We start from the raw sequence: 114,662 nt of genomic DNA on the forward strand, positions 1-114,662 counted from the left end.
AGGACCTAGATTCGTGAGCGATTGCTTACTGACCGCTACGGTCCCCGCTCCGGGCCGGGTCTCGGGGAGGGCAGATGGAGGGGACGGATCGCGTCGAGATCGGGTTGCTCGGGCCGCTGGTCGTACGGCGGGGCGGGTGCGAGGTCGAGGTCGGAGGCCGGCTTCGGGCCGTGCTTGCGATGCTGGCGGTCGAGGTCGGGAGGCCGGTGTCGGTGGAGCGGGTGGCCCGTGGCGTCTGGAGTGACCACGACCTGCCGGTCCACGTGCGGAAAAGCGTGCAGACGCAGATCGTGCGACTGCGGCGACTACTGGGGAATTCACGCATCCACACCGAGGCGGGTGGATATCGGCTGGACATCAACCCTGCCGACGTCGACGTGGTGCGGTTCCGGCGGTTGATTTCCGAGGTCGCCACGGAATCGGACGAGGAAGGCCGGCGGAGGCTGCTGGCCGACGCGTTGGCCCTGTGGCGGGGGACGCCGTTCGAGGGCGTGGGGTCGGCGTGGCTCGACGAGGTCGAGGCCGAGCGGATGGTCGAGCTCTACCTCGGAGCTCAGGAACGGTGGGTCGACGCAGAGATCTCGGCCGGGCGATACGGCGCGGTGGTGGCCGACCTGCGGGAGTTGACGGCGCGGTTCCCGTTGCGGGAGGCGTTGTGGTCGCGGCTGCTGCTGGCCTTGCAGCGCAGTGGGCGTTCGGCAGAGGCACTCGGATGCTACGAGACCGTGCGGGTACTGCTGGCGGACGAGCTCGGGGTCGATCCCGGGCCGGAGCTGAAGCGCCAGCACGGCGTACTGCTGCAGAGTGAAAGCGCAGCAGCGACCATCGGTGAGGATGAGCACCACGACCGCACGCAGCCGCCGCCGTCGTCGGACCAGATCGTCAGCTCTGATGGAGCCGCGGTGCACGTAGCCCCGCAGCAGTTGCCGGCCGCGCGGGGAGTGTTCGTCGGACGCGCCAACGAACTGCAAGCCCTCGATGACCTCCGGCAGGAGGCACCCGAGTCGGCGATCGTCGTACTGCACGGCCTCGGTGGGATCGGAAAGACCACCCTGGCGCTCCACTGGGCGCATCGGCAGCGTGCGACCTTCCCGGACGGTCAGCTCTTCATCGACCTCCAGGGGTTCGGACCGGGCGAACTGATCGACGCCGGCGCGGCGCTGCGCAGCCTGCTGCTCGGTCTCGGCCACACCGAGGAGCAGATCCCCGACGACGTCGACGCCCGTTCCTCGATTCTGCGGTCCGTACTGGCGGATCGCCGCTGCCTGATCGTGCTGGACAACGCGCTCGACGCCGACCACGTCCGCCCGCTCATCCCCGGCTCGGGCTCGCTGGCCGTGGTGACCAGTCGCAACGAGTTGCGCGGCCTCGCCGTACGGGACGGCGCCCACCGGATCGCCCTCGGCCAACTGGCGGCCGAGGAGTCCCAGGAGTTCCTGCGGCGGAGACTGCCCGACTGGCAGGCCCGCGACGGAGCCGTCGAGGAGCTCGCGGATCTCTGCGGTCATGTCCCGCTCGCCCTGTCGATCGCGGCCGCGCGGTCGGAGGAGGACGACCTGGACCTGGTGATGGACGACCTCCGCGACCTGCCGCGCCGTGTGGAGGCGCTGGCGGTCGGCGATGAGAGCGGCGACCTGCGCGCCGTCTTCGCCCGGTCCTACGAGACGCTCGCTCCGGAGGTCGCGAAGGCGTTCCAGTTGCTCGGCCTGCACCTGTACGACACGTTCGACTGCTCTGCCGCTGCCGGACTGCTGGGGACTTCACCGCACGCCGCCGGCTCGGTGCTGGACAGCCTGGCCGATCAGCACCTGCTCTGCCGGGCCGGCGCGCGGCGGTACGAGTTCCACCAACTGGTGCGCGCGTACGCCGTGGGTTTGACCCGGCGTGACCAGCGAAGCCGAACGGCCAGGGACGTGGTGTCCCTGGCCGCCCGCAGACAAGGTGCCTACTGGAAGTAGCCCTCGATGCTCTGGGCGTGCGACCAGCAGTAGTGGTTGAAGCTCACCGAGCCCCACGGTCCGACCCACTTGGTCTGGTCGGTGTCGTTGTCACCGAGCGCCCAGCAGTCGACGTGGAAGTGCGCGTACCGGGCCTGATCGGTCTCGTTGTGGCAGGTGACGTAGGCGTTCTCGGTACCGATGCCGCTCTGGTCGCACCAGTAGCCGTCGAGCTTGCTCGGCCCCTGGGCCACCTTCGCGGCCGGCTGGGCAGCGTCGTCCGGCGTGACCGCCGCCGCGGCTGATCCGGCACCGACCACCGGTACGACGAGCATCCCGATCGCCGCGACACTCATCATCATCTTCCTCATGCCTGACTCCTTTTCGACGGTCCTGCTTGATGACCACAGCGAATCAGCGCCCGGCGCCGCGACAGCGTCCGAACGGTGTCAGCACGGCGTCACCGGTGTCGCGACGGCGTCACCGCTCCCGTGGCAGGTCCCTGACACCCGGGTTTAACCCGCGTCAAAAGCCGCACACTGACTGTGACGAGACCTGGTGCTGGGGAGAGGGACCGCCATGAGTTACACGCCGCAATACGCCTGGCAGCCGCCACCACCCCAGCCGCCTCCACCTCTCGCTCCGAAGGCCGACCCGCTGGCGGTCGCGGTGGGGAACGCCTCGCTGCTCGGGGTCGGGTACGTGCTGATGAAGCGCTGGGTGCTCGCGATCGTCAACCTGATGGTCGTCGGTGCGTTGCTGATCTTCCTGCTGGTGCTGAAGCAGACCTGGTGCGAGATCGCGCTGGCCGTCTGGTGGGTGCTCGTCGTCGTCCACGGCTGGTTCCTCGCCCACAGAGCACCGCAGAAGGAGTCGGATCTGACCAAGCGGCTGGTCGCGCTCGGCATCACGATCCCTGTGCTGCTGGCGATCGGGCTCGTCCGGTACGACGCGAGCCGGATCGCGGGCAAGGTGTCGGACGCGCGCGAGGCCGGGGACTGCTCCAAGCTCACCGCTGCGCAGGAGGAGCTGTGGCTCGGGCACCGGATCGTCGACGCGCCGGGGACCGAGAAGGGCGACGCGGAGGTCCAGCTGTGCGGTCGCCTGGACGACGCGAAGGCTGTACTCGCGACCGGGCTGACCGGTGACAACACCGCGCTGGAGGACGGGTTCGACACGCTCGGTTCGGTGCTGGCCGAGCCGGGGCACGACAAGACCGTCGACGTGACACTGAAGGGCTGGCTCGACGATCTGCCGCTGGAGGACCCGTGCCGGACGGTCCGGGTGACCGACTGGCTGCGGCAGCGTGAGGCGACCAACAACGTGCTGGACCAGTCGAAGGCGACAGTGACGAAGACCGCGCCTGCGGCGATCCTCGGTTGTGCGGATCGGCTGATGGGGCAGAAGAGCTGGGACGCGGCGCGTACGTCGTACCAGCAACTGGTGACGCAGTACCCGAAGGACTCGGGGGTGGCGAAGGCGCAGGCGGGGATCCGGCAGGCCACGCTGGCGATCGAGCTGACCAACGTGCGCAACCTGCTGGCCACCAACTCGTACTGCTCGAACCCGGCGCGGTACAGCGGCGCCCGGCCGTACGCGGGCGGTTTCAACCCGGGGATGTTCGAGGGCGACGACGAGTACACGAAGCGGCTGCCGGCGTCCTGGCGGGCCAGTGACGCCAGCAACGCGGTGGTGATCGTCTGCGCCGAGGACGCGGTGGACGGGACGTCGCTGCGGACCTGTCCCTACCGGAGCGAGAAGAACCCACAGAACATCTCCGACGTGACGTTCCACAAGGTCGCCGTGCCGGTGAAGGTCTACGAGCTGCGCACCGGGCGGATCGTGTCGAACACCCGCGTCCAGATCGACGGGCCGGACTGCCCGGCCCGGATCACCTACTCGACCTATCTGACCGCCTTCGACTACCCGCCGTCGAGCCTCCAGGTCATCCCGTCCGACGCGAACGTGCAGGCGGCCTTCCGGTACCTGTTCCTGCGTTGACTCTCAGCGATCCCTCCGGCGGTTGTCGTGGCCGGAGGGATCATCGAGCTTTGAAGGCCTGCAGGTGCGGTGGCGATCAGAGCAGCGGGATGAGGATCGCCTCCTCGGTGTCGAGGTGGGTGGTGACCTCGGCGATCAGGCGGTCGACCTCGGGCAGTACGTCGGCCGGGCGGCCGGTGCCGATCAGTTCCTGGAGCTCGTCGAGCAGCAGGGCGATCTTGTCGTGGTCGGCCTGCAGGGCGCCGATCTCCTCCGACAGTTCGGGGTGGCGGTCGAGCAGGGCCGGGAACATGCCCAGGCTCTCGCCGGTGTGGTGGTTGTGCAGGCCCTGGCAGAGGGTGAGGCAGTTGATCCGGAGCTGGGCGCCCAGACCGACCGCGGCGGTCGACGATGCCGCGATCTCCTTGCGGATCAAGGCGAGTTCGCGGCGGAAGGCGCCGTGAACGAGCAGTAGGTAGTCGCCGAAGGAGGAGGCCATCGGCGGGCCGGCCTCGACCGGGGTGAGCGCGACGACCGGGATAGTCCGGGTGGTCTGGCGCTGGTACTCGCCCCAGCCCGCGTCGGCCTCGACCAGTCGGGCGAAGGTCTCGTCACGTTCGGCGCCTTGCAGGACGGTCGCCTCGGCGTCGTAGGTGAAGGCGCCGGTCTCGATCGTGACGCGCGGGTTGGCGAGCAGGTTGTGGTACCAGTCGGGATGCTTGGGACCGCCGCCGGCCGAGCCGACGACGAGGACGCGACCGCCGGTATCGGGGTAGTACCCGAGCACCGCTGTGTGCGGGCGACCGCTCCGGGCGCCGGTGGTGGTGAGCACGAGGAGTCGGGCGCCCTCGAACGGGCCGCCGACCTGGCCTTGGTTGGCGCGGAACTCCTCGATGATTTGTTCGGTGAAAGCGTTCGGCATTCAGAGCCTTTCCGGATTTGGGCATGACGAAGTGGCCCGCGAGTGAGCGCGGGAGGGGGTACAGCTGTGGACAGCCATCAGTGGTGGCGCGGCAGAACCCACACGCCGATCAGGTGGAACAGGCGGGCCGCGATCGGCCCTCGCCGCGCTCAGAACGCGGCCGGGAACCCTACTCGTACTTGGCTCGAAGCCGACCCGGCAGTCACGTCAGGAATCGTACGGCATGGCGGGGCGCAGGAGAACAGGCTTCTCCCTAAGGGAGAATGCCGACGTGGATGAGACCCCGTTGCGCGATCGGCTCGTGCTGGCCGGCGTCGAGCTGCTCGAGGAGGAGGGGCTCGCGCCGTTGTCGTTGCGGGCGATCACCCGACGGGTCGGGGTCTCGCACGGGGCGCCGCGGCGGTACTTCCCGACCCACAACTCCTTGCTGGCAGCGATCGCGGCCACGGGGCTGACGGATCTCGCCGAGCGGCTGACCGGGCCCGCCAACGGCGCAGCGGCGCGTGACCAGCTGATCGAGCTCGGCCGGCGCTACCTGGCCTTCGCCGCCGAACGCCCCGCGATGTTCGAGCTGATCTTCCGCCACGACCTGCTGGAAGGTGCCGGAGGCAACCTTCGGGCCACGACGCTGCCGCTGCTCGAGTCGCTCACGCGGATCGTCGCCACGGTGACCCCGGACGACGCCGCCGAACGCACCGTCGGCCTGTGGACCAACCTGCACGGCCTCGCCGTACTCCGCGCCACCAAGACCCTCGACCTGATCCTCGACGACGCCCAGCTCGACACCTTCGTCACCCGAGCCGTCGACACCCACCTGAGCTAGATCAGTTCCAGGTCGGCGGTCAGGCCGTAGTGGTCGCTCAGGGGCGGGTTTACGCCGACGAGCGTTGCTGAGGTGATCGTGGCGGCGGTGGCGAAGATGTAGTCGATGCGCCGGTGGTGGTTGGACTGGCCGATCAGAGTGGCGATCTCCTGGCGGGCCAAGGGGTTCTCCGTGGTCCATGTGTGGCCGGGGCCGTCGCCGGCCACGGTCCAGGCGTCGTGGAAGTGCGTGCTGCGGCCGTCGAGCGACTGAAGGCCGGAGAGGAATCGGATACTGGCGGCGTCCGGAGTGGCGTTGAAATCGCCGGCGAGGACGGTCGGCAGGTCGTGGCGGGTGTGCAGGGTGGCGATGTCGAGGGCCTGGCGTTCGCGGGCGTGCTCGTGGTCGAGGCGCCACGGCGTGGTGGGGGTGATGGCCAGGAACTGGTCGTCGACGACGGCGGCGAGGGTCCACCAGTGCGGGTCGGTGCTCGGGCTCTCCAGTACGTCGGTGACGCGGTGCGGGCGGCGCGTTGCGAGCGCCGTACCGTCGTGCTGGAAGAGGTCGGGGAGGTTCGGCAGTACGTCGGACTGGTGCGTGCGGTGGACGAGGCCGGTGCCGTCGAGCAGCTCGGCGAGTTGGCTGCCGTAGCAAACTTCCTGGAGCATGACGACGTCCGGCCGCAGGCGGCGGAGCTCGGCGTTGATCAGGGCGAAGCGCCGTGGGTCGCCCACGTCGTTCTGCACGTTCAGGGTGAGGACTCGCATCGAGGACCGGGTGCCCACTCGCGCTCCCGGCGAATCAGATCGTCACTGCCCGTGAACAGTGGTATTCGGAAGGCGACAATTCCGCCTTTTCGGAGCGTCCGGACTGAAATACTCCCGGATTTTCCGGAAAAAGGTGGAGGAAACGTGTAACGCACTTCACCTTGTGACGATAAATGGTTCGAGCGGCCTGGCTGGGGGGCTTGGGCGGACGCTCCGGTGCTTCTTCGGGATCACCGGTTTGTGGAGGGGGCCCCAGCAGGTGCTCGCCCGGGGCGGGGCGAGCACCTGCACGGGGCACCTTCCGAAACGGGGGGCAGTAAATGGGGGGAAGTAACAAGGGGGGAACACGGGGAACTCTCCAGGGGGGCCTGAGAGCGAACCACACGAAAGAGCCGGCGTCGACCAGGTGGGTCGACGGCGGCTCTTTCGTTCGTCCGGGGTCTAGCCCTTGATGCCCACGTTCGCCATGCCCTCGACGAACCGCTTCTGGGCGAAGACGAACATCACGATCATCGGCAGCGTTGCCAGCGCCGTACCGGCCATCAGGTACGGCCACTGCACCTCGGCCGGGTTCTGCGCGAAGATCGCCAGTCCCAGCTGCAGCGGGCGCATCGCGTCCGACGTGGTGATCATCAGCGGCCAGAGGAAACCGTTCCAGGCCGCCTCGATCTGGAACACGCAGATGGTGATCAGGGCCGGCTTGATCAGCGGCGTCATGATCCGCCAGAAGATGCCGAACTCGCCCAGCCCGTCGACCCGGGCCGCCTGGGCCAGCTCGTTCGGGATCGACACGTAGAACTGCCGGGCCAGGAAGGTGAACAGCGGCGCCGCCCCGAGCGGGATGATGAGTCCCCACCACGAGTTCAGCCAGCCGATCCCGCCCTGGCCGAGGATGTTGTTGCCGCCGAACAGCGGGATCGACTTCACGATCAGGAACAGCGGCACCAGGATGATCTGGAACGGCACCATCAGCAGCAGGATGAAGTAGCTGAGCAGCGCCTTCGCGCCCCGGATCGGCAGCTTCGCCAGCGCGTAGCCGGCCGTCGTACAGACCGCCAGCGTGAACGCCGTCTCGCCGACCGCGATGATCAGGCTGTTGCGGAAGTAGCGCAGGAACGGCGCCGTCTGCATCGCCTCGACGAAGTTGTGCCAGCGCAGCTCGCCGGGCAGCCAGGAGAACTTGGTGATCTCCAGCTCGCTCTTGAACGCCGTCAGCACCATCCACAGGAACGGCGTGATCATCAGCAGCGCGCCGACCGTCAGCGCGACGTACAGCACGATCCGGCCGGTCCGGACGGTCGACTCCTTGGTCTCGCCGACCACGGACACCGTTGCGCTAGTCATTGACATCCGCCCTCTGCAGCAGGCGTCCGAGACCGATGAAGACCGCGATCAGGATCATCATGATCACCGTCTCGGCGGACGCGTAGCCGAGTCGGAGTGCCTGGAACGCGTTCTGGTAGATGTCGAGCACCAGCACCGTGGTTTCGGTGCCGGGACCGCCCTTGGTCATCACGTAGACCAGGTCGAACACCTGGAAGGTGCCCACGATCGACGTGATCAGGACGAAGAACTGGACCGGACCGAGCGCGGGCCAGGTGACGTTCGCGAACTTCTGCCAGCGGCCGGCGCCGTCCAGGGACGCCGACTCCAGCAGGTCGCGGGACACCCCCTGCAAGGCGGCCAGGTAGATGATGATCTTCGTCCCGAGGCCCTGCCAGATGCCGACCACCATCAGCGACGGCAGCGCCGTCCCCGGGTCGGACAGCCAGGAGTTCGGCGCGAAGCCGAACAGGCTCAGGAACCCGTTGGCCAGGCCCGAACCGGGGTTGTAGATCCACAGCCAGATCGTCGCCACCGCGACCGTCGCGGTGACGGTCGGGATGTAGAACGCGGTCCGGAAGAACGCCAGGCCGCGGATCTTCTGGTTCAGCCCGAGCGCGATGAACAGCGAGATCGCCATCGAGATCGGGATCACCACGACGGCGTACAGGATCGTGTTCCACAACGCGGCCCGGAAGTCGGCGTCGTTGAACAGGTCGGAGTAGTTCTGGAACCCGACCCAGGCCCAGGAGTCGCCGAAGCTGTAGTCGGTGAAGCTCAGCGCGATCGCGAACACCACCGGGATCACGATGAAGATCCCCGAGTGCAGCAGCGCCGGGGCGATCAGCACCCAGCCGGCCCGCAACTGGCTGCGGATCAGCCGGCGACTGTCCTTGCCTGGGGCAACGGTGCGCGGGCCGGCCAGTGTCGGGCTGGGACGTTCGAGGGTCGCGCTCATCGGGACTGTCCTGCCAGGTTGGCCAGCACCTTGGCGGGATCCTTCTGACCGAGGACCGCCTGGGTGAGCTGGGAGTCGAAGTTGAACCGCATCTCCAGCCAGTTCGACGGCGGGCTGTTCTCGTTGACCGCGAACGGCAGACCCTCGGCGACGAACTTGCTCAGCGGGTTCGACTTGGCCTGCGGCGAGTTCGCCGCGTCCTTGTACGCCGGAAGCTTCTTGTTCAGCTTGGCCATCGCGTCCAGGGTGGCCGGCTGCGTCAGCGACTCGATGAACGCGAAGCCCGCCTCCTTGTGCCGGCTGCGCGAGCCGATCGAAGCGAGGTCACCACCGACGTACTCGATCTCCTTGCCGCTGTTGAAGCGGAAGAACTTCAGGTCGTCGCAGGTCGCCTGGCCCAGGCCCTTCTCGGAGCAGTCGATCGCCCCGCCGACGATGCCCATCGCCGCCTCGCCGCTGTAGACCAGCGGCTGCTGGGCGGCGTTCTGCTGCCCGTACTTCTGGACGTTGTTGATCATCGACTTGATCCAGTTCAGGGTCTCCAGACCCTTTTCGTTGTTGAAGTTCGGCTCTTGGTTGATGTACAGCGGCGTCCCGGTCGAGGCCAGGAAGGTGACGAACGGCTGCCGGAAACTGGTCGCGCCGGCCAGGTCGAAACCGCTGCGGGTGATGTTGCCGTCCTTGTCCCGCTTGGTGAGCTTCTCGGCCGCGACCTTGATCTCGGCCAGCGAGGTCGGCGGGTCGTTCGGGTCGAGACCGGCCTCCTTGAAGGCACTGATCCGCAACGCCACGGCGCGGGCGTCGGCCAGCAACGGGTAGGCGTAGATCCGGTCCTGGTACGAGACCGCCGGGATCAGCGCGCCGACGCTCTTGGACTTGATCACGTCCGGGGTGACCCCGAAGTCGCCGAGATCGGCGAAGATCCGCTTGGCCGCGAACGGCTGCACCCAGCCGACACCGGTCACCATCACGTCGTACGGGATGCCGGCCGCGATCGAGGTGGAGATCTTCTCGTTCAGGTTGTTGTACGTCGCGAAGTCCGGCTCGACCTTCATCTTCGGATACTTCTTCGAGAAGTCGGCCACCACCTTCGCGAACTCCTTGCGGCCGTCGTTGCTGGCCGGGAACGACGGGAGCAGCACCCGCAGCGTCCCGGTCGCCTCGGCCGGCGGGACGCCGTCCGTACTCTTGTCGATCACCCCGTTGCCACAAGCGCTCGCGACCAGTCCGACCGCGGCCACCAGCACCGCCAACCCAGCACTACGTCTCACAGGGGAACTCCTTCGCTGCCGTGTGCTCCCAGTCCAGTCACGACCGGCGCACCGAGTGCAGCGAAAGTATGGGAAAGGGCTTTCCCCGTCAATACCCTGGCGCTCGAATGATCAAATTCGATCAACTGGGGCGTGTCTTCTGACTCCCGCCGTAGCGAGCAGGTGCTCGGTGCGGTAGCTCGGAGTGCTGGAGTGAAGCCCTCGATGTTTTTCCATCGTGGGCTTTGCTCCAGTGCTCCGAGGTGCCGTGCCGAGTGCCGCGCAGTAGGCGGGAGTCAGGAGACACGCGCCGGTGCCGCTCCGCAGGACTCTCGGATGCGGAGTTCCGGCAGGAGACTCAGATGCTGGGTGGCCGATGGCCGGCCCGGTCCCGCTTTCAGGCGGCGCAGCAGCAGCTCGCAGGCGGTCTGGCCGAGCTGGAGCTTCGGCGGGCAGACGGCGGTGAGCGGTACGACGGCCAGCGCGGCGGTCTCGTCGTTGTACGCGATCACGCTCAGGTCGTCCGGAACGCGGAGACCGCGCTCCATCGCGCGTTCGACCAAGCGCGCGGCGTGCTCGTCGGAGTGCACCAGGACAGCCCTGGCGCCGTGGGACTCGCACTCGGCCAGGAAGGCGTCGAGCTGGGCGATCGTGTCGGGATCCTCGCCCTGGGCGGGCAGCGCGACCGGCGAGACGAACACGTCGACGCCGAGCGCGGTCGCCGCCTCCGCGATCCCCTTCCGCAGCCAGTACGCCGTGACGCTGGCGTTCAGGTTGATCCCGATCCGGCGGTGACCGAGCGAGACCAGGTGACGCAGCGCGAGCATCGCGCCGTACGCGTGGTCGGTCCGGACGTGGTCGTACTCGTTGACCACGTCGGGGAAGCCGAACGCGCGTTCCATCAGGACCACGGGTACGTCGATCGCGTCGAGCCGGCGGCCGGTTTCGGCGGCGCGGTTGTCCCCGAGCGCGGTCGCGAGCAGCAGGCCAGCGACGCCGAGGCCGAGGATCTTGTCGATCCGCTCCTGCTCGACCTGTACGTCGTACCCGGAGACGCCGAGCACCAGGCGCGCGCCGTACCGGTCGGCCATCGCTTCGGCGCCGCGGATCACGTCGGTGTAGTAGAACGTCGAGCTGGGCACGACCAGGCCGACGGTCAGCTGGCTGCCCGGGGTCGACGCACCGGCCGAGCCCGTCCCTACCGCGCCGCCGTGCACCCGGCGGAGCATTCCGGCGGCGTCCAGCTCGGCGAGATCACGGCGTACTGTGATCGCGGAAACGCCGAGCTCCGCAGCCAGCTCGGCCACCCGCAGCCGGCCGTGCCGGCGCAGGCTTCGCAGGATCAGCTCGTGGCGCTCCGAAGCAAGCATGCGGCTCGGCCCCCTTTGCGCTGTGATCCGCTCGTGATTGTTTGTGATCATACGATCATCTCTGTGCCGACGAACCAGGAGGAACCGGTGTGAGCGACGCCACCAGCCGGACCAACGTCGTGATGTCGAAGCTCTCGCTGGTCGGCGACCTGCTGATGCTGCAGCTGGTCTTCCTGCTGCTGAGCGTCGGCATCGTCACGCTGTTCCCGGCCGCGTTCGCGCTCCAGCGGGTGCTGCCGTACGCGATCGGGCAGGAGCATCCCGCGCTGATGCGGCGGTTCTTCGGCGAGTTCAAGTGGTGCTTCAAGCGCTTCTGGCTGTCCGGGCTCGCGCTGTACTTCGGTGGCGTGGCGCTCGCGTTCGGCCTGTTCTTCTGGGCCTCGACCAACGGCCCGGTGCGGATCTTCGCGCTCGCGATCCTGGTCCCGCTCACCGGCATGATCGTCGGGCTCTACCTGAGCGCGCTCGCGGTGCTGCCGCAGGCCGAGGACGACGCGACCACGCGCAGCGTCTTCCGTACGGCGAACCTGTTCCTGCTCCGCCGGTCACTCCCGGTGGCCGGCGGGGTGATCGGGCTGGCGACGTGGTTCCTGGTCGTCGGACGGCTGCCGACACTGTTCGTGATCGGGTCCGGGCTGGTGCCGGCGCTGATCGCGTACTGGATCTCACGGCCGCCGCGGACGCAGGAGGAAAAAACTTCGGGGACCGTGTCAATCTGAGCGGCTCTGGTTCGACGTAGGGGTGTAAGCAACCTACGGACCAGAGGAGAACCAGCATGTACGCGACCACCGAATCCCTGGCGACGACGCCGGCCGTGCAGGGCAGCGGCAGGTCCCGCTGGCTCGCCCTCTACACGCTCTGTGCCGGGATGCTGATGATCGTGCTCGACGTGACCGTCGTGAACGTCGCACTGCCCGCGATCCAGGACGACCTGGGCTTCACCAGCTCGTCGCTCGCCTGGGTCGTCAACGCCTACCTGATCGCCTTCGGTGGCCTGCTCCTGCTGGCCGGTCGGCTCGGTGACCTGCTCGGACGGCGGAACATCTTCGTCGCTGGACTGGCCCTCTTCACCGCCGCTTCCGTGTGGTGCGGGCTGGCCGGATCGCAGGAGATGCTCGTCGCCGCGCGGTTCCTGCAGGGTGTCGGCGGCGCGCTGACCTCCGCGGTGATCCTGGGCATGATCGTCACGCTGTTCCCCGAGCCGCGCGAGCAGGCCAAGGCGATCGGCGTCTACGCGTTCGTCGCCTCCGCCGGCGGCTCGATCGGTCTGCTCGCCGGTGGCGTGCTGACCCAGGCGATCAGCTGGCACTGGATCTTCTTCATCAACCTGCCGATCGGCATCGCGACCGCGTGGCTGGCGATCCGGCTGATCGATAAGGACAAGGGCCTCGGCATGGGCCGCGGCACCGACGTACCGGGTGCCGTGCTGATCACCGCCGCGCTGATGGTCGGCGTGTTCACCATCGTCAGCCCGGCCGCCGAGCTCGGCTGGACCGCGCCGCGGACGATCGCGCTGGGTGCGCTGACGCTGACGCTGCTGGCCTGCTTCGTCGTCCGTGAGTCGACCGCCGCCAACCCGCTGGTGCCGCTGCGAATCTTCCGCTCCCGCACGCTGACCGGGGCGAACCTGGTCCAGGCGCTGTCGTCGTCCGGGATGTTCGGCATCTTCTTCCTCGGCTCGCTCTACCTGCAGCGCGTGCTCGGGTACGACGCGCTGGAGATCGGGCTGGCGTTCCTGCCGACCACGCTGGTGATGGGCCTGCTGTCGGTCCGGTACTCCGAGAAGCTCGTGATGCGCTTCGGCCCGCGCCGCCCGTTGATCGCCGGGCTGTCGCTGATCGTGATCGGCCTCGTGCTCTTCACCCAGGCGCCGGTCGGCGGCAGCTACGTCGTCCACGTCCTGCCGGTGCTGATCCTGCTCGGCCTGGGCGGCGGCATCTGCTTCCCGGCGCTGATGGGCCTGTCGATGGCCGACGTGAAGCCCGAGGACGCCGGTCTGGCTTCCGGCCTGATCGGTACGACGGCCGAGGTCGGCGCCGCACTGGGCCTTGCCGTCCTGGCCACGCTGTCGGCCACCCGCACCGAGTCCCTGGCCACCGCCGGCAAGCCGGCCCTGGACGCGCTGACCAGCGGCTTCCACTTCTCCTTCGCGGTCGCCGCCGCCATCGTCGCCGCGGCTGTGGTCATCGCCTGCACGCTGATGCGGCCCAAGGCTGCGGAGTCCGTCGAGGTGGAGACCACCGAGGTCCTCGAAGCCGCGTGACCGACGCCCACCACTGATCAACCTCCGCGACACGCCGCGCCATCCCCGTTTCCGGGGGTGGCGCGGCGGCTTGATCAGTGCTGGGCGTCGTCGGCGGGCTGATCGGCTGTGCGGTTGAGCTCCCGGTAGATGAGGAAGGCGGCGAACGCCAGGCCGATCGGGAACCCGGCCAGAACACCGATGCGCTCGCCGAAGAACTCCGACAGCAGGACGAACCAGGCAGCCACCGCCAGTACGACCAGGATCCCGCCGTTCAGGACTGGGTGAGCCCGGGACCACCGCTCCGCGCGCCCGTCCGCCATCGCCTTCGCTCCGACGATGTTGAGGACGGCGGCCAGGCAGAAGAACGCCGCGAACACGATCTCGTCCGCGGAGTGGTCGTTGCGCAGGTTCACGAGCGTCACCGCCGCGAACACGACGGTCGCGTAGCGCACCAGGCGTGGTGGTGGGTCCAGCGACCCGTCCTTGAGCATCTCCCTGCCCATCCCCCTCATGAGTCCGGATGATGAGGCCCGCGGACGGGGTTTGTCCACAAGGTTGGGGGCGGGAGTCGCCGTTGGTCGGTGGGATGGGGAAGGATGTGGGCGGCAGTCAGTTGGACGTAGAGGGGAACGGCACAGTGGGTTTGCAGTCGATCGAGCAGCGGATCGCCGACGAGCTGGAAGTCGGGGTCGGACAGGTGAAGGCGGCGGTCGGGCTGCTGGACGAGGGCTCGACGGTCCCGTTCATCGCGCGGTACCGCAAGGAGGTCACCGGGGAGCTCGACGACGCGCAGCTCCGCGCGCTCGAGGAGCGCCTGCGGTACCTGCGGGAGCTCGAGGAGCGCCGGCAGACCGTGCTGGAGTCGATCGAGAGCCAGGGCAAGCTGGACGACGCGCTGAAGGCGTCGATCCTGGCCGCGGAGACGAAGTCGCGGCTGGAGGACATCTACCTGCCGTTCAAACCGAAGCGGCGGACCAAGGCGATGATCGCCCGCGAGGCCGGGCTGGAGCCGCTGGCCGACGGCCTGCTGAGCGACCCGTCGTACGAGCCGCTCGCCGCGGCGGCGGTGTTCGTGAACCCCGAGGCCGGCGTCGCCGACCCGCAGGCCGCGCTGGACGGCGCCCGGGCGATCCTGGTCGAGCGGTTCGCCGAGGACGCCGACCTGATCGGCGAGCTGCGGGAGCGGCTGTGGACGCAGGGCCGGCTGGCCTCCAAGGTCCGTGAGGGCAAGGAGACCGACGGCGCGAAGTTCTCCGACTACTTCGACTTCGACGAGCCGTTCGGCAGGATGCCGTCGCACCGGATCCTGGCGATGTTCCGCGGCGAGAAGGAGGACGTGCTGACGCTGACCGTCGAGCCGCTGCCGGCCGGCGTCGAGGCGGACGGCCCCACGGAGTACGAGACCACCATCGCCCGCAAGGTCGGCATCGAGAACCAGGGCCGCCCCGGCGACAAGTGGCTGATCGACACGGTCCGGTGGGCCTGGCGGACCAAGATCCTGGTGCACCTAGGCATCGACCTGCGGATGCGGCTGCGGCAGACCGCCGAGGACGAGGCGGTCCGCGTCTTCGCGGCGAACCTGCGCGACCTGCTGCTGGCCGCCCCGGCCGGCACCCGCGCCACGATGGGCCTCGACCCGGGCTTCCGGACCGGCGTCAAGGTCGCCGTCGTCGACGCGACCGGCAAGGTGACCGCGACCGGCGTCATCTACCCGCACGTCCCGCAGAACCAATGGGACAAGTCGATCGCCCAGCTGGCCGCGCTGTGCGCCGCGCACCAGGTCGATCTGATTGCCATCGGCAACGGTACGGCGTCGCGCGAGACCGACAAGCTGGCCGCCGAGCTGATCGCGAAGCACCCGGAGCTGAAGCTGACCAAGGCGGTCGTCTCCGAGGCGGGCGCGTCGGTGTACTCCGCGTCGGCGTTCGCCTCGCAGGAACTGCCCGGCATGGACGTCTCGCTGCGCGGCGCGGTCTCGATCGCCCGCCGACTGCAGGACCCGCTGGCCGAGCTGGTCAAGATCGACCCGAAGTCGATCGGCGTCGGCCAGTACCAGCACGACCTCCCGGAGAACTCGTTGTCGCGCTCGCTCGACGCGGTGGTCGAGGACTGTGTGAACGCCGTCGGCGTCGACCTGAACACGGCGTCCGCGCCGCTGCTCACCCGGGTCTCCGGCATCACCCAGGGCCTCGCGGACAACATCGTTCAGCACCGCGACACGTACGGGCCGTTCGCGTCCCGGGCGGCGCTGAAGGAGGTGCCGCGGCTCGGCCCGAAGGCGTTCGAGCAGGCGGCCGGCTTCCTGAGGATCCCCGACGGCGCCGACCCGCTGGACTCGTCCAGCGTGCACCCGGAGGCGTACCCGGTGGTCCGCCGGATCCTGGACAAGACCGGCTCGGACCTGAAGGCGCTGATCGGCAACACGGCCGCGCTGCGGTCGGTGAAGGCGGCCGACTTCGTCGACGAGACGTTCGGTCTGCCGACCGTCACCGACATCCTGGCCGAGCTGGAGAAGCCGGGGCGGGACCCGCGGCCGGCGTTCAAGACCGCGTCGTTCGCCGAGGGCGTGGACAAGATCGGGGACCTGAAGCCGGGGATGAAGCTCGAGGGCCAGGTCACCAACGTGGCGGCCTTCGGTGCGTTCATCGACATCGGCGTCCACCAGGACGGGCTCGCGCACGTCTCGGCGCTGTCGAAGAACTACGTCAAGGACCCGCGCGAGGTGGTCAAGCCGGGCGACATCGTCAAGGTGAAGGTGCTCGAGGTCGACATCCCGCGGCAGCGCATCTCGCTGACGCTGCGGCTCGACGACGAGGTCGGCGCGCCGACGTCCGGCCGCTCAGGCGGCGGACAGAACCGCGGACCGGGCGGTGGCGGCGGTCGCGGACCGGGCCAGGGCGGCGGCGGACGCGGTCCGGGCGGCCAGGGCGGCGGGCGTGGTCCTGGTGGGCGTGGGCCGGGCGGTCAGGGCGGACGCGGCGGCCAGGCGGGTCAGGGCGGCAAGGAGACCCCGATGGACGAAGGCTCCCTCGCCGACGCCTTCCGCAAGGCGGGCTTCACGGTCCGGTGATCGGTACGACGCGGTAACGCGCAACCGAGCGCACGGCGCTACCGCACGACTGGGTGCGCGCGGCGTACCGACGCTCGGCTGAGTGGTTCTGAGGCTCGGCGCCCTGAAAGGCGCCGGGCCTCAGGTGTTGACGGGCGTGGTGGTGCGGCGGGACCACGGGTAGTACAGGGCCGCGGTGACAGCGAGGCCGACCAGCCAGGAGATGTCGGCGCCGCCGAGGGCGTTGGTGATCCGGCCGGTGTAGAGCTTCTGGGCCAGGAACGGGATCTGCGCGGCGATGCCGACGGCGTACGAGACGAGGGCGACGACGTTCCAGCGGCCGTAGCGGCCGTCGGGGTTGTAGAGCGCCGGTACGTCGACGCGTTCGCGGGAGATCAGGTAGTAGTCGGTCAGGTTGATCGCGCTCCACGGGGTGAAGACCATCAGCAGGACCAGCACGAAGTTCTTGAAGTTGTCGAGGAAGTCCGCCGAGGCGAAGATCGCGACCAGGACCGAGACGAGCAGGAAGCAACTCGTGTACGCCGCGCGTGCGGCCGGGCCGATGCGGGCGGCGCGGGTGAAGGCGGAGACCGTGGTCAGCAGCGTCATCGAGCCGCCGTACGCGTTCAGGCAGTTGACGGCGAGCTTGCCGACGACGATCACCAGGTAGATCAGGAGCGCGATCCCGGCGGGTCCGGCCAGGTCGCCGAGGTAGCCGACCTGGTTGGCGAGGAAGCCGGCTCCGCTGGCGGCGACCAGCGCGCCGAGCGTCATCGACCACTGGGAGCCGATCACGCTGCCCAGGAACGTGGCGAGGAACGTGGTCCGCTCGGGGGTGTCGGCGGGCAGGTAGCGGGAGTAGTCGGCGACGTACGGGCCGAAGGTGAGCTGCCAGCCGGCGCCGAGGGAGATCGCGAGCAGGAACGTGACGACGTCGAACGGCTTCGCGCCGAGCAGGGCGCCGACGTCGTCCGTGATCAGCAGGCGGATGCCGAGGTAGGTGAAGCCGAGGATGCCGAGGACGGTGGCGATCCGGCCGAGGAGGTGGATCCAGCGGTAGCCGAGCGTGGCGATCACGGCGGTGAGGACGCCGAAGATGATGATGCCGATCGCGGCGGTGTCGACGTGCAGGATCTTGTTGACCGCCTGGCCCGCGAGGACGGTGCCGGTGGCGGCGAAGCCGAGGTACATGATCACGACGAGAACGAGCGGTACGACGGCGCCGTACACGCCGAACTGGGCGCGGCTGGAGATCATCTGCGGCAGGCCGAGTCGCGGGCCTTGGGCGGCGTGCAGTGCCATCACGATGCCGCCGAGGACGTTGCCGATCAGCAGGCCGACGATCGCCCAGAGCGCGTCGGCGCCGAACACCACCGCGAGGGCGCCGTCGACGACCGCGGTGACCTGCATGTTGGCGCCGAACCACAGCGTGAACTGGCTGATCGGGGTGCCGTGGCGCTCTTCCGCCGGGACGACGTCGATACTGCGCCGCTCGATTGCCTCTGCCATGTCCGTCAGGTTGCCCGGGACAACCAGTTTCTAACTTCCCAGCAGCGCGAGGTCAAGCAGGCGGTCGATGTCACGGGTGGTCGGCTCTCTTCCCAGCAACTCTTTCAGAGCGTTCAGGGTGCTGAGCAGGTCATCACGAACTGCTTGTTCTGTTCGTCTTTGCGTGGCGGCCAGGTGGCCGATCACTTGTACGGTCCGAGGGCTGAGGTTGTCGACGTCGGTGGTCGGTTGATCTTCCAGGTCGACCTTCAGCGTGGTGCCCAAGGCTTCGGCGAGGCGGGTGAGGGTGGCGAGGGTGGGGTTGCCTCGGCCGTTCTCGAGGTTGGCGATGTAGGGGACGGAGAGACCGGCGTCGACGGCGACCGAGGCGATGGTTCGGCCGGCGGTCTTGCGGCGGTCTTTGAGTTCTGCGCCTAGGTCCACGCGACCAGACTATCTTGTCAGAACAGTATTGCCTAGAATTGTTCCGTGGGGATAGTGTCGAACGAGTGAGCATCTGGGGGAATCGGGACTTTCGGTTGGTGTGGGCCAGCGGTGCTGTGTCGGGGGTCGGGTCCTGGCTGCTGGTGGTGGCGATTCCGTTTCACGTGTTCCAGCTGACGGGGTCCGCGGCGGCGACCGGGTTGACCTTGGCGTTGGAGGCGTTGCCGGCGCTCCTGCTGGGGCCTTGGGCGGGAGTGCTGCTGGATCGGTGGGACCTGGCGCGGGCGATGTGGGTGGCCGATCTGGTGAGTGCGGCCGCGGTCGGGCTGATCCTGTTCGCCGATCGGCCGGAACGATTGTGGTTGATCTACCTGGCCGTGCTGGTCGAGAACATCGCGACGACCGTCTTCCGGCCGGCGTCGCGGGCGTTGCTGCCGAGCGTGGTGGGGACCGGGCCGGAGTTGGTGGCCGCCAATGCGGCACGCGCGTTTGCAGGGAGCGTGACCCGACTGGGGGCGCCGCCGCTGGGTGCGTTGCTGCTGGCGGGACCGGGGATCACCTTCGTGCTCGCGGTCGACATCGTGAGCTACTTGTTGTCGGCAGCAACAATCGCCGCGATCAGGACCCGGCCGACCAGGGCGCCACACCAACCGCTTCGACCACTGGCGGGCCTTCAGTACGCCGTACGGTCGAGGCCGCTGCGTGGCCTGCTGGCCGGGAACGGTGTCTTCCTGATCGCCAACGCCGGGCTGACGGCGTTGCTGGTGCCGTTGATGGTCGACCGGCTCGGCGCGCCCGGCTACACGGTCGGCTACGTGTTCTCCGGCCTCGGCGCCGGGTACCTGCTCGGGGCCGCGGTCAGTGTGAAAGCCCTGTCCTGGTTGGGGATTCGCGATCTGATCGCAACGACCCAGTTCGCGACCGGGGCGGCGTTCTTCGCGTTGGTCAACGCGCCGAGCATTCCATGGGCGATTGCGGCCGCCGTATTGATCGGGCTGCCCGGCAGCGTGCTGCTGATCACCACCGAGACGACCGTGCAGCGCGTGACCACGCCGAGCATGCTCGCGCAGGTCGGTGCGCTGTTCTTCGCGGTCGACGCACTCGCGGCGGTCGTCGGTGCGCTCGCCGCACCGGCGCTCACGCTGGTCGCCGAACTGCCGGTGACGCTCAACCTACTGGCCGCGTTCGCCGTCCTGGCTGCGCCGCTCACGCTGTACGCCGTACCGGGACATCCGGCGGAGCTGACGCGGAAGCCCTCCTAGACCAGGTCGTCCAGGTGGCCGCCGGGGTCGCCGAAGTGGACGGCCGTTGCCTTGAGCGCGTATCCGAGGCGGCGGTAGATGCGGTCGGCCCCTTCGTCGCCGGGGGTGAGCCACGCGAGATCGGCACCGGCGGAGAACGCCTGCTGCGTCGCGTACGCCGTCGCAAGCGCGCCGAAGCCGCGGCGGCGGTGCGTGTGCAGCGTGCCGACGCCGGCGACCTCGGTGACGCCGTCGGCGATCGCGGTCCAGGAAGCGGTCGCGACCGGTACGCCGTTCTCGCGGATCAGGACGGCGCCGCCGTTGGCAGGGTCGGGCTGGAAGGTGGTGACGACGTCCTCGGTCTCGTACGCGTCGGCGGCGACCGCGTTGGATTCGGCGTGGTCGTCGGGTGTCGCCACGAGCGATGCGGTGACGCCGTCGGGGAACTCGGGGACGACGAGATCGGCCGGCTCGACGGCGAGCAGCGGCGGGCGGGAACGGACGACCATGCCGTGCTCGGTGAGGGCTTCGGCGAGGCCGGGATTGGCTTCCTCGATCAGCTCGCCGTGCAGCCAGCGGCCCTCGGCGGCGAAGGCCTGGCGGATGGTGTCGAGCGCCCAGGAGACCTCGTCGGGGTCGAACGGAGCGCCGGGGTCTGAGGCGAGCATGCTCGAGAGGAACCACACGTCGTCGTCGTGCAGCAGCCCGACCAGCGGACCGGCGACGATCTGGCGACGGCTCCGCGTGAGCCCTGACAACTGAGCGGCGGCAATCCGCGCTGCGATCCCCATCCCTCGACCCTATCTCCGGGGAAAGAAAGGGAAAGCACGGGAGCCGCGCGGCGGTAGCGCGGGGCCGCGGGGGGGGCGGGAGCAGGGCGGCGGGGGGCGGGAGCAGGGCGGCGCGGGGGGCGGAAGCAGGGCGGGGCTTACACCCCAGCCTTCTCCGCGGCAGCCCGGATGTCGTAGGCCGCGCGCGCCAACGCGATCTGGTGCTGGTGCGTCTCGGTCCACGTCACCAGCGACTGGATCGTCGCGTGCAGCGTCACGCCCAGGGGCGTGAGCTCGTAGTCCACGCGCGGCGGCACGACCGGGTGGACGGTACGCCGTACCAGCCCGTCCCTCTCCAGCTGCCGCAGCGTCACGGTGAGCATCCGCTGGCTGACCCCGTCGATGGTCGTCTTCAGCTCGGTGAAGCGCAGGCTGCGGTTGTCGAGCAGCGCGATCACCAGCAACGACCACTTGTCGCCGATTCGGTCGAGGATCTGCCGGACCTCGCAGTCCTCCCGGGTGTCCCACTGGAACGCGTCCTCGGTGCAGCAGGAGTAACCCGGTTCCTTTGAAGTGCCTTCTTCCATACTCCTTGATGGTTCCTCACGATGGAGTCAGTTACAAGAGATCACCGACCGAACGATGAGGAACTCACATATGTCAACGACCGAAGCACCCGCCCGCCTCGGCGCCCGCGCCTGGGCGGTGCTGCTGGTGCTGTGCGGCGCGATCTTCCTGGAGGGCATCGACGTCTCGATGATGGGCGTCGCCCTGCCGTCCATCCGGGCCGAGCTCGGCCTGTCGACCGGCGAGCTGCAGTGGGTGGTCAGCGCGTACGTGCTCGGGTACGGCGGCTTCGTGCTGCTCGGCGGCCGCGCGGCGGACCTGCTCGGCCGGCGCCGGATGTTCGTCGGCTGGCTCGCCGTCTTCCTCGTCTTCTCCGGCCTCGGCGGCCTGGCGAACGACGGCTGGGTGCTGATCCTGGCCCGCTTCGTCACCGGCATCGCGGCCGGCTTCATGACCCCGGCCGGCCTGTCGATCATCACGACCAGCTATCCCGAGGGCAAGCAGCGCAACCAGGCCCTGCTCGTGTACGCCGGGATCGCGGCGGCCGGCTTCTCGCTCGGCATGGTCGTCGGCGGCCTGCTGACCGCGATCGACTGGCGCTGGGTGTTCTTCGCCCCGGTCGTCCTGTCCGCGGTCCTGCTCCCCGCCGCGCTGATCCTCCTGCCCAAGGAAGCGCCGACCACCGGAGAGAAGAAGGTCTTCGACCTCGCCGGTGCCTTCACGCTGACCGGCGCGATGATGCTGCTGGTCGCCACGGTCGTCCGCGCGCCCGACGTCCCGGTCCTCCAGACCCTGCTCACCCTCGCGGCCGGCCTCCTGCTGCTCACCCTGTTCGTCGCCATCGAACGTCGTACGCCGGCACCGCTGATCCGCCTCGGCATCCTGCGCAACGCCGCACTCGTGCGGGCCAACCTCGGCGCGGTCGCCCTGGTCGGCTCGTTCGTCGGGTTCCAGTTCGTCGCTGTTCTCTACCTGCAGGAGCTGCGGCACTGGTCCGAACTGGAGACCGGCCTGGCCCTGATGGTGATCGGCATCGACTCGGTCCTCGCACCGACGCTGACGCCGTGGTTGGTCAACCGCTTCGGCAACGCCAAGGTGGTGCTCGGTGGGTTCGCGTTCGCGGTCGCGGGCTACGCGCTGTTCCTTCCGCTGGGTGCGGACTGGACCTACTTCGCGATGCTGCCGACGTTCCTCCTGCTGGGCTTGGCGTTCTCGCTCGCGTACGGCCCGCTCACGATCGCCGCGACCGACGGCGTCGCCGAGGCCGAGCAGGGCCTGGCCAGCGGCGTACTCACCACGTCGTTCCAGTTCGGGTCGGCGCTCGGCCTGGCGATCGTCGCCGCCGTCCTGGCGGCGGCCGACGAGTTGACCGTCGCCGACTTCCGCACGGCGCTCGTCGTACCGCTGGCTGCGGCCGTGCTCGGTCTGATCGCCGGTGCGCCCGGCCTGGTACGCCGTACGGTGGCCGCCTGATAGCTCAGGGTTACCAGGACATCCGACAATTCAACGCTCATCGTTTTGAGCGCCGGCCGGCGGCCGAATCGTTATCGGTAAATCCCTGTGAACAATCTTGACAGGGCTATACCGGTGCGGCCGCCGGAACCGGTCCCAACCCTGCCTGACCAGGGGTTTTCCTTCGCGTCGGGGACCGCTTCGGGGGGCGGCGTAAGGCCTCTGTAAAGGTCCCTGCCGGTCTATTCCCGGGATAGTGCTTTATGGGGTGTTCTTTCCTTACCACCCGTGAGCACGTGAGATCGGTCACCGGCTTCCTCACTGTCGGCGACCAGCCCCGCGCTCACGGTTCCCGTCCCCTCGAGGCGCCCGAGTGTCCCGCTCGGCACCTCATTCCACCCGAAGGAAACGCCCCCATGACCGAGTCGCTGGAGATCCCCGCAGAGCAGCGCCGCGTGCGGGTCTGGTTCGGCGCTCACACGATCGCGGACCACACCGCGACCGCCGACCAGGCAGCGCAGTACGAGGAGGCCATGCGGCGGCGGTTCGCCTCGCTGCGGGTCACCAACGAGCCCGCGCTCGTCAGCAGCGGCCCGGTCCGATGACCACCCGCCCGACGTTGCTCGGTTACGTCCGGGCCGACGCGCTCAGCTGCGCGGAGGAGCTGGCCGCCGCGACCGATGCCCTGGTCGCGTACGCCACCACCGAGGGGTTCACCCTCGGCACGGTCTACACCGAGCGGGACGCCGCCCAGTCCGCCGCGTTCAACGCGTTGCTGGACGAGGCGAAGCGGACCGACGTACGGGCGGTCGTCGTCCCCACCCTGCAGCACGTCGGCGCGGTCGGTTCGCCCGGCGCGACGCAGCACCTCGAGTTCCACCAGGCCCAGACCTGGGCGGCGAGCCCGAGGTAACCCGAAGACAAGCGGAGCCGGCGTCTTGACCCCTGCATCGGCGCCGGTTCCGCTCTCCAACCTCCACAGCTGCACCGGGAGTGCCCGGGTGGTAGTGGACCAATCAAGGCCCCACCGGCTGCTACCGGTGGGGCCTTGTCGTTGCGTCAGGCAATGATCTGGTAGCCGTAGCGCTTCATCACCGCGGCCGTCGTGGCGTCGAACCGCCCGGTGACCGGCAGCTTGAACTTCTGCTGGATCTTGCGGGTCATCTGCTGGAAGTGCAGCCGCCACGGCACCCCGGTCGGCGGCCTGGTCTCGTGCTTGCCGATCGCCGCGACCTTCGGGTGCGCCGCCCAGGCCAGCACCTGCGCCCGGTCGGCGCCCCAGACGCCGCTCATCGAGTCGTGCGTCCGGGCGTACTCCATCGCGCCGAGCGAGATCGTCGTGTTCGGCTGCGGCGGCGCATGCGCCGCGGGCACCGTCCCAGGGTGGTACTTCAGGTAGATCTCCCAGGTCATCCCGTAGTACCCCGGAGGACCGTCGTCGGCGCCGCGGTTGGCCAGCCCGTTCTTGCACCGCCGGTACTCCGCGATCTGGTGCGCGGCGCCGCGGGACAGGTCCTTGTCGCCGGCCGCGATCGCGTGCACGTGGTACGGCCAGTTCCCCTGCGCCGGCGTCCGTAGCCAGGCGGCGAACCCGACCTGCCGCATCGCCAGTACGACGGCCTTGCGCTGGACGGCCGTCAGCCGGTCCGCCGCGAGGTCGACCGCGCCTCCGCCGTCGTGCGTTCCGGCCGAGGCCGTGACGCCGCCTCGGTTGTACGACCCCTGGATGATCGTGAACGGCACCCCTGCGAGCTTCTCGGCCGCCTGCAGCATCGCGACCGTCCGCGCGCACAGCGTCGCGCCCCGCCAGGACATCCTTGCCTCAGGCATCTATTTTCCCAAGGATCAGCGCCGCGTCCTCCGCGGCTGCGAGCGCTTCGAGCTCGTCCAGCTCCGCCTCGGTCAGCTCGTCGTCGTACTGCTGCTCCGTCATCGTGCACCGTCCCCCACCTTCACGTCCGCGACCTCCCCTGCCACGGAACCGCGGTCCAGGCTAGGCAGCTCCGTGCCGTCCGTCCATGGCGCGGCGGGCGTTACAGCTTCCCGCGTTCGAGGAATGCAAAGTTTTCGCTTCGGAGCGGGTGTGACCCGGTGGCAGTGGGGTACCTGTAGTCATGTCCCGCGGTTCAGTCAGCCCCATTCGGGCATGGGTGGAGTTCACCGAGCCGCGAGTTCTCCCACTGAGGGGCGGGAGAACGACCGAAGGAGGCGGGCGCATCCCACGGTGCGCCCGTCCCCTGGCCACCCTCCACCGCGCCCCCCGGTGACGAGACGTGAGTCCTCCCGTCTACCGAGCGCCGATGCGCTCCCGCCGCGACGACGTACCTGACGGCCTCGCTGTCGATCGCGCTCTCGAGCTCGGGCTCTGCGGCATCGGCGGCGTCCTCCGTCCACCGCCGCGCGGGCTGGACGACGCGATCGAGCGCCTGAGCACCTCGTACGACGAACGAACAGCGCGGCGCCTCCAGCGTTTCGCCGAGGTCCCCGAGGGCGCCTTCGTCTGGACCCGGGAGATCGACGGGATCTACCGGCTCGGACGACTCGGCGGGCCGTGGCGGTACGACGCGTCAGCGGTTGCCGTCGATCTCGTGCACGTGCGGCCGTGCGAGTGGTTGGCGAGGCCGTTCACCGACGCCGACGTACCGCCTGCGGTCGCGTTCACGTTCTCCCGGGGCGGGCGGAACTTCCAGCGGATCCGCGACGCTGCCGTCGAACCGGCGACCGCTGAGCTGTGGGCTCAGATGGCCGAGGCGACGAAGAGGTAGCGGTTGAGGCTGAAGAAGTACGACTCGCCCTGGCTGCGGAGCTCGTCGGCCCAGGCCTCGGCTTCGGCCGCGGTGATGTTCGCGTGGCCGGGGACGAAGGCGGAGACGATGTCGATCAGGCCGGCGCTGTACGTGCGGTGGTCGTAGCCGACGTTGAGCAGCGGGATGACCTGCAGGTGGGTGCGGGTGAATCCGGCCTTGTCCAGCGCCTCACCGAGGGAGCGGGGCAGGTGCGGGTCCTGCAGGTGCTCCTCGAACGCCTTCAGCACGCGGGCCATCCGCGCGTCGTCGTTGGAGCGCCAGACGATCGACCCCCAGTCGGTGTCGAGCAGCAGCACGCGGCCCGCCGGGCGGAGGACGCGGCGGATCTCCGCAAGTGCGCCCGCGACGTCGTCGACGTACTCGAAGACCTGGGTGGAGACGACGACGTCGAAGTTCTCCGCGCCGTACGGCAGCCGCGCCGCCGACGCCGCCTCCAGCTCGAGTGTCGGACCACCCGGTACGTCGGCCCGCGTGCCGGCGATCGCCAGCATGCTGTCGCTGATGTCCACGCCGCAGACCCGCCCGTCCGGACCGACCTCGCCGGCCATCTCCGCGGCCAGCAGCCCCGGGCCGACCCCGACGTCCAGCACCCGGTCCCCCGGCCGCAACGCCAGCGCCATCCGGACCACCCGTCGCTGTTCGACCACGTCCGGCGTCGTGTACATCGCCTCGATCTGCCGCGACACCTCCGGGTCGAACTCCAGACTGCTCATGCCCTCCGCCTCAACACCATGCTGCTCATCATGATCCGCCCGGCGCCCGGCGGCGAGACCACACGCAAGGGCAGATCGGGGCGGATCAGAGCGGTAATCGCTGCCCTGCGAGGAGTGACGCCCGGATGAGATGGGTCTGGTTCATCGGTAGCTCAGAGCGTCCAGGAGCCGTCGGCATCTGACCGGATCGGTGGTCAAGCCGACGCTCAGGCCCCAGAGCCAGTAGTCCACCGTCCTGAACACGACCCAGTCGCGCGCGTACGAGTGGTCCAGCCCAGCCGCTCGTACGACGATGTCGAAGCACGCTCTGATCTCCGCGTCGTCCGCCATCTCGTCGAGCCGCGTCCACAGCACGCGGCCCAGGTCGAACTCGACGTCGCCGCGGTAGAGCAGCGGGTCGACGACGAGCCACTCCTCGCGCTCCCCGCGCAGGACCTGCGCCGAGTGCAGGTCGCCGTTGACCGCGGCCGTCGCCTCGGAGCCGGCCAGTTGGTCGGCGACGTCCAGGGCGGCCGTCAGGTACGCCCGGTCGATTGCCCCGGGTTGCCCCGTCATCTGCCCTTCCATCACCCGGGCGCGGGTGCGCACGATCTCTTGGGTGGACAGGGCGTCCGCCGGCCCGTCCACGCCGAGGCGGCGCATCAGGCCGCCCAGGACCTCGACCGCTTCCCGGATCGGTCGCTCGTCGAGCGGATCGCCGAGCAGTTCCAGCAGCATCGCGCCCCGCGCCGCGTCGGCGTCGTACAGGCGGACCGTTCCCCGACCGTCCCACCAGCGCAGCGCCCTCACCTGGTCGGAGACCTCGTCGCCGGGCGGCGACATCCGCAGCGCGAACTGCTCCCCGCCGCGCTCCACCGGAACCACCACGGCGTTGGACCCGTGCGCGACCGGGCCGGCGATCGTCAGCCCCCACCGCGAGCACTGCTGCTCCACCGCCGCAGGCAGACCGGCCAGCCAGTCGGCGCCCTCGGTCCACCAGCGCGGCATCTCCAGGAAGGACTGCGGCAACTCGATCACTCCCCGCACGCTAGCCGCAAATCCTCCTTCTCTAGCAGGTGGTCCCCCGGGCAGGAAGCTTGCCGGTGAGGAAGTACGTCGTCGCGTGGCCGCGGGCGCACTCGGAGTTGAACCACGACGTGTGGCCGTAGGTGTCACTGACCAGCAGGCGGCTGCCGCGGATCTGGTGGTGCAGGCTGACGGCCTGGTCGAGTGGCGTGGCCGGGTCGTGGGTGTTGTTGAGGATCAGCACGCCCGGTACGTCGGAGATCGGCGTCGGCTTCCACGGGTTGGTCGGTGGGATCGGCCAGCCGGAGCACGAAGCTGCCATCACCCAGCCCTCGACCGCGGCGCCGACGCGCGGAGCGACCGCGCGAGCCAGCGCGAGGCGTGCGCGCACGTCGGCGTACCCGCGGAACTCGCCGGGGAAGTCCATGCACGACACCGCCGTGTACGCCGACTCCGGGTACCCGACGTAGCTGCCGCCGACGAATCCCGACCCGTCACCCTGCGACGCCTTCGCCAGCGCGGACGTGAAGGCACTCCACGGACCGGCCTGGTCACCGAGCGTCGGGAGGAACATCGGCAGCGCCATCCGGATCTGGTCGCCGTTCACCCCGCCGGTCAGCGGCCGGCGATCGGCCTTGCGCACCACCGCGTCGTACACCTTCCCGACGTCCTTGCCGTGCAGCGCGCACTCCGGCGTCGCGGCGCACCACGCCGCGAGCCGGTCGAACCCGCGTTCCATCTCGCGCGCCTCGCTGAGCACGAACCGGGTCGATCCCTGCGCGTGGTCGACGATCCCGTCGAGCACCATCCGGTCGACCCGCCGCGGGAAGAGCTGCGCGTACGTCGTCCCCAGGTACGACCCGTACGACGGCCCGAAGTAGCTCAGCTTCTCGACGCCGAGCGCGGCGCGGATCGCATCGAGGTCGCGGGCCGCGGTCCGGGTGTCGAGGTGGCGCATCAGCTCGCCGTTCTTGGCCAGGCAGGCCTTTCCGAGCTCGCGGCTGGCCGCCACCATCGCGTCGTACTGGTGCTTCGTCCGCGGGAACACCGGTACGCCGGGCCGCAGCACCGGACCGCAGTCGAGCTGACTCGATTGACCCGTTCCGCGCGGGTCGAAGCTGACCACATCGAACCGCTTCAGCAGCTCCGGGCCGAACAGGTCGGCACCGAGGCCGGCCTCCAGGATCGAAGCGCCGGCCCCGCCCGGGCCGCCCGGGTTGAAGGTCAGGACCCCGAGCTTGTGCGCCTGGTCGCTCGCCGGGATCCGGGCGACGAACAGCTCGGTCGTCCCCTTGCGGGGATTCGCGTGGTCGAGCGGCACCGTCAGCCGCGCACACTCGATCGTCGGCCCTTGGTCACAGGGCTTCCAGTCGAGTGGCGCGGCGGCGGCAGCCGGTACGGCGGGCAGCAGGCCCGCTCCGATCAGGCCCAGCGCCAGCAGTCCCTTGAGCATCATGGCGACCAAGCTACGAACCCGGCGGGTCGTCGGCCAGGCGTGGAACGATCAACCCCACGAAGTGAACCCCGGCACTCCGGTCAGTGGGCGGGGGCGAAGTCCAGGAAGCCGATCACCGCGCGGATCCGGCCGTCCGGGGCGACCGTCACCACATCGGTGCCTCCGGCAACGGCCGGCTGGCCCTCGGCGGCCAGTTCCCAGCTCCAGCGCAGGTGGTCGTGGTGCTCGTCGACCGTGCCGGTGACCGTGAAGCGCAGGCCGGGGAACATCCCGTGCGCGGTGCCGACGATCGCGCTCAGCTCGTCGTACCCGGTGGCGGCGAAGCTCGGGTCGACGAAGGTGCCGTCGGGCGCCCAGGTCTTCTCGATCAGCCGGGCCCGCTGCTCGGCGTCGGTCTCGTTCCAGATGGCGAAGTACTGCTCGGCCAGGGTCATCGTGTCCTCCTCAGGATCGGTTGACCAGAACCCTGCCGCCGCGGACCACGATCCGGCCATGACGTCGGAGGTCATGCCGGTGATCACCTGGCCGGTTACCGTCGGGGCATGACGATGATCGCCGAGGAGACCTTCCAACGGCCGGTGGGCGAGTTGCTGCGCGGCTGGCGCGAGCGGCGGCGGCTCAGTCAGCTCGATCTGGCCAACCAGGTCGACGTGTCGACGCGCCACGTCAGCTTCGTCGAGAACGGCCGGTCCAAGCCGAGTCGCGAGATGGTGCTGCGGCTGGCCGAGCATCTCGACGTACCGCTGCGCGACCGCAACCAGCTCCTGCTCGCCGGCGGCTACGCCCCGATCTACAGCGAGGCCTCGCTGCACTCGCCGGCCATGCTGGCGATCCGCCGGACGCTGCGCCGGTTGCTCGAGGCCCACGCGCCGTTCCCGGCACTGGTCGTCGACCGCTGGTGGAACATCGTCGAGTCCAACGCCGCCGCCGCGCTGTTCACCGAGGACGTCGCGCCCGAGTTGCTCTCGGCACCGATCAACGCGCTCCGGCTCACCCTGCACCCCGACGCCCTCGGCGGCCGGATCACCAACCTGGCCGAGATCCGAGCGAGCGCGCTCGGCACGCTGCACCGCCAGATCGCGAGCACCGCCGATCCCGAGCTCCAGGACCTGTACGACGAACTGCGCGGGTACGACGTACCGGGCGGCGAGCGGACCCCGCCCGGGCCGACGCCGGAGGTCGTCGTACCGATGAGGCTGCGGCGCGGAGATCGCGAGCTGTCGTTGCTGACCACGATCGCGACGTTCGGCACGCCGTTGGACGTGACCGTCTCGGAGCTGATGATCGAGCAGTTCTTCCCCGCCGACGACGCGACGGCCGAATACCTGAAGGAGCTTTTCTGATGCTGCCCGACCAACGACTTGGCGACCCGGTCGAACTCCCGCTGGCCTGGTTGGACTTCTACCGCGAGACCGTACGGCGCAAGCTCGACGGCCTGTCCGACGAGGAACTGCGGACGAGCCAACTGCCGTCGGGGTGGACGCCGTTGGAGCTGCTCAAGCATCTGGTGTTCATGGAACGGCGATGGCTTCGCTGGGGGTTCACGGCGGAGCAGGTCGAGCGGCCGTGGGGTGACAGCGACGCCGAGGAACGCTGGCAGCTCGAGGAGGGCGACACGCTCGAAGGCTTGCTGGTCGCGTTGCGGGAAGGCGGCGAGCGGACCCGGGAGATCGTCGCTCGAGCCGTGAAGGCCGAGGCGGCCGCTGTTCAGGGCGTCGGTGTGGTCGGCGTCGGTGCGCTCGGGATGCGCGCCAAGGAGGGCGGGCGGTTCGGGGCCGAGGACGTGAAGCCGACGCTCGGGTGGATCTTGTTCCACGTGCTGCAGGAGTACGCGCGGCACACCGGCCAGCTGGACGTCGTACGGGAGCTGACGGACGGAACCACCGGCGAGTAGGACCCCCGAGGCCCCACTCGCCGGTGGGGGCCGCAGCTGATCTCGGTGTTCATCAGCTGCGGCCGCTGCAGATCACGCGTTTTCGGGTCGCGGATCTGAAGAGATACCCCACCGTCGGCCGACCCGTTCCGCCCGCGGGCCGGCCGACGGCGTCATCGGTGTGAAGGGGAGGGTCGACTACCGATGAGTCGGCAGCCCGGTGGGCTGCTCGGTGGGCAGGGGAGGAAGGCTCGGCAGCGACGGCTTGGCCGTCGGCAGCGGGAGGGAAGGCTTGCCCGGCAGGGATGGCTTCGCGGTCGGGACGGTCACCGTCGGCAGCGACGGCTTGCCCGGCAACGAAGGCTTCGCGGTCGGCAGGGACGGCTTGCCCGGTACCGAGGGCAGCGTCGTCGGCACGTTCACCGGCGGCGCGGTCGGCACGTGGTCGGTCACGCACGACGGGAGCGTGGGCTTGCCCGGCAGGGACGGCTTGGCGGTCGGCAGCGACGGCTTGCCCGGCAGGGAGGGCTTCCCCGGCAGCGAGGGCTTACCGGTCGGCACCGGGACCGAGGGCAGCGACGGCTTGCCCGGCAGTGACGGCTTGCCCGGCAGCGAAGGCTTCGTGGTCGGCACCGGCGGCAGGCTCGGCTTGCCCGGGAGGTTCGGCAGCGACGGCTTGCCCGTGGGCAGCGCGGTCGGCAGGGCCGGCTTGCCCGGGAGCGAAGGCTTCGTGGTCGGCAGCGAAGGCTTGCCCGGCAGCGAAGGCTTTCCGGTCGGCACGGGAACCGACGGCAGCGACGGCTTGCCCTTCGGCAGCTTGCCTTCCACCGTCACCTCGACCGACGCCTCGATCCTGGGCTTGCCCGGGACCTTGGGCAGGCACGTCGGGTCGACCGACGGCACCGCGGTCGGCGTACCGGCCGGGAGCTCGACGGGGACCGGCGGCTTGTCGCCACCGGCGAGCAGGTTGCGGACGTCCGACGGTCCGCCGATCGCGGCGGACACCGTTGCGACGCTGCCGGCGAGCGCGGTGACGCCCGCCGCGGCCAGTCCCCGGCGGAGCCAGGCCAGGCGCCGGCCCCGGCGCATCAGGTCGGCCGGGTCGGGCTGCCACGGCTCCAGGTCGTACTCGAGCGCGCTGCGCACCCGCTGCTCGTCGCTCATCTTGTTCCTCCAACTACTCCGGATTCGATCAGGTCGGGTGCCAGACGCAGCTTGGCCAGCGCCCGGGAGGCCGTGCTCTTCACGGTCCCGGCGGCCATGCCGAGAAGCTCGGCGGTCTCCGCTTCGGAGAGGTCCTGCGAGTACCGCAGGGCGACCACGGTCCGCTCGCGCACTGTCAGCCCACCGAGAGCTGACAGCACGGCTTCACGGGTCTGCACCTCACCGGCGAAGTCCGCCACCGACCGGTCGTCCCAGTCGTTGTCCACCGGGTCGCTGGGCACTTCGTTGGACCAGCGCCGGCGAGCCTGCGAGAGGAACCGGTTGACCAGCACCCGACGGACGTAGCGCAGCCGGTCGCCGTCCAGCCGGTGCCACTTCGGGTAGGACCGCATCAGTGCCTGCTGCACGAGATCCTCCGCGGTGTGGCGATCACCGCACAGCATCTCCGCGAACCGCAGCAACGGCGTCGACTGCGCCTGCACGAACCGCTCGAAGTCGGCGTCCGCGGCCCGGGTCATCGATTCTCCTCAGCCTCTGTCACACCGGTCCAAACCCACTGGGTGACCGGTTGGGTTCTGTCCGTTCCGGAATTACTTCGAAGAAATTTATTCACGCGCTATGCAAGGACAGTGTTTGTTTGTCACGATCGGTGCGCCGGGTGTCGCACCCGGTGACAGCGTCCTCACCGCCCCGGAGGTACCGCCATGCGTATCACCCGAAGGTCCGCGGCCGCACTGTGCGTCGCCGCCGCCCTGTCCGCAGCACCCTTGGCCGCCGCCGTCCTGCCCAGTACGGCGGCCGGCACCGACCCGATCGGCGTCACCGCCCGCCCGGCCGAAGGCTCCACCAACGTGACCGTCGACGGCAGCCGGATCATCCTCGGCGACGCGCCGGTCCGGATGGGCTCGGCCGAGATCAAGCAGCGCTCCGGCATCGGCAACCTCGACCCGGTCCGCTTCCCCGCCGCCACCTCGGCGGTCGTCGTCGACTACACCACCGGTACGCCGGACGGCTCGACCGCGGAGGTCGACGTACGGGCTCTCGTCAAGGACCGGTGGTCCGAGTGGACGCCGGCGAAGGCCGGTACGCCGACCGCGCTGCCCGGCGTCAGCGACCAGGTCCAGCTGCGCATCATCGTCAGCGCACCGCCCACCGGCGCCAAGCCGTGGGTCGGCGACGTCCGCGTCCAGCCGACCGACAAGGCCGCGACCAGCGGCATGACGATCCAGGCCGCGCCGCTGAAGTCGCGGGTCTTCGCCACCCGCGAAGGCCTGGTCGGCGGGACCACGGCCAACGGTCACGTGATCGTCAACCGCGACCACTTCGTCGCCCTGCCGTCGCGCCGCGGCCTGGCGAACAACGGCTCGGGCAACTACTCGGTCAAGGTCTGTACGACGACCGGCACGATCCGCTGCGCGTTCGAACCGGTCTGGGACGTCGGCCCGTGGAACACCAAGGACGACTACTGGAACCCGAGCGCCACCCGCGAGATGTGGAAGGACCTCCCGCAGGGCCGGCCGGAAGCGCAGGCGGCGTACCAGAACGGGTACAACGGCGGGAAGGACCAGTTCGGCCGGACCGTCGCCAACCCGGCCGGGATCGACCTGGCCGACGGGACCTTCTGGGACGCGCTCGCGCTGACCAACAACGCCTGGGTCGACACCACTTACCTGTGGACCGGTGACGGCGGCCGCGGCACGGTCTCGATCTCGTCCGGCTACCTGAACGTCCGCAGTACGGCGAGCTCGAGCGGCGCGATCGTCGGCATGGCCGGCAAGTCCGCGCAAGTCACCGTGGAGTGCCAGGTCACCGGCCAGAGCGTGAGCGGCTCGCAGGGCACCTCGAACATCTGGCTGCGCGTCCACCCCGGCATGTACGTCGCGAAGGCGTGGATCGCCGCCGGTTCCTTCGGCAGCTGCTGACCGGCCGCGTCCCGGAGAGCCTCGGGCGGGACTCTCCGGGACGCGGTTCGGCTACTTCGCGAGCGGGTCGCCCTTGGCGTCGCCGAACCGGACCAGCAGCCGGCCGTTGGCGTCGTAGACGAAGACCGACGCCTGCGTCCCGGGCTTCACGTCGTCGGAGGTCAGCCGGGCCGAAGACTCGACCCAGCCCGGGATCCCGGCCAGCCGGTACACCTTTGCGTACCAGGCCTTCTGGCCACGCGTGTAGACGACGGTGCTGACCCGGTCGTTCTTGAACACCGAGCTGTGCACCGCTCCGGAGCTCTGGATGCCGGGCGACGTCCCGTCCCCCAGGTTCGCGTTGCCGACCGTCCGGCGCCACCCGAACGGCTCGTACGCCGGTTCGCCCGGCACGCGGCTGATCACGGCCCACTGCGTGCCCTTCGTGGCGAAGAACAGGTGGTCCCCCAGCGACACCTCCCGTCCCGGGGCGAGCGTGCCGACCTCGGTGCGGGTGTTCTGGAACACGAACTTGCTTGCCTTAGGCACCTTCTTGGTCGCGGGCGGTCGGGTGGCGACCGGAGCGGCCTGGGCGCCCACGGCAACGGTCTGCGGATCCGCGACCGCGGGACCGCCCTTGCCGGTCAGGGCCGCCGTACCGGCGATCACTCCGGCGACCGCGATCGCGGCGACGCCGGTCGTGACCAGTCCCCTCCGCACACTGCTTGTCTCCACTGCTGCCTCCACAAAGAATCTGGCGATGCTGTCTCGGGCTGAAGGACGCATCCCGGCCCGAAAGCGTTCTTCACCGGACCAGTGGTGGTTGCCCTCCGCCCGGGAACTGGGCGATCAGCGTCCCGTCGGCGGCGTACGCGAAGACCGAGACCTGACCGCCGGGCTCCTCCGCGGTCGTCAGATCGGCCCACACGGCCACCCAGCCGGGAATCGTGGCGAGGCGGTTCACCTTGCCGTACCAGGCTTCCCGGCCGCGGGTGTAGACGACGGTGCTCACCCGGCTGCTGCGGAACACCGAGCTGCTGACGCCTCCCGCGCTCTGGATGCCCATCGCCGTACCGTCGCCGAGGTTCGTGTTGCCGACCGTGCGGCGCCAGCCGAACGGCTCGTACGCCGGTTCGCCCGGCACGCGGCTGATCACGGCCCACTGCGTGCCCTTCGTGGCGAAGGACAGGTGCTCGGCCATCGGCACCTCGCCCTTGGCCGGCACCGTCCCGATCGGCGGCCGCGTGTTGCGGAAGGTGAACCGAGCCGACGGAGTGAGCACCGGAGGCGGCGGCGTACTGGCCACTGCCGGTGGTCCGATCGGCACCTCATGGGTCTGGTTGCCACCCAGTACGACGCCCGCCCCGGCGGCCACCGCGACCGCGAAGGAGGCGACGGCTCCGGCTCCGACCATCCGCGCCCGTCGACGCCGGCGGGCGCCCGAGATCACCGTCGCCGGGTCGAGGGGGTCCGAACGTCCGGGCTCGGACCTCAGCAGGGTGATCAGCTCGTCGTCGTTCATCTGCCTTCTCCTACGTAGCTGCCGCTCAGGTGCGGAGCCGCTCGCAACTTGCGCAGCGCGCGGTTGGCCGAGCTCTTCACCGTGCCGACCGCGACCCCGAGGGTCGCCGCCGTCTGGGCCTCGGTCAGGTCCTCGACGTACCGCAGGACGATCACCGCACGCTCCCGCGCGGTCAGCGTCGCCAGGGCGGCCGAGAGCGCCATGCGGCGGTCCACGTCCGCCGCCGGGTCGGCGATCGCGCGCCCGAGCCGGTGGTCGAGCTGCTGATCCAGCTCGGCGGCGTGACCACTCGGTCGCTCCCGCCAGAGCCGGCGGCGGGCCCACGAGATGTGCTGGTTGACCACCGCCTGACGGACGTAGCCGAACGGGTCACCGAGCTCGATCCGGTCCCAGCGCAGGTACGCCTTCTCCAGCGCGGTCTGCACCAGGTCCTCGGCCAGCGCGGGGTCGCCGCAGAGCATCCGCGCGATGTGCACCAACCGCGCGGATCTGGCCAGCACGAAGGCCGTGAAGTCCTCGTCCCGCCGCTCGGTCCGCCCCATACAGTCTCCTGTCCTTCCACCCTCAAGACGCCGTACGCCGGTGGAAGGTTCTGCGGGCGCCCGAAACTAGTGCGGCTGGGCGGCCCGCTGGGTGACGGTGAGCCGGGCCAGGTCCGCGGGGGCGCAGTCGGCGGCGGAGCGGACGCGGTCGCGGCCGGCGGCCTTCGCGGCGTACATCGCGCGGTCGGCACGGAACAGCAGCTCGTCGACGGTCTGGCCGTCGGACGGGAAGACCGCGACGCCGACCGAGACGGTCAGGTGGAAGGTGTCCGGGTCGAGCTGCGGGTCGTCCAGTACGCCGGCGCACATCGCGGCCAGCGGGCTGGCGGCGACCGCCGTCCGCAGCCGGTCGGCCGTCACCAGGGCGTCGGCCAGGTCGGTGTCCGGCAGGGCGATCACGAACTCCTCGCCGCCGAACCGCCCGATCACGTCCTTGGCCCGGATCGCGCTGCGCAGGATCGTGGCGACCGCCCGCAGCGCCTCGTCGCCGACCAGGTGCCCGTGCCGGTCGTTCACCTGCTTGAAGTGGTCGATGTCGATCAGCAGCACCGCCATCGGCTCGCGCTGGGTCCGCGACGTGCGCAGCATCTCCTCGGTGCGCCGCCGCCACCAGTCGACCCGGCCGAGGCTGGTCTTCGGGTCGGTCTGCGCCTCGGACTCGAGCTGCGCGAACAGCAGCGCGCGCTGGGCGGTCAGCGAGATCGGGATCGCCAGGAACGCGAACCACGGGCTGACCAGCGCCGCCGCCGCGAGCAGGCAGCCGAGCGTGGCCGCGGTCGCGTCCACGCACAGCGAGTCCTTGTCGCCGATCGCGTCCTGCCGGCTGCTGCCCGGCACGATCAGCACGATCGCCAGGCCGCACAGCACGGTGTCGGTCGCGACGTATGCAAAGGCGGCGAGCGTCATCGCGACGACCAGACCGAGCGACGAGTCGCCGACCACGTCGCGGGCCGCGGCGAAGGCGGCGTCGGCCGCGCCGACGCCGAGCACGCAGACCGCCGTACTGAAGGTCCACCGGTACGGGATGCACTTGCCGGCCCGGATCCGCCACCAGATCCGCAGCAGGACGGCGACCAGGATCGCCAGCGCGGGGTGCAGCACGAGCGCGGCCGCGATCATCCAGGCCGGGGCCAGGTCCTTGTGCAGCGCGCCGCCGGACTTGCGCCGGTTCTCCACCCGGCGGGCGCCCTCGACCGAGACCAGCGCCGACACCGTCAGCGCGAGAACCAGGTCCAGGCCGTGCCAGGACGGCAGCTCGGTGAACGAGCGCACGCCGTACCCGACCGCGAGGAGGTCGACCAGGGCAACCAGACCGAACGCCGGGACCGTCAGGGTCCAGAGCGCCCAGTTCCGTACCGATCGCCTACTCTGCGCAACCATCACTTCTCACAGTACGACGAGTGACGGTTCCGTCCCAATCGGCAACGGCGTGCTGCGCGTAAGGATTTGATCAACTATCGAATGGCCTTTCCAGCAGGACGGAAAGGCCGTCCGCTCAGCGCTTGCGGCGGGCCGCCCCGAACAGCCCGCGGATGATCTCCCGCCCGGCCGACCGCGCGAACTGCTTGAACGCCGACGAGCCGACGACCTGCTCGACCATCGACTTCTCCTGCTTCTGCGCCCGCGGCCTCGGCTGCTCCGGCGCCGGCTGGGCCTTCGCCTCGGCCTCGGCCTGCTCGGCGCCGGCCTGCACCTTCGCGGCCAGCTTCTCGTACGCCGACTCGCGGTCGATCACCGCGGAGTACTTGGCGTTGTTCGGCGACGCCGCGACGGCCGCGGACAGCTGCTCGGCCGAGGCCGGGGCCATCAGCGACTGCGGCGCCCGCAGCCGGGTCCAGGCGACCGGCGTCGGCGCGCCCTTCTCGTTCATCACGGTCACGACCGCCTCGCCGATGCCGAGCTGGGTGAGCACCTCGGCCAGCTCGTACGACGAGTTCGGGAACGTCGACACGGTCGCCTTCAGCGCCTTCGCGTCGTTCGGGGTGTGCGCGCGCAGCTGGTGCTGGACCCGGGAACCGAGTTGCGCCAGGACGTCGTCCGGCACGTCCTTCGGGGTCTGGGTGACGAAGAAGACGCCGACACCCTTCGAGCGGATCAGCCGCACGGTCTGCGCGATCGAGTCCAGGAACGCCTTCGACGCGTCGTTGAACAGCAGGTGCGCCTCGTCGAAGAAGAACACCAGCTTCGGCTGGTCCACGTCGCCGACCTCGGGCAGGTCGTGGAACAGGTCGGCCAGCAGCCACATCAGGAAGGTCGAGAACAGCGCCGGCCGGTCCTGCAGGTTCGGCAGCTCGAGCAGCGAGACGACGCCCTTGCCGTCGCGCTGCTGCAGCAGGTCGGCGGTGTCGAACTCCGGCTCGCCGAAGAACGCCTCGGCGCCCTGGTCGGCGAACCCGATCAGCGAGCGCAGGATGACGCCCGCGGTCGCCGCGGACAGCCCGCCGAGCTCCTTCAGGTCGCCCTTGCCCTCGTCGCTGGTCAGATGCGTGATGACCGCGCGCAGGTCCTTCAGGTCCAGCAGCGTCAGGCCCTGCTTGTCGGCGTAGTGGAAGATCAGCCCGAGCGAGGACTCCTGGACGTCGTTCAGCCCGAGCACCTTCGACAGCAGGACCGGCCCGAACGACGTGATGGTGGCCCGGATCGGAACGCCCGAGCCCTGGCCGCCGAGCGCGTAGAACTCGGTCGGGAACCCGGTCGCCGTCCACTCCTGGCCGATCGTCTTGGTCCGGGCCAGCAGCTTCTCGCTGCTCTCACCGGGCTGCGACACGCCGGACAGATCGCCCTTGATGTCGGCGGCGAACACCGCCACGCCGGCCGCGGACAGCTGCTCGGCCATCAGCTGCAGGGTCTTGGTCTTGCCGGTACCGGTCGCGCCGGCCACCAGGCCGTGCCGGTTCACCATCGACAGCGGGATGCGGACCGCGGCCTCCGGGTCCGGCGTACCGTCGACCAGCAGCGCCCCCAGCTCGATCGCGGGCCCCTCGAACGCGTACCCCTGCTTCACGGTCTCCACGACGTCCGGTGTCTCGGCCATCTCAACGCTGCCTTTCGCGCGACGGAACTACCCCTGCGCTCGGCATGCTAGTGCCCCGGCTGCGCGGTTGGGTGAACCTCGGAGCCGGGGCACGAGCGGGTGTCAGCGGACGACGACGACCTTGGTCGAGGTGGTGGTGAAGTTCCAGATCGCGTCCGACATCGACTTCTGCACCCGGATGCAGCCGTGCGAGGCCTTCTTGTTGGTGCCGAGCAGCCAGTCGCCGTGGATCTGCGCGCCGTTGCTCTTGTACGTCGGGATCTGGTGGAAGCCGATCCCGCACGGCGCGAACCGGACGAAGTTGTTCAGGTAGAGGCTGGCCCCGTCGGTGTTCCTCTTGATCCGGGCCGCCCGCCCGCACTTGGAGCCGGTCGAGTAGGTGCCGGGCTTGAGGTAGCTCGGGTTGTCGATGATGCCGCCCTGCCGGACGACTTTGCCCTTGGCATCGATCAGCCACAGGTAGTTCTGGCCCTGGCTGATCACGATCCGCTTGCCGCCGCCGCTGGCGGGGACCGCCCGGACGTCGCAGCGCTTGCCCGACGCGGCCATCACCCTGCTGTACGTCGTACCGGCCAGCGAGCCGTTCTGGGTCATCTTGTTGGCGGCCTGGAACCGGATGGTGGCAGCCTGGGTCATCTGGCCGATCTTGCCGTCCACCGGCCCGGCGTAGCAGCCGAGCGCGTTCAGACGGGTCTGGGCCGCTTTGTTCTGAGCCACGGTCAGCGCGTTGGCCGGCAGCGTGGTCCCGGCGACCGCGACGACCACGGTGGCCGCCCCCGCAGCCAGTTTGGTCAGTACCTTCATCTCTACCCCCTGATAGATCCCTGTGCACTGTGGACGTTCCCCAGGGCGGAAAGGTTGAGTCTTGGTATCGACCTTTTGCGGTGACATTCCCGACCTCTCCCGAGACCTCCTGCCCCGCTAGACTTCGGTGGGTGATCTTCAAGCGCGTCGGCGAGGAACGGCCGTACCCCGATCACGGGTACAAGGCCAAGGACTGGTCCGTGCTGCCTCCACGGCAGATACGGCTCGACGAGCTGGTCACCACGAAGGGCACCCTGGACCTGAACGCACTGCTCGACGAGGACTCCACCTTCTACGGTGACCTCTTCGCGCACGTCGTGGAGTACAAGGGCGAGCTCTACCTGGAGGACGGACTGCACCGCGCCCTGCGCGCGGCCCTGCAGCAGCGTCTGGTCCTGCACGCCCGGGTCCTGGTCGTGAGCTAGATGACTGCCCTCCACCCGCAGCCGAGGCCGCACGCGCGACTGCACTGGCGGACGCCGATCACCATGGTCGTGCTGCTGACGATCCTGGTCGGCGGCTTCTGGTGGGGCTGGAACTCGCTGACCGACTCCAGCGCGGAGCCGAACTGCGTCGAGCAGAAGCTCGAGAACAACCGGCTGGTCCCCAAGCAGGTCGTGCTGAACATCTACAACGGCGGCGCCCGGGCCGGCAGCGCCGCCCGGCTCGGCGAGGACCTGAAGAAGCGCGGCTTCAACATCGGCAAGATCGCCAACGAGCCGAACGGCGACAAGATCGACGTGGTCGAGGTCCGCGGCGCCACCACCGACGGACCCGAGGTCAAGCTCGCCCTCGGCCAGCTCAACCAGAAGGCCACCACCAAGGCCGACGCCCGCCCCGACCACACCGTCGACATCGTCCTCGGCAGCGGCTTCACCAAGCTCAACACCAAGGGCGTCCCGAGCATCGCCGTACCGGCGGACACGGTCGTCTGCCTCCCGGTCGTCCGCCCGTCCCAGGCCATCCCCTCCGGCCAGAACCCGAACTGACCCGCACCGGCCGCTGCCTCAGCAGCAGCGGCCGCTTCTGTTTCAGTCCAGGAGTTCGACGTAGCCGTCGGTGCCGTGGACTCGGATGCGTTGGCCGTCCCGGATCGCGCGGGTGGCGTTGGGGACGCCGACGACGGCGGGGAGGCCGTACTCGCGGGCGATCACCGCGCCGTGGGTCATCAGGCCGCCGACCTCGGTGACCAGGCCGGCGATGCCGACGAACAGGGGTGACCAGCTGGGGTCGGTGAAGGCGGTGACGAGGATGTCGCCGGCTTCGAGGTCGGCCTTGGCGAGGTCGAGGATGACGCGGGCGCGGCCCTCGACGGTCCCGTTGGAGACCGCGAGGCCGGTCAGGGCACCGGCCGGTACGTCGTCGCGCCGGTACGCCCCGTTGATCGCTTCGCCGTCCGAGGTGAGCAGCCGGGGCGGCGTCAGCCCCTCGTACGTCCGGAAGTCCTCCTTGCGCTCAGCGAGAAGCCGCTCGTCCACCTGCTTCGTCCGTACGACGTCGTGCAGCTCCTGGAACGTCAGGCAGTAGATGTCCTCCCGGTCCCGCAGCACCCCGGCCTCGACCAGGCGGTCGGCCTCGGCGAGCAGCGCCTGCTTGTAGACGAAGTACCGGCCGATGATCACGTACTTCGGGTACTCCCGGTACCCGATGAAGATCCGGACCCGGTCGATCATCCGCTTGGTCTCGGCGACCTTCTGCTCACCGTCCGGCAGGGCGCGCAGCCGCTCCAGGACCTCCTGCTCCTTCCGCAGCGCCTTCTGCCGCCCCTCCTCGAAGCGCCGGTCGGCGGCGCCCGGCTCGAAGAGCTTCACGTTGTCGAGGATCAGCGGCACGAGCGTGCTCGGCCGCTCACTCCAGCGCGGCCGGGTGATGTCGATCTCGCCGACACAGCGCATCCCGTACCGGTCGAGGTAGGCCTGGACGGCGTCGCGCGCCTCGATCCCGCCCGCAACCTTCGGCAGTTCGTCCAGGAAGTCGTCCCCGGCCTTCTGCAGGAACGCCACCACCTCCGGGTACGGGCGGATCACGTCGGCCACACCGAGCAGGTCCAATCCCATCTCCGAGCTGATGTTGTCCGGCGCGGACAGCGTCAGGGTGTCGGCCGCGTTCTTCTCGCCCAGCCACTCCAGCAGGTGGTCGTTGAGCCACCAGGTCGCCTCGTGACTGGCCATGATCGCCTGCATGCTGAGCGGGTCGCCGAGCACCCGCTTGTGCTCGGCGAAAGCCTCGATCAGGAAGTCGAACAGCTCCGGCCCGGTCTTCCCCGCGATCCCCTCGACCAGGGCCGCCTGGGCGGTCCGGCTGCGCTCGATCAGCTCGGTGACGACCGCCGGGTCGTTCTCGAGCTCGCCGGACGCGCGCCGGGCCGGCGGCCCGCCGGCCACCGGAGCCGCAGCCGCCGGTGCGGGAAGAAAGCCGCGGTCGAGCACCGTGTCCAGCGCGTCCCGGGTCAGCGGATCACCCTTGCCGATCAGGTCCAGGAAGGCGGCGCGGGCCGGCGACGTCAGCTGCGGGGTGCTGTCGACGAAAAGCCGCCCACCGGCCTCGAACATCGTCGCCATCGCGGTCAGCTGCCACGTGGACCAGCCCAGCGGCTTCATCGCGTCGGTCATCATCTGCTGGTGGCCGACGGACAGGAAGACGTGGTTCGCCTGGTCGCCGGTCTCCGGGACCGGGAACAGCGTGGTGATCGGCCGGCTCTGCACGATCTGGAAGTCGTCGTCGACCAGGCACCACTCGATGTCCTGCGGGCGCCCGAAGTGCGCCTCGATCCGCCGTCCGAGCTCGACGAGCCGGACGACCTGCGCGTCCGTCAGCGCCGGCAGCTCCTGCTGCCCGGCGTCGACGGCCACCTCCTCGGTCCCGCCCGCGGGCAGTGCCTGGATGGCGAGCTGCTTGGCGGCGATCGTCTTGGCGACGACCTCGCCGTCGCGGACCGTGAAGACGTCCGGGTTCACCAGCCCGGAGACCAGCGCCTCGCCGAGCCCGAAGCCCGCGTCCACGGTGGCGACCTTCCGGTTGCCCGTGACGGGGTCGGCCGTGAACATGATCCCGGCGGCCTGCGAGAACACCATCTGCTGAACGACGACGGCCATGTGCACCGCCCGGTGGTCGATCCCGTTCCGCTGCCGGTACGTGACCGCCCGCTCGGTGAACAGCGAGGCCCAGCACCGACTCACGTGCTCGAGGACCGCATGCGCGCCCACTACGTTCAGGTACGTGTCCTGCTGACCCGCGAAGGACGCGGTCGGCAGGTCTTCCGCCGTAGCACTCGACCGTACGGCGTACGCCGTCCCTTCGACCACGAACCGGGTGATCGCCGCCGCGATCTCGTCCGGCAGAGCGATCCCTTCGATCGCCTGCCGGATCTCCGCGCTCAGCGTGCGGATCCCGTCCCGGTCGTCCGCGGCCAGCCGCGCCAGCTCGTCGAGCCGGGAGTCCACAGCTCCCGCCACGACCCGCTGAAAGGCCTCCGTCGTCACGCAGAACCCGGCCGGCACCCGCACGCCGTCGAGCCGCGCCAGCGCACCCAGGTTCGCGCCCTTCCCTCCCACCACAGCGCCCTGCGACTCGTCGACCTCGTGAAGTTCCAGCACGTACTGCCCGCTCAAAGCGATACCTCCGGGGTAACAGGTTGTGACGTCGGCCGCCGATTCTCCGCCATCACCGGGGCCTTGCGGCAAGCCCGGGGGTGCGCTATAACCTGTAAATGCAGGGAGACCGGGTCTCCCTGTTTTTTGTTGCCTTCTCCACCTGTTCCCGACCGCTACACCTGTTCGCGGCCGCGTTCGCCGAACCAGCCGGCCAGGCGGCCCGCGCGGGACACCGCCCGCAGGCGGCGGATCGTCTTCTCGCGCAATGGGCTGGGCGTGACGACGAGCAGCGCGTCGCCGGCCCGCAGCACGGTCCGGCGGTCGGGCACGAAGGCCTGCTTCGCGCGGATGACCAGCGAGATCGACACCCCCGCGGGCAGGCGGAGCTCGCCGATCTCGACGCCGGCCAGCTTCGACTCGCTCGGGATCTGGACCTGCAGCATGTCGGCGCCCAGCGACTCCAGCGGCGCGACGTCGATGTCGACCTCGTGCGCCGCGTTGTCGTCGAGTACGCCGAGCCGCTTGGCCAGCCAGGGCAGCGACGGCCCTTGGAGCAGCGTGAACAGCAGGACCAGCACGAACACGACGTCGAAGACCCGGTCGGCCTCGGGGACGTGCTCGGCGAGCGGGATCGTCGCCAGGACGATCGGTACGGCGCCGCGCAGCCCCGCCCAGGCGATGAAGGTCTGCTCCTTCCACGGCATCCGGAACGGCGTCGTCGACAGCGCGACCGCGGCGAACCGGCCGACCACCGTCACCGCGATCCCGATCACCAGCGCGACCACGACGTCCTCCAGCCCGATCCGCCCCGGCGAGGCGAGCAGGCCGAGCATCACGAACAGCCCGATCTGCGCCAGCCAGGCGATCCCGTCGACGAACGACTTGGTCGCGATCCGGTGCGGCAGCTCGGCGCGGCCGAGGATCAGGCTGGTCACGTAGACGGCCGCGAAGCCCGACACGTGCAGCAGCACCGTGCCCCCGGCGTACGAGATGAAGGCGAGGGAGACGATTGCCAGCGGGTACAGACCGGCCGATCCGAGCGCGACCCGGCGAAGCAGGCCGACGCTCACCCAGCCGACCAGGAAGCCGAACAGTGCCCCGATCACCAGCTCGTAGAGCACCAGCCCGGCGAAGTACGGCAGGCCGTGCTCGCCGATCGACCCCGTGCTGACGATGGTGACGAGCAGCACGGTCGGCGCGTCGTTGAGTCCGGACTCGGCCTCCAGCGCGCCGCGCAGCCGCGGCCGGATCGGCACCTTGCGCAGGACCGAGAAGACCGCCGCCGCGTCCGTGGGTGACGTCACGGCTCCGAGCAGTACGGCGAGCTGCCAGTCCACGCCGAGCACGAAGTGGGCCACACAGGCGACCACCGACACCGAGACCGCGACCCCGAGCGTCGCCAGGACGACGCCGAGCGGCATCACCGGGCGGACCTCGTTCCACCGGGTGGTCAGGCCGCCCTCGGTCAGGATGATCACCAGCGCGGCGAACCCGAGCGCGTGCGCGAGCTCGGCGTCCTCGAACTGGATCCCGGCACCGGACTCACCCAGCAGCAGCCCCATGCCGAGGTAGATCAGCAGCGAGGGCAGCCCGAGCCGGCCGGACAGCCGCACGGCGACGACCGCCACCAGCAGCACCGCGGCGCCGGCCAGCAGGATCCGGTCGAGTTCGTGCACGTCCACAGGCTCGGCCCCTCAGGGTCGGGGGCTGCAGCTTAATCGACCCCTGCCACCGGCAACGAATCATCTCGCGCGACGAAAAACGAGGACCCTGACGCATCACACAGCATCAGGGTCCTCGGCGTTACTACCACCCGGAGGTGGTTGGCGGTGGCGGAGGGATTTGAACCCTCGGAAGGGGGGTACCCTTCACGCGCTTTCGAGGCGCGCTCCTTCGGCCGCTCGGACACGCCACCGCCGAGGAGGCTATCAAAACCTGTGCCCGATGAAGAAATCGCGGAGCCGGGCACCCGCTTCGTCGGCCATCACGCCGCCGATCACCTCGGGCCGGTGGTTGAGCCGGCGGTCCCGGACGACGTCCCAGAGCGACCCGACCGCGCCTGCTTTCTCGTCGTACGCCGCGAAGACGAGCCGGTCCAGCCGGGACAGCACGATCGCGCCGGCGCACATCGTGCACGGCTCCAGCGTCACCACCAGAGTGCAGCCCGTCAGCCGCCACTCGCCGACCTGCTGGGCCGCCGACCGGATCGCCAGCACCTCCGCGTGCGCGGTCGGGTCCCCGGTCGCTTCGCGCTCGTTGTGCCCGCGGCCGATCACCTCGCCGTCGGCGTTCACGACCACCGCACCGATCGGTACGTCGGCGCTGCCGCGGGCGTGCTCGGCCTCGGCCAGGGCGAGCTCCATCAGCCGGGCCCAGGCCCGGCGGGCCGGGTCAGCCAATGGCTTCGATCGCCTCGTGGAACTGGTGGGCGAATCCGAGCGCCTCGGCGATCTCCTCGAGCATCTCCTCGGGGTACAGGTCGACGTCGTCGATCAGCGCGCCGAGGTCCATCGCGCTCATCCCCAGGTCGGCGACGATCGCGAGGTCGCCGGCCGGCACCTGCTCGTCGTCGTCGTCGGCCAGCGGGATGTCCAGCTCGTCCACGACCTGCTTGGCCAGCGGCCACTCGGTCGCGGCGGTGACGTCCGACATCAGCAGCCGGGCCCGGCCGCCGTCCACCCGGACCAGCACGAAGAAGTCCTCGTCGACCGAGATCATCCCGATCACGCCCGACTCGCCCGGGTAGCGCCGCAGCGCCGACACCAGGGCGGACAGATCCGGCTCGCCCCGCAGCACCAGTGGAGTGACCGTCCAGACCCCGTCCTCGGTGTAAGCCGCGAGCGCGAAGTCGAGCTCGGTGGTCGTCATCGGCGAGGCCGTGGGATCAGACACGGGCTCATCGTCGCAGAATCAGCCGTCCGGCGGGAGGGACAGCTGATCTCGAGCCGGTATCGGTGCCTCGTCAGTTACCGTACGACGACACAGCGCGACCGCCTCACGGCCGCACGGTGAACGGCCCGAAAACACCGGTCGCACTGCTCGCGGCCTGCGGGAGCTTGGTCTTGTATCGAAGCATCACCTGGAAGGTCTCACCGGGATGGAAGAAGAGGCCCCACCGGCTGTAGAAGTACCCACTGACGGCGGTTCGGGCCGTGCCGACGAGGACCCAGGCGGACTCCCCGACCCGTCGGCCGAAGATCTCGACCACCTGGTTGCCGACCGGCCCCAAAGTGCCGTTCGCCCGGCGGTACTTCAAGGTGCCGAAGGTGGACATCGTCGAGTCCTGACGGATCGGCAGGCCGGCGGTCGGCGCGACCACGGTCCCCACGAAGTACGTCGGTGCTTGCGGCAACTGCTTGACCGTCACCGTCGTCTCCCGCCGCCACGGCGAGTTGTCCAGCCCCGCCCCGGAAACGGTGACCCGCATCCGGAAGGTCCCCGGCCGGTCGGGCTTCCAGTACCGCGCGTACGACCCGTTGGCCGCCGTGTAGCCGAAGGACAGAGTGCCTTGCCAGGCTGAGCCGTTCCAGAACTCCAGCGTCGTCCACAGTTTCCCGGGGAAGGCCGTGTCGCTCACCTTCCAGTAGTTGTTCACCGTCGCGGTCGTCGCCGCGGTCAAGTAGCTCATCGCGAGCAGCTTGTGCGCGGTGACAGGGCCCGCGTACCCCGCGGAGGTAGTGCTGGTCGCATCGGTCCTGGCCTCCACCGAGAGCGCCTGAGTCAGCCCGAGCTGTACGGCGTACCGGCCGCCGGCGGTGGGAGTGGCCGTCGCCACGACCCCCTGGTCCGAGCGGATCAGCCGAACAGTCCGGCCGGGAGCCGGTACGAGGGAACCGGTCGAGGTGTACGTCCCGACCAGGCCGGTGAACGTGGTCCTGGCCGTGCCGCTGGTTCGCGCCGGCTGCTCCAGCGTCAGCGACGTCCCGCGCAGCACGTGGAACGGAACGTTCGTCGCGGCCTCGTTGCCCGCGTGGGTCACCTTCGTAACCACCCAGTCGCCGGTCCCCGTGGCCAGCGCCGGACTGAAGTATCCGAGCCACGCCGGGTTGTTGAACCTGCCGCCTTCCAGAGTCAGCGGCAGCGTGGTCACCGCCGACCCGTCCGGCCGCTGCACGGTCACCGCGATGCCGGTGCACGAGCCCTGGGTCGCGTCGTACGCGACCTCGATCGGGATGCGGCTCACGTCGGTCAGGACCGCTTCCGCCGGGTAGCCGTTCTCTTGGACGGCCGGAGTACCGAGACACGGATCGACTGCCGCTTCGGCGTACGTCAGGGAGGCGGCGGTGACGAACACGCCCGTCGCGAAACTGACCATCCTGCGCATGGCACAACTCCTAGGACTGCACGGTGAAGGGCCCGAAAACACCCGTGGCACTGCTGGCGGCCTGCGGGAGCGCCGTCTTGTAGCGGGCCATCACCTGGAAGCTCTGGCCGACGTCGTACCCGAAGCCCCAGCGGCTGTAGAAGTAGCCGGAGACCGCGGTGCGGGCCGAGCTGACGAGCGTCCAGGACGTCTGGCCGACCGGCCGGGCGAAGATCTCGACCAACTGGTTGCCGACCGGCCCGAGCGTCCCGTCGGCCCGGCGGTACTTGAGGGTGCCGAAGGTGGACATCGTCGAGTCGCGCCAGATCGGCAGGCCGGCGGTCGGTGCGACCACCGTCCCGACGAAGTACGTCGGTACCTGCGGCAACTGTGTGACGGTCACCGTGGTCTCCCGGCTCCACGGCGAGTTGTCGATGCCGCCGCCGGAGACGCTGACCCGCAGCCGGAACGTGCCGGGCCGGTCGGGCTTCCAGTACCGCGTGTACGAGCCGTTGGCGGCGGTGTCGCCGAAGGATTACGTCGTCTCCCAGGCCGAGCCGTTCCACACGTCGAGCGTGGTGAACAGCGGTGCCGGGAAGGCCGTGCCGCTCACCTTCCACCAGTTGTTGACGGTCCCGGTCTTCGAGGCCGTCAGGTAGCTCATCGACAGTAGCTTGTGGGCGACGACCGGCGCGGTGGCCACGTCGATGTAGTCACCGGTGGCCGGCATCCTCGCGGTCAGTTCCGTGGCCTGTCGCAGCGCGAGCTGGGCCGTGTAGCGGCCGTTCGCGTCAGTCCGGGCGGTGGCCAGGACGGTCGACGAGTTCATGATCCGCAGGCTCACTCCGGACGCCGGGAGCAGGACACCTGCCGGGCTGTAGCGCCTGGCCACCCCGGTGACCACCGTCTTCGCCGCACCGCTGGTCCGCGCCGGCTGCTCGAGCGTGAGCGTCGCACCTCGCGTCACCCGGAACGACACGTTGGTGACGATCTCGTTGGCCCCGTGAGTCACCTTGGTCATCACCCACTGACCGGCGCCGGTGGCGAGCGGCACGGCGAGGAAGCCCGTCCGGGTGTCGATCGTCGGCCACTCGTTGTGGACCTTCTCGGTCAGCGGCACGACCACGCGCTGCGATCCGTCCGGCCGCTGCACGGTGATGGTCATGCCCTCACAGGAGGGGTCGGCCTCGATCTCGACCGGCACGCGCAGAGCCGCGGTGGTGAGCGTCGCCGGTTCCGGATCTCCGCCGTAGCTCTGCATCGGCTGCGCCCGCAGGCACGAGTCGTCGGCCAGGCTTCCGGCGTACGAGGTACCGGTGACTGCGACCAGAGCCGCTGCGGTGAGCGCTGCGACCAGGTGGCTGCGGCGGTTCATCGGACGACCTTCAGAGTCAGCTCGCGGCTCCACGGGCTGTTGTCCAAGAGGGGGCCGGAGGCAAGTACTCGGAGGCGGTAGGTGCCGGCCTTGGTGGGCGTCCAGTAGCGCTGGTAGGTGCCGTTGGCCGCGACGTAGTTGGCCGAGCCGGAGCCCTGCCACACCTTGCCGTCCCAGATCTGCAGCGACGACCAGAGGCGGCCGGGTACGACCGTGCCGGAGACCGTCCAGCCGGTGTTCACGCGAGCGGTCGGCGCGTACGTCAGGTAGCTCATCGCCAGCAGCTTGTGGACCGGCTGCCAGCTGTTCGACAGGGAGTGCTCGCGGTAGTCGCCGACGGCCGCGAACTGCGCGCGGACAGCACCGTTCTGCGTGAACAGAGCGCTCAGCCGGAACCGCCCGGTCGAATCCGTCGTCGCCGTGCCGAGCTGCTGCGTGCCCGCGTCGTTGGTGATCGTCACGCGGAGACCGGCCCGCGGCGCCAGAGCTCCGGTGGCGGTGTAACCCTTCGCGACCCCGGTGATCGGGGTCCGGGCCAGCCCACTGGTCCGGACCGGCGGCTCCAGCGTGAAGACATCGGCGCGGTACACCCGGAACCGGACGCTGGTGAGCAGCACGGTCGAGGCGCGGCTGACCTTGGTGACCACCCACTCCCCGGGCCCGTTGGCCAGCGGGATCACAGGTCGCCGTACTTCCAGAAAACCGGCGGTTCGGGCGCGCCGGACTCGCCGTTCTTGTCCAGCAGCAGCGTGCGGGCCATCGACCCGTCCGTCTTCTGCACCGAGATCTGCAACCCGCTGCAGTCCAGCCAGTCGCCGGCCACCCGGACACCGATCGGATGAGCGATCTCACCGGTGCTCACCTCCGCGATCTCCCCGCGAGGCAACCCCACCACCGGCGCCTTGACGCACTCGTCCCCCGCCGCCTCGGCCGGACCAGTCAGACCGACCACCCCGACCAGCAGCAACACCAGCAGCACAACTGATCGACGCATGGCCGTTCCCTCCGTCCGGTTCCCCTCATCCAGCTCGATGCGCACCGGCGCGCGAAAGTTTCAGGACACCTTGACGCTGACCTCGCGGGACGGGGAGTTGTCCAGCCGCTCGCCGTGGACCCACACCCGGAGCCGGTAGGTCCCGGCCTTCGTCGGCTTCCAGTAGCGCGAGTACACACCGTTGGCCGGGATCGGTCCGTACGACGGCGTCGTGACCCAGGCGGTGCCGTTGAACACCTGGAGATCCGCGTGCAACCGGCCCGGGTACGCCGAACCGGAGACCTTCCACCAGCCGTTCACCTTCGCCGTGGGCAGCGCGGTCAGGTAGCTCATCGCGATCAGCTTGTGCGCGTTCACGTAGCCGGTGGACTGCGCGACGTAGTTGCCGCTGGCCGGCGTGTACGCCCACAGGAACGTGTTCTGCGTGAACGCGACGGTGGTCCGGAACCGCCCGGTGGCATCGGTCCGCACGGTCGCGATCACCGTGCCCTGCGTCAGGTGCCGCAGCTGCACGGTCGCGTTCACGGCCGGGACGGGCACGCCTCTGGTCGAGTACCGGAGCAGCCGTCCCGACAGCGTCGTACGGGCGGTGCCGCTGGTCCGGGCCGGCTGGTCGAGGGTGAGCACGCTCCCGCGGTACACGTGGAACGCGACGTCGGTCTCCAGCACGTTCGCGCCGTGCGTGACCTTGGTGATCATCCAGTCGCCCTCACCGGTCCCCGCGGTCAGCGGGAGGAACCCGTACCAGGTCCAGCTCGGCGGCATGCCTCGGCCGCCCTCGTGGACCAGCGCGACCGTCTGCTGCCGCGAGCCGTCCTTCTTCCGCACGTGCGCGACCATCCCGGTGCAGTCCTGCGGGTAGAACGCGTGCATCTCGATCGGCAGCAGCTCGAGCGAGTTGAGCACGATCGTCTCGACCGGCATGGTGTCCCGGCTGATCTGGGGTGGCGCGGCGAGACAGTCGTCGGCGACGGCCGCGACGGCGGCCTGGGGCAGTCCGACGGTGACCAGCGCCAGAGCGGCGAGTACTGCGAGACGTCGACGCATGGCGCGCATCCTCCTGAGCAGAGATCGGTTGCTCAACCAGATGCGCGCCGGGCCCGGAAAGTTAGTGGTGGTACGTCGCGCGCCGCATCGCGGCGCGGATCTGGCGGACGCGGGCCCGGCGCGGGGCGATCCGGTCGCGCAGCGCCTTGGCCTCCTCGAGCTCACGCAGGAAGGCGGCGCGGCGGCGCAGGCGGTCGAGCTGCTCGGGCGACTTACCGGTGTTTTCCGTCACGGCGCACGTCCGTCCGGTCGGTTGAGGTCGGTGCCCTGGGGCGGGCGGGACAAACCAAAATCGACTGCACGAAAATCGTAGCGGTGGCGGCGGTTTCCCGAGACGAATCGCCGACGGTAGCGTTCCGGCCATGCAGATCCTCGTCGTGGACCACCCGCTCGTCGCCCACAAGCTCACCACGCTGCGGGACCAGACCACCGACTCGCCGACGTTCCGGCGGCTGACCGAGGAACTGGTCACGCTGCTCGCCTACGAAGCGACCCGGGACGTCCGGACCGGTCCGATCACCGTCCAGACCCCGGTCGCTGAGGCGGAGGGGATCAAGCTGACCTCGCCGAAGCCGCTCGTCGTACCGATCCTGCGGGCCGGTCTGGGCATGCTCGAGGGGATGTCCCGGCTGCTGCCGACGGCCGAGGTCGGGTTCCTCGGGATGATCCGCAACGAGGAGACCCTGACTGCCTCGACGTACGCCGAACGGCTGCCGGAGGACCTGCACGGCCGTCAGTGCTACGTGCTCGACCCGATGCTGGCCACCGGCGGCACCCTGGCGGTGGCGATCCAGTTCCTGGTCGACCGCGGCGCCGACCACATCACCGCGATCTGTCTGCTGGCCGCGCCGGAAGGCGTCGAGCGGATCGAGCGCGAGCTGGCCGACCTGAACGTCCCGTGCACGCTGGTGATCGCCGGCATGGACTCGCACCTGAACGAGAAGGGCTACATCGTCCCGGGCCTGGGCGACGCCGGCGACCGCCTGTACGGCGTCGCCCAGTAGTCCTCAGACCAGGTCGTTGCGGTAGAAGAAGTTCGCCCGGCGATCGCCGGTGACGCCGGAGGCGAAGCCGAAGTAGAGCCGCGCGGTCGCGTCGGTGGCGCCGTACACGGCCATCCCCTCGGCCTCGCGGTAGGTCAGGCTCTTGCCGGCCAGCGTGAGGAACGAGTCGACGATCTTGCCCTGGTTGATGTCGTAGCACCACAGCTTCGAGTTGGCCTTGGTCTCGTCCGGCTCCCCCGGGTAGGCCTCGCCCTCCCAGAAGTAGCAGTACGAGCCGTAGAGCGCCCAGCCCTGGAAGTCGATCCCGGGTGTGAGGGCCGGCTGCTTGAAGCTGGCCAGGACGTTGCTGTAGTCACCGGCCTGCGCGGCGGCCAGCGAGTAGACGTTGATGTGCATCCCGTCCGACAGCGAGTGCCGTACGCCGAGCCGCCCGTACCGCTGGTCGACGGCGGGAGTGAACACCGACCCGTTCGCGACCGGCTTCCACTTGGTCAGCGAGGCCGAGTCCTTGGTCAGCGTGGCGCCGTTCTGCCACGGGAAGCGGCAGATCTGCCGGCCACGCCCGTTGGCGGTGTCGACGTCGGTCTCGGTCCACAGGTACGACGTACTGCCGACGCCCTGCGCGCCGATCGAGACGCCGTGCCCGAACCCGGTCAGGTACATGTGCCCGAGCACGGTCCCGGAGAAGTCCAGCCGGCTGAGCGTCAGCGTGCCGCTGTTGGCCTCGGTGCCGGAGCGCAGCTGGGCGGTGAAGATCCGGTTGTTCGGGGTGTCGAAGGCCATCGACTGCATGACGGTCGGGCCCCACAGCGGCTTGTGGCGGAAGAACTCGTTGGTGGTCGCGCTCATCGTGAACCGCTTGGTGGCGGGCAGCGCGGTGGTTCGGGCGGGGTGGGCGGAGGCGGGCGCTCCGACGGCACCGGCGGCGAGGATCGCACCGGTTCCGGCGAGCAGTCCACGGCGGGAAAGAGTCATACGCCTGAGAGTAAGCGCCTCACTTCACACTGTCAGCAGCTCACTTCTCATAATTTTCTGTTAATAGCTCTGCGGGATGTCCGCGGCTTCCAGGGAGCTGAGCTGTTCGGCGGTCGGGGCCGTGAGCTCGGCCAGGCGGTGGGCCTGACGTTCGGTCATCTGCTGGAACATCTGCCGCGCGGTCCGTCCGTTGCCGAACCCCTCGTCGCGCGGCATCACCTCGAACAGGTGGGTCAGCGCGGCCCGGGCGTCGCCGCTCAGCTGGTACTGGTGCTCGCCCGCGTGGTACTCGAAGATCCGCACCAGCTCGTCCGAGGTGTAGTCGTCGAACAGCATCGTGCGGGTGAACCGCGACGACAGACCGGGGTTCGACCCGATGAAGCGGCCCATGTCGTTGACGTAGCCGGCCACGATCACGACCAGGTCCTCGCGGTGGTCCTCCATCATCTTGACCAGCGTCGCGATCGCCTCGGTGCCGAAGTCGTTGCCGATCCCGACCGGCGCCAGCGAGTAGGCCTCGTCGATGAACAGCACCCCACCGAGCGCCTGGTTGATCGCGGCCGTCGTCTTCGGACCCGTGTGGCCGACGTACTCGCCGACCAGCGCGGTCCGGTCGACCTCGATCAGATGACCCTTGCGCAGCAGCCCCAGCGCCTTCAGCACCCGCCCGTACAGCCGCGCGACCGTCGTCTTGCCCGTACCAGGGTTGCCCGCGAACACCAGGTGCCGACTCAGCGGCGGCGCCGGCAGCCCGGCCTCCTGCCGCATCCGGACGGTCTGCATCAGCTTCACCATCGACTGGACGTCACGCTTCACCCGATCGAGGCCGACCTGCTCCTCGAGCTCGGCGAGCACGTCCTCCAGCAGCTCGTCCTCCGGCGGCGCGCTCTCCACCAAAGCAGACACCGGTACGACGGCCGGATCGTTCGCCGCGGCCGCCGCGCTCACGGCAGGCGCCGCGGCAGGGGCCATCGGCGCCCCGTCGATCGTGCAGTCCTCGAACACCGGGTTCGCGCCGTCGTCCTGCCCGGCGGCTCCGGCGCAGTCTCGGATCCGCACGTGCCGCAGTACCGGCGAGCAGCCCGCGCTGAGGTGCAGCGCCGGGTACTGCGTGCCGACCACGTCGCAGTCGATGTACGTCCCGGCCGCCTTCTCCGCGAGGAAGATCCCGTTCTTGGCCACGCCGGTCACCCGCAGGCCGGTCACGGTCGGCGCGACGCCGGACCACACGACCAGGCCCGAGCCCTCGCACTTCTCGATCGTGCTGCCCGCGACCTCGGCACTCGCGCCGGAGCCGACAACGATCCCGGCCGCCTTCGTCCGGCTGACACGGATCGCGTCCATCCGCACCATCCCGGCGCCGGACAGCTCGATCCCGGTCCCACTCGTCCCGGTCACCGAGCACGCGTCCAGGCTCGTCACGGAGCTCGACTCCAGGTGCACGCCGACCGAGCCGCCGGTGATCCGGCAGTCCTCGGCCCGCAGTACGGCGTCGTCGACCACGGACAGCGCGGTCAGACCGACGTCGGTGATCCCGCAGGCCTCCAGCTCGACCCGCGACGCGCTCGTCGCGTGCACGCCGTGCTCGTTGCCGCCGCGGATCAGGCAGTCGGCCAGCCGGACGGTCGTCGTACCGGTGAGGTGCAGAGCGCTGTACGCCGAACGGTCGAACCGCGTGTCGCTCAGCGTCGCCTCGGCCGCGTCGGAGATCAGCAGCCCGTTCGCTCCGGAGTCGGAGACCGTGCAGCCCTTCGCGGTCAGCTCGGCCTGGTCCTGGACGACCAGCGCGCTCGCTTTCGCCGTACGGATCCGGCAGTCGGTCAGCTCCGCATGCGCGGACCCGGTCGCGTGCACCCCAGCAGCGCCGGACGAGTCGATCGACACCTCGGTCAGTACGCCGGTGGAGCTGTCCTCTAGCAGTACGCCGGCCATGCCGGTCTTCCGCAGCACCGAGTCGGTGATCGTCACCTTGCCGCCGCCGCGCGAGCGGAAGCCGTAGCCCGCGGTGGACGTCATCCGGAGCCGCTCCGCCTCGATCTGCGCTCCGCCGGACAGCACGACGCCGATGCCGTCGATCTTGTCGATGCTGGAGTCCTCGATCCGCGCGCGGACCCGGCCGGACAGGTGCATCGCGGCCAGCCGGCCGTCGCTCAGCGCCGACCGGCGGACCAGGACCGTCGTCACGCCGTACCCGGTCAGGTCCTGGCTCGGGCCGCCTTCGTTGCCGCGGGCATGGATCCGGCTGCCGGTGACCAGGCAGTCCTCGAGCAGGAGCCCGGCGCCCGGCGCGATCCCGATCGCCGGCGTCCCACTGTCGTCGGCGGCACCGACCACCAGGCCGCGCAGCGCGCACTCGAGGCCCTCGGCGACGATCGCCGGTTCACCGCTGCCGGCGACGCCGACCACCTCGACGCTGCCGCGGCCCTGCTCGGAGACCAGCGCCAGCGACCGGTCCAGCACGACCTGCTCGTCGTACCGGCCGGCGGCGATCAGGACGACGTCGCCCGGGCTCGCGGCCTTGACCGCGTCGGAGATCCGCCGGAAGGTCCCGCGTCCGCCCTTGGGGGCCACATACCTCGTAGTCACTGAACTCCTTGTACACCCGGTGGCAGCACCAGACCCGATGTGGTCAGCTGCGGCGGTGGCACGTTAACACTGGGCGGAAGCACCAGCGGCCGCGACCACGCGGGGTCCATCGAGGCCCGGATCGCCGGTCCGAGGAAGGCGATCGCCAGCCCCTTCTCGAAGAACTTGAGCCCGAACCCGGCCGCGATGTCGGCGATCCCGCCCTTCTGGAAGTACCGCCCGGCGCCGAAGCCCATCCCGATCGTGCGCAGCATGCCGAGGCTGTTGGCCACCGCGTACCCGGTCGCGACCGACATCCCACCCTCGGCCATCGCCTGCCAGCCGGTGAGCTTGACCGGCTTGCCGTCCGGCCCGGTGACGCCGAAAATCGCCGCGTTCATCGTGCCGTTCACGAAGCCGGTCAGCGGCAGAAGCAGCATGCCGAGGCTGTAGTCGAAGGTCCCGCCGCGCCACTTGAGGGAGCTGGTCTGACCGGCCCACTCCACCCCCCAGCTGGCGTTGTTGTTGGTCGGCCGGTTGGTGACCAGCTTGCCGCTGTCCAGGTTGCCCATCGTGGACTTCAGGTCGCGCAGCGAGCCGCCGAGCCTGGTCTCGGTCAGCGCGGTCCCGGCCACCGTGCGCAGCGTCGTCCCGACGGCGGCGTTCATCAGCGCCTTGAGCGCGTCGGTGCCGGTGAACGGCTTGTTCTGCGCGTCCGCGATGATCGCCAGGATGATCACGCTGGCCGCGTAGTCGAGCACGAACTCGGTCGACGCGGTGAGCAGCATCTTCTGGACCAGCGCCCGGCTGTACGACGCGTAGTTGGCTTCCATCCGGCCCGCGCTGCCACCCGGCCGGAGCGCCTTCGGGTCGATCGTCCAGTCCGAGTGCATCAGCCACGGCTGCCGCTGGGCGTCGCCGATCCGCGAGTTCCAGCCGCGGAACTCGGTCATCGCGCCGCGGAAGTCGTACTCGTTGCCGGTCAGCCGCAGCCGGCCGCCGCGCAGCTCGAAGACCAGGCCGTTCTGGGACCGCTCGCCGACCACCGCGCCGGTGTCGTCCCACAGCTTCCACTGACCGTGGATCTTGTCGGTCTCCAGGAAGTTGTCGCCGGACTTGACCCGCTCCCGGACGATCTTGTCGAAGTCGAACTCCTTCCACTGCGCCCGGTCGCTCACCTTGGTCACCGCGTCCACCTGGTACTCGCGAACGCGAGCCGGCCGCCCGTCGCCCACGTGCTGCGGCGTCTCGAACCGCAGCTGCCGCGTCATCAGCGGCGTACCGGGCTGGAAGTCCGCGTGGAACCTGGCGTTCGGGCTCCAGCGCGGCGACCAGCGACCGTCGCCCGTCCCCCAGCGCCGGTCGAACGTCATCGCGGCGTCGACGCGCTGACCGAACTTGTCGAACTCGGCACTGTGCCAGTTGTGGTTCGCCGACTTCCAGGACTCGACGTACCGGCCCTCGTCCAGCATGTGCCGGTCGCGGATCAGGTTGCCGCGGGCATCGAAGTCGCGGAACGAGTTGTCCCAGCTGATCGACTCCTCGCGGGAGCCCTTGAAGTGGAACCGGTCGCCGTGGCTGCCGGTCGGGGCGCCGTTGACGTCCAGCTCACGCCAGGTCCACGCCGACGAGTCGGCCGGTCCGTTCGACTGGATGTAGCGCTGCGGCTGATTCCCCCGTACGCCGGGCGCCAGGTGCTGCTCGCCGACCAGGTTGCCGTGCGGGTCCCGCTGGTACCAGACCTTGGTGTTGCCCGGCTCGGGGAACTCGCGGACCTGACCGCCCGGCTCGCTCTTGCGGACGAGCACCCAGTCCGGGCCCTGACCGGGACGGCTCGGACCGGGGAGCTGGACGAAGTCCTCCCAAGTGTTGTTGTTGCTGTCGAACACCCGCCAGCCGCGCGAGGTCTCGTTGTCCCACGCCTTCGCCGTCCGGCCGTTCAGGTTGGGCAGCGCGGTCTCCGGCGGCTTGACCTGGTCGCCGACCTTCAGCTTGCTGCCGTCGTGCAGCTTGCCCTCGAACCGGACGAAGTTCCCGGCCATGTCCACGTCGACGAACGACTCGTCGCCGGCCTGATACCGGACCCCGCGATTGTTGCCTGCAGCATCGGAAGTCTCCCAGCGGTGGATCTGGTACTGCGGGTCCTTCGCGAGGTGCGAGGTGAAGCCGTCGAAGGTCCGGTTGTTGTCCTGCACCAACTCGCGGAACCACACCGGCGGTCGCTGCTCACCGACCCGGCTCGCCGACAGGATCTCACCGCTGTCCAGCTTCTTCCCGCTGCCGATCGATTTGTCACCCGTGCCCCGGACGTCGAACTCGCCGGACCGGGTGACGACGCCGGCGTCGACCTCGAGCTTGAACTCCTGGTACCGGCGAGCGGTGTCGACGCCGTTGAAGCTGCCCCACTTCTGCTGGGCGATCTCGTCCTGGGTACCGATCCGGACCCGGTCGGTGAAGCCGTCGCCGACCTTCTCCCAGGTCCGCGAGCCGGAGGCGACCAGGCCGCCGTCGGCGTCGTACCGGCTCCAGGTCCAGGTGTTGCCGGCGCCGCGGACGGCCAGCACGTGGCCGGGGATCTCCTTCTCGGCCTTGCCCATCGGCGTGAGTTGCTCGGCGATCGGGTTGTCGTACTTCTGCAGGCCCTGCTGGTAGTGGTGCACGGCCCGGCCGTTGTGGTCCACGTCGCGCCAGGAGAAGCCGCCGGTGTCGAACTCGCGCTTGCCCCAGTTCGACATTCCCCCCGTGGCGTCGTACGTCGCCCAGGTGGTCCGCCGTTCGAACGTGCCGAAGCCGAGCGTGTCGGTCCGGCGGAAGCTGTCCAGGATCGTGCCGCCCGGCAGGAAGCGCCGCTCGAAGACCTGGACCTCCTTGGCCGTCGAGCTGAGCAGCTTGATGTTGCCGTTGCCGACACCGGTCACCTCGACCTTGCCGTGCAGGAACCCGCCGGTGGTGACGTCGTCCATCACGCCGCCGCTGCGGCTCCAAGTGTTGTTGACCCGGTCGACGACGTACGAGTAGATCGTCGAGCGCCCGTTGTCGACGACCCGGAAGCCCTGTTCGGTGAGCTGCCCGGTCGGCGAGTACTGGTGGTACTCACCGTTGCGCGGGCTGCCGTTCGGCGTGAGCTCGATCTTGATGTTGCCGTGGGCATCGATCGTCGCGCGATGCGGGGTGGCGACCGGCGTACCGTGCGGATCGGTCCAGGTGATCGTGCCGTCCTGGCCGCGGGTGATCCGCGAGCCGAGCTGACCGGCGCCGAGCGGGTCGAGGTCGGTGATCTCGGCGACCAGCGCGCCGGACGCGTCGTACCGGTACGCCTTGCTGCCCTCACCGACCTGGAAGTGACCGCCTGGCAGGGATTCCAGCTTGGTGCCCGGGTTCTGGGTCAGCAGCTCGTGGGTGGTGGTCAGGCCCTTGTTCTCGACCTTGACCGTGACGTCGCCGGGCAGCTGCTGGATCCTGACCTCGACCGTGTCCTGCGGCCACGACGCGGGTCGCGGCATCGGGGCGAACTCGTCGCTGTCGTGCAGGATCGTGCTGCGCAGCTTGGCCGCGATGTCTCCGAGGTCGGTCGGTTGCCACGGGCCCTTGGTGATCTCCCGGCCGCCGCCGGTGAACTTCACCGCCACGGTGTCGTCGGTGACGTCGCGGGTGATCGTGACGGCGAGCTGGTCGGTCGAGCCCGGCCGGCTCATGGTCAGTGTCGTGACGTTGCCGTCGGCACTCTTCGCCGTGTGCACCTCGGCGTACTTGTACCCGTGCCAGTTCGCGATCGACCGCTCGTCGAAGGCCCGCACCAGATCGTCGTACGCCGTGGCCGTCGGCATCCCCTGCCACGGCTCGCGGATGAACTGGCGCAGCTTGTCGGCCGGGATCTGGACCGCCTCGACCGGGATCACCTTGAGCGTCACCCCGTCGACCAGAACGTCCTTGTCCGGGCCTGTTCGGACAAGCTTCGTCGGCGCGAGCGTGACCTCGGACTGCGCCTGGTTCAGCGGGGGCGGGTCGGCGTCGAGCTTGGTGTACCCGGGCGGGTACGACATCGCGAGCTTGCCGTGCCCGGCCGGTACGTCGATCTCGAACACGTAGGTGTTCTCCGGCAGGCCCTTGCGGGTCCACTCGACCTGGAACGCGAGGTCCTGCGAGGTCGAGCTCGGCAGCCGCTCGACGAACTCGGTCGCCTGCGCGGTCGCCCGGTCCATGTCGACGCTGCGGTACAGCGTCATCGGCCGGTCCGGGCCCTTGAAGAGCAGCTCCTTGGTGACCTGGTCGAAGTGCAGCGTGTCCTTGATCAGGTCGTCCGACGCGGTCTTCACGAAGCCGCCGTACCCGCGCTTGCCGGTGAACGCGCCGGTCTGGACCTTGCGGATCAGCGCGTGCACGCCGCTGGTCTTGTCGAGCGCCTCGGTCAGGTGCAGGCGGGACGTGTCGACGGCGTTGGTCCAGCGCGCGGCGTCGCCGGTGAACCCCTCCGGCAGCGCCGCCGGGCTCAGCTGGGTCGTGGTCGGGTGCGGCGCCTGGAACGTCCCCGTCCGGCTGTAGACCTGCGGACCGTCCGGCGTCGCGATCACCAGGCTGTCGTCGGTGAGCTTCACCGGCCACGGGTGGCCGAGTGAGTCGACGACCTGGCCGGACTCCGGCACGCCCTTGTTCAGCGTGATCATCACCGAGCGGCCGTCGAAGGCGCCGTTGACCAGCGGGAACCCGTCGCCGACGTGGACGAGCCGGCCCATGAACGGCTTGAACAGCCAGCTCTGCGCGTGCCCGTAGCCGTCGGCGGTCAGACGGTGCACGGCGACGAGGCCGTCCGGGGTCATCCCCGTCCGGAAGCCGTCCGTCGCGCCGGTCAGCGAGACGCCGTCGTCCCCGAGCGTCACCTTCAGCCCGGCCCCCGGGACGTCGGCGGTCTTCGGCCGGCCTTTCGCGACGATCCGCGGCCGGTCCCTCAGCGAGTCGATCCGCAGCTCGTCCAGCTTGCGCAGCAGGTCGTCGGCCGACATCAGGTGCTTGGTCTGGAAGGCGTCCTTGACCGCGTCGAACCGCTGCTGCGCGAGCTGCAGGTTCAGGTCCGCCCGCTGGCCCATCGACAACCCGGACGACGGCCCGTCGGTCCGCCCGGCGAAGGTGTCGCCGGCCTTGCCGGCCGCGACGTACTCGTCGTACGCCTTCTGGACGGCCTTGAAGTCGTGCATCCGCTGCGCGACCGCCAGGTCCGAGTCGCCCGTACGCCGGAACAGGTTCGTGTGCGCCACGGCGTCGTCGGCGAACGACTGCCCGGCCGGCTCCGGCATCCGCCGCCAGGCCAGCGGCTGCAGCTTGCCCGCGAACACGTCGCTGTTGTGCAGTACGCCGGCCCGCAGGTCGGTCGCGATCCGGCCGAAGTCCGACCCGCTCCACGACCCGCCGAAGAAGCGCTCGCCGTTGAACCGAGCGACGACGGAGACCGAGTCCGCGTCGACGTTCCGGGTCACAGTGATGACCAGCTCGTCGGCGGTCCCCGGCTTCGTCACCTTGATCACGTTGGTCAGGCGGTCCACACTGACCGCCGACGTCGCGTCCACGTCGGTCAGGCCCTGGAACTTGCGCAGCCCGTCGGTCGACAGCGCCTTCGCGAAGTCGTCGAAGGCGGTCCCCGAGGGCAGACCGGTCCACTCCTCGCGGATCAGTTCGTCGTACCGGGACGGCGGCAGCTGCTCGGCGCGGACGGGGATGATCGTCAGATCGTCGAGGACCCGGTTCTCGCCGGTCCGGATCAGCGTGGTCGGCGCGAGCGTCACCTCGTACTGGCTCTGGTTCACCGCGCGCGCGTCCCCGGCGCCCGGCGTGTAGCGCTCCGGGTAGGCCATCGCCAGCTTGGTGTGCTGCGGCGGGACGTCGATCTCGAACACGACCCGGTTGCCCTTGACGCCGTTCTCGGCCCAGGTGCGCTGGAAGTCCATCCCGTTCGACGTCGACGACGGGAGCCGCTCGACGAACTCGTCGGCCTGCGCGGCGACCGGGTCGAGCGACATCCCGCGGTACAGGGTGACGCGGGGGTTCGGCCCGTGGAACGCCGCCTGGCCCGCGGTGGTGACGAAGTCGTCGACCTTGCTGATCAGGTCGTCGGCGTCCGTCATCGACAGGTCGACGTACCCGCCGTAGCCGCGGTGCGACGTGAAGGAACCGCTCGCGACGTCGTCCATCAGCGTGCGGATCGAGTCGTCAGCGGCCGCCGCGCTCAGGTGTGTCCGGGACAGCTGGACCGAGTCGGCCCAGCGCTGCGCCTCGACCGGGTCGGTGAGGTGCGTCGCCACCGGTGTCGGCGCGTTCGCCGTGAGGCCCTCGTCCAGACCACGGAACGCGCCGGTCGCACGGTCGTACTGCAGCGCGCCGCCCGGCGAGGCGATCGAGATCGTGTCGCCGTTCGCCTTCACCGGCCAGCGGGCGCCGCCGAGGTCGTCGATCGTTCCGGCGTACAGGTTGCCGGTGAAGCCCTCGTCGGTCATCCGCAGCCACTGCCCGTGGAAGGCGTTGCCGTCCAGCTGCAGGGACTCGCCGGTCAGGCGCAGCCCGCCGCGGCGCATCGGCTGGTACTCCCAGGTGTGCGCGACGTTGCCCTGGGGCGTCAGCTTGGTCACCGTCACCGAGGTGCCGGAGTTCTGGACCTCGATCAGGCCGCCGCGCGGTACGTCGACCGACGTGACCGTGCTGCCCTGCACGGTGATCCGTACGTCGCTGGGCAGGTCGTGCGTCTTGAGAGTCGTGTCGGCCATCGGGTTCATCCGCGCCGACGGGCCGCCGACCGTGCGCGAGGGTGCGCCGCCGACGAGTCGCGGCCGGTCCTTGATCGACGTCGCGAGCAGGTCGTCCAGCTGCCCCCGCAGTACGTCGAACTGCAGCCCTGGGTGGTTCGACTCGAACAGCTGCTTGGCCGCCGTGAACTGGTCGTACGTCGCCCGCAGGTCCTGCAGCGCGCTGTCGCCGACCGACGGACCGCGGGACGACCCGTCGGCGCGGCCGCCGAACTTGTCGTAGTTCGCGCCGGCCGCGCGGTAGTCGTCGTACGCCTTCTGGACCTTGGAGAAGTCGTCGATCCGGGTGGTCAGGTCCGCGTCGGTGTCCCCGGCCCGGCGGAACAGGTCCACCCGGGCCGCGTTCTCGGCGTCCCAGACCTGCCCGATCGGCTGCGGCTCCGCCGCGTTCTTCCACGCGGCCGGCTCGATCCGCCCGGCGAACTGCTCGCTGTTGTGCAGTACGCCGCCCCGCAGGTCGGTCGCGATGTGCGCGAACTCGGCCTTGCTCCACGCCTGGTCGAAGATCATGTCACCGTGCAACTGGCCGGTGGTGACTCGCACCGAGTCGCCCTCGCGGGTCACGGTGATCACCAGCTGCTCGCCCACGCCCGGCTTGCTGACAGTGATCGTGCGGACCAAGCCATCGGCGCTGAGCGTCGAGTGGGCCGTCACGTCGGCCATCCCGTCGAACTTGCGCAGGCCGTCGACGGAGAAGGCCCGGGCGAAGTCGTCGAAGGCGACCTCGGACGACAGCCCGGACCACTTGGCGGTGATCACCTCGTCGTACAGCGACGGCGGGATCTGCTCGGCCCTGACCGGGATGATCGTCATCCCGTTCTCGACCCGGACGTCGCCGTTGCGAACCAGTGTCGTCGGGGCGAGGGTGATCTCGAACTGGTCCTGGTTCCAGGCCCGCGCCTCGCCGGCGCCGCGCTGGTAGCCGTCGGGGTAGGACATCGCGAGCTTGCCGTGCGCCGGCGGTACGTCGATCTCGAAGACGACCCGGTTGCTCAGGACACCGTTCTTGGCCCACTCGTCCTGGAACTTCAGCGTGCTCGAGGTGGAGATCGGCAGCCGCTCGGTGAAGGTCGCTGCCTTCGCCGCGGCCGGGTCCATCGACACCCCGCGGTACACGGTGATGTTGTCGGCCGGGCCTTTGGTCAGCAGGTCCTGCGTCACCGAGTGGAACGTGCGGACCTTGTTGACCAGCGTCCCGTCGGCCAGGGCGCCCGGGTTCACGAAGCCGTCGTAGCCGCGCTTCGACGTGAAGGAGCCACCCATCACGTCCTTCATCAAGTTCTCGACCTGCTTGTTCACCGCGGCTTCGCCGAGGTGCGTCCGGGACTGGTCGGCCTGCGCGGACCAACGGGTCGCGTCGCTCACGTCCGGCGGCGGCACCGGCCGGCCGAGGCTGTCGCCCGCGTGCGCGACCGGGCCCTGGAAGGTGCCGCTCCGGTCGTACTTGAAGACGCCGCCGGGCGCCGCGACCACGATGTCGTCACCGGTGACCTTCAACGGCAGGCCGCCGTCCAGTACGCCGTCCAGCTTGCCCGCCATCCCGGTCGCCGAGCCGAAGCGCCCGGCCAGCGGGCCGTCGGCGAGGTGGAAGCTCTGGCCGATCAGGTTCGGCCGGCCGAAGCCCAGCCGGAACGTCCAGCCGCGGACCGCGTCGCCGCCGGCGCCGAGCTCCGTCACGGTCACTTCACGGCCGTTGACCGAGCCGGTGAACGAGTCCGCTCGGCTGCCCTGGAACGTCACCGTCGTACCGCTGACCTCGTACGAGACGCCGCCGCCGGGAACCTCGAAGGACCGTCCGGCGCCGTCGAGCTTGGGCCGCTTCGGCAGCTTGTCGATCGTGCTCGCGACGTCGTCGAACTCGACGTCGTGCTTGCGCTTGAAGCTGGTCTTCGCGGCCTCCAGGTCCGCGCGGGCCGCGTCCAGGTCGATCCGGACCTGCTCGCCGACCGGGAGGTCGGACGCCGGCCCGTCGGTGCGGCCGCCGTGCAGGTCGAAGTCGTGCTCGGCGCGCTGCAGGTTCGTCTGCGTCTGCTGCAGCCGCGCGATGTCCTCCATCCGGACGTCGACCATCGCGTCGGTGTCGCCCGGTTGCCGCACGACCTGCATCTTGGCCGCGAGGTCCTGCTCCCACTGCGGATTGAACGACGGCTGCTGGTTCCAGGCAGCGGGTTTCGACATCCCGACGAACAGGTCGTTGTCGTACAGGGTGCCGGCCCGCAGGTCGGTCGCCAGGTGGCCGAACTCGTCGCCGGTCCAGGTGCCCCGGGCGCTGGTGACGCCGTCCGCGGTGGTGGTCACGGTCACCGAGTCGCCGGACCGGGTGACCGTGATGGTCAGGTCGTTCCCGGCGAAGCCCGGCTTGCTGACGGTGATCGTGTTCACGAGGCCGTTGTCGCTCAGCTTCGACGTCGCGGTGACGTCGGCCATGGTCGAGAACTTGCGCAGCGGCACCTGGTCGAAGGCCGCCGCGAACTGGTCGAAGGCCTGCTTCCCTGAGAGCCCGTCCCAGCGTTCGAGAATCAGCTCCTCGACGTCGTACGGCCTGATCTGCTCGGCCCGGACCGGGATGACGGTCAGCCCGTCCTTCTGGAACGAGTCGCCGGTCCGCTTGAGGATCGTCGGCGACAGCGTCACCTCGAATTGCTCCTGGTTCAGCGCGCGTACCTCGCCGGCGCCCGGGTGGTAGCCCTCCGGGTAGGACATCGCCAGCTTGCCGTGCGTCGGCGGGACCTCGATCTCGAACACGACCCGGTTCTGGGGCGCGGTCGCGCTCTTGGACCACGCGCCCGGCTGGAAGTCCCAGGTGCTCGAGGTGGAGATCGGCAGCCGCTCGACGAACTCGTCCGCCGTCGCCGCGTCGGCGTCGAGCTTCACGCCGCGGTAGACCTTCGTCGGGCCGACCGGTCCCTGGCCGAGCAGGTCGTCGGCGATCCGGTTGAAGTCGTCGACGTCCCCGATCAACCGCTCGGCGCCGCTGCCGCGCAGGACGTCCGGGTCGACGAAGCCGCCGAAGTACCGCTGGTTGGTGAACGCTCCCTCGCGGGTCTTGAGCATCATCGCGCGAACGCCGTCGACCTCGTCCATCGCGGCCATGTGCGTCCGCGAGAGGTCGACCTGCGCCGTCCACTGCGCCTGGCCGAGCTCGTCCCCGTCCAGCCGGCTCGGCAGCTGCAGATCCGGCCGCGGACCGGCGACCCCCGGCTCGACCCGCAGGAAGTTCCCGGCCCGGTCGTAGAACTCCGGCCCCTGCGAGCCCGGCACCCGGAACTCGCCGGTGGAGCTGGAGAAGCTGACGGGGACCCGGCCGCCGTGGGCGTCCGGGATCATCGCGTTCTCCGGGAGCCCGAGGCTGATCTCCGTCGTCAACCGCTGACCGCCCGCGCCGCCACCAGGCCCGAGCACCAGCTCGTCGGCCATCAGCATCGGCTCACCGGTACGGCGGTTGAGCTGGAACGTCAGCGTCCGCAGCCCGTCGTCGCTGGACACCTTCAGCGTGCTGCCGGTCAGCACGCTGTCGTACTCGCCCGCCCGCGCGCCCATGAAGTTGGCCCGCGTCCCGTCGAAGCTGAACGTGACGCCGCCGCCGGGGACGACGACTTCCTTGCCTCCGGCACCGAGCAGGCGCGGGCGGTCCTTGAGCGAGTCCGTCACCAGGTCGTCCAGCTGCTGCTGGAGCGCGTCGACCTTCATCCCGTGCTTGGCCTCGAACGTCACCGTTGCCGTGTGCAACTCGTTCTGGGCCCGCTGCAGCCCGGCCCCGAGGTCGGTGCCCACCGCCGGACCGGTCGACGAGCCGTCGATCCGGTGCCCGCCCGCGGCCAGGTCCTGCAGGGCGACCTTGACGTTGGTCTGCGCGACCTGGACCTCGCGGAAGTCGGCGATCCGGCCGTTGAACGTCGCGTCGGTGTCACCGGCCTTGCGGAACACGGTGGTCTTGATCGCGAGGTCGGTCTCCCAGGCGTCGCTGAACGACTGGGTGTTCGGCCGGACCGGCCGCGGCAGTTCCTTCAGCGGGTCGAGCAGCACGTCGTCGGCCGCAGTGCCCTGGATGCCGGGGTGCGCGTCGACCGCGCGGCCCTTGCCCTTGACGTCGACGGGCACGGATCCGCCGAGGTCGTCCGGCGGCCGCGGGGCCGGCGTACCGGTGATGTCGGCCCACTTCTCCGGATGGCTCGCGACCACCCAATCGGCTTTCTGCTGCGCCGTGGAGACGTTCAGGATCTTGGTGGTGGACCAGTCCGCCTTGTCCGGGAAGGTGCCGCGGTACCAGTCGCCGAACGCGTTGGACCGGCCTGGATCGCGGACGAACGTGTTGATGTCCCGGACCGCCTGCGGGCGCCCGGCGCCCAGGTCGTTCAGGCTGCCGGTCACCGAGACGGGCGGGGCCTTCTGGTGCGGCACCAGGCTCTTCAGCCCGTCCGGGACCTCGCGGAACTCGAACAGCAGCGCCTTCTCGCCGGCGATCACCGCGTCGTTGATGCCGTGCCCGGCGACCTCGCCACCACCGAGGATGTACGCCTTGACCTGCGTCCAGGCGAAGTCGTTGCCGCCCGCGGGCGTCGGCAGGTCACGCAGCAGCTTCAGCGTCGCGAGCCGGTCGGCGTTGGTCAGCGTCTCGAGCACGACCTTCGGCTGGGTCCGCGGCAGCACGCCCCAGTCGTTCTTCACCGCCGGGTCGGTCAGGCCGCGGTGCGGCACGCCGCCGGGGTACTCGCCGATGGCGATGCCGTGCTTCTCGACCTGCTTGCCGGTGAAGGTCATGATCGACTTCAGGTACGCGTACGAGCCCTCGACGGCGGCCGGGTCGTCGAGACTGCCCTTGATCGCGGCCAGCGCGCCGTCGTTGCGGAACTCCGCCTTGTACCAGGGGTTGTCGGCCAGCAGCCGCAGCTCGTTGCTCGCGCCGCTGCCGAATTCCGACGCCTTCACGCCGACGGTGATCTGCTGCCCGGTCGGCGGCATCTGCACCGAGCCGACGTCGTCCAGGCCGAGTCCGTTGCCTCCGGCAATGACGTGCTTGTGGTTGGTGATGTGCAGCTCGAAGCGCCCGTCGGGACTGGTCACCACCTTCATCGGCTGGTGGTTCGCGTCGTTCAGCTGCTTCTTGAACGTGTCGAGCAGGAAGTTCGCGGCGTCGTCGCCGAGCTTGGCGCCGGCGTCGTCGCCGATCCTGCCCGGGTAGCTGACCAGCTCGACGGTGTGGGTGTTCCACTTGCCGGCGACCGGCGGCATCCCCTCCGGCGCCCGGTAGGCGCCGTTGCTCATGTCCTTGGTGACCATGATCAGCGGGTCGCCGGTGTCGACCCGCTTGACGAACGCGAAGACCCGGCCGGTGCCCTCCGGCATCGCCACGACGAACCCGCGCAGCTCGCTCTCGTGCCCGAACGACGCGCTGTCGAACTCCTTGCCGAACTTCGGCGCCGGGACGTCGATCGGCCGGCCGACCGCGGACACGCTCGGCCCGTCGGCACGCTGCAGTACGGCGGGCGGTGGCGGCGGGGGCGGCGCGAGGTTCCGGACCGGCGGAGGCGGCGGAGGTGGCGGTGGAGCGGCCGACCCGTCCATGCCGCCGAGCAGTCGCGGCCGTTCCTTCAGCGACTCCAGCGTCAGGTGGTCGAGCTGCTGCTTGATGCCGTCGGCATCCATTCCGTGCTTGCCCGCGAACTCGGCCTTCGCCACGTTCAGGTCGGTCTCGGCCGCCTGCAGGTTGACGTGCGCCTTGTCGCCGACCGACGGGCCGGTCGAGGGACCGTCGATCCGCAAGCCGTTGACCGCGACGTTGTCGGCCGCGGCGTCGTACTTGGCCTGGGCCCGCAGGACCTGCCCGAAGTCGTCCATCTTCGCGGTGACGACGGCGTCGGTGTCGCCCGGCTTGCGGAACACGCCGGCCTTGGCCGCGAGGTCGTTCTCCCAGGTCCCACCGAGCGACTGACTCTCGAACTTGCCCTGCGCGGTGTAGACCGTCCGGACGCCCTTCTGGTCGATCACCTGGATCTGACCGGTGTCGAGCTGCCGGACCGTCACTCCGTCCGGTACGGCGTCACCGGCAACCGTGGTGACGCGGATGTCGCCCCCCGCTCCCGCCGGGATCACGATGTGGTCGTCCGGCCGCAGCATGCCGTCGGCCTTGGTCAGCCGCAGTCCCTCGTCGAGCTTGAGGCCGTTGGCGTCGAACCGGATGCTGTTGCCGGTTGCGGTGTCGGTGAACCGGATGGTGCCGCCCGGCAGCACGTCCATCCGGCCGCTCGGGCCGCCGCCGTACAGGTGGTAGTTGCTGACGCCGCCCTCGGTCCGGGTGACCTTCACGATGACGTCCGGACGGTCCGGGATGCCGTTGAGGGTGATCTCGGCCCGGCTGGCGATCGTGTTGGTGCCGATGCCCGAGGTGGCGATGTCGGCGCCCTTGGCCAGCGAGTAGCCGGGGTCGTGAACGGGTCGCGGCGTCACCGGGACCAGGTGGGTCTCGAGCGCCTGCACCGGCGCGTGGCCCGGTACGCCGGCCTGGCCGAGGTTCTGGACCGGCGCCGGACTGACCGGCAGCGGCTTGTCGCCGACCAGGATGGTCGGCGTCGGCTGGTTGGAACCGGCGTTGGCCGGCAGGTCCTGCTTCAGTGCGGCCGGCGGCGTCACGCCGTTCTGGCCGCCGGCGTGCACGGTGGTCGGCTGGATGTTCAGGTCGACGGCGCGCTGCGGTACGGCGACCGGCTGCACGTTCACGGTCGGGACGACCGGCGCGTTCTGGGAGCCGGCCAGACCCGGGTTGTCGACCTTCGTCGTGGCCGGGGGCGGAGTCTTGAGGTCGGAGCCGGCCAGGCTCGGGGTGACGTGCGCGTCCCCCGCGCCCTTCGCGGTCGGGACCCCTGGCGGGGTGACGCCCTGGGTCGTCACGTTCGGGTTGTGCACCAGGTCGAGCGCGGCGTGGACCCGGTCGAGGCCCTGCGCCGACACCGTGTGGGCCGCGTTGAAGGTCGGGCCGCCGGGAGCGTTGAAGAGCTCGTGGGCGATCGACCGGATCTGACCGGCCTGGAAGCCGTTGGCCGCGCCGTCGAAGATCTGGTGGCCGAGGTGTGGCGAGACGGTCGGCGGGTTGTTCCGGATCGAGGAGCCGGCCAGGTCGTTCAGAGTGGTCGAGCCCTGCGGGTTGGACACGTGCAGGGAGCTGACGTTGATCGCGGGCGGCTGCACGTTGGTGCCGCTGAGGTGGACCGAGCCGACCTCCGGCGTACCGATGTGCGGCGTCGGGATGGCGTTGGCCCCGGTGGTGCCGATGGCAACGTTGTTGACGTGCGGCGACGGGAGGCTGCCGACGCCGATGCTGCCGAGCGCCACGTTGTTGACCTGCACGGTCGGCGGCGTCGCGCCGGTGGCGACGTCGATCGGCTTGACCGCGACGTTGGGCAGCGGCGGCGACACGGTGCCGAGCGCGGTCGACGGGAGCGACGGGGTGTTGATGCCCGCCGTACCGATGACTGTGGCCGGTGGGACGGCCGGGATGTGCATCCCGGCGTTGCCCGGGATCTCCAGGCCGCCCGGCGTGGTGAGGGTCGGCGCCACCGTCTTGCCGAAGTCACCGGCCTTGAGCGGGATCAGGTCGGGGAGTTGCGACGTGATGTTGCCGCCGCGGAAGCCGGCGCCGATCGCGGTGTCCGGCATCTTGATGTGCAGCGGTTCCATCCGGATCGGGTCCACCAGCTGCTGCTGGAAGCTCTTCCAGAAGCCGCCGTTGCCGCCGGTGTCGATCGGGGCGCCGCTGATCCCGCGCAATGGGGCGATCTTCATCGGCAGGCCGAAGACGTCCTTGCCGAGCACGCCGCGCCCGATCACGCCGACCTTGAGCGCCTGGGTGAAGGCCTGGAAGTTGGTCAGCCCGAGCGCCTTGAAGGCGCGGATCTCGTCGGCGGCGACCGGCAGGAAGATCCGGGTCCACTGCAGGTTGCCGAAGTGCGCCTTGGTGAAGTTCCAGGTCCCGGTCAGGCCGGTCTTCAGGCCGTTGCCGATCGCCGAGAACCCGCGGCCCAGCGCCGGCGGGATGGCGGCGATCGAGGTGGTCAGCCTGCTGATCCCGTTCAGCGCGATCTTGCCGAAGTTGCTGGTGAAGTTCGCCGCGACGATCGGGAAGTTCCGCAGGTTCTTGATCACGTGCAGGCCGGTCTCGGTGATCGCCAGCGTGCCGATCGCGGTCAGGCCCTTGAGCCCGCCCAGCAGGCCCTTGAACGAGAAGGTCCCGCTGAAGATGTTCTTGATGCCCTGGGTGATGCCCTTCACGCCGGCGCCGATGCCCTTGCCGACCGCCTTGACGATGCTGAAGATCGGCAGCGCCTTGGTGGTCGGCGCGATCAGGCCGAGGCCGGCCAGGAACAGGTCGAGGAAGTTCGCGTCACCCTTGGCGACGTCGACGATGGTCTTGATGAACAGCGCCAGGTTGACGCCCAGCGCGATCAGCGCGATCGGGCCACCGAAGATCAGCGCCGGGATGATCAGGATGATCGCCAGCCACTTGAACGCCTCCCAGAACGCCTCGCACTCCGAGATCGGCAGCTGGATGTCGGCGACGCCGTTGATCTTGCCGGCGAACCCCGAGGCCTGGTCGGACTGGTACTCGCCGGCCGAGCGGGCGGTTTCCTTGTGGGTGTCACGGTTCGGGTCGTCCTCGGCCAGCCCGCGCCCGGCCGCCAGGGCGGCGTCGGCCTTGCTCTGCTGCGAGATCACGACCTCACGCCAGTCCCGCAGCGCCTGGGCCGAGGTCTCGAACGCGGACGCCACGTCCTCGACGTGCCCGCGCAACCGGCCGTCCACCTTGCCGCGCAGCGCGTCCGCGGTCTTGCCGACGAAGACGCTGTCGGAGTTCTTGTTCATCACGGCCTCGATCGCGGTGATGATCTCCCGCGCCTTGCCGCCCATCTTCTGCAGGCCGTCGGCCAGGGCCTTGATCTTCTCGGGGTCCCCGGGCGTGGGGTCGCCGCCGAGGCCGATCGCGTCCCAGTCTCCCGGCCGTGGCATCGCAACCCTCCTCCAGCTGAAGTGGCCCTCCGACTGTCCACGTACGGGAGCGCTCCGAGGTTCAGTGCGGCGGCAGGAAAACTTCTCTGAACCTCCGGCGTCCCCGCGACGTGGTCTGGGTGGAACCGGCTGGACAGCGGGAGGCGCGATGGCCGACATCAAGATCGACTACAACCTGCTCAACGACGCGAAGAAGGACCTGCACGACCTCGCCGAGGGGCTGATCCCGTCGATGGACGACGAGGTCTTCCAGTCGCTCGGCGACGGCACCGGCGACGACGTCCTGGGCAGCAGCGAGATCTCCTCGGCCGTCTACTCCCTGCACTCCAACGCCGAGTACACGATGGGCAAGGCCAAGGACGGCCTGACCAAGCTCGGCGACTCGTTCGGCTCGGTCGGCGAGGCGTTCCTGCAGTTCGACGCCGAGATCGCCCAGGGCATGCACGCCACCAACAGCAACCTGGCCCTGTCGAACTACCAGCGCGACAAGTCCACCTGGGACTACTACCAGCAGCACAAGGACCAGTGCGTCGGCGACGACCAGCCGGACTTCTGCAGCGCCACGGACCCGGGTGAACCGCCGCTCGACCAGACCATCGTCACCGACCGGGGCAACGTCAACACGCACCTGACGCTCGACGACCAGGGCAACGTGGTCAAGGAAGAGACCACGGTCACGTACGACGGCAAGACCTACACGTCGGTGACCAACTACAGCGACGGCGGCAACAAGATCGTCTCCGACAGCACCTATCCCGACGGCAGCACCGTGCACAACGAGACCACCGTGTCCGGCGACCCGAAGGACCAGACATCGCACAGCGTCTCGACCAGCACCGACACCGACGGCAAGAAGGACGTCACCGAGACGTTCACCACCAAGGACGGCAGCGGCACCCAGACGGTGACGAACTCCGACGGCAGCGTGCACAAGTTCACCCGCGGACCGGACGACTGGCGCGGGACCAGCCAGGACTGGGTCGAGACGCCGGAGAGCGTCTCCGACAACGACCCGGACAACGACGACGACAACGACGACACCGACTACCCGGGATGGTCCGGGAGCAAGGTCTGACCTCCGTACTCCAGAAGTGAGCGAACCCGCATGGCACAAGACGGCATCAACCTCGAGTACGGCAAGATCGAGGAGGTCTCCGGTCTGCTGAGCAACGCGAACGCCCAGATCGTGCCGCAGATCAACAACCTGCGGACCCGGGTGAACACGCTGGTCGAGGACGGCATGGTCTTCAAGACCTCCAGCGACACCATTCGCAACCTCTACAACACCTTCGACTCCTCGCTGCAGGACGCCGTCCAGGGCATCAAGGAGTTCTCCTTGATGTTCGACAGCATCGAGCAGAACGCGAAGGACTTCGACCAGGGCATCAAGGACGCGCTGCCCTCGTAACTGCCCGCCTTTCAGCCCTCTCCAGGAAGTGAGTTACCCGCCATGGCGCAAGACGGCATCAATCTCGACTACGGCAAGATCGTCGACGTCACCAACCTGATGAAGAACGCCCACGAGCAGATCGTGCCGCTGATCGGCACTCTGCGGGACCGGGTGAACACACTGGTCGAGGACGGCATGGTCTTCAAGCAGTCGAGCGAGGTCATCCGCAGCACCTACAACAACTTCGACTCCAGCCTGCAGGCCGCGGTCAAGGGCATCAACGACTTCTCCGACATGTTCAACGGCATCAAGAAGAACGCCGAGGAGTTCGACCAGGGCATCACCGACAGCCTGAACCAGACGAAGTAGGGCGACTTCACCCGGAACACCGCAGTACGCCGAAGAGCCCCGGAGACGCGTTCCTCCGGGGCTCTTCGCTGTCGGTCAGATCCGCAGTGTTGTCAGCGGCAACTGAACGGCGATCGGGGTGGACCCGGGACCGGTGGTCCAGGCCCGGCCGAGCTTGGGCGCCGCCCGCGTGATCGTGTGGTTCAGCCGTACGCCGATCAGGTCGCCGTCGCCGAACGAGTGCGGCTCGGTCACGACGCCGCGGCGTGCCCGGCGGGCCGCCGTCGGCCACCCACCCATGCCGGACTGGAAGCCGTCGGTGGAGGCACCGAAGACCAGGCCGACGCCGTGGTCCCGGCCGGAGACGATGATCTCCTTGAGGACCTTGTCCGCCGCGGCCGACATGATCAGGTCGGCGTCGTCGATCATCACGACCTTCGGGCCGGCGATCTGGTCGAGGGTCGACCGCAACTGATCCTCGCTGGGATCGCCGCTGTTCATCAGGACGACCTGCGGGTGACTGGTAAGCGTCCGCAGCTGACTCTCCCGCGGCGTGATCAGCACCAGCGACGTACCACCGGCCAGCAGCGAAACGGCCAGGCAGGACAGCGTGTTGGTGCGCCCCGATCCAGGAGGCCCGAGTACGGCGAACGACGACGCCGAGCCGGCCAGGTCGACGCCGAGCGGACCGGCGTCGTCGCCGCCGAGGCCGATCAGGCCCCACAACGGCCGCCGGTTCTCCGCGGGCACCCGCTCGTACGCCGTGGTGAACTCCACCGACGCGGGCAGCTCGGCGACCGGGAACGGACGGCGTACGGCGGGAACCTTCGCGTCCCGCTTCCGCGCCTCGACCGCGATCTCCCGGATCGCCTCGACCTGCTCGGCGCCACCGCCCTCGGCCAGCACCGCGATCTGCGTCTCGCTGCCGGTCAGCACGTGCCAGCCGCGGCCCGGGTTCACGTTGGCCGGCACCTTGGTCAGCCGGAGGCCGGCCGCCTGGTAGTCGGTCCGTTCGGCCTGGCGCAGCAGCAGCTTGTGGTCGTTGTGGGACGCCAACCGACCGCCCAGGAGAGAACGCTCCGAGGTCACCACGACGTGGACGCCGACGCCCGCACCCTCGCGCAGCAGCCGGATCACGTCCTGCAGCATCTGGCCCTGGTCGTGGTCGTCCAGTGTCGCCGACAGCGCGTCCCAGCCGTCGATCAGCACCAGGATGTGCGCGGGCCGTTCCGCCTTCGGCAGGACCTTGCGCAGCTCGGTCAGCCCGGTCGCGTTGTGCTTGCCCGCCAGCTCCTGGCGCTGGGTGATCTCCAGGTTCAACCGGCGAAGGACCCGGGCCATCCGCTCCATGTCGTGCCGGGACGCGACGGCGCCGCAGTGCGGCAGCGCCTCGAGCACCGCGAGACCGCCACCGGCCGCGTCGATGCCGTAGATGTGCAGGTCGGCGACGCTGAGGTTCTTCGCCGCGGATCCGGCCAGCGTCCGGAGCATTTGGGTCCGGCCCGTGCGCGGCGCGCCGATCACGTACAGGTGACCGAAGGTCTCGAAGTCGACGCCGGCCACCCGCTGCTGCTGCAGCGCGGGCAGGTCCTCCAGCGCGTACGGCGCGAACATCTTCAGGTGGCTCGTGTCCGGCAGCTCCGACAGCAGCATCTGCTCCTTCAGCGCCGGCCGCCACGGCTGCGGCTGCGGCGTGAAGTCGTCCAGCTGCTCGGCCGCCTGGCGAATCGCCTCGACCAGCGCCATCAGGTCGGTGACCGCGAGCTTGGCCGGGGTCTCGTCCTGTACGACGGGCGCGTCGTCCTGGGCCACCGCCTTGCCGAGCGACTCCCAGTCGAGATCGGTGACGTGCACGTTCGCCGCCTCGACCGGACCCTGCTCGATCAGGTCGTCGCCGGCGTCGCGCTCGGCGCCGACCCACGCGGTCTGGAACAGGTCGGCCAGCCGCGGCCCGCGCCGGATCACGGCCCGGCCCGGGATCGCCGGGTTGATCGAGGCCGCCTCGTTGACGTCGACGATGTCCTGGCTCTCGGCCTGGTCTGTGACGCGCAGCGCGATCCGCAGGTTGGTGTTGGCCCGGATGTCACCGGTGACGACACCGCCGGGCCGCTGGGTGGCCAGGATCAGGTGAATGCCGAGCGACCGGCCCCGCTGGGCGATCCCGATCAGACCGGGGACGAACTCGGGGATCTCGCGCACCATCGCGGCGAACTCGTCGATGATCAGCACCAGGCGCGGGAGGCGGCCGAGCTCCGGGTTCACCAGCCGTTTGGCCTGGTAGTCGGGCAGGTCCTTGGCGTCCGCCGCGGCCAGGATTCGCTCGCGTCGGCGCAGCTCGGCCTCGAGCGACTCCAGCACCCGTTCGACCAGATGGGAGTCGAGGTCGGTGACCATGCCGAGCGTGTGCGGCAGCCCGGCGCACTCCTTGAAGGCGCTGCCGCCCTTGTAGTCGACCAGGACGAAGGTCAGCTCGTCCGGCCGGTTCACGGCCGCGAGCGACGCGACCATCGTCTGCAGCAGCTCCGACTTGCCCGAACCAGTGGTTCCCGCGATCAGTCCATGGGGGCCATCGGCAACGAGATCCACCGTGAAGCGACCGTCGAAGTCGGCACCGAGCACGAACGACGTACTGCCCGGACGGCGCTGCCAGCGACTCAGCAGCGTCTCCGCCGTCGGCGGCTCCAGCTCCAGCTCGTCGAGCAGCTTGACCCGCTTCGGCAGACCGGCGTCGTGGTCAGGGCTCACGTCGCGGACCGGCGCCAGCGCCCGGGCGATCTGCTCGCACCACTGCGCCGACACCAGGTCGATGCGGACGTTCTTCAGGTCCGGCAGACCAGGGCGCTTCACGGTCAGGCTCTGCAGCCCGGTCGCCAGTACGGCGCCGCACTCCTCCGGCAGCAGCCGCTCGTCGCGGTCCAGGCAGATGCTGTAGACCCCGACGGCCGGGCCGTCGGTCAGGACCTGGATGAACCCCGGTACGTCGCGCAGCCGGCGGGCGCCGTCGGCAATCACGACGACCTCGGGATCGTTCAGTTGCGCGTTCCGCCCGGACGCCTCGATCCGGCGCTGCCGGCCCTGGACCTGTGAGATCAGCTCGGTCACCCGGGCCGCGGTGGTCGCGTCGTCGTTCGCGATCAGGACCGCCGCCGGCGCTCCTTCGGGCCGCAGGTGCGGCAGCCAGCGAACCCAGTTCCAGTCCTCGGCCCGGTCGGGCTCGGCCAGGACGACGATCCGCAGCATCCGCGGCGAGTGCATCACCGCGGCCTGGACGACCATCCAGCGGCTGAGCGCGCGGGACTCCGCGTCGCGCCCGGCGATGCCGACGACGCCGTGCCCGCGCAGCGGTACGGCGACCGGCGCGTCCGGGATGGTCCACCGGATCGTCCGGTGGTTCTCCTCGCGACTCTGATCGTCGAGCTCCTTCAGCGACGGCTGGTCCGCCGTACCGAGCCTGAGCAGCAGGTAGTCGGGATCGGACCGGCGGCGCTCCCACAGCCGGCTGCCCGGCATCGTGGCGAGCTGCGCGATCCGGACCGGGTCCGGCGCGGTGACGTTGCGGATCACCCGCTCCCGGGCGACCGCGACGCTGATCTCCTCCTCCAGCGCCGCCTTCCGCGCGTTGTACCGGCGGATCGCCTCGAGGTGCTCGGCCCGGTTGGTCTTCCGGCCGTTGAAGTAGTTCATCCCCATCATCATCGGGCTGAGCATCGTGAAGATCAGGAAGTAGTACGAGTTGAGCAACCAGACCATCACCATGCCGAGCACCACCGGCGCCATCACGACCGGCCAGGGGAACGGCCGCTTGGCCGGCGGAGTCGGTGCCGTGGGCAACCGGAGCTTCTCGTCGTCCAGGTGCGGCGCGATCCGCGGCGGCCGGTTGTAGTCGAGACCGAAGCCGTCGTCGGAGAACCGGACCGCGGCGACCGGCTCCAGCGCGCCGCTGCGGCGCAGCAGCACCGAGCCGACCGAGAGGTCCTCCTCCGGCTGCCACTCGTTGATCTGGCCGACCGGGCTCTCGCCCGGGTCGATCGCCGGCGACGACTCGTCCGCGGTCGGGTTCTCGAGGTCCTTGACCCGGATCGCGCTGGTCGCGGCATCGTCGTCGGGCGGGCCGATCCGCCGGCTCATCACCTTGCCGTTCATCGGCTCGGTCTGATGCCAGTACGTCTCACCGCCCGGTCCGACCGTGACCCACAGGCCGCGTGGCGGAACGCCGGAACCATTCAGCTGGATGGTGCAGAGCGGGTCGGAACCGATCTCGTGACTGCCGGGCCCGATCCGCCAGATCCGGCCCGCCTCCGGGCCGGAGACCGCGTGCAGCTCGACGGTGACCGGCGCGGGCCCGGCCGGCCGCTGCAACAGGTTCGGCATCTCGGCCGGTGCGCCGATCCCGAGCACGCCACCGTCGCGGACGCCGGAGCCGGCTAGCGGCGCGGCGGGGTTGAGCTTCCTGGAGCCGACGAACAACGTCTGGCCGGGCTGACCGAGGCCTTCGGCCAACGCGCCGACGGAGAGCCCCTTCGGGAGCTTCACCACGCGGTCGGTCCGTCGTTTGCCCTGCTGTTCGACCGTGGTGAGGTTCAGCTCCACGATGTCGCCTTCCCGGTCGGTCCGTCGTTCGTCCCGGCCCCGGCGGGATGCAGCACCGAGACACCGGCGACCCCGACCGGCAGGTCCAGGTCGTCCAGGTCGTCGGCGGTGGTCGCCGGGCGGGCCGGTCCACGGGTCTCGAAGTCGTGCGGCGGCATCCGGCGTACGGAACGGGCGACGGCCTTGGCCAACGGCAACGGATCGATCTCCAGCCAGGGCGCGCCGCCGTGCAGCTTGAGGCCGTGCTCCTCGGTCGCCTCGACCAACCGGGAGCTGCCGCGCGCTACTCCGAGGCTGATCAGGCGTACTCCGGACGGCACCGGCTGGTCCAGCCGTTCGGCGCCGACGACGAACCAGGCGCCGATCCGCCGGATGGCTTCGACGAGGCGCATCCCGTCGTGCCGGTCATGGATGCCCGCGGCAACTTCCACCGCGCCGGCCGGCAGCCGGACGTCGAGCTGGGCCGCCAGCGCCTGGACCACCGCCTGGGCGGTGCGCTGCACGCCGTACACGGAAAGGGACGAAGGGCCGGCCAGCAGGTCGATCAGGATCGCGCTCCGGCCGTCGCTGCCGGTGCCGAGGCAGATCAGCAGCGGGGTCTGCGGCGGCGCGTAGCCGGAGGGCGGCGAGTAGTCGGCGAGCTCGGCCCGCTCGATCCACCACAGCCGGGGGTCGTGCTCGTCCTTCTCCCAGGGCTCGGGCAGCAGCCGTTCAGCCGCGGGACCTGCGACCAGTACGCCGATCCGCCGCTTGGTCAGCGCCAGCGCGTACGGCGCCATCGCCGCATCGATCGCTGCCGCGTGGAGCATCGCCTGCTCGGCTTCGGACCACGCGTTCTGGCTCCGCAGTACGCCGGTCAGGAACCGCACGCGACGGCGGTACCGCACCCGGTCCGCGACCGGGTCGTAGAACGCGTGGAACGTGCGGCTGCTCTCCCGCTTGATCCAGCGACCGAGCCGCTTCCAGCCGCCCAGTTTGCGGACCAGCAGATTGAGCAGGACGAGGAACAGCAGCGCCAGGCCGATGTACCCGAGCACCTGGTGAGTGTTGCTGCCGCCTCCCATCGAACTCATGCAGCGGCCTCGCCCCACCCGCGACGCAGCAGGTCGGCGCGCAACGCACGGACCGCTGTGTGCGTCCGCGACTTCACGGTGCCGAGCGGAACGTCGAGAGCCATGGCGACATCCTCGCCGGGCTGCCCGCCCAGATGAACCCGGATCACCACCTCGCGGTGGGCGGGTGACAAACGCCTCAGGGCGTCCACCAGGACGTGCCGCTCGGCGACCTGCTCGGCCGGGTCGGGCGCGTTGATGGTCGTCTCGAAATCGGCCTGGCACAGCCCGCTCGGGACCGCGCGCCGCTCGCGGCGGTGCAGGTCGACCACCAGGTTGCGGGCCACCCGGAACAGCCACATCCGGATCGGCCGGCTCTCCCAGTCCAGCGACTCCGCCTGCTGCCAGGCCCGCAGCAACGTCTCCTGGACCACGTCCTCGACAGCGAACGCGTCCCAGCCGACCAGGCTCTTCACGTAGCGGCGCAGACTGTCGCGCTCGGCCAGGCAGAGCTCGATCGCCTGCATCCGGCCAGGGCTGATCTCGTTGATGACGGACCTCACAGGTTGGGGCGGCACACGTGACAGAGACCCGAAAATTCGGGCTTCAATTTAACTCTTGAAGACAAGGCGCGCAATCGCTTCCGGTGAACGATGAGTAACGACTGGCGCTCATCTGGTGACGAACCGGTGATCTCGCGGAGATGTTTGACTCCGGCCACGGAGCCGGGTGATCCTCGGGGAGGCCGCCCCTGCCGGCGGCGGCCGGCTGATCGCCCTAGAAGCCATGGAGCTCACGTGCCGCCCTCCCGATTCACCCGCGTCCGCCGGTCAGACGGGCCTGGATCGACCCGCTTCGCCGGGACGTTCGCCCGCCGGCCGCTGACGCCGCGGGTGACCTCCCTGCCCGATCGCCGGGCCTGGATGACGACGGCGTTCGTCGCCACCTTCGTGGCCGGGGCCGCGGTCGCGGTACCCCTGCTGACGCACCTTGGCGGAAACTCGCCACAGGACACGATCGTGGCCGTCGACGCGCCGCTGACGTCCCGCGCGACGACCACGCCGAGCGCCGTACCGACCGCGACGGCCACCACGACCGTGACCGGCAAGCCGCGGGTCTCGGTGGCGACCGCGACCGTGACGGTGACCGCGCCGGGCGGCCAGGTCACCGTGCTCAAGCCGGGCGCGACCGTGACGTTGCCGGGGGCCACCACCACCGTGACGGCGCCGGGCGGCCAAGTGACCGTGGTGAAACCGGGGACGACGGTGACGTTGCCCAAGGCCACGACGACGGTCACGACGAAGGTGACCGAGCAGGGTCAGCAGCAGACCGGCGGCGACGCGGTCAAGCAGGACTCGAACCAGCTGCGCGCGATGAAGAGCACCCCGGCACCCCTGCGCAGCGACGGCGCCAAGCGCTGCATCGACGTCAAGGACGGCCGGGCCGGCGCGGGTACCGACGGCACCCCGCTGCAGGTCTGGGACTGCCACAACGGCCCGGCCCAGGCCTGGACGTTCAACTCCGACGGCACCGTCCGCGCACTGGGCCAGTGCATGGACCTGGCCTGGGGTTCGATCGCGGAGAACACCGCGGTCCAGCTGGTCGCCTGCAACGGCAGCGCCGCCCAGCAGTTCCGCGTCACCCAGAAGGGCCAGCTGATCAACCCGGCCGCCGAGGGCAAGTGCGTCACGGTCGATGCCACCGGCAACGGCAGCCGGCTGTTCCTGCGCGGCTGCACCGGCGACGGCAACCAGCAGTGGGTCCAGTCCTGAGAGTTCTTGTTTTCAAGGGCTCCTAGAACGCGTACGGGAACGACGACCAGTCGGCGGGACGCTTCTCCAGGAACGAGTCGCGGCCCTCGGCGGCCTCGTCGGTGCCGTAGGCCAGACGAGTCGCCTCGCCGGCGAACAGCTGCTGCCCGACCAGGCCGTCGTCGATCGCGTTGAACGCGTACTTCAGCATCCGCTGGGCGGTCGGCGACTTCGCGCAGACCTTCCGGCCCCAGTCCAGCGCCACCTGCTCCAGCTCGGCGTGCGGGACGACCTTGTTCACCATGCCCATCCGGTACGCGTCCTCGGCGGAGTACTCCTCACCCAGGAAGAAGATCTCCCGGGCGAACTTCTGCCCGACCTGCCTGGCCAGGTAGGCCGACCCGAACCCGCCGTCGAACGACGCCACGTCCGCGTCGGTCTGCTTGAACCGCGCGTGCTCGGCCGACGCGAGCGTCAGATCGGCGACCACGTGCAGGCTGTGCCCGCCACCGGCGGCCCAGCCCGGTACGACGCAGATGACGACCTTCGGCATGAACCGGATCAGCCGCTGCACCTCGAGGATGTGCAGCCGGCCCGCCCGGGCCGGGTCGATCGAGTCGGCCGTCGTCCCCTCGGCGTACTTGTAGCCGTCCTTGCCACGGATCCGCTGGTCGCCACCGGAGCAGAACGCCCAGCCGCCGTCCTTGGCCGACGGCCCGTTGCCGGTCAGCAGCACGCAGCCGACGTCGCTCGACATCCGCGCGTGGTCGAGCACGCGGTACAGCTCGTCGACCGTCTGCGGGCGGAACGCGTTGCGCACCTCGGGGCGGTTGAAGGCGATCCGCACCACGCCGGCGTCGACCGCGCGGTGGTAGGTGAGGTCGGTCAGGTCGAAGCCGTCGACCGCCTTCCAGGCCGACGGGTCGAAGATCTCGCTGACGTGCGCTGGGTCGGTCACCCGACCGAGCATATTTCAGGGCCTGGTGGGGCCGGTGCTTGGTGGTGCAACTGCTCGGTGGTGCTACTGCCTGGTGGTGCTCTCGCGCAGGACGACCTCGGGGGCGTAGGTCTCGGTCCGCGGGTCGCCGCCCTCGATCGCGAGCTCCAGCGCCCTTCGTCCCATCTGCTCCAGCGGCAGCCGTACGGTCGTCAGCCCCGGCCACACGTCCCGCAGCGTCGCGATGTCGTCGAACCCGGCGACGCCGAGCTGCCCCGGGACGTCGACCCCGCCCGCCCGCAGCGCCGACATCGCGCCGACCGCCATCACGTCGTTCACCGCGAACAAGCAGTCCACGTCGAGCTTGCGGTCCAGCAGCTCGACCGCCGCCGCGTGGCCGCCGTCCCGGGTGAAGTCGCCAGGCAGCACCACCACCGGCTCCAGCCCGGCCTCGGCCAGCCCCGCCACGAACCCGTCCTTGCGGTCCCGCGCCGTCGCCAGCTGCTCCGGCCCGGCCAGTACGCCGAACTTCCGCCACCCCTGCCCGACCAGCTCACGCGCCAGCTGCGCCGCGCCCGCGCGGTTGTCCGGCTCGATCGTGTGCGCCGGCATCCCCGACTGGCTCACCAGCGCCAGCCCGGCACCCGATCCGAGGAACGCCTCGATCTCGTTCGCCGTACGGGCCAGCTGGTCGGCGTCCGTCCGCCGGGAACCGATCATCACCGCGGCCCGGGCACGCTGGGCCCGCAGCGACGACAAGTAAGCAATCTCGCGCTCGGCGTCGCGGAACGTGCTGGCCATCATCACCAGCAGGTTGCGCTCGTCGGCGGCGCGCATCACGCCGTTCGCGATGGCCGCGAAGTACGGGTCCTCGATGTCGTGCACCAGGATGCCGACCACGTTCGTGGACGACTTGGCCAGCGCCTGGGCCTGCGCGTTCGGCGTGTAGCCGAGCTCAGCGGCCGCCTCCCGGACCCGTTCCTGCAGCTCCGGGCGTGGCACCCGGTCGCCGCCGTTCAGCACGCGTGAGGCGGTCGCCACGGACACACCTGCCCGCTGCGCGACGTCCAGCAATGTCACCGGTGCTCGCAGATTCACTGGCCACCCACCTTCCTTTGGCTCCCCCCGGGTGGCGGTCACCCTATCGGACCAGTGGTGTCGATCACCCTGCGTGGCCGGGAAGTGGCCGGGAAAGTCGTCAGAGCCTGGCTTCTGAGCGTGGGAATGACTAGCCTTCCGAGCCATGACGACCGTCCGCGCCAGGGTGACCGTCCTGGCCTCGTCCACCGTGCTCTGCCTGACCACCCTCGTCGGCACCGCCACGGCTGCTCCAGCCCCCGACGGAGCGCCTTCTCCGGGCCCCGCGGCGTCCGCGCCCGCGCTCGAGGCAAGCCTGGCCGGTGGGGTACCGGCGCACGTGGACGCCCGGACGAAGAGCACGAAGCCGGTCTACGACTACGCCGGCGCGATCCGCGAGTCGGTCTACGTCGACACCCGGATGGACACCGACTCCGACGGCGTCGACGACAAGATCGCGGTCGACATCGTCCGGCCCCGGGAGACCGACGCCAACGGCGTACGGATTCCCGTGATCATGGACGCCTCGCCGTACTACTCCTGCTGCGGCCGCGGCAACGAGAGCGAGAAGAAGACCTACGACGCGAACGGCGTCATCCAGAAGATGCCGCTGTACTACGACAACTACTTCGTCCCGCGCGGGTACGCGGTGGTCGGCGTCGACATCGTCGGCACCAACCGCTCCACCGGCTGCGGCGACGTCGGCGGCGAGGACGAGGTCGACTCGGTCGTCGCGGTGATCGACTGGCTGAACGGGCGCAACACGGCGTCCCTGGCCAACGGCTCGCCGGTGCGCGCCACGTGGACGACCGGCGCGGTCGGAATGATCGGCAAGTCGTACGACGGCACGCTGGCCAACGCGGTCGCCGCCACCGGCGTACGGGGTCTGAAGACGATCGTGCCGATCTCGGCCATCTCCTCCTGGTACGACTACTCCCGCTCCGGCGGGGTCCCGTACTCGATCGACTACATGCCCTGGCTCGGCGGCTACGTCGGCCACGACACGCCCGCCTGCGACGCCGTACGGGCCGACCTCGGCGAGTCCGACGACGACGAGACCGGCGACTACACCCGCTTCTGGGCCGAGCGCGACTACGTGAAGGACGCCCGCAACGTCAAGGCGTCCGTCTTCGTGACGCACGGGCTGAGCGACTACAACGTCCAGACCAACCACTTCGCGCAGTGGTGGGACGCGCTGGCCAAGAACCACGTCCCGCGCAAGATCTGGCTCGGCCTCGAAGACCACGTCGATCCGTTCGAGTTCCGTCGGGACGCCTGGGTGGACGAACTGCACTCGTGGTTCGACTACTGGCTGCAGGGCTTGCAGAACGGCGTCATGCGCTCCGCGCAGGCCTCTGTGGAGGTCGCGCCCGACGTGTGGCGCAACTACCCGACCTGGCCGGCTGTTACCTCTACCGTCCCGGTTCCTCTGGCCGCCGGCAAACTAGGTGCCTACGGCAAGGGAACCGTTACCCTCACGGACGACCCCTCGCTGACCGAGGACACCATCGTCGCGACGCCGTCCGAGGTGATCGCCGGCCGCCAGATGTTCCTCTCCGCCCCGCTCCCCGCGACCATCCGGGTCAGCGGCACGCCCACCGTCACGCTGCGGATCAAGTCCGACTCGGTCACCACGCCCGTCACCGCCCGCCTGATCGAGTACGGCGAGGCTTCGCGCTACGCCGGCGTCCGTCGTACCGGGGAGTCGACCTGCGAAGGCGCCAGCACCGAGTACGACGACAGCTGCTACTACACCGTCGAAAAGCTCACCGCAGCCAGCGACCACGGCATCGTCAGCCGAGGCTGGATCGACGCCGCCCACAGCTCATCCCTCGCCCACCCCAAGCCCCTGATCCCCGGCAAGTGGACAACGGTGACGGTGCCTCTGCGAGCCCAGGACGAGATCATCCCCAAGGGCCGAACCTTGGGCCTCGCCGTGACCCTCTCCGACACCGAGTGGACCACGCCGAACGACACCGGCGCGACGGTCGACATCGACCTCGCCCACAGCAAGCTCAACCTCCCGGTGACCGCCGGCAAGGTCCCGGCTCCTTCCAAGATCGAGCCCCTGGACGTGGACATCACCACGCCCACCCAACGCCCCGACCTGCACGATCCTCTCGGCTAGCACTGCCTCTCCCACGCGGCCGGCTCCGGTCGCTCCTTCGTCGCGACCTACGCAGTCCGCTCCCACCCACCCTGGGCGCGGGCTTGCGCCCTGAAGTGCGGGCTTATCGCCCTTCATTGACTGCAGGTGGGCGCGCGCTGTCGTGGATCCGGTGCGCTTGGGCGATCCGCCGTTGCCTGCCGACCGGCTCGCCATCCACCCGGCCTCCCCACGCGGCCGGCTCCGACCCACCCTGGGTGCGGGCTTATCGCCCTCAAGTGACTGCGGGTCGCACGCTGCCGTGGCCCGGTTCGTGAGGCGAATCGCCCCTCGGAGGCCAACCCGCTTACTCCCCCACCTCGCCGTCCGAAGCCCACCCTTGGCGGTATTCGACGCACTGATGCCACGCTGCCCCGCCTCTTCGAGACCACGTCCCCTAGGGAGGCGTATCAGGAGGTGAACGGTCGACCCGTCAACGATGGGGTTCAGCCGGGGTCGCTGGGTGGAAGGCAGGGCGGGCGCGGATACAGGGGTCAGCACGCCGGCCCCGCCGATCGGGGGTTAGTCCTCCAGCCACTCGGCGCCGGTGGCGTCGCGGTGGTAGCCGGGGTGGCGGCCGTTGATGCAAGTTCGGCCGGTCATGGGGTTCTTTCCGTCGCACAGGTCGGCGGGACGTAACGCGGGCCATTCGGCTCGGTCGCGATCGTTGTTGGGGCGTCCACCCCGTTCGGCGCCCGTCTGCCCCGTAGTACCTGCTGATGTCATGCGAAGACGCTATGAAGCAAGCGGGAGCCGGGGGTAGGTAGTTGCGTTTAGTTTCCGCTGGTCAGTTCGTTTTGCACGTTGATGATGATTGCTCGGGCGTCGCGGCCGTAGACCGCTGACTGTCGCAGCATGTCGAACATGCGGGCGTAGAGGGCGATCTCCTGTGGCTGGGAGACCTCGATGCTGGCGGTGGTGGTTTCGAGCGTGACGAGCTTGTCGTCGAACATCCAGAAACCGGCTGAGCCGACGGCTTGGCGCTCGATCATCATCGGCACGATGCCGAGGGCGATGTTCGGCAGTGTCATCACGGTCAGCAGGCGGTCGAGTTGGCCGGCCATTGTTTCCGCTGTGCCGAACCAGGTTCGCAGAGCGTTCTCCTCCAGGACGACGGTGAAGCGTCTTCTGCTCTCGTAGATGATCTGCTGGCGCTCCAGCCTGGCGGCGATGGCGTCATCGATGTCGTTGTCGGCGTCGAGGAACCGCATCCAGAAGTTCAGCATCGCGCGGATGTAGTCCGCGGTCTGGAACAGGCCGGGGATCACGTTGTGCTCGTAGATCCTGAACTGCTCGGCGCGGTCGTAGGCGTCCTGGAAGGCGAGCATCAGGTGTTTCACACCGGATCGGCTGCGTCGACGGAACTCGACGTACATGGATTCGATCGCGCGTGCCTGCGCGATCAGGTCGGCTGCCTGGTCCTCGACGCCGCAGACCTCGCACCACGTACGGATGTCCCGGTCGGTCGGCGGTTGGACGCCGTGTTCCAGCTTGCTGACGCGCGTGAAATGCCAACCGGTCGCGGCGGCGAGCTCACGACCGGTCAGACCAGCATCTTTGCGCAGGTTCCGGAGGCGAAGTCCGAGGGCTTCTTGGACCTTCCGAGCCGCGCTATTCGGGCTTGTACTCACTGTACGGCGTCGCCAGAGGCCAGACTTGATCGAAGGCCTTGCGACACATCTCCACTGTGGCTGGGTTCGTGGTGGTCGTCAGGGCGTTGTTCAGGCCCTCTCCGGAGTAGTGCAAGAAGACCACTCGTTCGTCGTCGAACACGTAGTAGTCGTTGCCGGGAAAGCAGAGTTCCGAGACTTGACGCCGCGGGATGAAACGGACGTCCTCGCCGGCCTCGACGATCGGGTGACCGATGGCGAGAGTCCATCGCTGGTAGGTGCTGAGTGGTTCGGAGACGATGCGGGCCCGTTTCACTGTTCGGCCTGCCGCGACGTGGCCGCGGAGCGTGGTGCACCAGTCTTGGAGCCATTCGAGGTCGTCCGGCTCACCGGCCGCCCACTGCGCCATGTGCGGCAATTCGACCTCGGTGCCGTAGGCATCGCGGGTCTCCAGATGGATCGAGCTGCGCTTGAACGTCTTCAGCAGCTCCTGGAACTCGTCGTCGGTGATCTCGTCCACGAGTCCTACTGGAAGAACTGGATCATGCGATCCGGGATCTCGACGGCGGTCTCGCCGTTCGGGAGGTCGAGCGTCGCCAGGGCGTCGGGGTCGTCGACGACCCATCCCTGAACGACCCAGCTTCCGCGATCGGTCTTGTAGAGGGTCGGTGAGTTGGTCGGCTGGGAGTCCGGGTCGCCCGCGACGAGAGTCAGCTTCATGGTGTGCCCCTGCTTCCGTGGTTGCGTGACCTTGCCCTGCCGAGTCTGGGGTTACTCATTGTTGCCTGTCACCGATGTTGCCAGAAGTTGCGAGACCAGATTCCCGACTTGCATCTGGTACTTAGGTACAGGTTTACCGTCGGAGTATGACGACAGAATCTCCTGAAACCGACTGGGTGCCGCAGGCTTGCACGCTTCCTACGGCTGAGCGGCCGCTGCGGGTTGCTGAGTTTGATGCGTTGTTTGTTGAGGGGCTGCTTGGGGTGGAGCGGGAGGGGCCTGCCGAGTTGAGGCTGACGTTTGATGCGTCGGTTGAGGCGACGGCTCGGGAGTTGGTTGCCCGGGAGAGTGGGTGCTGTTCGTTCTTTGGGTCTGGGTTCGACGCGGGCGGCGAGGGGGAGTTGGTGTTGCGGGTGAGTGTGCCGGCGGGGCAGGTTGACGTGCTGGAGGGGCTGGCGGCTCGGGCGGAGGGGGTCTTGGCGTGAGTGGGGACTGGTTGCGGACTGGGGAGATTGCTGAGGCTGCGGGGGTCAATCAGCAGACTCTGCGGTACTACGAGCGGCGCGGGTTGTTGCGGGAGCCGGAGCGTAGTCCGGGTGGGCACCGGTTGTACCCGCCGGAGGCGGTGACTGTGTTGCGGGTGATCAAGGCGGCGCAGCGGCTTGGGTTTTCGTTGGGGGAGATTGCTGAGCTGCTGGAGGCTGGGCGGCATCGGCACGGGGCGAAAGGCGATGCGGGGCTGCAGGGGCGGGCTCGGGAGAAGTTGGTGGAGGTTGAGTCGAAGATCGCTGATCTGGAGGTGATCGCGGGGAGTTTTGCGGAGGGCGCTCGAGGTGGGGTGTGAGGACCTGGTCGAGTGTGCGGGTACGGCGGGGTGTCCGTTGCCGTTCTCTGACCTGGGGGACGGGCGGCGTTCGGTACCTTCGCAGCTATGACGGTAGCGAAATCCATCGCGTTGTTCGTGCTGGCTGCTGTTGCTGAGATCGGTGGTGCGTGGCTGATCTGGCAGGGGTGGCGGGAGCATCGCGGGGTGCTGTGGATCGCTGGTGGAATTGTTGCCCTGGGCGCCTATGGGTTCGTGGCGACGTTTCAGCCGGATCCGAACTTCGGGCGGATTCTGGCGGCGTACGGCGGGATCTTTGTGGCCGGCTCGCTGGCGTGGGGGATGGTCGTCGACGGCTTTCGGCCGGACCGGTGGGATGTCATCGGCGCGTTGGTGTGCCTAGCCGGGGTTGCGGTGATCATGTACGCGCCGCGGAGTACGTGAGGTCAGCGGAGGTGCGCGACGGCTCGGGTGAGGCCGAGGGTTCGGCCTCCGTCGGCGTGGAGCATGCGGGCTTCCTCCCGGCCTGGCTGACCGCCGTCGAGGTCGCAGGCTTCGTTCCATTGCAGCCAGTCGTGCCAGCCGTGCGGGAGTTGGTCGGCCACGTCGACGGCAACCAGGCCGGTTTTCTCCCAGTGGTGACGCCACCAACCAGGACTGTGCCAGGCGCAGAAGTCCCATTTCCAGTACGGCGCGAGGTGCGTCGGCGGAAGCGTTTCGGGCTCTGAGGCAGAACCGGGGAGGGAGATGCCCAGCCGGCCGCCGGGCTTCAGGAAGCGGGTGAGGTAGCCGAGGTAGAGGTCGTCGGTGCCGAAGTAGTGGTAGGCGCCGATGCTGACGACGGCGTCGAAGAAGTTCTCGGCGTACGGCAGCGCGTGGGCCTCGGCGTGGATCGGGTGCACCTGGCCGACGAGCTGCGCCTCGGTGATGCGGCGGAGGTTCTCGTCGGGCTGGATCCACAGGTCGGTCGCCCACACCTCCACGCCGTACTCCTTGGCCAGGAAGATCGAGCTCAGCGCGGTACCGCACCCGAGGTCGAGGATGCGCGATCCCGGCTGAAGCGGCATGGACTCGATCAGGGCCTCGGCCTGCCAGAGCGGGTTCGGGCCCATCGAGGCGTCGACCATCCAGCGGGCCGAGTACCTGGCGGATCGCGGGTACCGGTCGTTCCTCAGCAGGTCGGCGAGCTCGGCATCATCCATTGGATCGAAGTGTGGAGAAGCACCCGCGCCCGGGCAAACGATTATCGGGTGTCGGATCGGGCGTGCGGCGTTCGTAGAAGGGGTGAACGAACAACTAGACCGAGGAGAACATCATGACTGTCAGCTACACCTACGACATCTTTTCCAGCCTCGACGGCTTCGGGTCGAGCACGGGCGACTGGGGCGGCTACTGGGGCAAGCAGGGGCCGGAGTTTCTTGCCCGGCGAGCCGAGCAGTACGGCGAACCGCAGCGGATGGTCTTCGGCGCCGCGACGTACCGGCTGAACGCTGCGATCCTCGCCGAAGAGCCGGACGGGATGGACCCGTGGATCACCCGGATGAAGAACCTGCCGGCGACGGTCGTGTCGAACACGCTCACCGAGCCGCTCGACTGGCCGGACGCCACGCTGGAGCGCGGGGACGCGGTCGAGGTCGTTGCCCGGCTGAAGGAGGAGTCCGACGTGCCGTTGCGCTCGCACGGGAGCGTGTCGCTGAACCGGGCGCTGATGGCGGCGGGACTGGTCGACCGGGTCCAGCTGACGATCTTCCCGGCACTCACCGGCCGGACCGGCGTGGTCCCGATCCTCCAGGGCGCGGCCGACTTCGATCTCGAACTGCTCGAGAGCCGGACGCTCGACGGCAGCATCCAGGAGCTCGTCTACCGCCCGACCCTGCACCCCTGAGCACCCGGGTCGTCTCAGCGGGAGATCCGGTGCGGGTACGGACCGGAGGCGGGAATTAGGGTGACCCGGTGCTTAAGCGTGAGGTGGTCGAGCGGGCGGTTGACGGCGTACCGGCAGGACGGCTTTGGTACGCCGCGCCGGCCGAGCGGTGGTTCGAGGCGTTGCCGGTGGGCAACGGGTTCGTCGGCGGGATGGTGTACTCCGGGACGGACGGCGAACGGGTGAGGCTGTCGGCGTCCACGGCCTGGTCGGGAGCGCCGGGGAGCAGCGACGTCAGCTCGACGGCGTTGAAGTACCTGCCGCAGATCCGGCGACTGCTGCTGGCCGGCGAGTACGCCGAGGCGCAGGCGCTGGCGGACCAGCACCTGCCGGGGACCCCGTCGTCGTTCGGGACCAACGTGTCGTTGCCGGAGCTCCTCGTCGAGCACGGCGTCGACGGCGAGGCCAGCGGGTACGAGCGCTCGCTGGAGCTGGGCGACGCGATCGTCCGGTCGCGGTTCACCAAGGGCAGCGTCGACGTCGAGCGCGAGGTGTTCGCGAGCAACGTCGCCGGAGTGCTGGTGGTGCGGGCAACCAGCAGTGCGCCGGTGTCGCACCGCGTGAGCTTCAGCGGAGACGGGATTCCGGCCGAGGTCACGGTGGACGGCGCGACGCTGATCCTCCGCGGTCAGGCGTACGAGGACCTGCACAGCAACGGCAAGGTGGGCAGCACCGTCGAGATCCAGGCGAAGGTGCTGACCGACGGAACGGTCGCAGCGAACGAGGCGGAGGACGGGCTCGAGGTCAGCGGCGCGACCGCGGTGACGGTAGTCGTTGCTGTGGGCACCGACTGGCTGGGCACCGACCCGGCGCAGCAGGCGAGCGAGCGGTTGAGCGACGTACCGGCGTACGACGTACTGAAGCAGGCGCACGTCGAGGACCACGCGGCGCTGATGGGCCGGGTGGGGCTGGACCTCGGGAGCAGCCCCAAGGACGGCCTGCCGACCGACGAGCGGCGGCGGTTGTTTGCCGAGGGCGCCGATGATCCCGAGCTCGTTGCCCTGTACTTCCAGTACGGCCGGTACCTGACGATCGCCGGATCACGGGCCGACTCGCCACTCCCCCTTGCGCTGCAGGGATTGTGGAACGACGGGCGCGCGTCCGGTGGACCGTGGACCAACGACTTCCATCTCGACATCAACACCCAGCAGAACTACTGGGCGGTCGAGATCACCAACCTCGGCGAGTGCCACCAGCCGCTGTTCGGGCTGATCGACGGACTGCGGGCGAGTGGCAGCGTCACCGCGGCGGAGATGTACGGCGCGCCGGGGTGGGTCTCGCACACGGTGTCGAACGCCTGGAGCTACACGGCGCCCGGCTGGGGCCTCGGATGGGGTCTGCACGTGACGAGCGGGATCTGGATCTCGCTGCAGCTGTGGGAGCACTTCGAGTACCACCGGGATCTGGAGTTCCTGGCCGGCCGCGCCTATCCGGTCCTCAAGGACGCCGCGCAGTTCTTCCTGGCGTACCTGACCGAGGACCCGGAGACCGGCTACCTGCTCAGCGGGCCGTCGGACTCGCCGGAGAACTGGTACCTGACGCCGGACGGCGAAAAGTGCTCGATCTCGCTGGGCAACACGACGGACCGAGTGCTGATCGAGGCGCTGTTCAGGATCTGCGCCGAGGCGTCGGAGCTGCTCGGCCTCGACGAGGACTTCCGGGCGGAGGTGACCAAGGCCAGGGAGAAGCTGCCGCCGTTCCAGATCGGCAAGCACGGCCAGCTGCAGGAATGGCTGCACGACTTCGACGAGGCCGAGCCGAACCACCGGCACACCTCGCACCTGATCTCGGTCTACCCGGAGCGGCAGATCACCCCCCGTACGACGCCGGAGCTCGCGCAGGCGGCCGAGGTCGTCATCGATCGGCGGCAGAACGCGGACGGCTGGGAGCAGACCGAGTGGGTCGAGGCCAACCTGATCGCGTTCTACGCCCGTTTGCAGAAGGGCGATCTCGCACTGCGGCACGTCCGCCAGCTGATCGCGGACGCGAGTGAGGACAACCTGCTGTCGTACTCGGTCGCCGGCATCGCGGGCGTGGACGAGAACGTGTACGCCTTCGACGGCAACTCCGGCGGAACCGGCGCGATGGCCGAGCTGTTCGTGCAGTCGACCGGCACCGAGATCGAGCTGCTGCCCGCGCTGCCGACGGCGTGGCCGACCGGATCCGTCACCGGTCTGCGCGCTCGCGGCGGTTACACCGTCGACGTGTCATGGGCCGAGGGCAAGCTCAGCGTCGCCCAGATCACCGCTTCGGAGCGGTCGACCCCCCAGCAGGTCCGGCTCGGCGACGAGCTGATCGCGCTCGACCTCGCCCCCGGTGAGACCGCCCGGATCACGACCTTCCAGGAGGACCCCGACCGGACCTAGCCTGAGCGCATGCGCCGCACTCGGACCGGTCTGGCCGCAGTCGCCCTCTGCGCGACGGCGGTCCTGACCGGCTGCGGGCCGCCCCTCGCCGACCACAGGCTCGGCATGACCGTCGACGACTCCGGCAACCCCGTGATCGTGCTGCAGGACTGCAAGGAAGGCGACGTCGTCGAGCTGCAACTCTTCGACGAGTCGCGCACCTCGCAAAGCTTCCCGGGCGGCGAACCGCCGGTGCCGATCGCCGTCTACACGACGTCGGAGGCCTCGAAGACGGTCCGCCAGATTCCGGTGAAGACCGGTGGCGCCGGCTGGGCGCCGACTGCCGTGGTCCCCGCGCTGCGGGCGAGCGCGTCGTACAAGGTCCGCGGCTGGGGCAAGGAGCACCAGTCGTACGGCGGGCAAACGATCTTCACGCCGAACGACCTGAAGAGCTTGAAGCCGGGCGAGGTCCTGTACGGCGTCCAAATGCAGGTGGACTCCGAGGTCCACGTGGAGAAGGTCCGGTACCCGTCGCTCGACGAGTTCAGTCCGTCCAGCTGCGACTAGAGGTCCTTGGGCTCCCCCGAATCACGACCTCCTAGGCCTTTACCCTGGGCGGATGCGCCTCACTCCGACCGGTCTGGCCGCAGTCGCACTCTGTGCGACCGCGGTCCTGACCGGCTGCGGGCCGAGCCCCGCCGCCGCCAAGGTCGGCATGACCGTGGACGACTCCGGGAGCCCGGTGATCGTGCTGGAGGACTGCAAGGAAGGCGACATGGTCGAGCTGCAGCTCTTCGACGAGTCGCTCACCCCTCAGCCGAACTCCACCGGCGGCACCACCAGTTTGCCGATCGCCGTCTACACCGTGTCGAAGGGCTCGAAGACGGTCCAGCAGATCCCGGTGACCCGGGGCGGCGCCGGCTGGGAGCCGGTGACCGTCGTCCCGGAGCTGCGGCCGAGTACGTCGTACAAGGTGCGCAGCTGGGGCAAGGGGCACAAGTCGTTCGGCGGGCAAACGATCTTCACGCCGAACGACCTGAAGGCACTCAAGCCGGGTGAAGTCCGGTACGGCGTACAGGTGAAGACCGCCTCGGGGGTCTACCAGGACGAGTACCACGTCGCACCGCTCGACGAGTTCGCCCCGTCCGACTGCGACTAGCCGGCGACGAACTCCATCGGGTCGCCGAAGCCGAGGTCGGTGACCCCGGCGCTGTGGAACGCGCCGACCAGCACGCACCGCCGGTGCGCCGCGAACGTGAGCACGTGCGCCACCATCCCGCCGTACGTGAAGACCCTCGGCGGTTCGCAGGTGGTGTCGACGAAGCTCTCGTCGAACCGGCCCTCGTCGTTCAACCGGTTGACCAGGGCAACGAACCGCGACCCCGCGTCGGCGTGCCGGGTCCGCAGCTCCGGGATCGGCGTGGTCACGTCCCGCCCGCACTCCGGGACCTGGAACGGCCGGTCCTCGACCGAGGCCAGCCACATCTCCTCCTGCCAGACCAGCCGGTCCAGCAGGTACCGGATCGACGTGTCGTCGTCGATCCCCTCGACCGACGACACGATCGGCCGGTCCAGCGCCTCGGCGTCGAGCCGGGCGCCACGTTCGATCAGTTCGCTGGTGAGCCACACGTGGTGCTCGACCATCCGGACCAGTACATCCATCCCTCTCACCTTTTTCCTCGCGGGCAGGCGCAGGCCTGCCGGTGGCTGGAAGTGCACGCCGCTCGGTGCGGCGAGGAAGAACACGCGGGACGACTCGCCCCGCCAGACGCGCGGCGACATCCCGTACGCCCGGGCGAAGGCCCGGGTGAACGCCTCGTGCGAGCCGTAGCCCGCGTCGACCGCGATGTCGAGGACGCCGACGTCCTCGGCCAGCAACCGGTACGCCGCCCGTTCGAGCAGCAGCCGGCGCCGGAACGCACCGGGCGGCTCGCCGGCCGCCGCGCTGATCACGCGGTCGAAGTGGAACCGGGACAGGTAGGCCCGGCGCGCGAGCGCGGCACCGGTCGGCACCTCCCCGGTGGGGTCCAGGCTCTCCGCCACGGCCGACACGAACTCGGCGTACACGTCTGTCATGCGTCCACTGTGCCGCCTGAGCGGCCGGCGCGACTTGATCGATCTTGCGGAGGCGCGGCGGTGTTGATGATGCGGACTACTGCGGGATGTGTAGTAGTGTGAACGGCAGAGCACCGCCGATCCCGGTCTGAGGGGTCCGGGGCGGCGGTGCGTCGACCTGCCGAGGAGTTGTCGATGGATCCGAGCCAGTTGCTCAAGGGCGTGCTGGACCTGGCGGTGCTCGCCGTGCTGCGCGACGCCGACGGGTACGGGTACGACGTGCTGCGGCGACTGCGCGCGGCCGGGCTCGAAGAGGTCGCGGACGCCTCGGTCTACGGGACGCTGAGGCGGCTGTTCGCGGCCGGCGCGCTGACGTCGTACGTGCAGCCCAGCGAGGAAGGGCCGCACCGCAAGTACTACGGGCTCAACCAGGTCGGCCTCGACCTGCTGACCGAGTCCACCAAGACCTGGAACCACTTCGCCGGCACGATGGCGGGCCTGCTGACCAAGAAGGAGGAGGCGGCGTGAACAGCACCCTGACCGGAACGATCGCGACCTATCTGGCGCAGGTCAAGGCGGAGCTGGCCGACCTGCCGCCGGGTGAGCTCGAGGACGTGCTCGACGACGTCGCGAGCCACCTGACCGAGGTCGCGGCCGAGTTCCAGCAGGAGCCGACCGAGGGACAGCTGTGGGAGCGGCTCGGCACCCCTCGCCAGTACGCCGACGAGCTGCGCACCGCGGCCGGATACCCGGCGTCGACGCGGGCTCCGGAACAGAACGAGAGCGCCGCCGAGAAGGCGTTGCGCTGGGGCATCATCGCCGGGATCGTTGGGCCGTTCTTCGTGCTGATCGGGCTGCTCACCGGGTCTCCCGCGCCGGTCGGGTTCCTCGGGCTGATCGGCCTGACGGTGCTGTTCGTCGCGGCGTACCTCGGAGTGCGTGCCCTGGGCAACAACAGTCCGCGGGCGGTGCTGGACACGCCCCGCGGGGCGCAGGGCAACGAGTTCGTCCGCGGCCTGATCGAGCAGATCCCGCCGAACGTGCGGACCGAGCTGATCAGCGTCGGCCAGCCGGTGTGGTGGGTCGCTCGCGGCGCACTCGGCGGTGGCGGGTTCTTCGCGCTGTTCGGTGCGGGAGCGGTCGCGGTCGTCGGCGCGATCGCGGGTGCGGGAGTGTCGATCTGGATCGGCCGCCGCAGCCAGCAGGACCGGCGCTGGCTCTGGTACGTCGTACCGCTGAACGTGATCGCGATCCTGGCGCTGCCCGCCGTGCTCGTGGTGGGCCTGCTGGGTGGGTCGGGGGCGTTCTCGATGCGGAACTACGATCGCGGCAGCAACACGTCGGCGTACCAGGACGGGCTGGTGCTGAACGGTTCGCCGGTCGAGAACCTGTACCCGTTCGACGAGAAGGGTCAGCAGGTCAGCGTCCGGCTCTACACGGAGAACGGCTCGCCGGTGAACCTGCCGGTGCGGGACTGCTCGGCGAACTACGGCAACGACCAGCGGATCACCAACCAGTTCCCGCTGACGACGGTGGATCCGGACTCCATGGGCACGTACGACCCGGAGACGGGTGAGCCGGTTGGGTGCCGGGAGTCCACGAAGGCGCCGTTCGTGCCGCCGCCGGCGCCGGCTACGCCGACCAAGGCGACGCCGACTCCGACACCTGGCGCGCCAACTACGAGTGGGCCGACCACTGGAGCCAGTGGTGGGCCGACGACCGGGGCTACTGGTGGGCCGACCGCGCCGACCACCGGGGCGACACCTGGGCCGACCGCGACGCCTTCGGGCAAGCCGTCGACCGGCGTCACGCTGACCGTTCCGCCGCCGACCCGCTGACGGTTCCGCTGGGCTACAGGTGCGCCGCCCCGACCGGGTGGTACCTGTAGCCCAGTTTGCGATAGAGACCAATCGCGGTTTCGTTGCGGCCGTCAACCATCAGCCCGACGCGGCCGTGCCGCTTGACGAGCTCGGCCGTGACGAAGGCGCACACCTGGCGCGACAGTCCCCGACCTCGCGCGGCGGGCAGGGTCGCGACTCCGGCGATGAAGCCGACCTCAGGCGCACTCCAAGCATCAGCCGCGACGCTCAACAACCTTCCCCGCTGGGTGCCTCCAGTCTCGGCACGGTCCGCGCTTGACTCTGGTTCGGAGTCCTCGATGCCGGCCCAGCGGCTGACGCCCGCTTGACCCGGCCAGGCATACGACGTCGGCGAGGCCTCCTCCAGCAACTCGGCCACCCCCGCGTCGTCAGCGAACCACCGCGCCGTCACGGTCTCCACCGGCGCCTCGTCGATCTCCATCCACCCGAACGTCGCCCGCAGGCTCAACTCCGGAACCCGCTCGACCACCCCGCGAATCAGCGTCTCGTCCCCGAACGGCCGGTACGCCGGCCCGACGATCCCCATCACGTCCCGAACCAACGGCACCACGTCGTCGAGCGGCCCGCTCACCACGATCCGATCGTGCCGCGACAGCTCGGGCGCAACCACCGCGACTGCGTCCCCGGCGTACCAGGCCCGGTTGCCGGCTTTGAGACCTTGGCCGGCCCACAACACCTTCGCATCCCCGTCAGCCGCCGCGACCAGCTCCGCCGGGCTCAAGATTTCACGCACTCAACCATTGTCCCCGCAGCCAGTCCGCCACCCGCGGGCGGTCGGTGCTGGTGACGGACGCCCACCACTCATCAACCCGCCAACCACCGCCCGGGCCACGCTCAACCACCGGGCTCGAGACCTGTTGAGGAAGCGTTAGTGAGTGGTGCACGTCCGGTCCGCGGCGCGGGCGTGGCGGCCGTTATGGGTTGGTGTTGCGTTGGAGGGCGTACGGGGTGAGGTGGTGGTAGCCGCGGACGGAGACTCGGCGGAGGCGGCGGAGGTGGTACGACGGGTGGCCGTCGAGGGCGGCGGCGAGTTCGCGGTCGGTGAGGACGCGGCCGGGTTTGCACTCCGACGTCAGGCGAGCGGCGAGGTTGACGGTTTCGCCGTACACGTCGCCGAGACGGATCAGGATGGCGCCGTACGCGAGGCCGATCCGGAGTTCGGGGAGGTCGTCGGTGGCGGCGACGTGGTCCTGGAGGGCGAGCGCGACGGCGGCGCCCTGTGCGGCGGTGTCGGTCACGAACAGGACCTCGTCGCCGATGGACTTGATCACCCGGCCGCCGTGCTGCGCGACGACGTCGGCGGCCATGCCCTCGAAGCGTTCGATGAGCTCGCCGAGCTCGGCCTCGGAGAGCCGGCGGGTCAGGCGGGTGTAGCTGACGATGTCGGCGAACCCGACGGCGCGGATGCCGCGCGCCAGTTCGTCCGACGCGGCGACCGAGCGGCCGGCGGCGGCCGCGAGGTGGCGGCGCCAGACGTAGGTCTGCAGTTTCTCCATCGCGGGCAGCAGCATCCCGGCGACCTCGATCGCCTCGTCGGCCGGCAGCTTCGCGTGCGCGAGGAAGTCGAGGAACATCGCCGACTGCCACGACGCCAGCCGCGACTGCGTCTGCCCGAGCTTGCGCGCCAGCGACGACTCGACCGACGGGTCGATGAACCCGTCGTCCTCCAGCGCCGCGACCAGCCGCAGCGCCTCCACGTCGTCCGCGGTGAACGCCACCTCGTCGTCCGGCACCGTCGCGAACCCGAGCGCCCGCCACATCCGCTCGGCTCGCTGGTACGAGATCCCCGCCCGCTCGGACACCTGATGCCGCGTGAACGTCCGCTCCCCACCCAGCAGGGTGGTCTCGAACTCCTTCGCCAACGCCCCGAGATCAGGAGGAGCCTGAGCGGACGCCCCATCGGGCACAGATGCATGCGACTGCGCGGCTTCCCCGGTTGGACCGGGATCGGCGACGGGGGCTCCCCCGGCAACAGGTGCCGGATCGGCAGCGGGCGCTGGATCGGCGGCGGGCGCGGACTCAGATGGGATGGCATCGGAGGAGGGGGCGGCTTGCGCGTCGGCTGAGCCGGTCGCCTCGGCGGGGAGAGCCGGGGCTGTGATGGGGGAAGCGTCGGATGCCGGTACGACGGTCTGCGGGTCGCCTGAGCCGGTCGCCTTGGTGGGGAGATCCGGGGTGGCGGCGCGGGTGCGCTTGCCCTCCGGCTCCGACCTGGGCGCGGGGGATTGTCTGTCCTGCTCCACCGATTCCGAGTCCGGGTCAGGCGTTGGGTTGGGGGCCACGGCGTTCGGCGATGGTGGCGTCGATGGCGTCGCGGAAGTTGGGGAGGCGGGTGGTGAGGTCGTCGAACTTCTCGCGGGTGAAGTGCAGCAGCTGGAGCCGGGACTTGGCGGTGACTGTTGCTGTGCGCAAGCGGTTCTGGCGGACCGCGACCTCGCCGGCGATGTCGCCGGGGCCGAGCTCGGCGATCTCCTCGCCCTTGACGCGGACCGACGCCGTACCGGCCAGGATCAGGTACGCCGCGTCCGGCGGCGTCTGTTCCAGGATGAGCGACCACCCGGCCGGCACCGAGACCTCTTCGCCGGCCCGGAAGATGTCCTTGATCTCGCGGCCGGACAGGTCCGCGAACAACGGCAGGTCCCTGGGGGACGTCCTACCCAACGCCACGTCGATCCTCCGAGCCCGCCGGACCAGCGTCCGGCGCCACAGTCGATGTTTCCCGTCGGTAACTCTAACGCTTGAACCGCTCGGGGGTCACCGAAACCCGGCATCTCGCCGGGAATCCCGCCCGGCACCCGCTGGATCCGGCACAGCCCGACTCACGTCCAGTACGGCGTACGCCTGCTCGCGCAACCACTCCTCCGCGGCCTCCCACGACCACCCGCAGTCGCGCACCAGCGTCCGCCACGCCCCGAAACCGAACGACAGCCACAGCACGTCCCCAACCTTCGCCGCGCTCAGCCCATCCCGGGTCAGCCCGAGCGCGATCAGGTGGTCGGCCGCCTCCTGCAAGGCCGCCCGGTACGCCGTCGTACTGTCACGCCAGGCCTTCTCGGCGACCTCGTGCGCACCCAGCGCGGAGTAGATGATGTCGACCGCGTCCTGCAGACCCTCGTTGGCCTGCCGGGTCGCAGACGCCAACTCCGCAACGACTCCTGGCAGATCTCGACGAGCCCGGACGCGTTCCAGCGAAGCCGCCGCGTCCGACTCCTGGATGCTCACGCTGATGATCTCGGTGAGGATCTCGGCCTTGTTCCCGACGCTCGCGTAGACGGTCTTCACCGAGACGCCGGCCGCCGCGGCGATCTCCGCGACCGGCACCCGCGCGTACCCCTGCGCCGCGAACAGCCGCCGCGCCGCGTCGACGATGTCGCGGCGCGTACCGGCGGCATCTTCTCGCCGTCGCGGGGAGTGGTAGGTCCGGGGCGTCATGGGTTCAGGCTACGCTCAAGGAAATCATTAGAACCATCTTCACCTCAATTGGAGTCGCCATGACCGAGGGCCTGCGCCTGTACGACGAACTGATCGCCGTGCACACGATCATGCGGCGCAGCACCGCGCTGGTCGTCGACGCCCTGCAGGCCCTGATCGACGGCCGGCCGGTCCGCGTCGCGACGCTGGTGAAGCTGATCGACTGGCAGGCGGCGTTCGTCCATCACCACCACGAGAGCGAGGACGAGCTGTTCTGGCCGGTACTGCGCGAGCGGTTCCCCGAGGTCGTCGCGCAACTGGACGCGCTCTCGGTCGAGCACGACAAGCTCGACGGGGCGTTGGAGCAGCTCTCCGCCGAGGCGGCCGGGCTGCGCGGTGCGCCCGCCGGGCCTGCCTCGCAAGGCGCAGCCGCCGGGCGGCGAGAGCAGGGCGCATCCACGTCGCCGGGCGCATCCGCCGGCCAAGGGCCGCAAGCGACGGCCGCTGCCCTGCTGCCCGCCGCGCTCGAGGTCCGCGACGTCCTCGCCGGGCACCTCGACACCGAGGAGCCGATCCTGCGGGAGCTCTTCCCCGACGTACCGGCCGACGAGATCATCGCGCTGCGCAAGGCGATCGTGGCCGGCGCCCCGAAGGCCGGCCCGGAGTGGGTTCTCGGTCTGTTGGAGAACCCGACCCGGGCCCAGGGCTACGACATCATGATGGCCAACTTCCCGCCGCCGGTGCGCTGGCTGCGCCCGATCCTGCTGCGCTCGTACGCGAAAGCCCGCCGTTCCCTCGCGGTCGACTGATCAGGACCGTCGCGCGGAGATCAGCAGCAACGGCGGCCGGCGCCGATGGACGGCCAGGTGAGGCTTGCGTTCCACCTGGTCGAGCGAGGGCTGCGGCTCCCGCAACGCTTCGATCGAGAAGCCGGCGGCCAGCAGCGCTTCGACGATCGAGCCGATGGTCCGGTGGTACTTGACCACGCCGTCGACGAACCAGTTTCGTTGCCGGCGGCCCTCATCCGCGTAGTCGTCGATCACCTGGGCGGATGCTTCGAGCGGCGCGGTGACCACCGGATGCTCGACCGAGAACACGAACTGCCCGCCCGGCACCAACCACCGCGCAATCCGACCGACCAACCCGGCGAAGTCCTCGACGTAGTGCAACGCCAGGCTGCTCACCACGAGGTCAAGCGAGGCGCCCGGCAGGTCGAGCTGGGCCAGATCCGCTTGCAGGTAACGGATCCGAGGATGCTCCACCGCCTGGGAGAGCATCGAAGTCGAAGCATCCACCGCGATCACCGACGCACCGGAAGAAGCAAGCCGTACGGCGAGCTCACCTTCGCCACAGCCCAAATCCGCGACCCGCAGGCCTTCATCAACCGAAGGCAGCAACGCAGACATCGCCGGGATCTCGAGTTCGTCGTTCAAGCCCATCCCGGTACGGCGGAGTTCCCGGTAGCCGGCCAGGAAGCGCGGGTCGTCGTACAAAGCCATCACAACCACCGAGCCAGGTCGTCGACGTCGATCATCGGCAAGTCCCAGCGCAGCGCGAACTGCTCCAGATCGACCGCGTCCGCCATCACACCGTCCGGCCGCATCACCTCGCAGCACACGCCGACCGGCGCGAGCCCGGCCGCCACGCACAGCGCGACCGTCGCCTCCGTATGCCCCTTCCGCTCGGCCAGCAGGCCGGGCCGCGCGGCCAGCGGGAACACGTGCCCGGGCTGCAGAAAGTCGCCAGCCACCGCATCCGGCGAAGCGAGCCGCCGGATCGTCGCCGCGCGATCCGCCGCGCTCACGCCGGTCCCCGGCAGCGACGCGAGGTCGACCGGCACATACATCGCGGTCCCCTGCCGATCACCCTCGCCGGGCATCGGCGGAATCTCCAGCCGTTCCAGTACGTCGGCCGCGCACGGGATCGTCGTGTGCCCGCAGACCTGCGTCAGCAGGAACGTCATCGCCTCCGGCCGGAACCGCTCCCCGGCGAACACCACGTCCCCTTCGCCTTCGAGCGTCGGGTCCCACACGACGACCCCGCCCCCGGCAGCGAGCTGCGCAACCACCTTCTGTACGCCGACCTCGCCGCTCAACTGCCCCGCCCACGGCAGCCGCGCGACGGCGCTGAGCAATTCGGGCCCGTGCCCGAGGCGCGCCATCCGCGTGAGCAGGTCGCTCTCCAGGTTGACCCGGTCGCCGACGGCCAGCGCGCCGAGCGTCGTACGGCGAAGGGTGTTCGGCACGAGAACGACCGAGAAGCGATCCTTCAGGACCTCGGCGACGGTCAGGCTGACGCCGTTCAGCGCGACCGAGGACTTGGCGACCAGGCGGGCCAGCAACCGGTCGGCGGGTTTGATCCAGACCCGTCGGCCGGCTGGTTCGTCGTCGATCCGCAGGACCTTGCCGACGCCGTCGACGTGGCCTTGGACCAGGTGCCCGTCGATCCGGTCGCCGGCGGCGAGCGGCAGCTCGAAATGCACCTGCGTCCCCGGCACGACCCGGTCGAACGTCGTACGGCGGCGGGTCTCGTCGGTGAGCGCGGCGACCAGCGCGCCCGGCTCGACCGACTGCATCGTCATCCGTACGCCGTCCAGGCAGACGGCGCCGCCTTCGGCCAGCGGGACCGTCCGGTCGACGGTGATCCGGAGCGCCTCGGCGCCCACTTCCGCGACGACCGCGGTCCGCTCGATTCTTCCTGTGAACATGTGTCAGCTCCCGCGTCCAGAGATGACCAGGGACCTGAAGGGGTCCGAGCACGAAGCGGGGTATCACCGCGTGGCCCCGGCCGTACCGGGTCACTCCGTACGCCGTACGGAGCCGACGGGCCCGGGATCAGCTCCCAGCCGTCACACCTTGGAATCGCACCGCTCGCAGTAAACCACAGCGGTGGGTTTCCTCAGCCTGTGGACAACGGGCTGAGCTGAACCGGTCTAGATGCGTACCGTCTGGGGTCCGTGGGCCGGGCGTGCGGCGCACCAGGCTCTGGGGTGGGCTCATGCGCGTGGCGCTGGTGGGGATGGGCAGCCGAGGTGACGCCCAGCCGATGGCCGTGCTCGCGGCCGAGCTGATGGGACGCGGGCACGACGTCGTGCTGGCGACCTCGTCGGATCTGGCCTGGATGGGGCCGGCGTTCGGCGTACCGACCGTGGACATGGAGCTGAGCGCGCGGGAGTTCCTCGAGTCGGAGCAGGGGCGGCGTTGGCTGGCCGCGGGCGACGTCGCGTCGTACGTGCGCTGGCTGATCGACCACAAGCACCAGATCGCCGACCAGCTGCACACGGCGTTGCTCGAGCTCGTGGCCGACGTGGACGTGCTGGTGTCGGGGACGGCGACCGAGCTCGAGGGCGTGGTGATCGCGGAGAGCCGCGAGCTGCAGTACGTCGCGGTGCATCACGCGCCGATGCGGCGGAACGAGGCGTTCCCGCATCTGCTGGTGTCGACCGAGGTGTTCTCGCCGGAGCAGAACCTCGCGACGTACGACGAGGTCGAGAAGAGCAGCTGGCCGTTGTTCGCGCCGTTCGTGAACGATCTGCGGGCCAAGCTCGGGCTCGCGAGTACGACGGAGACGTCGTCGCAGCGGCTCGCGCGGGCCGGGTCGCTGGAGTTGCAGGCCTACAGCCGGTACGTCGTACCGGAGTTGGCGGACTGGGACGTTCGGCGGCCGTTGACCGGGTTTCTGACGCCGAATCCTTCCCAGCGGGCCGCGCTGCACTCGGCGTCCGACGACGGGCTGCTGGAGTGGATCGCGGCGGGCGAAGCGCCGGTGTACTTCGGGTTCGGCAGCATGCCGGTGCTCGACACCCAGGCCGCGGTGACGCTGATCAGCAAGGTGAGCAGCTCGCTCGGCGTCCGCGCGCTGGTCGGCGCTGGGTGGAGCGATGTGGTGGCCGGCTCGTCGGAGGACGGGCAGGTCCGGGTGGTCGCCGAGTTCGACCACGAGGCGGTGCTGCCGTTGTGCCGGGCGGCTGTTCATCATGGTGGAGCTGGTACGACGGCCAGCTCGCTGCGCGCTGGGCTGCCGACGGTGGTGTGCTCGATCTTTGCCGATCAACCGTTCTGGGGTGCGCAGTTGAGGCGGTTGAGCGTGGGGACGACGCTCAAGTTCACCGAGTTGACCGAGCTCGCGTTGCTGGACGCGCTCGAGCCGGTGCTCACCGACGCGTACTGCGCCCGCGCCCGCAAGCTTTCCGAGCAGTTGCTGGCGGAGTCCGGCGCTGAGCAGGCGGCGGCCGCGATCGAGCAGGCAACCAGCTGAGCGCCGCAACTCACCTCGCGCGCTGACCGTTCCCACCTGCAGTCCAGGCGTTGACCTCCCGCGGATCGCCGGTTACGTTGGCTGAGAAATCGATTTCCCCGTGTCCTGCCTCCGTACCGCCCTCCCTTGGAGACACGCATGCAGAAGCGTTTCGCCCTCCTCCTGCCGCTGGCGCTCGCCGCCGCCCTGCTGCCCGGCACCTCCGCTCCAGCGGCCCGCGCGACCGCCGTACCGAGCCCTGCTGAGCAGGTCGCCAAGCTGACCGGCCCGGGCTCGATCAACGACACCGAGGCCCGGTTCGGGCTGAAGGCAACCGATCTCGGGATCCTCTGGGACAACGGGTCCGGCGAGATCCTGACCGCGTTCGGCGACAGCTACGGCAGCGGCTGGACCGGCCCGGGTGGTGGCGCCGGCGATCCGGCGACCATCGACTGGCGCTGCAACCTGTTGTTCCGCAGCAAGGACCGCAACCTCGCCGACGGAATGACGCTGGACAGCGCGGCCGAGGACCGCCCCGGGCACGCCAAGGAGTTCCTGGGCTGCAAGAAGATCGACCGCGACGAGCACACGGTGATCCCGACGGCCGGGATCGCGGTCGGGAAACGCCAGTACGTGCAGTACATGTCGGTCAACTACTGGGGCCCGGCCGGCAGCTGGTTCACCAACCACTCCGGCTTCACGTACTCCGACGACAACGGCGAGACCTGGACCAAGGACCCGAACGCGCGCTGGCAGAACACGCCGACCTGGGACAACAACTTCCAGATGACCGCGCTGGTGCGCGATCGCGGGTACGTCTACATGATCGGTACGCCGAACGGCCGGTTCGGGAACGCTCACCTCGCCCGCGTTCCGGAGCGGCAGGTGCTGACCAAGAACGCGTGGCGGTACTGGGACGGTTCTCGCTGGTCGGCGCGGGAGAGCGCCGCCGTACCGATCGCGATCGGGCCGGTCAGCGAGGTGTCCGTGCAGTGGAACGCGTATCTCGGGAAGTGGCTGATGATGTACCTGGACGAACAGCGGGCGTCCGTCGTCCTGCGGTCGTCGGCGTCGCTGACCGGGCCATGGAGCGGCGAGAAGATCGTTGCCAAGGGCACTGATTTCCCCGGCCTGTACGGGACGTTCATGCACCCGTGGTCGTCCGGGCCGGACCTGTACTTCACGATGTCGCAGTGGGATCCGTACAACGTGTTCCTGATGCACACCAAGCTCACCGACGACGGCACGGCGACGAACCTGGTGACGGATCCCGGCTTCGAGGAGCAGACCGGGACGACACCGTCCGCGCCGTGGCAGTTGAACGGGCGGGGCGGGATCGACGCGGCTGACCTCGGACACAGTGGCGCTCGGAACGCCTACCTGCGCGACTCGATCGGGTCGCACGCGCTGCAGCAGAACGTGGCCGTGCGGCCCGGGCACCGGTACCGGTTGTCGGCGTGGGTGCGGACGGCGGAGAACAACCGCGACACGGTGGTCGGCGTACGGACGCTGGCTGGTCGTTCGGTGAAGGTCGAGCGGGGTGGCGCGCATCCGGCGTACTCGCGGGTGAGTGTGGAGTTCGACTCCGGGCGCGAGTCGTTGGTGCAGGTGTACGCCGGCTTCACGGGCCACGGGCAGGACGTCTGGTTCCAGCTCGACGACGTGGCGCTGGAGGAGATCCGCTGAGGCCTACTTCGGGCGGCGGGAGCGGCGGGACGTCGTACGGCGGGGGCGGGGTTGGCGAGGGCGGACCGGGCGGCGAGGGCCTACCAGGCGGGGGCCGGCCAGCCGGTCTTCGAGGCGGCGAGCTTCTCGGCGGATGGGTTGGGCGACGTACTCGCCGAGGATGATGCCGGAGGCCAGGGCTACGCCGATGGCAACGGCTGTGGCGAGGCTGACTATGCCGATGAGGTTGCCTTGGGCCATCAGTTCCAGGAGGCCCTTGTAGATGGTCAGGCCTGGGAGGAGCGGGATGGTGCCGGAGACGACCACGACGAGCGGGGGCACGCCGGTGCGGCGGCCCAGGGAGTAGCCGGCCAGGCCTACGACGAAGGCGGCCGCGGCGGTGGACCAGGCTGGGCCGAACTCGGCTCGTGCCATCAGCGTGTAGGCGAGCGAGCCGAGGGCGCCGACGATGGCGACGGGAAGGAGCGAGCGGAGCGGCGCGTACGACGCGTAGCAGAAGGCGACGGCCATCAGTGCGCCGGAGGTGACCATCACCGGGAGGTTGGCGAGCTGGATGGTTTGGGCTTCGATGGCGACCGGGAGGCCCAGCTTGAGGCCCAAGGTGAGGCCGAGGCTGACGCCGGCAATGATGCCGCCGGTGAGCAGCATCGCCTCCAGGAGACGGGCCGCGGCGGTCACGTAGTACCCGGTGATCGCGTCCTGCACGGCACCGGTGAGCGCGATCCCGGCCAGCAGCATGATGATGCCGGCGGCAACGACCAGTGAGGGTTTCACCGGCGCGTGCACGGCGTACAGGATCAGCGCGACCGCCGTCGCGACGAACGCGCCCGCGACCTGCTGGTAGAACGCGGGCAGTCGCTGGCGGTTGAACCACCGGTTGCTCAGCTCGATCACGACCGCGGTGACGACGGCGATCGCGGTGATCAGCCAGCCGCCACCGAGCAGCAGCGTCGCGCCGCCGGCCATCACGCCCCACGCGAGCACCGAACTCCACCGCGGGAACGGCGGGCCGGCCGAGACGATGCGGGCGAGCTCGCGGCTGCTCTCCTCGCGGTTCAGCTCGCCGCGCGCGAAGTGGCGGACGAGCCGGTCGACGTCGGTCAGGCGGGAGAAGTCCTGGCTGCGGTACCGGACCACGCGCATGTGCGTCTCCGGGGCGACGTCGGGCGCGGCCTGGTACGAGATCGCGATCGAGGTGAACGTGATGTCGACCTCACAGCCGCGCAAACCGCCGGCCGCGGTGACACCGAGGATGGTCGCCGTCGCGTCCGCCGTACCGGCTCCGCTCGACAGCAGCACCTCGCCGATCCGGAGGGCCAGGTCGAGGGTGCTGTAGAGCTCGCGCTGCTCGTCCCGCGCCTGCTGCTCCTCCTCGGCCCGCCGGTCCTCGGCACGGCGGCCGCCTTTGCGTCGTTCGCCCTCATCGTTGGGTACGGCCGCTCGCCGCTCGGACTCGCCGTCCGGTACGGCGTCCGCGCGCCTGCCGGAGCCGGGCGTCCGGTCTTGTACGGCGGACCGGTGCACTCGCGCCCCGAGGCTGTCGCCGTCGGGCTCGGGCAGCGGTACGTCGTGGACGTCCTGCCCGACCTCGTGGGTCTGGCCGACCTCCGGCCCGGTACTGCCGGTCCGCTCACGCTTGGACACCGCACTCCTCTCGTCTGCTGTGACGCTAACGCCCATCTGCGTGCCGTACCCAACCGGACGGGCACCACCCGTCGGCCGCTGCGACGTGCACCACCCACCAAGGTGCGGTAGGTAGCGGTGGGCGCGCTCAGGCAGGCGGGAGTGGAGCCTTCCGCGCGGGTTGGTGGGTGGTGGGCGTCGATCGGTCGCCGTGCGGCACTGATCAAGGAGCGCTGCGCGCCGGCGGGCACGCTCAGAAACGCGACGGTGGGGGACGTTGGCGGGGGTTGATCAGTGATGGGCGGCGGGGGTGGCGGACGTGCAGCACTCAGCAACCCGCGCGGGGCGGTGAGAGCCACGCTCAGCGACGTGAGAGCCGCGGCTCTCCGCGGGGGTTGGTGAGTGGTGGAGGTTCGCGGGGCCGTGGTAGCCGGTGGGTCGGAACCGGGCGTGGGGTTGGCGCGGGTCTGCGCGGCGCCGGGTGCTGGTCCGGTCGCCGCGGGTGCGGTCGGGCCCACCCGGACCAGCAATCGCTTTCCGGCCGGAATCGGCAAGCGGTTGACTCGGTGTGATGGTCGACCTAAGGTTGCGGTCACACGCTTGGAAAGCCCTTTCCACGGCGTCAGTCGGGAGGCGTTGCGCGGCTCCTGGCGCACTACCGCCCCGAACCGAACCAGCGCAGTGAGAACCAGCGCGCCGAGGAAAGGCAGCAACAGTGAGCGAACGACGCGTCGGCATCGTGATGAACGGCGTCACCGGCCGGATGGGCCTGCGGCAGCACCTGGAGCGTTCCATCGTGGCGATCCGTGAGCAGGGCGGGATCCCCGCCGCCGACGGGTCGATGATCATTCCCGACCCGATCCTGGTCGGGCGCAACGAGCTCAAGCTGCGCCGGATCGCCGAGCAGTACGGGCTGACCCGGTGGACCACCGACCTGTCCGCCGCGCTGGCCGAGCCGGACGTCGAGATCTACTTCGACTCCCAGCTCACCCAGCTGCGTGAGAAGGGCGTCCGGGCCGCCGTCGAGGCCGGCAAGGCGATCTACTGCGAGAAGCCGATCGCCGAAGGGCTCGAGGCGGCGGTCGACCTGGCCAAGCTGGTCCGCGACTCCGGGCTGAAGAACGGCGTCGTCCAGGACAAGCTGTCGCTGCCCGGCCTGCGCAAACTGAAGCGGCTGGTCGACGGCGGGTTCTTCGGCAAGATCCTCTCGGTGCGCGGCGAGTTCGGGTACTGGGTGTTCGAGGGCGACTGGCAGGAGGCGCAGCGGCCGGCCTGGAACTACAAGTCCGAAGAGGGCGGCGGGATCGTCGTCGACATGTTCTGCCACTGGCGGTACGTGCTCGACCAGATCTTCGCGCCGGTGCAGACGGTCTACTGCCAGGGCGCGGTGCACATCCCGCAGCGCTGGGACGAGCAGGGCAACGAGTACGTCGCCACCGCCGAGGACGCGGCGTACGGCGTGTTCGAGCTCGAGGGCGGGATCATCGCGCAGCTGAACTCCTCGTGGGCGACCCGGGTGTTCCGCGACGAGCTGGTCGAGTTCCACGTGGACGGGACCGAGGGGTCGGCGGTTGCCGGGCTGCGGAACTGCCACGCCCAGCACCGCTCGGCGACGCCGAAGCCGGTCTGGAACCCGGATCTCCCGGCCGAGTACTCGTTCCGCGACCAGTGGGCCGAGGTGCCGGACAACGAGGTGTTCGACAACGGGTTCAAGGTGCAGTGGGAGATGTTCCTGCGGCACGTGGTCGACGACGCGCCGTTCACCTGGGACTTCGTCGAGGGCGCCAAGGGCGTGCAGCTGGCGGAGCTCGGCCTGCAGTCCTGGAAGGAAGGCCGCAAGCTGGAGGTCCCGGCGCTGGCGATCGAGTCATGAAGCTCCCACTGAATGGTCAGTTGGTCGACTACACATTGACCGGTACACCGGTTGCTCACGGCAACTATGAACCGGCCCGCAGCAGGCTCGCGTTCGCGGCCGCTCACGTGGTGGCCGACCCGCTGGGCGACAACGCACCCGGAGCTCCGGCGGCCATCGACTGGGAGCACACCCTCGGCTTCCGCCGCCACCTGTGGTCGCTCGGGCTGTCCGTCGCCGAGGCGATGGACACCGCCCAGCGCGGCATGGGTCTCGACTGGGCCGCCACGCAGGAGCTGATCCGCCGCTCCGCCGCGGAGGCGCCGGACGGTCGGATCGCGGTCGGCGTGGGCACCGACCAACTGGGCCCGGGCGAGCACTCACTCGAGGCGGTCACCACCGCGTACGAAGAGCAGCTCGCGGTCGCCGAAGAGGTCGGCGCCCAGCCGATCCTGATGGCGAGCCGGGCGCTGTGCGCAGCGGCGGGGTCAAGCGACGACTACCGCAAGGTCTACGACCACCTCCTCGCGCAGTCGACCCGGCCGGTGATCCTGCACTGGCTCGGCAGCATGTTCGACCCCGCGCTCGACGGCTACTGGGGCACCGACGACCTCGGCACCGCCGCCGACGTGGTGGTCGACCTGATCGCCGAGAACACGGCCAAGGTCGACGGCATCAAGGTCTCGCTGCTCGACGCCGCCAAGGAAGTTGCCCTGCGCAACCGTCTCCCCGAGGGTGTCCGCCTCTACACCGGCGACGACTTCAACTACCCCGAGCTGATCCGCGGCGACGAGGACCACCACAGCGACGCCCTGCTCGGCATCTTCGCGGCGATCGCCCCGGCGGCCGCGGCGGCGCTGAAGGCACTCGACGACGGCGACCTGACCCGGTACGACGAGATCTTCGCGCCGACCGTCCCGCTGGCCCGGCACATCTTCTCCGCGCCGACGCCGTACTACAAGACCGGCATCGCCTTCCTGGCCTGGCTGAACGGTTACCAGCCCGGCTTCGGCATGGTCGGCGGGCTCCAGACCGGCCGCTCGGTCCCGCACCTGGCCGAGACCTTCCGGCTCGCGGACCAGGCCGGCGTACTGACCGATCCCGACCTCGCGACGCAGCGGTTCCGGCTGCTGCTCGCCACCCACGGGATCGACGCGTGAACCGCTACAGCCTCAACCAGGCGACCACGAAGTACTGGCCGCTCGAGGACGTCGTCGCGGCCAGCGCCAAGGCCGAGCTGAGCTGGATCGGCCTGTGGCGCGAACCGATCCAGGAGTACGGCGTCGAGAAGGCCGCGCGGCTGGTGAAGGACGCCGGTCTGAAGGTGTCGTCGCTGTGCCGCGGCGGTTTCTTCACCGCCACCGATCCGGTCGAGCGGAAGGCCAAGATCGAGGACAACCGCCGAGCGATCGACGAAGCCGCAACGCTGGGCACCGACACGCTCGTGCTCGTCAGCGGCGGACTCCCCCAGGGATCACGGGACATCGACGGCGCGCGCCAGATGATCGTCGACGGCCTCGCCGAGCTGGCGCCGTACGCCGAGGAGCATGGCGTCCGGCTCGCGATCGAGCCGTTGCACCCGATGTTCTGCTCCGACCGCTGCGTGGTGTCGTCGCTCGGTGGCGCGCTCGACCTGGCCGAGCAGTTCCCCGTCGAGCAGGTCGGCGTGATCGTCGACGCCTACCACCTGTGGTGGGACGCCGACGTGTACCGCCAGATCGAGCGGGCCGGCGCCCGGATCTGCTCGTACCAGGTGAGCGACTGGACCGTGCCGCTTCCAGCCGACACCCTGCTCGGGCGCGGCATGATGGGCGACGGCGCGATCGAACTGCGCCGGTTGCGCGAGGCCTGCGACGCGGCCGGGTACACCGGGCCGGTCGAGGTGGAGATCTTCAACCAAGAGCTGTGGGACGCGCCCGGCCAGGAGGTCTTCGACCTGGCGCTCGCCCGCTATCAGGAACACGTTGCCTGAAGCCCCCAAAACAAGGAGCACTGTCTCGTGACCGACCGGACCATTCCCGCCGACGGAATCGGCATGCACCTCTACACGATGCGCGACGTCCTCAAGGACGACTACCCCGGCACCCTGCGGAAGCTCGCGGAGATCGGGTACCAGACCATCGGCGTGAGCGGCCGGTTCGGTCACTCGGCCGCGGACATCCGGCGCTTCGCCGACGACGCCGGGCTGAAGATCGTGCTCGAGCACGTCGGCTACCCGCGGCTGACCGACGACTGGGAAGGCGCGCTGGACGACGTCCGGACGCTCGGCGGCGAGTGGATCGTCGTACCGTCGCTGCCCGAGGAACTGCGGACGCTGGACGGCTTCCGCGAGGCGGCCGCCGCCTTCAACAAGGCCGGCGAGGCCGCCAAGCAGGCCGGGCTGAAGCTGCTGTTCCACAACCACGGGCACGACTTCGAGGTCGTCGACGGGCAGGTGAAGTTCGACATCCTGCTGAACCAGGTCGAGCCGGACCTGCTCGGCTTCGAGCTGGACCTGTACTGGGTGGTGGACGGCGGCCAGGACCCGGCCGAGTACTTCCAGCGGCACCCCGGCCGCTTCCCCGCGCTGCACGTCAAGGACATGGCCGCGGACGGCTCGTGGGAGGACGTCGGCGCCGGGAAGCTGGACTTCCCCGCGATGTTCGCGCACGCCGAGAGCGGCGGGGTCGAGCAATGGCTGGTCGAGCACGACGCCCCGACCGATCCGTGGGTCTCCGCGCGGACGAGCTACAAGACCCTGGCGGAAATGCGGTACTAGCGGCGCGTACGGCGTACAGTCTGCACAGAGCGAAGGTACTCGATCACCGTCCGTAGCAGCCAGGTCGAGCAGCTCGCGGAAAGCGTTGCTCTCCGGGCGCGATCTGTCACTCTGTGAGGGGGCCCTCACCACGGCGGGGTCCCGTGAGGCCGCCGACGCCGTGACGCCGGAGCAGCGCAGTGCAGAACGAGCCGACCGTACGGTTGACGGCAGTCCGCCGTCTGTACGAGGTGAGCGCCCGGATGGGCGCCGGGCGGAGCCTGGCCGAGACCCTGCAGGCCGTCGTCGACGGAGTCGTCGACGGCCTCGGGTTCGGCATTGCCGTGCTCAACCTGCGGTACCCGGACGGCAAGTTCGAGGTGATCGCGGTGTCGGGCTCGCCGGAGGCCCGCGAGGCGCTGCTCGGCACGGTCAGCGCGGCGGACATCTTCGACGCCGAGTTCGAGATCGCGGACGTGTGGGGCGGGCTGCGCTTCGTGCCGCACGAGCGGCTGCCGGAGGGCGAGGTCGTCGGCTGGGTGCCCGACGTACCGATCTCCAGCGATCCGGACGCCTGGCACCCGCTGGACGCGTTGTTCGCGCCGCTGCACTCGTCGGACGGCGAGCTGGTCGGGATGCTGTCGGTCGACCTGCCGGAGGACCAGCGGCGGCCGGGCCCGGTGCACCGCGAGCTGCTGGAGATCTTCGCGACCCAGGCCGGGATCGCGATCGACAAGGCGCGGCTGACCGATCAGCTGCTGGCCGAGAAGGCCCGGCTGGAGGCGAGCGAGACGACGTTCCGGCTGGTGTTCGAAGGGGCCGGGAACGGGATGGCCACGATCGCGATCAACGGGCCGGACCGCGGCCGGGTGCTGCGGGTCAACGACGCGTTCTGCCGGATCACCGGCTACACGCCGGCCCAGCTGGTCGGGTCGCCGCTGATGGACTACCTGCAGGACGAGAACGCCGGGCAGACCGATCGCGAGGTCGCGGAGCTGGTCTCCGGCGCCGGCCCGTACCGGTTCGAGCGGACCTTCCGCCGGGCCGACGGGCACGACATCTGGCTCGGCGGCACGGCGGCGATCGTTGACGAAGGCAACAAGGAGCAGCAGCCACGGATCGTGCTGATCCAGATCGACGACGTGACGGCGCGCAAGGAGACCGAGCGCGAGCTGCAGCACCACGCCGCGCACGACGCGCTGACCGGCCTGCCGAACCGGCGGCTCCTGCAGCACCGGTTCACGACGGCGCTCCAGCGTTCGCGGCAGAGCGGGCGGCGCGGGGTACTGCTGTTCTGCGACCTGAACCACTTCAAGCAGGTCAACGACAAGTACGGGCACGAAGCCGGCGACCAGGCCCTGCGCGAGATCGCCGGCCGCCTGCTGTCCGCCGTACGGCACGGTGACACGGTCGCGCGGCTCGGCGGCGACGAGTTCGCCGTCCTGGCCGAGGAGATCGACGGTACCGACCTGACCACGCTGATGCGCCGGATCGAGGACTCCATCAACCGCCCGCTGACCGGCATCGACGTACCGGTCACAGCGAGCATCGGTACGGCGGTCGTCAGCCCGTACACCGCCGATCTCGACGAGCTGCTCCGGACGGCCGACCAGGCCATGTACCACGCCAAGCGCAACTACCGCGCCGGCCTCACCTGATGGATCGGTGAGCCACCGCGTCCGAGGTCACTTCCTTCGACGCGGGCGGCGCGGCTTGCCGGTGGCCGGTGACGGCTTCGGGCGACGCTCCTCGTCCCAGGTGCGCAACTGCAGGATGCAGAACTGGTTGTACCGCTCGACCGAGCCCAGCTGGCCGATGCCGTAGAACGCGGAGATCGGCGTCCACCTGCTGCTGCCCTCGGCCGTCGTCCAGCGCACCGCCGGGAATCCGGTCACCCGGACGACCTGCTCCGCCGGAATCCACCGGCTCCGCAGGATCCCTCGGACCTCGAGCCCTTCCGCGCCGTACCGGACACCCATCCGGTGAGTCCGGACGATCAGGAACCCCGCCACGGCGACGATCACGACGGAGATCCCCAGCGTCAGCGGCCCGGCCCCCTGGGCGCTGATCAGGTACCCCACGAGGATTCCGGCCAGCGCCAGCCAGAGCACGGTCTGGGCGATCCGGGTGATCAACAGCGGTTTCAGATCCACAGTGCATCCTCCCTGATGGGACTCACGAACCCAGCCGCGTGAGCGCCTCGTCGGTGAGGCGGAAGGTGGTCCACTCGGTCTGCGGTCTGGCGCCGAGGGCCTCGTAGAACTCGATGGCCGGCGTGTTCCAGTCGAGGACCGACCACTCGAGGCGCTCGTAGCCGTGCTCAACGCATTCCTGGGCGAGGGCGGTGAGCAGGGCCTTGCCGAGGCCGGAGCCGCGTTGCTCGGGGCGGACGAAGAGGTCTTCGAGGTAGATGCCGTGGACTCCGCGCCAGGTGGAGAAGTTGAGGAACCACAAGGCGCAGCCGGCGATCTCGTCGCCGGACTCGGCCACGTGGCAGAAGACGGCGGGCGTCGGGCCGAAGAGGGCGGTCTCCAGCTGGGTGGCGGTCAGCCGGCAGGCCGTGGGCTCGCGCTCGTACTCGGCCAGGGCGTAGACCAGCTCCACGATCGCCGGTACGTCGTCCGGTCGCGCCCGGCGGATCCGCTCATCGATCTGCATGAGGCCCATCCTGCCTGGTCACTCGTTGACGGCGGTCAGGGCAATACACGGCACTCGTTCACCTCGACGTCGACCACCCGTCACCGTGCGGCGACAGGCTGACCCGGACCCCCACTCCCCGCTCAGGAGGATCCGTATGTCTGTCTCCCGTCGTCGATTTCTCGGGTACGGCGGTGCCGGCACCGCCGCGGTGCTGCTCGGCACCGGCGCCTGGGACGCCTCGACCACGTACGCCGTACCGGGCAAGGCCGGCAACCCGTTCACGCTCGGCGTGGCGTCCGGCGACCCGAAGTTCAACAGCGTCGTGCTCTGGACCCGGCTGGCTACCGACCCCTTCGCCGTCGACGGCAAGGGCGGGATGCCGGACCGCCCGGTGCGCGTCGAGTACGAGGTCGCCCTGGACGAGCGCTTCCGGTCCGTCGTACGGCGCTCGAGCGTGCTCGCCACGCCGGAGCTCGGGCACTCCGTGCACCCCGAGATCCACGGGCTGCTGCCGAACCGCGAGTACTACTACCGCTTCCGCACCGGCCAGGAGGTCTCGCCGATCGGCCGGACCCGGACCACGCCGCACCCGCTGACGACGCCGCGCAACCTGCGGTTCGCGTTCGCCTCGTGCAACGCCTGGCAGGACGGGCACTTCACGGCGTACGAGCACATGGCGCACGAGGACCTCGACCTGGTCGTGCACCTCGGCGACTACCTGTACGAGTCCGGCGTGAAGACGAACAAGCGTGGCGTGGTAACCGATCCGCGGTTCCACACCGAGACGTTCGACCTG

Annotated in this window: 98 protein-coding genes and 1 tRNA gene (1 of these 99 cut by a window edge); 40 read left to right on the forward strand and 59 right to left on the reverse strand. The window is 69.7% G+C overall.

Annotated features, from left to right (window positions below; all coding sequences use genetic code 11):
- Window positions 1-74 precede the first annotated feature (74 nt).
- Window positions 75-1,958, forward strand: coding sequence for an AfsR/SARP family transcriptional regulator (locus tag ABD235_RS21920; protein ID WP_344176900.1), 1,884 nt, complete (start codon window positions 75-77; stop codon window positions 1,956-1,958).
- On the opposite strand, the gene ABD235_RS21925 is transcribed toward ABD235_RS21920, so the two are convergent.
- Window positions 1,946-2,308, reverse strand: coding sequence for a hypothetical protein (locus ABD235_RS21925; RefSeq protein WP_344176903.1), 363 nt, complete (start codon window positions 2,306-2,308; stop codon window positions 1,946-1,948). The two genes, ABD235_RS21920 and ABD235_RS21925, sit on opposite strands and share 13 nt — an antisense overlap.
- 208 nt (window positions 2,309-2,516) lie before the next feature.
- Between ABD235_RS21925 and ABD235_RS21930 the strand changes: the two genes are divergently transcribed.
- Entirely contained in the window at window positions 2,517-3,938 is a 1,422-nt protein-coding gene (locus ABD235_RS21930; protein WP_344176905.1) for a tol-pal system YbgF family protein, read from the forward strand.
- 76 nt (window positions 3,939-4,014) lie between these two features.
- Here ABD235_RS21930 and ABD235_RS21935 read toward each other — a convergent pair whose 3' ends face one another.
- Window positions 4,015-4,839: a nitroreductase/quinone reductase family protein gene (locus tag ABD235_RS21935; RefSeq protein WP_344176907.1), complete on the reverse strand. Its 825-nt coding sequence runs from the start codon at window positions 4,837-4,839 to the stop codon at window positions 4,015-4,017.
- A gap of 271 nt (window positions 4,840-5,110) precedes the next feature.
- Here ABD235_RS21935 and ABD235_RS21940 point away from each other — a divergent pair, with 271 nt between their 5' ends.
- On the forward strand, window positions 5,111-5,662 hold the full coding sequence (locus tag ABD235_RS21940; RefSeq protein WP_344176909.1) for a TetR/AcrR family transcriptional regulator: 552 nt from the start codon (window positions 5,111-5,113) through the stop codon (window positions 5,660-5,662).
- On the opposite strand, the gene ABD235_RS21945 is transcribed toward ABD235_RS21940, so the two are convergent.
- The 5 genes from ABD235_RS21945 to ABD235_RS21965 all read right to left on the reverse strand — a co-directional run bounded on the left by ABD235_RS21945 (window position 5,659) and on the right by ABD235_RS21965 (window position 11,309).
- Window positions 5,659-6,408 (reverse strand): endonuclease/exonuclease/phosphatase family protein, encoded by a 750-nt coding sequence (locus tag ABD235_RS21945; protein ID WP_344176911.1) that lies wholly within the window; start codon window positions 6,406-6,408, stop codon window positions 5,659-5,661. The two genes, ABD235_RS21940 and ABD235_RS21945, sit on opposite strands and share 4 nt — an antisense overlap.
- Before the next feature lie 441 nt (window positions 6,409-6,849).
- On the reverse strand, window positions 6,850-7,752 hold the full coding sequence (locus tag ABD235_RS21950; protein ID WP_344176913.1) for a carbohydrate ABC transporter permease: 903 nt from the start codon (window positions 7,750-7,752) through the stop codon (window positions 6,850-6,852).
- On the reverse strand, window positions 7,745-8,689 hold the full coding sequence (locus ABD235_RS21955) for a carbohydrate ABC transporter permease (protein ID WP_344176915.1): 945 nt from the start codon (window positions 8,687-8,689) through the stop codon (window positions 7,745-7,747). Before ABD235_RS21955 ends, ABD235_RS21950 begins: the two co-directional genes overlap by 8 nt.
- Window positions 8,686-9,960 carry an extracellular solute-binding protein gene (locus ABD235_RS21960; protein WP_344176918.1) on the reverse strand — a complete coding sequence of 425 codons (1,275 nt, stop codon included), beginning with the start codon at window positions 9,958-9,960 and terminating at the stop codon, window positions 8,686-8,688. Before ABD235_RS21960 ends, ABD235_RS21955 begins: the two co-directional genes overlap by 4 nt.
- Window positions 9,961-10,235: 275 nt before the next feature.
- Window positions 10,236-11,309: a substrate-binding domain-containing protein gene (locus tag ABD235_RS21965; protein WP_344176920.1), complete on the reverse strand. Its 1,074-nt coding sequence runs from the start codon at window positions 11,307-11,309 to the stop codon at window positions 10,236-10,238.
- A gap of 89 nt (window positions 11,310-11,398) precedes the next feature.
- Here ABD235_RS21965 and ABD235_RS21970 point away from each other — a divergent pair, with 89 nt between their 5' ends.
- Both ABD235_RS21970 and ABD235_RS21975 read left to right on the forward strand, forming a co-directional pair.
- Window positions 11,399-12,028, forward strand: a complete 630-nt coding sequence (locus ABD235_RS21970) for a DUF624 domain-containing protein (protein ID WP_344176923.1) — start codon at window positions 11,399-11,401, stop codon at window positions 12,026-12,028.
- Window positions 12,029-12,084: 56 nt separating this feature from the next.
- On the forward strand, window positions 12,085-13,572 hold the full coding sequence (locus ABD235_RS21975; protein ID WP_344176925.1) for a DHA2 family efflux MFS transporter permease subunit: 1,488 nt from the start codon (window positions 12,085-12,087) through the stop codon (window positions 13,570-13,572).
- 74 nt (window positions 13,573-13,646) lie between these two features.
- Here ABD235_RS21975 and ABD235_RS21980 read toward each other — a convergent pair whose 3' ends face one another.
- Entirely contained in the window at window positions 13,647-14,066 is a 420-nt protein-coding gene (locus tag ABD235_RS21980; protein WP_344176928.1) for a hypothetical protein, read from the reverse strand.
- A 125-nt stretch (window positions 14,067-14,191) separates the two neighbouring features.
- Here ABD235_RS21980 and ABD235_RS21985 point away from each other — a divergent pair, with 125 nt between their 5' ends.
- The gene (locus tag ABD235_RS21985; protein ID WP_344176931.1) at window positions 14,192-16,624 is read left to right on the forward strand and encodes a Tex family protein; all 2,433 of its coding nucleotides are present in this window, start codon (window positions 14,192-14,194) and stop codon (window positions 16,622-16,624) included.
- A gap of 120 nt (window positions 16,625-16,744) precedes the next feature.
- On the opposite strand, the gene ABD235_RS21990 is transcribed toward ABD235_RS21985, so the two are convergent.
- Window positions 16,745-18,112, reverse strand: a complete 1,368-nt coding sequence (locus ABD235_RS21990; RefSeq protein ID WP_344176933.1) for a purine-cytosine permease family protein — start codon at window positions 18,110-18,112, stop codon at window positions 16,745-16,747.
- Between the two features lie 30 nt (window positions 18,113-18,142).
- Window positions 18,143-18,535 (reverse strand): helix-turn-helix domain-containing protein, encoded by a 393-nt coding sequence (locus ABD235_RS21995; RefSeq protein WP_344176936.1) that lies wholly within the window; start codon window positions 18,533-18,535, stop codon window positions 18,143-18,145.
- A 65-nt stretch (window positions 18,536-18,600) separates the two neighbouring features.
- Between ABD235_RS21995 and ABD235_RS22000 the strand changes: the two genes are divergently transcribed.
- Window positions 18,601-19,797, forward strand: a complete 1,197-nt coding sequence (locus ABD235_RS22000) for an MFS transporter (RefSeq protein ID WP_344176938.1) — start codon at window positions 18,601-18,603, stop codon at window positions 19,795-19,797.
- Here ABD235_RS22000 and ABD235_RS22005 read toward each other — a convergent pair.
- On the reverse strand, window positions 19,794-20,567 hold the full coding sequence (locus tag ABD235_RS22005) for a GNAT family N-acetyltransferase (protein ID WP_344176940.1): 774 nt from the start codon (window positions 20,565-20,567) through the stop codon (window positions 19,794-19,796). The two genes, ABD235_RS22000 and ABD235_RS22005, sit on opposite strands and share 4 nt — an antisense overlap.
- Window positions 20,568-20,704: 137 nt before the next feature.
- Window positions 20,705-21,133, reverse strand: a complete 429-nt coding sequence (locus ABD235_RS22010; protein WP_344176942.1) for a winged helix-turn-helix transcriptional regulator — start codon at window positions 21,131-21,133, stop codon at window positions 20,705-20,707.
- A 70-nt stretch (window positions 21,134-21,203) separates the two neighbouring features.
- Here ABD235_RS22010 and ABD235_RS22015 point away from each other — a divergent pair, with 70 nt between their 5' ends.
- From ABD235_RS22015 to ABD235_RS22025, 3 genes are all read left to right on the forward strand, one after another.
- Entirely contained in the window at window positions 21,204-22,586 is a 1,383-nt protein-coding gene (locus ABD235_RS22015; RefSeq protein ID WP_344176944.1) for an MFS transporter, read from the forward strand.
- A gap of 395 nt (window positions 22,587-22,981) precedes the next feature.
- A complete protein-coding gene (locus ABD235_RS22020; RefSeq protein WP_344176948.1) occupies window positions 22,982-23,170 on the forward strand; it encodes a hypothetical protein in 189 nt (62 codons plus the stop codon).
- Window positions 23,167-23,478: a recombinase family protein gene (locus ABD235_RS22025; RefSeq protein WP_344176950.1), complete on the forward strand. Its 312-nt coding sequence runs from the start codon at window positions 23,167-23,169 to the stop codon at window positions 23,476-23,478. The genes ABD235_RS22020 and ABD235_RS22025 overlap by 4 nt, the downstream gene beginning before the upstream one ends.
- Before the next feature lie 146 nt (window positions 23,479-23,624).
- On the opposite strand, the gene ABD235_RS22030 is transcribed toward ABD235_RS22025, so the two are convergent.
- Window positions 23,625-24,395, reverse strand: coding sequence for a hypothetical protein (locus ABD235_RS22030; RefSeq protein ID WP_344176952.1), 771 nt, complete (start codon window positions 24,393-24,395; stop codon window positions 23,625-23,627).
- A gap of 443 nt (window positions 24,396-24,838) precedes the next feature.
- On the opposite strand from ABD235_RS22030, the gene ABD235_RS22035 reads away from it, so the two are divergent.
- A complete protein-coding gene (locus ABD235_RS22035; protein WP_344176954.1) occupies window positions 24,839-25,330 on the forward strand; it encodes a GAF domain-containing protein in 492 nt (163 codons plus the stop codon).
- On the opposite strand, the gene ABD235_RS22040 is transcribed toward ABD235_RS22035, so the two are convergent.
- The 4 genes from ABD235_RS22040 to ABD235_RS22055 form a co-directional block, all read right to left on the reverse strand.
- Window positions 25,303-26,085, reverse strand: coding sequence for a methyltransferase domain-containing protein (locus tag ABD235_RS22040; protein WP_344176956.1), 783 nt, complete (start codon window positions 26,083-26,085; stop codon window positions 25,303-25,305). The genes ABD235_RS22035 and ABD235_RS22040 overlap by 28 nt on opposite strands.
- 141 nt (window positions 26,086-26,226) lie before the next feature.
- The gene (locus ABD235_RS22045) at window positions 26,227-27,102 is read right to left on the reverse strand and encodes an aminoglycoside phosphotransferase family protein (RefSeq protein WP_344176959.1); all 876 of its coding nucleotides are present in this window, start codon (window positions 27,100-27,102) and stop codon (window positions 26,227-26,229) included.
- 31 nt (window positions 27,103-27,133) lie between these two features.
- A complete protein-coding gene (locus ABD235_RS22050) occupies window positions 27,134-28,546 on the reverse strand; it encodes an alpha/beta hydrolase (protein WP_344176962.1) in 1,413 nt (470 codons plus the stop codon).
- 80 nt (window positions 28,547-28,626) lie between these two features.
- Window positions 28,627-29,055, reverse strand: a complete 429-nt coding sequence (locus ABD235_RS22055; protein ID WP_344176964.1) for a nuclear transport factor 2 family protein — start codon at window positions 29,053-29,055, stop codon at window positions 28,627-28,629.
- Window positions 29,056-29,088: 33 nt separating this feature from the next.
- On the opposite strand from ABD235_RS22055, the gene ABD235_RS22060 reads away from it, so the two are divergent.
- Window positions 29,089-29,889 (forward strand): helix-turn-helix domain-containing protein, encoded by an 801-nt coding sequence (locus ABD235_RS22060; protein WP_344176966.1) that lies wholly within the window; start codon window positions 29,089-29,091, stop codon window positions 29,887-29,889.
- Window positions 29,889-30,440 (forward strand): DinB family protein, encoded by a 552-nt coding sequence (locus ABD235_RS22065; RefSeq protein ID WP_344176968.1) that lies wholly within the window; start codon window positions 29,889-29,891, stop codon window positions 30,438-30,440. Before ABD235_RS22060 ends, ABD235_RS22065 begins: the two co-directional genes overlap by 1 nt.
- Window positions 30,441-30,617: 177 nt before the next feature.
- On the opposite strand, the gene ABD235_RS22070 is transcribed toward ABD235_RS22065, so the two are convergent.
- Both ABD235_RS22070 and ABD235_RS22075 read right to left on the reverse strand, forming a co-directional pair.
- Window positions 30,618-31,583 carry a hypothetical protein gene (locus ABD235_RS22070; protein ID WP_344176970.1) on the reverse strand — a complete coding sequence of 322 codons (966 nt, stop codon included), beginning with the start codon at window positions 31,581-31,583 and terminating at the stop codon, window positions 30,618-30,620.
- Window positions 31,580-32,101, reverse strand: coding sequence for a SigE family RNA polymerase sigma factor (locus tag ABD235_RS22075; RefSeq protein ID WP_344176973.1), 522 nt, complete (start codon window positions 32,099-32,101; stop codon window positions 31,580-31,582). The genes ABD235_RS22070 and ABD235_RS22075 overlap by 4 nt, the downstream gene beginning before the upstream one ends.
- 186 nt (window positions 32,102-32,287) lie before the next feature.
- On the opposite strand from ABD235_RS22075, the gene ABD235_RS22080 reads away from it, so the two are divergent.
- Entirely contained in the window at window positions 32,288-33,505 is a 1,218-nt protein-coding gene (locus tag ABD235_RS22080) for a hypothetical protein (protein ID WP_344176975.1), read from the forward strand.
- Between the two features lie 51 nt (window positions 33,506-33,556).
- On the opposite strand, the gene ABD235_RS22085 is transcribed toward ABD235_RS22080, so the two are convergent.
- The 6 genes from ABD235_RS22085 to ABD235_RS22110 all read right to left on the reverse strand — a co-directional run bounded on the left by ABD235_RS22085 (window position 33,557) and on the right by ABD235_RS22110 (window position 39,386).
- Entirely contained in the window at window positions 33,557-34,219 is a 663-nt protein-coding gene (locus ABD235_RS22085; protein ID WP_344176978.1) for a hypothetical protein, read from the reverse strand.
- A gap of 70 nt (window positions 34,220-34,289) precedes the next feature.
- Window positions 34,290-35,006 carry a hypothetical protein gene (locus tag ABD235_RS22090; RefSeq protein WP_344176980.1) on the reverse strand — a complete coding sequence of 239 codons (717 nt, stop codon included), beginning with the start codon at window positions 35,004-35,006 and terminating at the stop codon, window positions 34,290-34,292.
- Window positions 35,003-35,548: a SigE family RNA polymerase sigma factor gene (locus tag ABD235_RS22095; protein WP_344176982.1), complete on the reverse strand. Its 546-nt coding sequence runs from the start codon at window positions 35,546-35,548 to the stop codon at window positions 35,003-35,005. The genes ABD235_RS22090 and ABD235_RS22095 overlap by 4 nt, the downstream gene beginning before the upstream one ends.
- A gap of 66 nt (window positions 35,549-35,614) precedes the next feature.
- Window positions 35,615-36,928, reverse strand: coding sequence for a GGDEF domain-containing protein (locus ABD235_RS22100; RefSeq protein WP_344176984.1), 1,314 nt, complete (start codon window positions 36,926-36,928; stop codon window positions 35,615-35,617).
- Between the two features lie 115 nt (window positions 36,929-37,043).
- Window positions 37,044-38,582: a helicase HerA-like domain-containing protein gene (locus ABD235_RS22105; protein WP_344176986.1), complete on the reverse strand. Its 1,539-nt coding sequence runs from the start codon at window positions 38,580-38,582 to the stop codon at window positions 37,044-37,046.
- A gap of 102 nt (window positions 38,583-38,684) precedes the next feature.
- A complete protein-coding gene (locus ABD235_RS22110) occupies window positions 38,685-39,386 on the reverse strand; it encodes a L,D-transpeptidase family protein (RefSeq protein ID WP_344176988.1) in 702 nt (233 codons plus the stop codon).
- A gap of 131 nt (window positions 39,387-39,517) precedes the next feature.
- Between ABD235_RS22110 and ABD235_RS22115 the strand changes: the two genes are divergently transcribed.
- Together ABD235_RS22115 and ABD235_RS22120 are read left to right on the forward strand one after the other, a co-directional pair.
- Complete coding sequence (locus tag ABD235_RS22115; protein ID WP_344176990.1) at window positions 39,518-39,811, forward strand: type II toxin-antitoxin system VapB family antitoxin; 294 nt, start codon at window positions 39,518-39,520, stop codon at window positions 39,809-39,811.
- Window positions 39,812-40,375, forward strand: coding sequence for a LytR C-terminal domain-containing protein (locus ABD235_RS22120; RefSeq protein ID WP_344176992.1), 564 nt, complete (start codon window positions 39,812-39,814; stop codon window positions 40,373-40,375). It begins immediately after the preceding gene.
- A 42-nt stretch (window positions 40,376-40,417) separates the two neighbouring features.
- On the opposite strand, the gene rph is transcribed toward ABD235_RS22120, so the two are convergent.
- From rph to ABD235_RS22180, 12 genes are all read right to left on the reverse strand, one after another.
- Window positions 40,418-42,997: a rifamycin-inactivating phosphotransferase gene (rph, locus tag ABD235_RS22125; protein WP_344176994.1), complete on the reverse strand. Its 2,580-nt coding sequence runs from the start codon at window positions 42,995-42,997 to the stop codon at window positions 40,418-40,420.
- Between the two features lie 155 nt (window positions 42,998-43,152).
- Window positions 43,153-44,661 carry a potassium/proton antiporter gene (locus tag ABD235_RS22130; protein WP_344176996.1) on the reverse strand — a complete coding sequence of 503 codons (1,509 nt, stop codon included), beginning with the start codon at window positions 44,659-44,661 and terminating at the stop codon, window positions 43,153-43,155.
- Between the two features lie 142 nt (window positions 44,662-44,803).
- Window positions 44,804-44,894, reverse strand: a tRNA-Ser gene (locus ABD235_RS22135).
- 13 nt (window positions 44,895-44,907) lie between these two features.
- The gene (tadA, locus tag ABD235_RS22140; protein WP_344178709.1) at window positions 44,908-45,342 is read right to left on the reverse strand and encodes a tRNA adenosine(34) deaminase TadA; all 435 of its coding nucleotides are present in this window, start codon (window positions 45,340-45,342) and stop codon (window positions 44,908-44,910) included.
- Window positions 45,343-45,370: 28 nt separating this feature from the next.
- The gene (locus tag ABD235_RS22145; RefSeq protein WP_344176998.1) at window positions 45,371-45,871 is read right to left on the reverse strand and encodes a tRNA adenosine deaminase-associated protein; all 501 of its coding nucleotides are present in this window, start codon (window positions 45,869-45,871) and stop codon (window positions 45,371-45,373) included.
- Between the two features lie 103 nt (window positions 45,872-45,974).
- Entirely contained in the window at window positions 45,975-47,303 is a 1,329-nt protein-coding gene (locus tag ABD235_RS22150; protein WP_344177000.1) for a hypothetical protein, read from the reverse strand.
- Between the two features lie 10 nt (window positions 47,304-47,313).
- The gene (locus tag ABD235_RS22155) at window positions 47,314-47,685 is read right to left on the reverse strand and encodes a hypothetical protein (RefSeq protein ID WP_344177003.1); all 372 of its coding nucleotides are present in this window, start codon (window positions 47,683-47,685) and stop codon (window positions 47,314-47,316) included.
- Between the two features lie 132 nt (window positions 47,686-47,817).
- Window positions 47,818-48,657, reverse strand: coding sequence for a hypothetical protein (locus ABD235_RS22160; RefSeq protein WP_344177005.1), 840 nt, complete (start codon window positions 48,655-48,657; stop codon window positions 47,818-47,820).
- The gene (locus tag ABD235_RS22165; protein ID WP_344177007.1) at window positions 48,654-49,337 is read right to left on the reverse strand and encodes a hypothetical protein; all 684 of its coding nucleotides are present in this window, start codon (window positions 49,335-49,337) and stop codon (window positions 48,654-48,656) included. The genes ABD235_RS22160 and ABD235_RS22165 overlap by 4 nt, the downstream gene beginning before the upstream one ends.
- Complete coding sequence (locus ABD235_RS22170) at window positions 49,334-49,651, reverse strand: hypothetical protein (protein ID WP_344177009.1); 318 nt, start codon at window positions 49,649-49,651, stop codon at window positions 49,334-49,336. Before ABD235_RS22170 ends, ABD235_RS22165 begins: the two co-directional genes overlap by 4 nt.
- Window positions 49,652-49,711: 60 nt before the next feature.
- Window positions 49,712-50,698, reverse strand: a complete 987-nt coding sequence (locus ABD235_RS22175; protein WP_344177011.1) for a hypothetical protein — start codon at window positions 50,696-50,698, stop codon at window positions 49,712-49,714.
- Between the two features lie 61 nt (window positions 50,699-50,759).
- The gene (locus ABD235_RS22180; RefSeq protein WP_344177013.1) at window positions 50,760-50,930 is read right to left on the reverse strand and encodes a hypothetical protein; all 171 of its coding nucleotides are present in this window, start codon (window positions 50,928-50,930) and stop codon (window positions 50,760-50,762) included.
- A gap of 130 nt (window positions 50,931-51,060) precedes the next feature.
- Here ABD235_RS22180 and upp point away from each other — a divergent pair, with 130 nt between their 5' ends.
- Window positions 51,061-51,702 carry a uracil phosphoribosyltransferase gene (gene upp / locus ABD235_RS22185; RefSeq protein WP_344177015.1) on the forward strand — a complete coding sequence of 214 codons (642 nt, stop codon included), beginning with the start codon at window positions 51,061-51,063 and terminating at the stop codon, window positions 51,700-51,702.
- 3 nt (window positions 51,703-51,705) lie between these two features.
- On the opposite strand, the gene ABD235_RS22190 is transcribed toward upp, so the two are convergent.
- The 3 genes from ABD235_RS22190 to ABD235_RS22200 are packed head-to-tail and all read right to left on the reverse strand — an operon-like array spanning window position 51,706 to window position 71,033.
- On the reverse strand, window positions 51,706-52,677 hold the full coding sequence (locus ABD235_RS22190; protein WP_344177018.1) for a phage baseplate protein: 972 nt from the start codon (window positions 52,675-52,677) through the stop codon (window positions 51,706-51,708).
- A 60-nt stretch (window positions 52,678-52,737) separates the two neighbouring features.
- Complete coding sequence (locus tag ABD235_RS22195; RefSeq protein ID WP_344177020.1) at window positions 52,738-55,263, reverse strand: right-handed parallel beta-helix repeat-containing protein; 2,526 nt, start codon at window positions 55,261-55,263, stop codon at window positions 52,738-52,740.
- Complete coding sequence (locus ABD235_RS22200) at window positions 55,260-71,033, reverse strand: actin cross-linking domain-containing toxin (protein ID WP_344177022.1); 15,774 nt, start codon at window positions 71,031-71,033, stop codon at window positions 55,260-55,262. The genes ABD235_RS22195 and ABD235_RS22200 overlap by 4 nt, the downstream gene beginning before the upstream one ends.
- Window positions 71,034-71,181: 148 nt before the next feature.
- Here ABD235_RS22200 and ABD235_RS22205 point away from each other — a divergent pair, with 148 nt between their 5' ends.
- From ABD235_RS22205 to ABD235_RS22215, 3 genes are read left to right on the forward strand one after another with little or no spacing between them, the layout of a single operon-like run.
- A complete protein-coding gene (locus ABD235_RS22205) occupies window positions 71,182-72,108 on the forward strand; it encodes a hypothetical protein (protein WP_344177023.1) in 927 nt (308 codons plus the stop codon).
- 30 nt (window positions 72,109-72,138) lie between these two features.
- Window positions 72,139-72,441 carry a hypothetical protein gene (locus ABD235_RS22210; protein ID WP_344177025.1) on the forward strand — a complete coding sequence of 101 codons (303 nt, stop codon included), beginning with the start codon at window positions 72,139-72,141 and terminating at the stop codon, window positions 72,439-72,441.
- A gap of 42 nt (window positions 72,442-72,483) precedes the next feature.
- Window positions 72,484-72,792 (forward strand): hypothetical protein, encoded by a 309-nt coding sequence (locus tag ABD235_RS22215; protein ID WP_145805289.1) that lies wholly within the window; start codon window positions 72,484-72,486, stop codon window positions 72,790-72,792.
- A 75-nt stretch (window positions 72,793-72,867) separates the two neighbouring features.
- Here ABD235_RS22215 and ABD235_RS22220 read toward each other — a convergent pair whose 3' ends face one another.
- The 3 genes from ABD235_RS22220 to ABD235_RS22230 are packed head-to-tail and all read right to left on the reverse strand — an operon-like array spanning window position 72,868 to window position 78,976.
- Window positions 72,868-77,361 (reverse strand): FtsK/SpoIIIE domain-containing protein, encoded by a 4,494-nt coding sequence (locus tag ABD235_RS22220; protein WP_344177027.1) that lies wholly within the window; start codon window positions 77,359-77,361, stop codon window positions 72,868-72,870.
- Entirely contained in the window at window positions 77,352-78,434 is a 1,083-nt protein-coding gene (locus ABD235_RS22225) for a hypothetical protein (protein WP_344177029.1), read from the reverse strand. The genes ABD235_RS22220 and ABD235_RS22225 overlap by 10 nt, the downstream gene beginning before the upstream one ends.
- The gene (locus tag ABD235_RS22230) at window positions 78,431-78,976 is read right to left on the reverse strand and encodes a sigma-70 family RNA polymerase sigma factor (protein WP_344177031.1); all 546 of its coding nucleotides are present in this window, start codon (window positions 78,974-78,976) and stop codon (window positions 78,431-78,433) included. The genes ABD235_RS22225 and ABD235_RS22230 overlap by 4 nt, the downstream gene beginning before the upstream one ends.
- A 234-nt stretch (window positions 78,977-79,210) precedes the next feature.
- Here ABD235_RS22230 and ABD235_RS22235 point away from each other — a divergent pair, with 234 nt between their 5' ends.
- Entirely contained in the window at window positions 79,211-80,185 is a 975-nt protein-coding gene (locus tag ABD235_RS22235; protein ID WP_344177033.1) for a ricin-type beta-trefoil lectin domain protein, read from the forward strand.
- A gap of 22 nt (window positions 80,186-80,207) precedes the next feature.
- Here ABD235_RS22235 and ABD235_RS22240 read toward each other — a convergent pair whose 3' ends face one another.
- Both ABD235_RS22240 and ABD235_RS22245 read right to left on the reverse strand, forming a co-directional pair.
- A complete protein-coding gene (locus ABD235_RS22240) occupies window positions 80,208-81,122 on the reverse strand; it encodes a 1,4-dihydroxy-2-naphthoyl-CoA synthase (RefSeq protein ID WP_344177035.1) in 915 nt (304 codons plus the stop codon).
- A 63-nt stretch (window positions 81,123-81,185) separates the two neighbouring features.
- Window positions 81,186-82,199 carry a LacI family DNA-binding transcriptional regulator gene (locus ABD235_RS22245; protein ID WP_344177037.1) on the reverse strand — a complete coding sequence of 338 codons (1,014 nt, stop codon included), beginning with the start codon at window positions 82,197-82,199 and terminating at the stop codon, window positions 81,186-81,188.
- 145 nt (window positions 82,200-82,344) lie between these two features.
- Between ABD235_RS22245 and ABD235_RS22250 the strand changes: the two genes are divergently transcribed.
- Window positions 82,345-84,306 (forward strand): Xaa-Pro dipeptidyl-peptidase, encoded by a 1,962-nt coding sequence (locus tag ABD235_RS22250; protein WP_344177039.1) that lies wholly within the window; start codon window positions 82,345-82,347, stop codon window positions 84,304-84,306.
- Window positions 84,307-85,097: 791 nt separating this feature from the next.
- On the opposite strand, the gene ABD235_RS22255 is transcribed toward ABD235_RS22250, so the two are convergent.
- From ABD235_RS22255 to ABD235_RS22265, 3 genes are read right to left on the reverse strand one after another with little or no spacing between them, the layout of a single operon-like run.
- A complete protein-coding gene (locus tag ABD235_RS22255) occupies window positions 85,098-85,955 on the reverse strand; it encodes a helix-turn-helix domain-containing protein (RefSeq protein WP_344177041.1) in 858 nt (285 codons plus the stop codon).
- Entirely contained in the window at window positions 85,936-86,454 is a 519-nt protein-coding gene (locus ABD235_RS22260; protein ID WP_344177043.1) for a DUF6879 family protein, read from the reverse strand. Before ABD235_RS22260 ends, ABD235_RS22255 begins: the two co-directional genes overlap by 20 nt.
- Before the next feature lie 5 nt (window positions 86,455-86,459).
- Window positions 86,460-86,654 carry a hypothetical protein gene (locus tag ABD235_RS22265; protein WP_344177045.1) on the reverse strand — a complete coding sequence of 65 codons (195 nt, stop codon included), beginning with the start codon at window positions 86,652-86,654 and terminating at the stop codon, window positions 86,460-86,462.
- 146 nt (window positions 86,655-86,800) lie between these two features.
- On the opposite strand from ABD235_RS22265, the gene ABD235_RS22270 reads away from it, so the two are divergent.
- From ABD235_RS22270 to ABD235_RS22280, 3 genes are all read left to right on the forward strand, one after another.
- Complete coding sequence (locus ABD235_RS22270; protein WP_344177047.1) at window positions 86,801-87,139, forward strand: hypothetical protein; 339 nt, start codon at window positions 86,801-86,803, stop codon at window positions 87,137-87,139.
- Window positions 87,136-87,498 carry a MerR family transcriptional regulator gene (locus tag ABD235_RS22275; RefSeq protein WP_344177049.1) on the forward strand — a complete coding sequence of 121 codons (363 nt, stop codon included), beginning with the start codon at window positions 87,136-87,138 and terminating at the stop codon, window positions 87,496-87,498. Before ABD235_RS22270 ends, ABD235_RS22275 begins: the two co-directional genes overlap by 4 nt.
- An 87-nt stretch (window positions 87,499-87,585) precedes the next feature.
- On the forward strand, window positions 87,586-87,921 hold the full coding sequence (locus tag ABD235_RS22280; RefSeq protein WP_344177051.1) for a YnfA family protein: 336 nt from the start codon (window positions 87,586-87,588) through the stop codon (window positions 87,919-87,921).
- A 2-nt stretch (window positions 87,922-87,923) separates the two neighbouring features.
- On the opposite strand, the gene ABD235_RS22285 is transcribed toward ABD235_RS22280, so the two are convergent.
- Entirely contained in the window at window positions 87,924-88,679 is a 756-nt protein-coding gene (locus tag ABD235_RS22285) for an SAM-dependent methyltransferase (RefSeq protein WP_344177054.1), read from the reverse strand.
- Window positions 88,680-88,792: 113 nt separating this feature from the next.
- On the opposite strand from ABD235_RS22285, the gene ABD235_RS22290 reads away from it, so the two are divergent.
- The 4 genes from ABD235_RS22290 (at window position 88,793) to ABD235_RS22305 (ending at window position 92,905) form a co-directional block, all read left to right on the forward strand.
- On the forward strand, window positions 88,793-89,362 hold the full coding sequence (locus ABD235_RS22290; RefSeq protein WP_344177058.1) for a dihydrofolate reductase family protein: 570 nt from the start codon (window positions 88,793-88,795) through the stop codon (window positions 89,360-89,362).
- Between the two features lie 68 nt (window positions 89,363-89,430).
- The gene (locus ABD235_RS22295) at window positions 89,431-91,767 is read left to right on the forward strand and encodes a glycoside hydrolase family 95 protein (RefSeq protein WP_344177060.1); all 2,337 of its coding nucleotides are present in this window, start codon (window positions 89,431-89,433) and stop codon (window positions 91,765-91,767) included.
- A 9-nt stretch (window positions 91,768-91,776) separates the two neighbouring features.
- A complete protein-coding gene (locus ABD235_RS22300) occupies window positions 91,777-92,313 on the forward strand; it encodes a hypothetical protein (RefSeq protein WP_344177063.1) in 537 nt (178 codons plus the stop codon).
- Between the two features lie 52 nt (window positions 92,314-92,365).
- Window positions 92,366-92,905: a hypothetical protein gene (locus ABD235_RS22305; protein ID WP_344177065.1), complete on the forward strand. Its 540-nt coding sequence runs from the start codon at window positions 92,366-92,368 to the stop codon at window positions 92,903-92,905.
- On the opposite strand, the gene ABD235_RS22310 is transcribed toward ABD235_RS22305, so the two are convergent.
- A complete protein-coding gene (locus ABD235_RS22310; RefSeq protein WP_344177067.1) occupies window positions 92,902-93,822 on the reverse strand; it encodes a helix-turn-helix domain-containing protein in 921 nt (306 codons plus the stop codon). The genes ABD235_RS22305 and ABD235_RS22310 overlap by 4 nt on opposite strands.
- Before the next feature lie 174 nt (window positions 93,823-93,996).
- On the opposite strand from ABD235_RS22310, the gene ABD235_RS22315 reads away from it, so the two are divergent.
- Together ABD235_RS22315 and ABD235_RS22320 are read left to right on the forward strand one after the other, a co-directional pair.
- Window positions 93,997-94,329 carry a PadR family transcriptional regulator gene (locus ABD235_RS22315; protein WP_344177070.1) on the forward strand — a complete coding sequence of 111 codons (333 nt, stop codon included), beginning with the start codon at window positions 93,997-93,999 and terminating at the stop codon, window positions 94,327-94,329.
- On the forward strand, window positions 94,326-95,639 hold the full coding sequence (locus tag ABD235_RS22320) for a DUF1700 domain-containing protein (protein WP_344177071.1): 1,314 nt from the start codon (window positions 94,326-94,328) through the stop codon (window positions 95,637-95,639). Before ABD235_RS22315 ends, ABD235_RS22320 begins: the two co-directional genes overlap by 4 nt.
- 13 nt (window positions 95,640-95,652) lie before the next feature.
- Here ABD235_RS22320 and ABD235_RS22325 read toward each other — a convergent pair whose 3' ends face one another.
- The 4 genes from ABD235_RS22325 to ABD235_RS22340 all read right to left on the reverse strand — a co-directional run bounded on the left by ABD235_RS22325 (window position 95,653) and on the right by ABD235_RS22340 (window position 99,113).
- Window positions 95,653-96,414 carry a GNAT family N-acetyltransferase gene (locus tag ABD235_RS22325; protein ID WP_344177073.1) on the reverse strand — a complete coding sequence of 254 codons (762 nt, stop codon included), beginning with the start codon at window positions 96,412-96,414 and terminating at the stop codon, window positions 95,653-95,655.
- Between the two features lie 181 nt (window positions 96,415-96,595).
- Window positions 96,596-97,543: an adenylate/guanylate cyclase domain-containing protein gene (locus ABD235_RS22330; protein WP_344177075.1), complete on the reverse strand. Its 948-nt coding sequence runs from the start codon at window positions 97,541-97,543 to the stop codon at window positions 96,596-96,598.
- Between the two features lie 397 nt (window positions 97,544-97,940).
- Window positions 97,941-98,348: a cyclic nucleotide-binding domain-containing protein gene (locus ABD235_RS22335; protein ID WP_344177076.1), complete on the reverse strand. Its 408-nt coding sequence runs from the start codon at window positions 98,346-98,348 to the stop codon at window positions 97,941-97,943.
- An 87-nt stretch (window positions 98,349-98,435) separates the two neighbouring features.
- A complete protein-coding gene (locus ABD235_RS22340; protein ID WP_344177079.1) occupies window positions 98,436-99,113 on the reverse strand; it encodes a TetR/AcrR family transcriptional regulator in 678 nt (225 codons plus the stop codon).
- Window positions 99,114-99,172: 59 nt separating this feature from the next.
- On the opposite strand from ABD235_RS22340, the gene ABD235_RS22345 reads away from it, so the two are divergent.
- Complete coding sequence (locus ABD235_RS22345; protein ID WP_344177081.1) at window positions 99,173-99,901, forward strand: hemerythrin domain-containing protein; 729 nt, start codon at window positions 99,173-99,175, stop codon at window positions 99,899-99,901.
- On the opposite strand, the gene ABD235_RS22350 is transcribed toward ABD235_RS22345, so the two are convergent.
- Window positions 99,902-100,591, reverse strand: coding sequence for a class I SAM-dependent methyltransferase (locus ABD235_RS22350; protein ID WP_344177083.1), 690 nt, complete (start codon window positions 100,589-100,591; stop codon window positions 99,902-99,904).
- On the reverse strand, window positions 100,591-101,799 hold the full coding sequence (locus ABD235_RS22355) for a 3,4-dihydroxy-2-butanone-4-phosphate synthase (RefSeq protein ID WP_344177086.1): 1,209 nt from the start codon (window positions 101,797-101,799) through the stop codon (window positions 100,591-100,593). Before ABD235_RS22355 ends, ABD235_RS22350 begins: the two co-directional genes overlap by 1 nt.
- Window positions 101,800-102,089: 290 nt before the next feature.
- Between ABD235_RS22355 and ABD235_RS22360 the strand changes: the two genes are divergently transcribed.
- Both ABD235_RS22360 and ABD235_RS22365 read left to right on the forward strand, forming a co-directional pair.
- Complete coding sequence (locus tag ABD235_RS22360; protein ID WP_344177087.1) at window positions 102,090-103,349, forward strand: glycosyltransferase; 1,260 nt, start codon at window positions 102,090-102,092, stop codon at window positions 103,347-103,349.
- A 138-nt stretch (window positions 103,350-103,487) separates the two neighbouring features.
- Entirely contained in the window at window positions 103,488-105,014 is a 1,527-nt protein-coding gene (locus tag ABD235_RS22365) for a glycoside hydrolase family 183 protein (protein WP_344177089.1), read from the forward strand.
- Window positions 105,015-105,017: 3 nt separating this feature from the next.
- Here ABD235_RS22365 and ABD235_RS22370 read toward each other — a convergent pair whose 3' ends face one another.
- A complete protein-coding gene (locus ABD235_RS22370) occupies window positions 105,018-106,658 on the reverse strand; it encodes a threonine/serine exporter family protein (protein ID WP_344177091.1) in 1,641 nt (546 codons plus the stop codon).
- Window positions 106,659-107,352: 694 nt separating this feature from the next.
- Between ABD235_RS22370 and ABD235_RS22375 the strand changes: the two genes are divergently transcribed.
- From ABD235_RS22375 to ABD235_RS22395, 5 genes are all read left to right on the forward strand, one after another.
- On the forward strand, window positions 107,353-108,510 hold the full coding sequence (locus ABD235_RS22375; RefSeq protein ID WP_344177093.1) for a Gfo/Idh/MocA family protein: 1,158 nt from the start codon (window positions 107,353-107,355) through the stop codon (window positions 108,508-108,510).
- Entirely contained in the window at window positions 108,507-109,649 is a 1,143-nt protein-coding gene (locus tag ABD235_RS22380) for a dihydrodipicolinate synthase family protein (protein WP_344177095.1), read from the forward strand. The genes ABD235_RS22375 and ABD235_RS22380 overlap by 4 nt, the downstream gene beginning before the upstream one ends.
- A complete protein-coding gene (locus tag ABD235_RS22385) occupies window positions 109,646-110,461 on the forward strand; it encodes a sugar phosphate isomerase/epimerase family protein (RefSeq protein WP_344177096.1) in 816 nt (271 codons plus the stop codon). Before ABD235_RS22380 ends, ABD235_RS22385 begins: the two co-directional genes overlap by 4 nt.
- A 27-nt stretch (window positions 110,462-110,488) precedes the next feature.
- Complete coding sequence (locus tag ABD235_RS22390; protein WP_344177098.1) at window positions 110,489-111,247, forward strand: sugar phosphate isomerase/epimerase family protein; 759 nt, start codon at window positions 110,489-110,491, stop codon at window positions 111,245-111,247.
- A gap of 179 nt (window positions 111,248-111,426) precedes the next feature.
- Entirely contained in the window at window positions 111,427-112,884 is a 1,458-nt protein-coding gene (locus ABD235_RS22395) for a diguanylate cyclase domain-containing protein (RefSeq protein WP_344177099.1), read from the forward strand.
- Window positions 112,885-112,911: 27 nt separating this feature from the next.
- Here the strand turns inward: ABD235_RS22395 and ABD235_RS22400 are convergent, their stop codons facing one another.
- Both ABD235_RS22400 and ABD235_RS22405 read right to left on the reverse strand, forming a co-directional pair.
- Window positions 112,912-113,379 carry a hypothetical protein gene (locus tag ABD235_RS22400; protein ID WP_344177101.1) on the reverse strand — a complete coding sequence of 156 codons (468 nt, stop codon included), beginning with the start codon at window positions 113,377-113,379 and terminating at the stop codon, window positions 112,912-112,914.
- Between the two features lie 22 nt (window positions 113,380-113,401).
- Window positions 113,402-113,884, reverse strand: a complete 483-nt coding sequence (locus ABD235_RS22405) for a GNAT family N-acetyltransferase (protein ID WP_344177104.1) — start codon at window positions 113,882-113,884, stop codon at window positions 113,402-113,404.
- A 136-nt stretch (window positions 113,885-114,020) separates the two neighbouring features.
- On the opposite strand from ABD235_RS22405, the gene ABD235_RS22410 reads away from it, so the two are divergent.
- On the forward strand, window positions 114,021-114,662 hold the 5' portion of the coding sequence (locus ABD235_RS22410) for an alkaline phosphatase D family protein (protein ID WP_344177105.1). 939 nt of this gene lie beyond the right edge of the window; the window shows 642 of its 1,581 coding nt (coding positions 1-642); its start codon is at window positions 114,021-114,023; its stop codon lies beyond the right edge, outside the window.

Source organism: Kribbella lupini (genome assembly GCF_039529595.1).
Classification (GTDB): Bacteria; Actinomycetota; Actinomycetes; order Propionibacteriales; family Kribbellaceae; genus Kribbella; species Kribbella lupini.

What these genes read in the sequence shown, in the direction of transcription:
- ABD235_RS21920 (WP_344176900.1), top strand. Translation starts at nt 75, where the DNA reads ATGGAGGGGACGGATCGCGTCGAGATCGGGTTGCTCGGGCCGCTGGTC.
- ABD235_RS21925 (WP_344176903.1), bottom strand. Translation starts at nt 2,308, where the DNA reads ATGAGGAAGATGATGATGAGTGTCGCGGCGATCGGGATGCTCGTCGTA.
- ABD235_RS21930 (WP_344176905.1), top strand. Translation starts at nt 2,517, where the DNA reads ATGAGTTACACGCCGCAATACGCCTGGCAGCCGCCACCACCCCAGCCG.
- ABD235_RS21935 (WP_344176907.1), bottom strand. Translation starts at nt 4,839, where the DNA reads ATGCCGAACGCTTTCACCGAACAAATCATCGAGGAGTTCCGCGCCAAC.
- ABD235_RS21945 (WP_344176911.1), bottom strand. Translation starts at nt 6,408, where the DNA reads ATGCGAGTCCTCACCCTGAACGTGCAGAACGACGTGGGCGACCCACGG.
- ABD235_RS21950 (WP_344176913.1), bottom strand. Translation starts at nt 7,752, where the DNA reads ATGACTAGCGCAACGGTGTCCGTGGTCGGCGAGACCAAGGAGTCGACC.
- ABD235_RS21955 (WP_344176915.1), bottom strand. Translation starts at nt 8,689, where the DNA reads ATGAGCGCGACCCTCGAACGTCCCAGCCCGACACTGGCCGGCCCGCGC.
- ABD235_RS21965 (WP_344176920.1), bottom strand. Translation starts at nt 11,309, where the DNA reads ATGCTTGCTTCGGAGCGCCACGAGCTGATCCTGCGAAGCCTGCGCCGG.
- ABD235_RS21975 (WP_344176925.1), top strand. Translation starts at nt 12,085, where the DNA reads ATGTACGCGACCACCGAATCCCTGGCGACGACGCCGGCCGTGCAGGGC.
- ABD235_RS21980 (WP_344176928.1), bottom strand. Translation starts at nt 14,066, where the DNA reads ATGAGGGGGATGGGCAGGGAGATGCTCAAGGACGGGTCGCTGGACCCA.
- ABD235_RS21990 (WP_344176933.1), bottom strand. Translation starts at nt 18,112, where the DNA reads ATGGCAGAGGCAATCGAGCGGCGCAGTATCGACGTCGTCCCGGCGGAA.
- ABD235_RS22005 (WP_344176940.1), bottom strand. Translation starts at nt 20,567, where the DNA reads ATGGGGATCGCAGCGCGGATTGCCGCCGCTCAGTTGTCAGGGCTCACG.
- ABD235_RS22010 (WP_344176942.1), bottom strand. Translation starts at nt 21,133, where the DNA reads ATGGAAGAAGGCACTTCAAAGGAACCGGGTTACTCCTGCTGCACCGAG.
- ABD235_RS22015 (WP_344176944.1), top strand. Translation starts at nt 21,204, where the DNA reads ATGTCAACGACCGAAGCACCCGCCCGCCTCGGCGCCCGCGCCTGGGCG.
- ABD235_RS22020 (WP_344176948.1), top strand. Translation starts at nt 22,982, where the DNA reads ATGACCGAGTCGCTGGAGATCCCCGCAGAGCAGCGCCGCGTGCGGGTC.
- ABD235_RS22025 (WP_344176950.1), top strand. Translation starts at nt 23,167, where the DNA reads ATGACCACCCGCCCGACGTTGCTCGGTTACGTCCGGGCCGACGCGCTC.
- ABD235_RS22030 (WP_344176952.1), bottom strand. Translation starts at nt 24,395, where the DNA reads ATGCCTGAGGCAAGGATGTCCTGGCGGGGCGCGACGCTGTGCGCGCGG.
- ABD235_RS22040 (WP_344176956.1), bottom strand. Translation starts at nt 26,085, where the DNA reads ATGAGCAGTCTGGAGTTCGACCCGGAGGTGTCGCGGCAGATCGAGGCG.
- ABD235_RS22050 (WP_344176962.1), bottom strand. Translation starts at nt 28,546, where the DNA reads ATGATGCTCAAGGGACTGCTGGCGCTGGGCCTGATCGGAGCGGGCCTG.
- ABD235_RS22055 (WP_344176964.1), bottom strand. Translation starts at nt 29,055, where the DNA reads ATGACCTCCGACGTCATGGCCGGATCGTGGTCCGCGGCGGCAGGGTTC.
- ABD235_RS22060 (WP_344176966.1), top strand. Translation starts at nt 29,089, where the DNA reads ATGACGATGATCGCCGAGGAGACCTTCCAACGGCCGGTGGGCGAGTTG.
- ABD235_RS22065 (WP_344176968.1), top strand. Translation starts at nt 29,889, where the DNA reads ATGCTGCCCGACCAACGACTTGGCGACCCGGTCGAACTCCCGCTGGCC.
- ABD235_RS22070 (WP_344176970.1), bottom strand. Translation starts at nt 31,583, where the DNA reads ATGAGCGACGAGCAGCGGGTGCGCAGCGCGCTCGAGTACGACCTGGAG.
- ABD235_RS22075 (WP_344176973.1), bottom strand. Translation starts at nt 32,101, where the DNA reads ATGACCCGGGCCGCGGACGCCGACTTCGAGCGGTTCGTGCAGGCGCAG.
- ABD235_RS22080 (WP_344176975.1), top strand. Translation starts at nt 32,288, where the DNA reads ATGCGTATCACCCGAAGGTCCGCGGCCGCACTGTGCGTCGCCGCCGCC.
- ABD235_RS22090 (WP_344176980.1), bottom strand. Translation starts at nt 35,006, where the DNA reads ATGAACGACGACGAGCTGATCACCCTGCTGAGGTCCGAGCCCGGACGT.
- ABD235_RS22095 (WP_344176982.1), bottom strand. Translation starts at nt 35,548, where the DNA reads ATGGGGCGGACCGAGCGGCGGGACGAGGACTTCACGGCCTTCGTGCTG.
- ABD235_RS22100 (WP_344176984.1), bottom strand. Translation starts at nt 36,928, where the DNA reads ATGGTTGCGCAGAGTAGGCGATCGGTACGGAACTGGGCGCTCTGGACC.
- ABD235_RS22105 (WP_344176986.1), bottom strand. Translation starts at nt 38,582, where the DNA reads ATGGCCGAGACACCGGACGTCGTGGAGACCGTGAAGCAGGGGTACGCG.
- ABD235_RS22110 (WP_344176988.1), bottom strand. Translation starts at nt 39,386, where the DNA reads ATGAAGGTACTGACCAAACTGGCTGCGGGGGCGGCCACCGTGGTCGTC.
- ABD235_RS22120 (WP_344176992.1), top strand. Translation starts at nt 39,812, where the DNA reads ATGACTGCCCTCCACCCGCAGCCGAGGCCGCACGCGCGACTGCACTGG.
- tadA (WP_344178709.1), bottom strand. Translation starts at nt 45,342, where the DNA reads ATGGAGCTCGCCCTGGCCGAGGCCGAGCACGCCCGCGGCAGCGCCGAC.
- ABD235_RS22150 (WP_344177000.1), bottom strand. Translation starts at nt 47,303, where the DNA reads ATGCGCAGGATGGTCAGTTTCGCGACGGGCGTGTTCGTCACCGCCGCC.
- ABD235_RS22160 (WP_344177005.1), bottom strand. Translation starts at nt 48,657, where the DNA reads ATGAACCGCCGCAGCCACCTGGTCGCAGCGCTCACCGCAGCGGCTCTG.
- ABD235_RS22170 (WP_344177009.1), bottom strand. Translation starts at nt 49,651, where the DNA reads ATGCGTCGATCAGTTGTGCTGCTGGTGTTGCTGCTGGTCGGGGTGGTC.
- ABD235_RS22175 (WP_344177011.1), bottom strand. Translation starts at nt 50,698, where the DNA reads ATGCGTCGACGTCTCGCAGTACTCGCCGCTCTGGCGCTGGTCACCGTC.
- upp (WP_344177015.1), top strand. Translation starts at nt 51,061, where the DNA reads ATGCAGATCCTCGTCGTGGACCACCCGCTCGTCGCCCACAAGCTCACC.
- ABD235_RS22190 (WP_344177018.1), bottom strand. Translation starts at nt 52,677, where the DNA reads ATGACTCTTTCCCGCCGTGGACTGCTCGCCGGAACCGGTGCGATCCTC.
- ABD235_RS22200 (WP_344177022.1), bottom strand. Translation starts at nt 71,033, where the DNA reads ATGCCACGGCCGGGAGACTGGGACGCGATCGGCCTCGGCGGCGACCCC.
- ABD235_RS22205 (WP_344177023.1), top strand. Translation starts at nt 71,182, where the DNA reads ATGGCCGACATCAAGATCGACTACAACCTGCTCAACGACGCGAAGAAG.
- ABD235_RS22210 (WP_344177025.1), top strand. Translation starts at nt 72,139, where the DNA reads ATGGCACAAGACGGCATCAACCTCGAGTACGGCAAGATCGAGGAGGTC.
- ABD235_RS22215 (WP_145805289.1), top strand. Translation starts at nt 72,484, where the DNA reads ATGGCGCAAGACGGCATCAATCTCGACTACGGCAAGATCGTCGACGTC.
- ABD235_RS22225 (WP_344177029.1), bottom strand. Translation starts at nt 78,434, where the DNA reads ATGAGTTCGATGGGAGGCGGCAGCAACACTCACCAGGTGCTCGGGTAC.
- ABD235_RS22250 (WP_344177039.1), top strand. Translation starts at nt 82,345, where the DNA reads ATGACGACCGTCCGCGCCAGGGTGACCGTCCTGGCCTCGTCCACCGTG.
- ABD235_RS22265 (WP_344177045.1), bottom strand. Translation starts at nt 86,654, where the DNA reads ATGAAGCTGACTCTCGTCGCGGGCGACCCGGACTCCCAGCCGACCAAC.
- ABD235_RS22270 (WP_344177047.1), top strand. Translation starts at nt 86,801, where the DNA reads ATGACGACAGAATCTCCTGAAACCGACTGGGTGCCGCAGGCTTGCACG.
- ABD235_RS22280 (WP_344177051.1), top strand. Translation starts at nt 87,586, where the DNA reads ATGACGGTAGCGAAATCCATCGCGTTGTTCGTGCTGGCTGCTGTTGCT.
- ABD235_RS22285 (WP_344177054.1), bottom strand. Translation starts at nt 88,679, where the DNA reads ATGGATGATGCCGAGCTCGCCGACCTGCTGAGGAACGACCGGTACCCG.
- ABD235_RS22290 (WP_344177058.1), top strand. Translation starts at nt 88,793, where the DNA reads ATGACTGTCAGCTACACCTACGACATCTTTTCCAGCCTCGACGGCTTC.
- ABD235_RS22300 (WP_344177063.1), top strand. Translation starts at nt 91,777, where the DNA reads ATGCGCCGCACTCGGACCGGTCTGGCCGCAGTCGCCCTCTGCGCGACG.
- ABD235_RS22305 (WP_344177065.1), top strand. Translation starts at nt 92,366, where the DNA reads ATGCGCCTCACTCCGACCGGTCTGGCCGCAGTCGCACTCTGTGCGACC.
- ABD235_RS22310 (WP_344177067.1), bottom strand. Translation starts at nt 93,822, where the DNA reads ATGACAGACGTGTACGCCGAGTTCGTGTCGGCCGTGGCGGAGAGCCTG.
- ABD235_RS22315 (WP_344177070.1), top strand. Translation starts at nt 93,997, where the DNA reads ATGGATCCGAGCCAGTTGCTCAAGGGCGTGCTGGACCTGGCGGTGCTC.
- ABD235_RS22340 (WP_344177079.1), bottom strand. Translation starts at nt 99,113, where the DNA reads ATGACGCCCCGGACCTACCACTCCCCGCGACGGCGAGAAGATGCCGCC.
- ABD235_RS22345 (WP_344177081.1), top strand. Translation starts at nt 99,173, where the DNA reads ATGACCGAGGGCCTGCGCCTGTACGACGAACTGATCGCCGTGCACACG.
- ABD235_RS22350 (WP_344177083.1), bottom strand. Translation starts at nt 100,591, where the DNA reads ATGGCTTTGTACGACGACCCGCGCTTCCTGGCCGGCTACCGGGAACTC.
- ABD235_RS22355 (WP_344177086.1), bottom strand. Translation starts at nt 101,799, where the DNA reads ATGTTCACAGGAAGAATCGAGCGGACCGCGGTCGTCGCGGAAGTGGGC.
- ABD235_RS22360 (WP_344177087.1), top strand. Translation starts at nt 102,090, where the DNA reads ATGCGCGTGGCGCTGGTGGGGATGGGCAGCCGAGGTGACGCCCAGCCG.
- ABD235_RS22365 (WP_344177089.1), top strand. Translation starts at nt 103,488, where the DNA reads ATGCAGAAGCGTTTCGCCCTCCTCCTGCCGCTGGCGCTCGCCGCCGCC.
- ABD235_RS22380 (WP_344177095.1), top strand. Translation starts at nt 108,507, where the DNA reads ATGAAGCTCCCACTGAATGGTCAGTTGGTCGACTACACATTGACCGGT.
- ABD235_RS22405 (WP_344177104.1), bottom strand. Translation starts at nt 113,884, where the DNA reads ATGCAGATCGATGAGCGGATCCGCCGGGCGCGACCGGACGACGTACCG.